An 83618-nucleotide genomic window follows, 5' to 3' on the forward strand; every position below is an offset into this window, starting at 1 on the left:
AAAGCCTGCTCATAGCCGGATGCCAGATCCTCCAGCAAAATACGCCATGACACGCCGTCGACCACCAAATGGTGGATTGTCACCAACAAATGGTCTCCATCAGTACAACGGAACAGAGCGAGCTTTACCAGCGGTCCTTCAGACAAGTTTATGTTGTTTTGAATTTCAGTTGCTTTCGTTTCAATCTTCGTGCTCAGGGTGACTTCATCCGTCAAATCCCTAAAGTCCAGCACGTCCAGATGATACAGCTCGCCTTCCTGTATTCCGCGATTCCACGCTTGGTAGCCTTGCTCGGTCTTCCTGAATACCATCCGCAGTGCATCGTGGTGCTCCGTCAACTGGATTAACGCTTGATGCAAAGCAGCTTCGTCAAAGCCCTGCTCCCGGTGCAGCATAACCGCCTGATTAAAATGATGCGCGTCCACTTGCTCCTGTTCAAAGAACCAATGATGGATCGGAAGCAATGCCGTTTCCCCGCTCACTTCTCCCTGATCTGCCATACGACTTGTCATAAGTGGTGCCAATGCTGCGATGGTTGGACACCGAAGCAGATCCTTCATATCCAGCTTGTAGCCTGCCTGGAACGCACGGGATACGATTTGAATCGCCTTGATCGAATCGCCGCCCAGGTCAAAGAAATTGTCCAAAATACCGACGGTTGGCACGCCCAGGACGGACTGCCAGATCCTTACGAGTGCCTGTTCCGGCGCAGTATGGGGCGCTTCATAATCCGCTCCGCTTTGCTGACTGCCTTCCGGTGCTGGCAGAGACTTGCGGTCGATTTTACCGTTCGGTGTCAACGGCATCTGCTCCAACTGAATGAAATACGACGGCACCATATAGCTTGGTAGCTCCCGCCCCAGCTCACTTCTCAGTTTACTGGCTTCCATTGCTTGACTGGCCACATAGTATGCCACCATTTGTTTTTGGCCCGTTGTTTCGTCCACACGAGCCACGACGGCCGCTTCTCGTACCGACTCCACCTGCAATAGCTGCGATTCGATCTCGCCCAGTTCGATCCGGTAGCCCCGGATTTTCACCTGGTGATCCATCCGTCCCAAATATTCAATATTGCCGTCCAGTGTCCATCTCGCTAAATCGCCTGTACGGTACATCCGTTCATAACCAGCTTTATCTCCGGCAAACGGATTATTTACAAATTTCTCTGCCGTCAGATCTTCCAGATTCCAATACCCACGGGCCAAGCCTTCCCCTGCTATACATAACTCGCCCGGCACACCGACTGGCTGCAATTCCCCACTCGCATTGATGATATATATTTGGGTATTCGCGATGGGACGTCCTATATTAATTTCTTGAGCATGAGTCAGTTCCTGTACGGTCGACCAAACCGTCGTTTCTGTAGGTCCATACATGTTATAAATACGGGGGCCATTTATTTCTTGCAGTGCTGCGAGCAGCTTGGAAGGAAGGGCTTCACCTCCCACCATGATTTCCTTTACGCCCCGCAGCGCGCGGGAACCAGCTTCATGATCCAGCAGCATCTGCAGCCGGGATGGTGTCATTTGCAACATCTCAATAGAATGATGGGTAATCAACTCACCAAGCGCCTGAGGATCCAATTGATGCTGGTGATCGCCAAGCACAACCGTCATTCCAGCCAATAGCGGTAAGATAGTTTCCAAGACGAAAATATCGAATGAAATGGTCGTGAGTGACAAAATGGTTTTACCAGCTTCAAAGTCAATGATTTCACGCATCCCGGTAATAAAGTTGAGTACCGAACGATGCTGGAGCATAACTCCTTTCGGATTACCAGTCGATCCAGAGGTATAGATGACGTAAGCCAAATGCTCTGGGTGAGAAATCACCTCCAGGTTGCAGCTGTCTCCCTGATACAATTCTGCATCCTCAAGAAACATGGTATTGGCCTGACAATGGTGCTCTTCTGCCAAATCACGACTGGTCAGAAGCACTGCAGCCTTGCTGTCTTCCAGCATGTATTCAATACGAGATGACGGAAATTCGGGATCAATCGGCACATAAGCACCGCCTGCTTTTAGAACAGCCAGCAGGCCTACGATCATTTCCACTGAGCGATGTATCATCAGGCCGACCAGCTTGTCAGGTCCTACTCCCTGTGCTTGAAGCATTCGTGCCAATGAATTCGACCGTTCATTCAGTTCCCGATAAGTCAGACTCTGACTTCCAAACATAACCGCTGTCTGATCTGGTGTACATTCTGCCTGTTTCTTGAATAGCTCATGAATCCCCACATCGTCTGGAAAGGGAACTGTGGTCGCATTAAATACATTCATAATTTGTGCCCGCTCTTTGTCACTCATCAGTGACAACTCCTGAATCCGCTGCTGTGGCCCTTTCACCATATGCTCTACCACACTCAAAAATTGGTGAATCATTCGGGCGATTTCCTGCTCGCTGAACAGCTCGGTCCGATAATCCAGTTGCAATACAAGTTTATCGTCATCCAGCATGTCAATCATGGCAATATCAAAGTCACTCACCGTATCTCCGCAGAAATCGGTATGCACCTGCTGAACAGCTTCATCAAAACGAGAGAAGCTCAGCGTACGGTACTGAATGGTAACGCCAAACAGGCGGCCAATATCCGTGCCGCTTTGTTGTTCACGCAAATCCTGTATGATTTTGTTATACGGATAACGCTGATGCCGCAAAATGGACGACTGCTCCTTGCCAACACCCTGTAGGAAAGTAAGCAGCTCGGATTCCGGCTCAACTTGCAAACGTGTAGCCACAGTGCTGACGAACATGCCCATTGTATTTTTTTCCTTCTTCAACGTACGGTTAGCATACAATGTACCAACCGTTAAATCTTGTTCACCTGTCGTTTTATGTAAATAAATATACAGAGCAGCCAGAAAAAATGTAAAAATACTGATGTTATGCGCCTCGCAAAAAGCCGTGACACCACGATATAATTCATGTTCCAGTGTATAGGTCTCCCGGCGTGCAGCCGTGCTTACTGTGAGCGGATTGTACGATTTTAAACCTGTAACCTCCGGCAAATTGGCAAATTTCTCCGTCCAGTACATCTTATCCTTTTGATAGCGTTCTGATTGCTCATAGCTTTGCTCTGTCTGAATAAAATCGAGATATGAGTTCGCTGGGACCGGCGCATCTGAACCTGTACCATGCACAATATTCATATAATTTCCCGTAATTTCATTAATGGCCTGCTCCATGGTAACGCCGTCAGAAATAATATGATGCATCTTGAAACTAAACCAGGTATCTTCTGCCCCCAGCTGCAAAATAACAAACCGATACAGCTGCGAATCCAGTAAGGGGAACGGCTGTGCGTTATGATGACTCACCCATAGCTCAGCTTCCTCCTGGGTTACCTGAAGGGTTTCTATGCTTTGATTAGCAAACGGCTCAACATATTGATAGGGAATGCCGTCCCAAACCGTGATTTTGATACGAAAAGAATCATTTCGTGCAATAACCCGGTTCATTGCCTGCTGCAATGCATCTATGCGAACCGTTCCCTTGATTTTAACAGTAGTAATAATCGTAGACGTGTTGCGATTGGGATACACAAGCTCCGTGTACCAAATACGTTGCTGTGGCTGGCTTAATGCAAACAATTGAACATCGTGCTGAGTCATACGTACCTCTCCTCGCAAAATAGATATGTGTAAAAGTAACTCTGCTAAAATGACCGCCCATGGCAAGAAACGGTCATGCGATCCTTTTTTCCGGCATTGAATTACCAATGGAAGTCGGCAAAAGCGACCACTCCTGATATACCATTGAGATCTGAGTTCGCATACTTGTTGTAGCAGTTTGATGATCGTGCTTTTGCCGCCACGGTGCGACGACAATCGTTACCGTTTCTCCTTCTCCTATCTGAAAGCTGGTTTCCTTCAGTCCCCCGGAGCTTCGAAGAGCTGATTTTAATCGAAATAAGCACATCTTCTTTTTCATCGCTCACACTTTCGCAGTGCAAGCTTTTTTTAGTTGGGCGGTCATGGTGAAAAAACTCTGACTCTGGATGTATGAATATGTGCATGGAATGGGAACATTTTCGAATTATGCTGTGAGTGCATCTTGGTGGTGGGTTGTAGAATGGTTGCCGCAATGTTAACAACGTAGTGTGTCGTGATGTGTGCTGTCTGAATCTTGGCTTGAGGGTATCGATGCTACGAGACGCATGAACTGCTGCAGCGTGATTAGGAGCGTAATTCTAGGCTGTAAGGAGCTAAAAATACTCACGACTGCGCTTATGACTTCCTGATTTTGTACATGGATGAATTACAGTACTTCTTCCGGTGTTCTCTGCATCAAACGAAGCTCTTTGGTGAAAGATTAATCTGAATAAAATTGGAGTTGTCTTTGGAATACGGAAGACGTGGACGGATTTACCGGAAATTTTTAAAAACCAAACAAGAGACGACCGAGTTGCCATACAAATTTCTCACATCCTCTTTCCGTCCACAATATAACAATAAATCCTTATATATCTTCTTTTCTCCCAATACTTTCTAGCTATTTTAAATATACAAACTTTAAAACCGATTAACATGGGACATAAGTTCTAATTTGATAGATTTCATAAAATTAATAAACAGCCCATATTATTCTATTATTTTTATATCTTTAAATGCAAGAATTCCACTTTTTTATTAAATTGTATACTAACTACGACAAGTTAATATGATTTAGAACAAAATTTTTGATTTTATAATCGATAAAATAAAAATGCTGTGTGCTTGCATGAAGCCCAAAACCCTTGTACCAAAACACATTTTACGTTACATATCATTAACACAAATATAACAAGCCGATCCTGACACCATCCGACAAATTTCAACTTTTTCAGCAATATTCTTTAACTACCTAAATCATGGGATTTATTTGCTCAAGCTGAATTAATTCGAAATTAATAACTCTTCACTTTTTAAATAGATAGTGATTTTTTTAGATCTTTTGAACTAATTACCGAGCAAAATTTTCTTTAAATTTTCTCTCAGAATTTCGATTTAGGTTAAATATTCTCTCATTTGAGCTATAAACTCTATTTTTTTTATTAATAGAAACGTTTGGATTTTTCATTAAAAGTTTAGATTTTCAGAAAATTTATAACTTTTGGACCATTTCTTTTGTGAAACTTATTGACCCAAAAACATAAAATAGCAAGTCTCCATGTGGCAAGAAACTTGCTATTTTTTAAGTTTTGACGAGTTAATCCTTTAATAATGAAGTGAAGATTGACACAGCAAAAGTACTGAACATATTTGTCGTTGTGATGATTACTTTATACAAATCGAATCGTTTTTGTGATGAGCGCATCACGACCGAGTAAACCTTCTGCGCTGTGATCAGAAGGGATAAAACCTGCATACGCGTGATTTTGTGGAAATCAACTATATGTATACAGGCAGCTGTACCCAGTATATTAATAATGGAAAATCGAACTAAAAAAAGACCACATTATCATAATGGATAAGGATGTGGTCCAAAAGATTGACTATATTGGTGAAGAAGACATTTTGATAAAGATTTTAGTGCATGATAAATTTTAGAAAGTTACATCTACATCCAAATGTCCTTTTTTTCTTAAAGTTAAGTGCACAGATTTTCATAAAAAAGCAGTCTTGTTCACAACCCCCGAAGCCCTTATATTGATCAGAACAATCGCTATATGGGATTAGCAAATAAATTATATACCCTCTCTGGGAAGGAATTAATGGAGACACCCATGATGAGGAATATGGAAGATTTGGATCCATTGGGTATTGAAGATTTAAGTAGTTCGTTTATTCTATTTTCCTAGCAATACTGACCAGTTAGGGTCTTTGTATCGTTTATCCACTACTTCCCTTACCAGGGTAAGCTCCTCTGGAATTGGACCTAGCTTCATAATCTGGAATTCGTAAGGCTGCTTTGCCCTACGCCCCCCATACTGATATATCCCTCTCTCCAATGATCAGTCAGTTTATTTTCAAACGATGATCCCCCCACCGCACTTACGTCATACTGCTTACCTGCTGAATCAAATGCTCTCCACTCCTCATGCATTATTTCATTATTCATTTTCCCGTAGAATGAGATGACAGTTTCATATGCGCCTTTGTTAACTTGCGATTTCTCAAGTGAAGCCCTAACCAACTCCAGTCTATCATTCATTATTTTAAAAGTTTTGGGCTTAGTCAGCTCCGATGGTCTAAAGGACATCTTGTTTCCGTCCATTTCTGCAACCGAGTATGCATCCAGAACAAAGCGGTATGGTTTATCCTCAGGCAGGTACTTGAAGGTATAACTCCAATGCATTTTTCCGTTTCCAATAACTCTATGATCAGATGTCATTAAGCTGTCCCTGTAATTCTTTTTTCTTGGATTCACCGAGTGAATCTCTTGCCCATCTGTTGTCTCGAAATGAAAGCTTAACATCTGCTTTCTCCATAAATCACCGGGGGATCTTGCCATTGCCGCATCATCAAGTTCCGTCTCCTGTTCGAAACGCACTCCTTGCACCATTCTCGTTAGTCTTTTTAATATAATCGCCATACCGTGCGGCGTTGTGTAACTACCTGCCAACTCCTCTATATTGTTCTGCTTGTTTGCCTCTTTCATATCAATATCAAAGCTAAAGTTCCAATTTCCTTTTATTAAGGTTTCGCTCCTTTGTCCAAGCGATCCAATACTCCCTTCTATCGTGATCTTATCTGTTTTCAGCGGCTCACTAAAGAAATCAACCATATAATAAAAATCACTCGTGTACCCCATGTCGTACATGCTGCCCACTACGTTTCCTTTATAATCTTTAATCGTAATTTTATTCGCTTCGCCAATGGCCAGTTTGTGGCGATCATGCTTCCCATTTTCATCAAAAAGTTGAAGTGCAATTGTCACTCAGGTAGGATCAGCAACAGCTTCATTAATCACCAGCGTGTAACTATACTTGGTTGAATTATCAACTAGAGAAGTATGGATAAATGTATCTATTTAAGTGTATACAGCCCGAAAATTTTTTTATTTTATATGGACTAATATGTGAAACTACCGTAGTGGAATGAATCTCATATGTGATTTCGTAGAAGAAGATGGTGGGGTTGTGTTACCGCTTTTTCATTCACATATTTCACAGTAAGAATGCAAGCATTCTCTATAACGAATAGCCGCCAGTGCAAACCAAGTAGTTTGATTAGCGAGGTAAGTATGATATCGGCTATGCCAGCAATAAATCTACGCAAAATTGAAAGCCCAATATCCTTCCTCTTTCAAATCATCGTGTTTGATAAAATATCCAGCTCGTTCGTACTCCCGTGGTGCTAAGAAACCGTTCTTCTAGTTCGTAGCGAGCCACACTATGAACTAGAAGAACGGTTTTTTGTTGATTGTATTACTGAATATTATGTGAAAGATTGCTTGTTACGAAATCAAACCACAACAGGAATAAGGAACAGTGACAAAACTGATCCAATTAAAGACAGTATATGATAACTGGAGTGTGCCACAACCATACCAGATAGTGCTCCTCCAGATGCTCTTGATAATGCAATCAGTACATCCACTGTTCCTTGAGTTTTTGCACGAACATTGGATGGAGGTGCCTCAACAATCGCCGCAGTCCCACTAATCAAACCAAAGTTCCAACCTAATCCCAGAAGAGCCAGCGCAAGAGTAAGTAAACCCATCGAATCACCAGGTACGAAGGCAGCCAACAAACCAGACAACATCAAGGTAAAGCCAGAAGCATAAGCCATAAAAATGTATCCAAAATTATCAACGAGTACTCCTGTGATTACAGACGGTAAATACATAGAAGCCACGCGGATTCCAATAACAAGGCCGATTTTACTTAAATTATGACCATTATGTTGCATATGAACGGGAGCCATTGTCATGATCGCAATCATAACAATTTGTGTTAGCACTATAACTGAGGCACCGATCATAATTCCTTTTTTTTGAATCCTACCATGAGCGCTGCACCAGCAGAACCTAATGTAAAAAGGCCTGTGGGAACTCTCGAGAAACTGTCAATCCCTAGCATATCTTGTGCAAGTAACGACCTACGGGATGCCTGCAGCTAGGCCAGCTCCACCGCAAATTTGTGAAGCAACTACAACTTTCATTGTTCTGGCATGCAACTGAAGGTGCTTCAGCGGTGATTCCATATACTCCATAATTGAAGGTGGAATTTGTACAGATGTTTGCTTGTTTTCTGGAATCGTTTCTACCATTATTTTCTCCTAAATTACGAAAAGCCACTTTGTATACAGTTGAAACCCTATTCAGCTTCTAAGGAAACATGACCTTCAATTGTTATTTGAACATCTGCTTTTACTAGAAGTTGGCCAATTTGGCAATTTTCTTCGGCGTTTCGCATTAGAGTTTCTGCCATGCTAACATCTTGATTGGTTGCTTCTGATTTCTTTAAAACAATATGTGGACGATGAGTAATGCTCAATTGACCATTTGGAGCAGTGTTTCCTTCTGTATCCATGGATAATCCTAATACGGGAATACGATTTTGTTCCAACATATATGTCAAAGTCATTAGATAACAGGCTGCTGCAGAAGACATAAGAAGCTTTTTAGGTTCAACACCTTCCCCACTTCCTCCTTTTGAGACTGGGATAGCAATTTGAGTTTGGAAGTTTTCGCTTTTAATGATGCCATTGCCTTTTGCATTTCCGTACCAAACTGTATTCAAACTAAGTTTTTGATTTGCCATATTGATGTTCTCCTTTAAGTTTATATATGCTACTCCTCAACATAGTAAACTGATCACTTGATCTGAACAGTTTTAATCTGATGATTGATTAAAATAAACCGACATAGCGAGACTGCAATGTCGGTTTACAATTTTTAAGTATTAGCTTTTATTTCTTCAAAAGAGTTAGTTCGCACAACAGGGTTTCTAGAATGTACTATAAATGCGGATTTCCGGTTCAGCTTGAAGCAAGTCTTTGAGTCCAACAACAACGTCATTCGTGAAAAGATCACTTTCTAGGTAGGCCTTAGCATCTGCCTCGCTAGTAAAGCCATGCAGAACCTGAACATCCTCGTCACGCACTAACAATTCTTTAGACACAGCACCAGAGATGCCTGAAAGAAAAGGCTCCTTATATGCTGTATAAACCTTTGTAGCCGCCTCGCGTTCTGGTGCGTTAATTTTTAATGTGATTTGAAGATATGCCTTTGCCATGATTTCGAACCTCCATTAATTAATGTATCGATTATTAATAAATCAAATAGTCAATCGATCAATTGAATTATATGTCATGCTTATTTCTTTCGTCAAGTAAACATTCCCTACCTAGACTTTGATTACATTTAAGAACATGATACAATTTGAGTATTTAATTGATTCATTTTTGTAATAAATGATTGAGGATAGTTGTAGTCGTATGATAACGCTAAAAAAGCTCAGAATAGAGGTTGACCATCATGAAAGAACCATTGAGTTCAGCAAATGTATTAAAAGAAGATCTGTATAAACAACTTGCAAGAATCGGAAAATGTCTTTCGAGTGACAAGCGACTGGAGATTTTAAATGTATTGTCCCAAAGTCCAAAAACTGTAGAGAAATTGGCGGCATGTACAGGTATGAATATGGCCAATGTATCACGTCATCTTCAAATTTTACTTGATGCAAAACTTGTTAAATTCGCTAAAAGAGGGACTTATGCCATTTACTCACTAGCAGATCCGGAGATTATTGATTTCATGGCATCCCTTTGGCGCATAAGCGAAAAACAACTTCCTGATATCGCAAAATTGAAAGAGGATTTTCTGAACAACCTTGACGGCATTCAAACCTTGACTATGGATGAGGTTATGGAGAAAGTGAATAACGATTCCATACTATTGGTGGATCTACGTTCTAAAGAAGACTTTGAAATGGGTCATATATCCGGAGCAATTTCAATGCCAATGACCGAGCTTGATACATTGATGCAAGAACTCCCCAAAGATGCAGAAGTCATCGCTTACTGTCAGGGACCACTTTGTGTATACTCCGCACTGGCAGTTCAAAAATTGCAACAAGAAGGTTATAAAGCGTACCGCATGGATGAAGGGATCAATGAATGGCAAGGACATTTTCTGCCCCACTAATCCTGCTTCCTATGTTTTAACTATAGATCTCCAAGCCATCACTTGGCTTGAGATCTTTTTTTATGAGCAAAATAGATGGAACGGTTTTGAATACAATACCTTGTCATAAAGATATTCAACATAGCAAAAACCACCTATCCATCTTTTAATGAATAAGTGGTTTTTCAACGGTAGATTCACATCTTAAACTTTTTTATTGAGTCAAAGTCGCCATGTAGTTTAAGACAAGCGAATCAAAATATCCTTTTTCACTTGAAGTTCTGGATAACAACTGGGCACCTTGTACAAATGCAATTAGGATCTTTGCTTGTTCCAAAGCAGCGTTAGAAAATGTAAATTCGCCAGCCGATTTGCCTTGATCAAGCACATTCTCAACCCATAGTGTGTTGGCGTCAAAAAATAAGTTTAACTCATCTCGAATTTCAATTGGAAAAGAGTTCAACTCAGCAGCCATCATTGAACATAAACAAAGCTTGGTATTGTTTTCCAAAGGTTCACGATATAACAAAAAAAAAGATTGTATCTTTTGTCGCCAACTCAGAGGTTGATCGTTAATTTGTTGAAGCTTGTCCATGAACTCTCGACGGTATCGATTCAGAACAGCTTGCACCAGATCCTGTTTAGACGGAAAGTGGTAATGTATACTTGCTTTCCGAATGCCTATCGCTTCAGCAATGTCAGCATAGCTAAAGCCATTGTATCCTCGCTCTTGAACCAAGGTGAGGCCTATGTCCATAATTTCTTGTACAGTGTTTTTCTTGATATTCATAAATGAAATCTACCATTCAGTAAGTATACTGTCAAGGTATCCTCCTCCCCTTACAATAAAAGAAAAGGCTACTCACTTTTCGCGATCGGACCTAAGAATTATCAAAGAATCACCTCGACGGTCATGTATGACTAGGTAAACTCCTTTTTCAAAAAACGTTATGCGCTAGTCTTTCCACTCCCTGTTCCTCTCCCTATTACAACCCCGAGTTGCTCTTCAACCAAAAATCGTTTAATTGTTGTAAACGAGCTGCAAGAGGTCCCAACTGAACAAATCTACCTTCACGGAACGACTCTCTTTGATCAATGAACATAATTATTGTAGGTACTGAGAAGATCAAAAATTTGCCTACAACCTCTTCTACATTACTTGTGTCAACATGAGCAAGTTTTATAGAAGGAAATTTAGTAAGCAAATCTTTTAATTTGGGATAAACAGAGTGACATACATTGCAATTCTCCTGAGAAAAATACAACATACTTAGTCGGTTGTTTTGAATAAAAGCATCTATCTCTTCTATTGATAATAATTCTTTATTCATTTATTAAATTGTCCTTTCAGGTTGTTCTTTTATACCAAACCCTTTTTTCAATAAAATTCAATTTATAACCCCTTTCAATCGAATATTTTTCTTAGGATAAATGTTTGATGACTTCATTGACAACTCTTTCAGCTGATCGAAGGGCACCTTCAAGATGACCGCCTTGCCTATAAGCTGTTTCAGTTCCAGCAAAATAAATATTTTGCCTTGAGCCCTTTCCGTCGATGATAGGTCCGTAACTCGGATAATCAAGAAGTGGATCTGTATCTTCCTCTACGGCTGTATGTTCATCAAAAGACCAATCTTTAAATAAAGTCCCTTCTACATGTTTTGCTGCTGGACCGAAAAGTCGTGTCAATTGTTCCAACACAAGCTCAAGTAATTGTTCATTCCCCATATTCAAGCGAGCTTTTGCAGGAAGACCAAAGAAACCAAAAAGTGCGCCAGAACCTGTAGAAGGCGAGGCATCATGAATTTCCCTCAAAGGGCCAACCCAACTCGATACGAATCCAGAGAGACCTTGGTCACGCCAGAAGGGGGTGTCATAAACAGCAATAACCTTAGCTTGACTGGCCATCCAAGTTGGCTTATTCATTAAATTCGATTTTAGTTCAGCAGAAAGTTTGGGGAAGAACGTAATATTTCGTTCAACGATCCGTGGGGGTAGAGCAACTATAACCGAACTTGCATGAAAGTTCCCTGCATCAGTTTGAATCTTCACCCTGCTATCGTCCTCCTGATGAATAGAAGTTACTTTGGTATTCAGATAGATTGCTTCTGATGGTATTTGGGCAGCCAGTGCATCAATTAGAGACTGAACTCCGCCTATAAACCGAAGTGAATATTCCATCGCTTCTGCGGACAAATCATGCTGTTGCGGTGGTGTGTTTCTGGATCGTTCTACTAGCATTCTTCCTTCATTATACTGCTCAAACGTCTGCAAGCTGAGTTCCTCGACTAGTTGGTTCATTGCTATCTCATAACGAGGCCAGTACCATGTTGGCCCAAGATCGAATTTCCCAAGCTCAGGCTTACCCTCAACCTCTACACTCAAGCCTCTTCCTCCAATACGATTTCGTGCTTCCAAGATGAGGTATCTTATTCCATGTGTATTGAGCAAGGCAGCTGCACGAAGTCCACATAAACCTGCACCAACTATTATTACAGGGGCATCCCTATTCAATTGAGTTTCCATACTTTGCTCCTTTAGATAGATAAAAGTTCTTCTTTCGAAGGTCTAACTCTAATAGTGAATGAGAGAAGGGCTAACCTAATTAAGGCCAGCCCCAAAGAATTATCGAAGACGTGCAGTAACACCGCCATCCAAAGGCATGACTACACCAGTAATCCAAGATGCCGAATCACTAGCCAAAAACAAGATCACTTCTGCGACATCCTTCGTTGTGCCATTTCGTCCGATGGGGTGAAAGGCATTAAAACTTGGTAGTACTTCTGCCACTTGTTCTTCACTCATAAATGTATTGTAAATCGGAGTTTCGACGACAGCGGGAGCCACTGCATTCACTCGAATGTGATCCCCAGCCAATTCCACAGCTAAATTTCTGGTCAGTGCGTGTCTTCCTGCCATGGCTGCTGAATATGCAGACGATGGCGTCGATTCAACCGCTTGAATCGCCCACATTGATCCGGTATTCACAATCGCTCCCCCGCCTCTTTTTTTCATTTCCGGAATCACAGCTTGCGAAGGATAAAACGTCCCTTTAACGATGGTATCCAGATATGATTGCAGATCATCCGCAGTGTGGTCCATGAAAGGGGTTGGATTGAATTTTCCTGTGTTATTCACCAGTATATCTACTCCACCAAACGCTTCTACAGCAGCTTGGACCAGTTTTTTCGACGTTTCTGGCAAACTAATATCACCTGATACAACAATCACTTTTTTACCGGATGGGTCAATTTCCAAAGCGGTCTTCTTTAATACATCCTCTCGACGGCCATTTATGACTACGTTCGCTCCTTCTTCATAAAAACGTTGTGCTGTAGTCTTTCCAATTCCTGTTCCTCCGCCAGTTACAATCACTGTTTTGTTTTCAAATTCCATTTTAACATCTCCTTATTTTTTACCTACTAGTTGGTAGTTAATTGACAAAAATATTGATTTTTCTACATCGTTTAAAAATAATCGGCAACATGTTTAGAGTTGTTACCGATTATCTGATTCGTTAATTCATAAGTTTAAGGATTTTTGCCTCGAGAACATCTCTTTGGTTAATCCCAATCATTGTATCCATCAGTTTACCATCTTGGAACAAAAGCAACGCCGGAATGCTTCTAATTCCAAAACGCGTGGCTAACTCCGTCTGTTCATCCACATTAATAGTAGCAATAGTCGCTTTTTCCTTCAGATCATCGGCCAATTGATGAATGATAGGAAGTTGAATTTGACAAGGACCACACCAAGGTGCCCAAAAATCAACCAGGGTTATTCCAGACTGAATTTGGTTGTTGAAAGTCTGATTAGTTAATGCAGTTGCACTCATAAGGATTCCCTCCAATATATATTCCAACCAATAAATTGTTCAATTGAATAATTGAATTATAAATTGAACAATAATTACTGTCAAGTAAAGACTCAAGTTCATTTTTTCTTGGCGAGCTTTTATTTGGCTTTGTTTTCAGCAGACATACTTAAAACTGCCCGAAACCGTGTTTTTGCTGCCATCATTTTTTCATACGCTTCGCTTGCCCGTTCTAAAGGAAAAACTTCAATTATAGGTCGGACATCAGTCAAGACGCTAAACCGGACCGCAGCTTCAATTTCTTTGGCTTTCCCAGTAAATGATCCCTTCACTGTATGGGGACCTTTCAAGAAATCCATAGCTGACAATTCTAAACGTTCTCTGGATCCAGCTACGATAATAAGCTCACCTTCTGTCGCTAGTCCATTAACCAAAGAAGATATCACTTCGGCGTTTGGCGCTGTGGCAAGAATGACTTTAGCTCCACCTAACGCTTTCAAAGCTTTAGCAGGATCCTCCTTTTCGGAATCGATGTAAAAATGTGCCCCGAGTTCTTTTGCTAGATTTTCTTTCTGCACTCCTCGGGATATAGCAACTGTCTGATATCCAGCTTTCTTGGCGTATTGCACAGCAAGATGGCCCAATCCACCAATGCCGGAAATGGCAACCAAGTCGCCTGGACGTGCAGAGCTGTTTCGCAGCGCACTAAATGTTGTTTCACCAGCACACATTAAAGGTGCTGCTTCTTCAGAAGAAACTTCATCGGGAATAAGAATCAGGGCTTCTTCAAAAGCGACCATATACTCCGCGTAACCACCATCCATAGTCAAGCCCGTTACATGATCGTCTCCACTATGATACCCCGTTCCTACACGTTGCCCGATCTCCCATTTTGTGAATTCATCTCCTAGTTGTTCAACTATTCCAATTACTTCATGACCGGGTATTCTTGGATACTCTGGGGCAGCTCCACTAATCGTGCTTGCGTCCCCACTACACACCCCGCATGCTTCAATCCGAAGAAGTACTTGCCCTTGGGCTGGAACAGGTATAGGGATTTCAACTAATTTCATCGGTTCACCTTTAGCAGGAACTTGAATTGCTTTCATATATTTCACCTCTTTATCCCCTGAGATTCAGTTTTCGAGCTTATTTTAGTATAAACAAGTACGTTTTATTATTCAATTAAAAAATTGAATAATAAAACACCAGGAAACATTACCGTTACATTGTTTACCGATAGGCTGCCTAATTGATTTCTTTCTCTACCGGGATACTAGTAAATCTTATTTAAGTGCTTTCAACTGTACAGGACAAGAACATTGTTCTTTTGATGCCAATCAATTTTTTATATATGCCTCACCGACTTTTGAAGTATCTTATATTCATCAGTTTGGTTACTCATGAGCATCATCGCCAGGTTTCCATGTAATAAATAATCCCTTTTAGGCTCAGATGTAGTTTTGGGTCGTCTTCTTCTAATTTAAAATCATTGAAGTTGTGTAGGAACTTCGTAATGATGGGAATCCGTATGATCTTCTGAAAAAATTTTTTTACCCCTGCTAAAACGTCCCTTTTGAGTTGAGGCAAATAAGTTTTCAGCATAAGCTCCATGTCTTTTTTTGTTACTGGCTTTGCTTCGGTATGGAAAGAAGTCTACAAGGTCTCGATTAAGAGAATTTTCGTTATAGATTATCAATAGTCGCCTCATCTGCATAGATGTTTATGAACTTCATAATTGGAACAAGCTTTTGTCCTTGACACGACACAAAAGCTTGTTCAATAAAACAAAAAAGCCGCTATGCAGCGACTTTTTTTGCTTCAACGTTCTTGTCCCTAGACATTTGTCCAGTTTCATGTGTTCCTATCGTTTTTCCCTAAAATTATATTTTTCAGGATGCATGTTCAAACTGGCTGTTATATAAATCGGCATAGAATCCGCCTTTACCCAGCAATTCCTCATGATTACCCGTTTCGATAATGTTACCGTCCTTCATGACCAGAATCAGATCGGCGTTCTTAATCGTTGAGAGACGGTGGGCAATCACAAAAGAGGTTTTCCCTACAGTAAGTCGGTCCATCGCTTGTTGAATCAGCAACTCCGTACGCGTATCGACCGAACTTGTGGCTTCGTCCAGTATAAGCATAGGCGCATCTTCAATCATGGCTCTTGCAATGGTAATCAATTGCTTTTGGCCAGCAGAGAGATTGGCTTTGTCGTCTAGTACTGTATCATAGCCCTGCGGCAGAGTTTTAAGGAAGTTGTGCAGACCCACTGCTCTACATGCGGCTTCTACCTGTTCATCGGTAACATGGTCTTGGGAAAAGACGATATTCTCACGAATCGTTCCTTCAAACAGCCATGTATCCTGCAGTACCATACAGAATAATTTATGAACATTCTCACGTGTTAATTGGCTGATCGGAGTTCCATCAATATAAATTTCCCCTCCGTTCAGCTCATAGAACCGCATGAGCAAATTCACGAGCGTCGTCTTACCAGCACCTGTCGGGCCAACAATGGCGACTTTCTGACCAGCTTCAGCTTTCATAGAGAAGTCTTTGATAATCATATGGTCTTCGTTATAACCGAAACGAACATGTTTGAATTCAACATCCCCTTTGGCGTTATCCAGCTTCATGGTCTTGTCACTTTCATCTTTCAATTCTTCTTCATCCAGAAATTCGAATACACGTTCACTGGCAGCAGCCGCCGATTGCAAATTGGTTGCAGCCTGCGCCAACTGTGACAAGGGCTGTGTAAATAGACGAATATACACCATAAAGGCCACAATAGTTCCGATCGTTATAACATGTTGGTTCACCAGCAAAGCGCCCACGATACAGACCGCTACATAACCGAAATTCCCGATGAACATCATAACCGGCATCATCAGGCCAGACATGAACTGGGATTTCCATGCATTTGTATACAAGCGGCCATTAATGCCATGGAACACTTCCTTGGCTGCTTTTTCTCCGTTATATACCTTGACTACGTTATGACCAGCATAGGTTTCTTCAATATGACCGTTGATCTGGCCAAGCTCCGCTTGCTGTGCTACAAAATATTTTTGTGAATGCTTCATAATTACGGTCATCAGTGAAAAACCAATCAGCGTAGCTACAATCCCGGTAATGGTCATGATCCAGTTCGTATACAGCATCATAATTAATGCACCCACAAAGGTTGCCAGTGCGCTGACAAGTGTGCCGAGACTGTTGTTTAACGTTTGTCCGATGGTATCGACATCGTTAGTCACACGGCTGAGCACATTACCATAGCTCGTAGCATCAAAATACTTCAAAGGCATATGATTGATTTTTTGGGACAATTCTGTCCGCATCTTCTTTGTAAGGCGCTGTGACACGGTTACCGTAATGAATCCTTGGAAATAATTAAAGATAAGGCCGAGACCATACAAAACTACCAGTACAAGAACAATCTTCTGAATAGCATTTATATCAATCCCTGTTACAATTCCTTCCTGGATCAGGTTAGCAATATCGCTGAGCTTATCCGGACCAATCACATTGAAGACGGAACCGGCCAGTGCCAGCACCATAGAGAGGATAATCATAGGCGCATAGGTCTTGATGTAGGATAAGAGCTGGCGTAAGTTTTTTCTAAAATCATTCGCTTTTTTACCAGTCCCCATCCCCTCCGTAGGACCTCTACCCATGGGACCTTGCTGTTTCATTTTGATATGCTTACTGCCGACGGTGTGTTCATTCTTGTCCATGTACGAGTTCCTCCTTCGAAAGCTGCGAATAAGCGATTTCTTGATAGGTGCTGCAATTCGCCATCAGCTCTTCATGTGTGCCGTTTCCTACAATCTCGCCCTGGTCGAGAACAATAATCCGGTCAGCGTCCTTAATGGTGCCTATGCGCTGAGCCACAATGAGTGTCGTAGCATGGCCGGTTTCTTGTTTAAGCGCAGAGCGCAGGACCCGGTCTGTTCTGTAGTCGAGTGCCGAGAAGGAATCATCGAAGATGTAAATCTCTGGCTGACGGTAGATGGCACGCGCAATGGACAGACGCTGCTTTTGACCACCTGACACGTTCGCTCCACCTTGTGAAATCCGTCCTTGATATTGACCGTCCATTTTTTCGACAAACTCCGTACCCTGGGCAATCTCCACAGCGGCTTTGACGAGTTTCTCCGAAACTTCTGCTCTGCCGTTATCGCCATACGAAACGTTGGAAGCCACTGTACCGCTGAAAAGCACGGCTCTCTGTGGGACATACCCGATTTTGTTATGGAGTGTCTGCTGCTTATAATTTCTGACATTCACGCCATCCACAAGTAACTCACCCTCAGTCACATCGTAGAAACGGGAAATCAGATTGATCACACTGGTTTGCCGCTGCCTGTTGCACCAATAAAGGCAACCGTCTCGCCCTGTTTTGCCGTAAAGCTAATGTTGCGAAGCACAGGCTCCTCGGCATCCGGATATTTGAAGCTGACATTACGAAATTCCACCTGACCCATAACGCCCTCTTCTCCAGCGGTCTCATGTCCGTCGATGATGCGAGATTCGGTATTCAATACCTCCATAATCCGTTTGGCAGAAATCGAAGCTCGAGGCATCAGGAAGAATATCATACTTACCATCATAAAGGCCATGACCACCTGCACCGCATATGAGGAGAATACGACCATATTAGAGAATAGCGTAATGCGGTCCGGCACGGCCGCTCCGTTAATCAGGTATGTGCCAATCCAATAGATCGAGACACTCAGACCCGACATAATAAAGGTCATCCCCGGACCAACCATTGCCATTAACCGGTTCGCAAACAGGTTTGTATTTGTCAATTCTGCATTGGCCTGTCCGAACTTCTCCTCCTGATACTGATCTGCATTATAAGCGCGCACCACCCGAAGCCCGGTCAGATGCTCACGTGTTACCCTGTTCAGATTATCGGTGAGACGTTGGATTTTTTGGAAACTCGGAAGAGCGAAAATAACAATGACACTCAGCATCAGGATCAGGACAGCCACAGCCACTCCTGTAGAGGCGGTCCACTGCCAGTTTTTATCCGCAATCTTTGCAATGGCCCACACGGCCAGAATCGGCGCCTTGATGATCACCTGCAGCCCCAGCGCAACCACCGTTTGAATTTGGGTAACATCGTTCGTGGAGCGGGTGATAAGGCTGGCTGTTGAAAAGCTGTTCATCTCTTCCATGGAAAAAGATAAGGCCTTGTCAAAGACCATCGCACGCAGACGCATGGCCAGCCCTGCCGCGACCTTTGCCGCAAAATAGCCGACAATAATAGATGCAATCATACTGCCGACAGCACATAACAGCATATAAATACCGGGAATCAGCAGTTCCGACATCGGCGTTCCTGCGGTTTGCAGCTTGGTTGTAATCTCGGCCATATAATCAGGCAGCTTCAAATCCAGCCACACCTGCACAACGATGAAGGCCAAGCTGCAAAGCACGAACATCCATTCATTTTTCTTGAGATATTTGAATATCTTCAGCATTCTGTTCTTCTCCTTTATCTGAAAATCTTAGGTGTTTGGTGCAATTAACGTATCCTGCATACGTCCTCTACATAGGAATTCAGCTTTTAGAGACAATAAGCTTGATCAGTCGGATAAACTCTTTGGCATCCTGTTCGTCCAGCTTTCGAAGAATTTTCTCGCTCCATGCGACTCCTTCGTTATACCTGTCCATCATAAATTGCTTGCCTGAATCCGTAATGAATACAATCACCTTACGTTTGTCGTTGGCATCCGTACGTCGTACAACCAACCCTTTCTTCTCCAAACTTTTCAGTGCCGTTGCGATCCGTCCCGTACTGACGGACAAGTATTCGCTCAAATGGCCCGAAGTAACCCCATCCTGATGACTCAAAGCGATGAGAATCCCCATTTCACCACGAGAGAAATGCGCTCGTTCCTCTAACACCGGTTTGCGCGATTTGACGATACACTCGAATAGTTCTGTTGCTGACGCTTTATAGTCCATTGGCAGTACCACCTTCTGCATTTATCTTATACTGTAAGATAATAATGATATCCGGACATAAAGTCAATTCGGGAAAATATGTAATGGTTGAAGTTTCATGACCACTCACGACCTGAATGCGAAGAGGAATACTTCATTGCAACTTGACACAAAAAACTGCACCTCCAAAGTTAGATCGCGTCTAAAAATTGGGGTGCAATTCACTCTGATGTTTATCATCTTCTGATGATCTAGATTAAAGTAAAGTAATCATCAACTTTCCTTATCCAGTGCTTTTCATACAAATCAGCAGCCACCATCCGCACTACATCTTCAACAAATCGAGGATTCTCGTACGCACGTTCTGTAACCTGTTTCTCATCAGGCCTTTTTAATACGGGATGAAGGCAACTGCTTGCATTGGATTCAGCGGCATCCAACAGATTTTCCTTCCAATCACTTGGCAATAATTCTCCAGGGTTGCCCTGTACCTGAATTCGTAGCATACCACGCTGATTATGTGCACTATATTCACTTATTTCTTTAGAACAAGGACATAACGTTGTGATTTCTGTTGATTCATCTGTTCGGCAATTCGCTGCGTCAGTCTAAGTAAATCTGTAATTTGGTCACTCAGTCCCTCATTGCGACTATACTGAAGCTGTTCTGCCAATCGGCTCATATTAATGCCTTTAAATTCCCGCTCCAGTGAGGTAGTCAGTCGAAAATTGCCAATGCTGGACACCTTTACAGGACTTTTTACCGAAATAACATCGATAGGATACTTCAAATTTTCGATGCCTACTTGCTGTAACTCAAACAGAAAATCATTTTTGCTATTTTGCAAATCTTGCATCTTTTCTTTGAGGACAGGTTTGTCTCCCTGTATTGGATCAACTGAACCGAATAGCCGAAGCCTTTCAGCCTTGTCAAGCAGTACAAATGAATGTGTCACACTCTTACTCATGTTATCCTGCTCCTTGTCAGACGCTTCCGTCGGCAACCGCACATTCGCTAAATCGTGCTCTGAACCAGTCCTCATCCAAATCTTTTCCAATTACAACGATGCGGCTTGTTCTGTCTTCATCCACATTCCATTCCCTGTCAGTATCCACCCCAAATATCATGTGAACTCCCTGAAATACGACCCTTTTATTTGTTTTCTGTACATTAAGAATTCCTTTGTATCGATACGTATCAGCTGAATGCTCCACCAACCAATCGTTTATAAACTTATTCACTTTATCTAGATCCAAAGGTCTCGTTTCAGTGAGAACAATGGAGAAAATATCGTCATCATGATGATGGTGATGATGTTCTTCCAGAAAATGTGGATCGACTTCGAGTTTGTGATCAAGATCAAATGTATTAACTCCAAGAATCTGATCCAAATCAATTAAGGATTGATGTGTATGCGTCAATCGGGCATGTGAGTTCATCTTTTTCAACCGGGATTCCAAACGAGCAATATCTTCCTTTTCGACAAGATCTATTTTGTTTAATAATATGACATCGGCAAAAGCGACTTGTTCCTTTGCCTCATGTCCGTTATCTAGATGATGTTCAGCATGTTTAGCGTCTACTACGGTTATAACAGCATCAATTTTGAAAAAGTTTGAAATCAGTGGCTCCGCAAGAAAAGTCTGAATGACCGGTCCCGGATCAGCCAAACCCGTAGTTTCAACAACAATCCGATCATATTCGACAGGTGTAGGAGTCTCTGCAAATTTGCAATGCAACAAACTTTTCATAATATCCACCAGATCACTTCGTACTGTGCAGCAGATGCAACCATTGTTCATTTCAATAATTTCTTCGCCAGATTCCACAATTAGTTCATTATCGATGCCCACTTCTCCAAATTCATTCACAATAACAGCGATTTTATAACCATGATCTGCCTTCAATATATGATTAAGCAGCGTCGTTTTACCAGCTCCTAAAAATCCCGTAATTATCGTTACCGGAATGCGTGGATCTTGTTCCGTTTCCATGTAAGTCCCCCCCCTTAAGGTCCTAATTCTAAACTGTACATTCCTTGCAAACTCCCAATCAGACTTTTCACATGTTTATTCCATCCTCAAACCCCTTCAATGTAGATTTTTTATACATCTTCTATGAAGCAGGCCATGAAAAATCCCCCCCACAGAGGTAGCAGTTGTCTGCTCGTGAACTGTGCGGCGAATGTTGCCCATTTCCTTATGCACGGTAGGTAATGCAACAAGACATGCGGTCAAAATAGCAATTGCTTCATCTTGGACTTCTGTTCTGTTCACCAACTCGACTTGGTAACACCAGGAATTTGTCCTTTATGAGCCAGTTCACGGAAAACAATCCGTGATACTTTAAACTTACGCAAATATCCTCTCGGGCGCCCCGTCAGTTCACAACGGTTTTTCAGTCTAGTAGGGGATGCATTACGTGGTAACTTCTGCAATGCTTCATAGTCCCCTCTTTCTTTCAGCTGACGGCGCAGCTCTGCATATTTGGCTACGGTCTCCTGACGTTTCTTCTCACGTACTACTTTTGATTTTTTGGCCATTGATTTTTCTAGCTCCTTTTAGTATTAGATTAAATGCATGTCAGATCGGACCGCTTCATAAATAAGCCCATACGTCCAATTGAAATCCGCCCTTCGACAAAAGTCGTAATATAACCCGGCAGCCGAATTGTTTCAATCGTGGTTGCGAGCATAAAGGATAACGGTGGAATCAAGGTCTCTTCACTATCAATGGAAGCAGGCTGAATCTGTTCCTCTGTCAGCGGAGATACGGTCATCCTTTTTTGCCTGATCAGCGTTCGCAGCGTGCGGTCAGATAAAATAACTTCATGCACTCCTTCTAGAATAAGTTTCACAGATCAAGATATAGGGTGTCATTTCTCATGAACCTTTTTTACATCGTTGTATTCACCCTGCATGATTGTAGGATGAATTATTTAAATAGTAATAATTACGATTAATAAAAAACTATAATCCTGTTTTGTCCACATGTCAATACAACATGTCGTTTATAAATCTACTTCCCACATTTGTTTCACACTAAACAATTATCGACGCCCAAGATTATTTACATAGCATATACATAAATACATATGAGAACCAATCAAAAATTAGCTCCATAATGACAATACCCAGTGAGTACCCAAATCAGCTAATAGGCGTCTGGCTATTTTTGAATTTTCTCTTTCTATACCTTCATGCGAGGATTATACTCCGACAGTGCATTTTCTATGTTTTCAAAATTAAGTGCTCGGTTCTCTATAATCGCTTTTCGTTTTGCTTTTAACACAATCTGCTCAATATCAGCAAAGCTGCATCCGGCAAGCAAATCTGCAGCCTGTCCAGCAAGGCTCTCCCCGATCAGCAGTTCAATGTATTGAATCCGATCCGCATGCGTTGGCAATGTATACGTCATTTTCGTGTCAAAACGGCGCCATATCGCTGTATCCAGTTCTTCCTCAAGGTTGGTGGCTGCGACAAAAACACTCTCTCCGCCGAACTCGTCTAGACATTGTAGCAGCGTGTTCACCACTCGTGCCATCTCTTTCACCTCATCATTTGAATCCCTCATACGCCCCAGAGCATCAAATTCATCAAGAAACAGAACACAAGGCGTCCCATTTGCATAGTCAAAGATCTTGCGCACATTGCTCGCTGTTTCCCCCAAATGACTATGGATAATCGCGTCAAGCCTCACTAATATAAGCGGCAGATCCAAGCGCTGCGCCAAATAAAAAGCCGTTAGTGTTTTTCCAGTTCCTGGTGGACCAAACATTACGATCTTGTTAGGCATGGGCACATCCTGCTCCTCAAACTTTTCTTTCATTCCCAAAATCGTAATAAACTCATCCACAATTGTCTGGTTTTTCTCGGCTAGTACGATTCGTTTGACCTTGCGGGCGCACTCCTTTGGTGTATATATGGTCGCCATATCAATGCCTTTGGCACGCGGGAGCCGCACAGCAGCATTGCTTTTGCTTTTATTGTTCACGGTCTTTACCTGCCTCTTTAAATAGTAATATTTACGATTAGAAGTGTATCAAAATCAGGTTATGATTTCCACCAAACAGCTCAAATAGTTTGCTGGCATGTTTATCCTTTCATTATCTAGAATGTTTTTTCTATTATTCAATAAAAAAAAACCCAGCCAAGTGACTAGGTACCATCTATTTCGTACTCATGGGAGAGTAAATTATAAGTGTGATGTACATCTCCAGAGAAGACCACTGCTTCTCTCTCCAGAAGTCCATAGACTTTGTCTTCACGCATTTATTTTCTCAAGTATGCTGGTATCTAAAATTATCTCGACACCAAACCTCAGGGAAATCGCCCTTCAAATAAGATCAAAACGGAATAATGGCCTTTTAACTTTGGACAAGAATACTGGCTTCATCAATGGTTTGTTTTACAATTGAAGCAGCAGGTTGGTCGTTGGCTAACCGAAGCCCCTGGCCAGCCCAAAGTGACATATACTCGGGGTTGTTTGCTTTTGCAGCCGCCTGACGAATGTCCCGGGTCATCGCGTTTTGAATAGGGTAAGCAGGGATTGTACCGGAGTACTGATGCATGTCAATCATAAATTTTGTTTGAATGCCTCTTGCAGCTTTGCCGGAGTAAGCACGTGTAATTTGAGTGGAGTCTTCATTTGTCGAGAGGATTTTCTGCTTGTACTTTTCGTGGGCACCGCTCTCAGGACAGGCTAAAAACGCAGTGCCCATCTGTACTGCAGAAGCTCCTAATAAAAGGCTTGCTGCAAGTCCCCGCCCATCCATGATTCCCCCCGCTGCGATGACCGGGATCGACACATGGTCAACGATCTGCGGAACAATAGCCATGGTGCCTATCAAAGCATCATGGGAGGCATCTTTCAGAAAGGTCCCTCTATGCCCGCCTGCTTCGCTCCCCTGAGCCACAATAGCATCTACACCCCCTGCTGCTTCCAATTGCTTGGCTTCATCAACGGTTGTTGCAGTTCCAATGACGAATATTCCATGCTGTTTCATGGTTTGAATCACGTTTGGAGATGGTATGCCAAACGTGAAACTAAATATGGGCACACGTTCCTCCAATAATACCTGTACCTGTTCCTCAAACGATTCTGCAGACTTCAAAATCAATGGATTTTGAGCAGTGCCAAGTTCGATACGATATTTATTGAGATAATCTGTCATCCGGTAGATAGCTTCTTCCAACTCTTCAGATTGCTCAGGCACAAACAAGTTTACTCCGAATGGCTGATCCGTTTGTTGCTTGATTTTTTGGATCTCGCTGCGGAGTTGTTCCGGCGTTAAGTATCCGCCTCCTAGATTGCCTAGCCCACCGGCGTTTGAAACTGCCACTACTAATTCAGACGTCGAAACGCCACCTGCCATCGGCGCTTGAAAAATCGGGTATCGAATTTTAAGAGTACGCGTCAATTCAGTCTCAAACACTTTTAAATCCTCCTTTTAGTTAAAAATTTGAAGATCTATTGGTAGTTCAACAAGCAACAAAGTGGCAAGAAGACGCGATAGGCTGCTCTCCTTATTTTCAACAATTTTTTATACATGTTGTCTAGGCAAAAATGAAGCACTATTGCCGATTAAATAATACTCGAGTTTCATTCAAAATCAACTATACAACTTATGTTGTTTACAATAAAGAGGTTGGTTAAAGAGGAGGCGCTTATGACCAGACGGACTATTGTCTTGGAGTAATATATCTTTCAAGTACCAAAATAAAAAACTGGCGCCGACGGAATATCGACACCAGTTTTTGCCGCACAGCTTTTCCCAATACAGTGGCTTGACTAAGGAAATGCTGAATGAGATTCAACCGATTGAATAAACGATGTTAGATTGATGCTTTTAGGCAAATTACTGATCAGTGCTATTCAATAGATTCAAGCTTCCATTGTTGATTATAATTGGATGTATACCGCCATTGCTGGATAGGAACTCCCTCTGCAGTTGATAGGCCTGTGACATCAGCTGGCTTATTGGAAATTACAGGAGTGATGCGATAGTAACCATCTCCTGTAGAGATAAAAGCAAATTTTTGTTGATCTTGGTCAGTACTAGCAGCCAGTTGGAATTTAGCGCCATGATCCAGAGAGCCATTTGTTACCTCGAGTGAACGTCCACTCTGCACATTCTTGATACTGTATTGACCGCCACCTAGATGCGTAACACTCCATTGCTGATTTTCTTTACCTGCATAGGTTGATTTAATTACATTTGCCCCTTCTATCGTATGATCGGCTTCCATGACCTTGCCGTCCAAACGCACGTTGAAACGATAAATACCATTAGAAACATTTCCATCAGGAATGCTTGCTTTATCTCCGCTGCCAGCAGGCCGGGTGTAGAGAAGAGTTCCGAAACCAAGTTGGTCAAACGTTGATGGATATTTTAAATTCGGACCACCTTCGGTACCTTCCAGAGCCATTCGGGCAGCAATATTGGGTGCAGATAGACCTTTTCGATTGACATAGTGGTTATAAATCATTGCCCAGATGGGCCGCATTTCATTACGACTGGCAGGCGATATTCCGGATTGACTATTTATCGCGCCGTTTCTACCTGATCCCCATTCATAAGTTGTAAATGGCACATCCTCGCCATTGTTGTACTTGGCAACATATTCAGCAGCACGCAGGAAACGATTGTCCGCCCATCCATAAAGGTCATCTCCCTGATTCCACGCCATTTCAGCAATTGTGGCCATTAAACCAATACCTAATTGAGTATGCGCTTGGTCCCTTCCAGACTCTTGCCATTGGGCAAGACCATCAGGATGAAGGAATGGGATCGCATTATAAATGGACCCGTTTCCTGCACCATTTTTAAAATATTCAACACCGATATCATAAATATCCCGGCGATCACAGAATATTCCGATTGCAATGGTGGCAGCCATATTGCTTAGATCCCAGTTCGCCCAGTAATTCTGTATATATGAATCATTATGACTATTCCCATATTCATTGCCAATAAGGAATCTCTCGTTCAATGGTTTGTAAAATACGGTAAGAAGCATGTTCTGCATTTGTTCCACATTAAACCCCGGATAATCTCTCATAAGTTCTGCTGCATTAGCCAACTCATATCCATAAATTCCCGCCGCTAAGTAGCGATCAGCATTGCCGGAAATCGTTTTAAGATTAGAGGACCAGGCATTCAAAATATCACGAGCTGTATCTCCATTTGCGGTGTCTCCTGTAATTTTCCAACGAAGTGCATTCTGATAAGCACGAGCTATATCATTGTAAAACACAGCTACATTTTGCCCACTTCCTCCCCTGATAATGGTAGAAGTAGCGCGTGGTTTCCATCCAGCCTGTGAAAGTGGACTGGACAGCAATTGATTCCAACCATCCAAATACGGTTGTCTGCCTTCATTAATCATTTGCTTAATTCGGTCAAAATCTTCTTTCGTATGTAATAGGCCAGGATGAGCAAATCCAGTGGATGCTGCAGCTTTAGGCAATGTTTTCTCAGTGAATTCAAACGTACTTATTACTAGGCAAAAAATAATGGATACTAATAGTATTCTTTTCAACATTTACATTCCCCTTATATTAGTGTGTTTAAAATAAATCCTCCGCTATTTTATCCTCGATCCCTCCTTTATGTAATTCTCCTTTGAGTTGGTATATATACCTGTTTTTTCTGCGCTATTATGTTTATCGGCACTTCAATGTTTGATAATAGTAATATCTTGAAAAATAGGTCTTTTTGCTTAACATTTTTCTTCATTTTCATTTCCAGTTTCATTTTCAAACCATGGAGTTATGGAGTGTAGAGGCGATTACACACACCGTTATGAGTGGGCTTGGATTTTCTTTTTTGCCTTATATTACAGTTAAAGAAACGTAAATAGAGGAAAACTTAAATTGTAAATCATTCCAAAAAGCTCGATCCTATATACTCCCATACGCTGATTAAAAAGAAAAAGTGGCTATCTCCAACAGTGAAAGCTTTCTCTGAACTTGTTATAAATCGATCCGTAAAACGGATAACGAGATCGAAAATTCAAGATGACCACTTGTTGGATAACTGGTATTATTGCCCTCTAGGAGCGCCAATTATAATTGTGAAAAACTAGCGTAATTAAGTTGTCTTTTTTCTTTTAATGCTTCATAGTGGATCTCTTTCAATGTATCTTTTATTTAATATACTGACCCGCCTCCTGTAGAAATCTGATTACTGAGTTGTTTATTCTTCATATTAATTTGTTCTCATAGATTACTTGATTGGAACCAAAATATATCAGTCCTGAAAGTATCTTTACGTATCAAGGATTGTAATGCAACTTATTAGCTGTACTTTCTCGCTTTCAACATTACAAAAATTGACATTTACAATGAAAATAAGTAGTATAAATAGAAAGATTTGTACAAAAAATAGTCCTTTCCTCATTCCCCTCTATTCAAATTCTTGATCCTACCTATCTTATTTTAAGGAGTGAAAATGCTATGCGCGCACGAACGTTAAAAGCGAATACAAGGAATGTAATCGGTAGCTATTACAAATGGATCGCAGCTGGTATGATTGTAACTCTCACGGGATGCTCGTTTGCATCCGCCGCTCCTTCACCCTCACTCTCATCCTCAAGTAAAACTAGTGAACCTACCTCCTCCCTGGTTACATTTCAATTGCAAGAGGCTACGATTGCTCAGATGCAGGACGCGATGAAGTCAGGAGCACTATCGAGTGTCGAGCTCACAGCCATGTACCTTAACCGGGTATATGCCTATGATTCTAGTGGCATTCGGCTGAATTCCATCCCTGTTCTGAATCCTGACGTACTAAAAGAAGCCGCTCAGGCTGATCAGCAAAGGGCTCAGGGGATTAATACCGGGCCTCTGCAAGGCATCCCCTACACGGTTAAAGACAGTTACAAGGTTAAGGGACTCACTGTTGCTTCTGGATCTCCGGCTTTCAAAAACCTGATGGCAAAAGATGATGCCTTTACAGTAGAGAAGATACGAAAGTCCGGTGGGGTGCTCATTGGTAAAACCAATATGCCGCCAATGGCAGCCGGTGGAATGCAAAGAGGCGTTTATGGTCGTGCCGAAAGTCCGTACAATCCAGATTATTTGGCTGCAGCCTGGTACTCTGGCTCCTCTAACGGATCTGGCGTGTCAACAGCCGCCAACCTCGCTGCCTTCGGTATGGGGGAAGAAACGGTATCCTCTGGAAGATCACCAGCTTCGAACAATGGTTTAATTGCCTACACCCCATCGCGGGGCCTAATCTCCATTCGGGGGAATTGGCCGCTCTTCCCTATACGGGATGTCGTTGTTCCACATACGAGAACTATCGAGGACATGCTCCGCCTGCTTGACGTGATTGTTGTTGAGGATAAGATCACCAAGGGCGATTTTTGGCGAGAACAGAAAGCCGTTCGGCTCCCTTCTGTCAACAGTGTCCGTCCCAATTCCTATCTGGAGTTGCGAGATACGCAGGCTTTGAAAGGCAAACGCATCGGTGTTCCGAAAATCTATATCGGTAAGGACTCTGAAACCACAACTCCGATTAAATTCAGACCTTCAATACAGGCATTATGGGAAAAAGCTGTAAAGGATTTAACTGCTCTTGGAGCTGAAGTTGTGGAAGTTGACTTCCCCTTGCAAGTGAACAGCGAGAAGGACCGACCAACAGCGAAAACACCTGAAGAACGCGGTTTGATGCCGGCAAAGTGGGCTGAAAAGGAATTCGGACTGCTTAATCCTTATGTAGCCGAGGAATTCCTTAAAAGTGTGGGCGATCCGAATTTCCCGTCATGGGCTAATATCGACCCTGCAACCGTCTTTCCAAATCCGCCCGGTTCAGTTGATGCCAAACGTGGCAGAGACCTTGGTCACTATGACGTATTCATTGACACCATAAAGAAAGGCGTCACCCCTTACGAACAAATTCCTCAGTTTCAAGAAGGGCTACGGGGGCTTGAAAATGTACGAAAGATTGATTTTGAAAATTGGATGAAGCAAAACAACCTTGATTTTATAGTTTTCCCGGCCAATTCGAATATCGGCAAAGCGGACTCCGATGTGAATGAAACATCCTATGAGGAGGCTTGGGAGAATGGCAACTATTTCTCCAATACGAATTTCCTTCTACGCGAGTACGGAATCCCGAGTGTGTCTGTGAGTATGGGTGCTATGAAAGATACCGGTATGCCCGTCAACCTGACGATGGCAGGTGCCGCATATAGCGATAACGACCTGCTTCGATACGCTTATTCCTATGAGCAAGCAACCAAAAACCGTCCTATTGCAACACGCACGCCAGCGCTTGAGGATGAAACCTTTTCCTATAACCCACAAACTGCTCTCCCACCCTCTAAACGCAAGGAAACAGAAGCTCCTGCACTTAAGTTGAATGCTTCGCTCAAGGGTGATATTCTCGCTTTGAAAGGTTCAGTCACAGATCAAAGTGAAATCGCTCAGCTCAAAGTTTATGTCAATGGCATGCGTGTCGCTATTACAGAAGATAAAGCTAATTGGTCAGCAACACTTCCAACTACGATATACAAACAGAGTGGTGCCTCCCAAGCCGATACACTGCATATTCTTGTGCTGGCGAAGGATATTTACGGAAATACCTCTGCTCAAATCAAATCTGTCACATTACCCCAATAACGAAGGACATCATAGAACATAAATTAACAAACTCCCTAGCTGCTTTCCCAGTATAGGGAGTTTGTCTTCAAATCCCATCATTGTTTAGCCTACAAGCTTTAGTCCAAATCATGAGTATGAAAATTACAAAAATAGCAACCAAAGTCCCTCCCCACTCTAACCATCCACTGGCATGTTTCAGCCCGATAACCCATACAACTTCAAATAATGCCGCAATTACAACAGATAACCATGTCTTGTTCATTTTGTACTTCCTCCTTTTTGATAACGCTGCAAATGTAATATGGATCAAAGCAGCAATTAAAAAAAGCCTGAGATCATACTGCATACAGCAGTTTTTCTCCCAGGCTTTTATCCCTCCGTGACACAGTACAACGACTGTGAGTTTTCTCTCGGACCAGCCGATATGACATCGCGGAACCCTAGAAAACATTTTTAAATTCAATTATAGTATCATTGATTTGGTCATTATGAAATCAATTTGTTCTTCATCCCCCATATAAAAAGAGTGTGCACCCGTTTGAACAAACCCCATTTTCTTATAAAAAGCAATGGCATTTTCATTTTTTTCCCATACCCCGAGCCAGACCTTCTTTTTATTATGTCCCAGTGCAATTTCCATAGCTTTATTTAACAGATATTTACCAAGCCCATGTTTTTGAAATTTGTTTTTGATATAAATCCTCTCAACTTCGAGTGACTCATCACCCATTTTTTCGGATTGGGCATCATTTATATTTACTTTTAAAAATCCAGCAAGTTCTTCATTAAAATAAACGAAAAAGAATTCTGAAGAGACATTGGACAATTCCTTCTCTAACTGTTTCGAGTTAAATGCTCTTTCCAGATAGGCTTGCATATTTTCAGGTGAATTTTGTTCTTTAAAAGTATCGTTGAATGTTTCAATGCTTATTTCTTGGAGTGTTTGTAAATCTGCACGGCTGCATTTGATAATTTTCGCATTCATTATAAATTTATGCTCCTTCATATAAATCAATTAGTAATTTCTTTTGTTCCCTTTTTTCACAAATTCCCATTCATCGCTTATATTTTTTCTTACTCTTTGAAGTAGATTAAAAATGGTGTTTACTTCACTTTCCGAAAATCCCGCTAAGGCAACATTATCCGAATAATCATGTTCTCTTTTTATGAAAGGATAGACATTGTTCCCCTTTTCTGTTGGAAAGAGTTTATTAATTTTTTTGTTATGCTGATCCTCTTTCTTTTCAATAAACCCATTCATTACAAGTTTTTGGATAGCACGAGATGCGGTTGTTCGATCTACTTTTATCATCTCAGCTAACTTTTCTTGAATGATTCCTGGGTTTTCACATATTCGTACAAGGTATAAATACTGTCCTTTTGTAAGGTCATATTCTTTAAATTCAATATTACTTATCGAATCTAATGCTCTGGCTATCATCCCAATTTCACGAAGTACTTCCTTCATAATGAACTCCTTTGCCCCTATTTTGTTGCAAATGCAATAAACATAGTATATATTTAATCTACCCTAATTTTGTTGCATTTGCAATATAAAATTATATTAAAGAGGTCGAGTAAAGTGAAATATGTTTTTTTTGTAATAGGTATTTTTATATTATCCCTTGGTATTTCTTTCACTATACAATCAGACCTTGGGACATCACCTTTTGATGCACTTTTGGTAGGACTATCCACAAATGTGGGGCTTACTGTAGGAAGTTGGGAAATCATAATGGCTTTGATTTTGATCTGTTGTAATTCACTTTTAAATAGACAAAGACCAGAAGTTTTGGGGTTGTTAACAGCATTTATAACGGGGATTGGTATTGATATGTGGCTTTTTTTATTGCAGGATGTGTTAACGCCTGAACTATGGTACAGCAAAGTTGTTTGTTTTGGAATTGGTTTAATTGTTGTTGGATTAGGAACTGCAACATATTTACAGACAAACTTTGCGCCCATTCCAGTTGACCGATTAACAATAATCGTACAGGAATTAACTAGAACAAATCTATTTTTTTCAAGAACATTCATTTACCTCATATTCTTGGTCATAGCGTTCATTTTAAATGGACCCATTGGCATCGGAACTTTGTTAACTGTTGGTCTAGGGGGGCTAATACTCAATTATTTCATGCCCCTCACTGGAAAAGTATTAGATCGCACCTTAACACACTCTGGTACATCACCAAATCATGATAAAGACAAAAAGCATTCAACTAACCTGATCTGAAGGCGTAATATCATTACATTAATTTCGAAACAGAATCTTTATTTTCAATTTTAAGTTTCTCTAGAAGAATTGGTACAGTTATTTGTCTCTTAATTGGTACTTTAATTGTGTCTTATTCATTTTTATAATGTGTTTATATTTTGAAGGTCAATTCATAAAGGAGTGTAACTTTATGTTCCACGGATTATCTGCTTTTCCACTCACACCGGTTAATGAGACAGGCATTGACGAAAAAGCATTTGTGACGCTGATTCAACGATTAGTTGCAGCTGGTGTAGACTCAATTGGTACATTAGGATCAACTGGAAATTATGCATATCTTAATCGAGAAGAACGTTTACGTGTTCTTCAACTTGCTGTCCACTCAGCCGAGGGGATTCCCGTGATGACAAGTATAAGTGCGATTCGTACCTTAGAAGTACTTCGATTAGCGGAAGATGCACAAAGAGCAGGAGCAAGTGCAGTGCTGCTAGCCCCCATCTCCTATCAAGCACTAACGAATGAAGAAGTATTTTCACTTTATGAACAGGTAACCAGTTCACTCTCCATTCCACTTTGTGTCTATGATAATCCGGGTACCTCCCATTTTCATTTCAGTGATGAATTGCACGGCCGAATTGCTGAGTTACCTAATATTGGTTCGATTAAGATTCCCGGAGTACCTACTGATCCCGAAGCAGCCAAGACACGCATCAAAAAACTACGAGGGTCGATTCCTCCCCATGTAACTATAGGAGTAAGTGGAGATTCATTTGCAGTCACCGGCTTGAATGCAGGTTGTGAAGCATGGTTCTCAGTTCTTGGCGGATTGTTCCCACAAGCGTGTCTAAATATGACCCGATTGGCGCAGGACGGTTTTGCTGACGAAGCAGAACGACTCTCGGCACTACTTGAACCTATTTGGACGTTATTTCATCAATATGGTAGCCTTCGTGTTGTTTCAGCAGCAGCAGAAATAAGTGGTTTGATCTCAAGTCCCAGTCTTCCTTTACCCTTACAACCATTGAATCCATCAGCTAGAGAATACTTGAAACTCATATTAAACAATCTTCAGGAATGAATTGTTTCTTTTACTATTATCGAAAAAAGAGCGGAATCTCAACATGTATCTAAATTCCGCTCTTTCAGCATGGAGGCGCTACTTTAACTTAGGGCTGTTTTCTTATCGAATCCGTCCAGAGTGCATCCACAGGCGGTAATTCGTTCCCTTTTGTCATATATATCCGGTCGACTCTGAGTTGCGACTTTCGAGCTAAGATCGAAAACAGATGATCACCACGGGTCAATTGCAAATCAGACAGTAAACACCAATAGTACACTTGAGCTGTGTTATACGTATGCAGTGTGCCCTGGCCCAGTTGTTCGGATAAAGGTCTTACTACGCCGTCCAACGATAAGTAGCATGAATCGGATTGGCCGTTATGATGTCGAACCAAAATCCAAATATGGTAATCACCTGAATTCGTGATGTTTATTTTGTAATGCATCCCTGGAGCAATCTCCGGGTTCTCCCACTGCCTTCCAGGCTCAGAGACATGCATGGCGAAACCTGCTCTTCCATTGGTTTCGGCCTGTACGTGGCTCCAATCAATAGCATTATCGTCTTTACTGGACGTGAGATACGCATTTTTAGAGTTTTCCAATGCATATTCGGCTTCGATCGCAACGATCCCGTTTGATTCGATAAACATACCCGCACCAAATTCTTTTATAATATCCTTTGTACCGTCAGCATCACAGATGTCCACATAGCGTTTGTCCCCCAACATGGTCTGCGGAACATCAAAACATTTCAAGAAGATCTCATCGATGGTAGCGTAAAAATCTCTTGTGGCATAAAGAACGACGGGGAGAGGTACTTCATGCTCTCCAGTTTCGTAAAATTGATTACATAATTGTTCGATTTCATTCCAATTCACAGTAGGACTTTCCAGACCGTGATCGGTAACCAACCTATGATAATGCTGACTGGCAATCGGTCCTAAATTGCACGTTTTTTGCTCATTCGTATATATCACTAACTTGTTAATCGTGACATAAGGATCTACCATATAAATTCTTAAGACATGTATACCGGAAGCTAGGTAGGGCAGCTCCACTCTTATCTTCTCACCGTTATTAAAAACGGATTCCTGCCAGGTGCCCAGCCACTCGTCACGAGTCTCTGATTCTACCAGAATAGGTGCTGTATCATCAACTCCGATACCGAAACGAATGTTGCCTGTCGAATTTAAAGTAAGAAAACGGTGAATCTCTAAGGTAAACTGCCCAGCCTCTTTCAAAAAAATATCGTATCCTAAATATGGATGATTCTTAAGCTCTCCTCCAAGGGGTCGTAGTTCACCGTTCCAGGCCATCATCGCGGCTCCCTCATATCTTCCCATCCCCGGTATGACCACCCAACCAGACTTATCGGTCGAATCTGCACCGGGAACATTATGGTCGTAGGAGGCTGCTGGGATAGACACATATCCGTCTGCCTCTATATGTCCGTAAAACGTTTCAGGAACATTTACACCTTCCTCAACTTGCACCTTTATTGGAACAGAAGTCATATCTTTATGGTTTCGGACGGTCAGTTGTCCAGTCTTTCCAGCATGCTGATGCGAATCGATGACCGAGACAAGAATTCTTTTCTCCGTTTGGATCAATCCTTCACTTTCGGAAAGAATGATCCAATCTTCGCCTTCCATTACCTCAATCGTGAATGGAATAGTCCCGTTCCCCTGGTTTCCAATCTCAAACCATTTTTGTTTTTGACCATGGATGGAAAAGCGCAGTGTGGTTTCTTCATTCCAAAGGTCGATTCTCATGCCACCCTGAGCAATTTTCAATGCGGGCTTTCGCGCAGGATACAAGGCGGTAGGCGGTGGTGGAAAGCTTTCCGGTGTGAGGACTCCATTCCACTTGCCTTCACTCATTTTTGCATTATAGAAATGAAGCATTCTTCGTTTGTAGTCCGCCATTTTTATCGAAAGCTCCACATATTGGTCAGCAGCCTGCATGTTTCCGCGCTCGTAAGAAAGCGTACTTCTGTCGGCAAAATAAAACTCATGGTTGGTATAATATGACGCGTGAATTTTCATGAGAAACATCTGGAAAAATGCAGCCCGCTCCTGGACCGGAAGGCTGTACATTATGGCATTGCCTCGACGAAAAATATCCTCCAGCCGCATTAATCTACGCCCTGCTTCATCACCTAATACAGTTTGTGAAAACACATTGGATTGCATATGTTCGATCTTTCGTACGTTAGTGATCTGTGCAAATGTCTCATATAATTCCGCAACTTCAGGTCCGTGGTTGCCGGAAAAATTGGCGTTTATCCAAGATTCAACGAATTGGGATGCATTCTTGGTCATTTCTTCCTCTTTGCCGGCTTCCCAGCCAGATCGCAAAAAGAATTCCATATCCTGTTCAAGGGGCTTCAACCCGCCAACATTCAGAATCCACAATTTTCGAATTCCCGATTCATACGATTTTTTCAATTCATTTTCTGTATGGGCCAATGGAATTGAATTGATAAAGAGATAGCTCATCCCCGTTCCTGGAGCTGCCCAGTAAGAGTTGTGATAATACAAACCGTTGCCTCCACTGCGTTGACGTTCCTTCTCATTCGGGTATCGGCGCATATGCCCAAAGTTATCGTTTGCCCAAATAAGAGTCACACCTTCAGGTATATCAAGACCTCGGTCATATAGCTCTAGTACTTCTTTGTACGGGATAAATGTCTGTAATGAAGCATTTTCTTTTGATTCGCCGATCACGCCCTTTAGAATTTGCTTTTGATCCTGTATGACCTTTCCTAGCAGAGAACACTTGGCTTCTGCCCGTTCTTCCTTAGTCATGGAATTGTCCTCATCAATGGCCTGCGTATAAAATCCCGAATCATGGATTCCACGCATGCCAACCGTATAACACACTTCGTAATTTTTATTCTTCTCGACACTTTCCCGCCAATATTCCTGTAGAATCTCGCGATTTCGGCCTTCGATGGAATAATCGTATGAGGCGTCGTCATAACCCTTGGCTGTGAGCCATGGCTCCCATTCATTCTGGTTGCTGCGAAGCAACATATCGCAATGCGACGTGCCTACAACAATCCCCATTTTTTCAGCGAGTGCTCCATTTTCGGGATTCTCATTAAAATAATTCACATGCATGGCAGGCCAGATGAAATTGGCCTTCAGTCGAAGTAAAAGTTCGAAAATAGATTGATACGCGGCAGGCCCGATGGTGCCATCTTGCGTATGAATCTTGGCCCAGTCATCAAGCTCTTCCTCATCATTCAGGAAAATTCCCCGGTACTGAACCGCTGGCCAATCTGCTTTGGAGTAGTCCAAAGGCAAACAAAGTACATCGTAGGTTTTCACCGGTACATCCGCCCAGTAATACCACGGAGACACACCCATTGCCTCGCACAAGTCATAGATTCCGAAGATGGTACCGCGCCTGTCGGTTCCTATGATATATAAGACACCGTCAATGACTTCCTGAAGAAACGCTTCCCACCGATATGAGCCATCCTCCAGCGCTAGTTTTTTCAGCGATACTCCTTTTTCTTGCAGATAAGCGAGTAACGGCTCATTGTCTGTGATCGTGCCGATCACGATGCTGCTTTGATCCATTTCTTTTGCTCGCACTAGCTTACAACCGCAAACCCAATCAATATCTTGCATAAGATTGCAAAAGGCAAGATGCACCGCGCTGTTTTCCATTTCGGAAACAAAAGCAGGCACCGTGTGATTTCTTTTCAACAGTTCAAATTTATTCTGGGTTCCTTGGTGTGATTTCAAGTGTCTAACCTCCTCATGTGGTCCATTCGGAAGAAAATCTGGTAGCTAAACTATACCTGAATACCAAGCAATAATCTTTTAATATGTTGCCGAATTATCGATTTGTTATATTATATTGCTATAGGATGGAGGTTAGCGATGATTGCTGATGTAAGTCATATGCATCCCCTATTTTCAATCGAGTATGTCGTCCATGATGCAGACCACAACATGACCAATTTTCATTATCACGATGCATATGAACTTTATTTTCTAGAAAAAGGGTACCATTAGATTTTGATCCAGGACTCCATCTATGACATTGAGCTGCATGATGTTGCACTGTTCAAACCAAATTTGTTCCATAGAAGCTACCAAAATCAAGGCTGTGCCAGAACATGTGTCTATTTCACGGAGCGTTTCTTGCGATTATATTTTACGGAGCGGGCGATAAAATCTTTATTAGGCTGCTTTGATACAGAAATCATCATCTCTTTGAACCAAGAAGTGGTTGCGAAAGTGAAAAGGCTATTGAAATCCCTGGAGAAAGAAAACGTCTCGGGTGAGAGTGATCGTATTTTTATACTTTTAGCTGAACTGTTATCACTATTAAATAATAATAAGGATTCCCAAACCGTGGAGCAGCAGTCTTCCAAGTATGCTAACTTTGGACCTATTCTGTCGTACATCAACCAAAACTATAACAAAATCACTAAAATCGAAGATATTGCAAAGTCGTTTTACATGTCCAAATATTATTTGTGTCATCGTTTTAAAGAAGTCACGGGGCTTACGGTTATTCAATATTTAAATAATATTAAGATTCAACATGCTTGCAACTTGCTGATCAATACAAAGTTAACGATACTCGAGATTGGTAACGAATGTGGCTTCAACTCGTCCATGTATTTTTGTAAGATCTTTAAACAAACGATATTCATGACACCTAGCGAATTTAGAAAGAAAGCTAGATAAGATCATCTGTTATCGTTTTAGACTAAAATTCATGACAGCTTGTGGGACGCGTATAAGCGTAATACGGGCTTATCTTCCACCGAAAAGAGGAATGTAAATTGACTAGTCTTCCCCTGCATCCGGCTTTGTCCGGAAAAACAGTTGTGGTAACCGGCGGTTCCGGCGTGTTGTGCAGCTCCATGGCCAAGGAGCTTGCCCGCCAGGGTGCCAAGGTCGCCATTTTGAACCGTACTGCTGATAAGGGCGAATTGATAGCAAAGGAAATTTGTGAAAGCGGCGGAGAATCCATCGCGGTTGCCTGCGATGTGACCGATGTCGAAAGCGTGAAGCAGGCTGAGGAGAGGGTCCGCCTCCTGCTCGGTCCGTGCGATATTCTAATCAATGGAGCAGGCGGCAACCACCCCAGTGCGAATACGAGTCTGGAGACGTTTCATCCTGAAGATCTGAACCAGCCTGGAATCACTACCTTTTTCGATCTCAGTGTGCCTGGCTTCCGCAATGTACTTGATTTAAATTTTATCGGGACTTTAATCCCAACACAGATTTTTTCCAAAAGCATGATCGGGCGACCCGGCGCTGTGGTCCTTAACATATCCTCCATGAGCGCTCCCAGCCCGATGACCAAGGTTCCCGCCTACAGCGCTGCCAAAGCCGCCATTAACAACTTCACCCAGTGGCTGGCCGTACATCTAGCCGAATCCGGCATTCGGGTGAATGCCATTGCCCCCGGATTTTTCCTGACAGAGCAGAACCGACAATTGCTCACCAACGAGGACGGCTCGCTTACCGAGCGCTCGGCCAAGATTATTGCCCACACCCCAATGCGCCGTTTCGGTGAACCTGAAGACCTCCTCGGAACGCTACTTTGGCTGGTCGATGAAACCGCTTCCGGTTTTGTGACAGGTGCAGTCATTCCTATCGATGGTGGTTTCATGGCCTATTCGGGGGTATAGAATCTTCATTTTCCAGCCCTTGCTCTTCTATTTTACAATTGCGAAGCGGCAAGGGGCTTAGTGTGTCAACAACGCCCTATCTTGTATACAAGATCTCGAATTCCTATGAAAATCCTTCAATTCCAACCACCACTTGACGGCAAACAACTAAACTCATAAGCAAAAAATGAATAACACACACCAGCATTATTTCTTGATATAGTCAGCGAACTGCCGGAGAAATTCGAGAGAATGTATATCCTTTCTGAGATGATGGTGAACCAGATCATCCATTTTGCTCGTTTCCTGATTCAACATATATTCAAGCATGGTTTGGTGCTCATGCCAGATTTCCATCAGCTTCCCTGCTTGCAGCATATGCAGCTTGCGATATCTGATATAATGAACATTTGATTGCTGAATTAGCTGCCAAAGAAATTCTCGGCCTACCAATTGGAACATAGTTTGGTGGAACTGATCGTCCAAAATGAGAAATTGATCCGTAGCATGATCTTCATCAATGACAGCCCTCTGTCTGTCCAGAATTTCGCTCAGCTTCTGTATATCGCTTAATGCAAATTGCGTAGAAAGCTCCTTCATAATCTCTTTTTCCACTGCGCTTCTCAGGTAGCTCATTTGTTCTACGGACTCCAGATCGATATAAGAGACAACGTTCCCCTTTTTGGGATAAATATCAATATAAGATTCTAGTGCAAGCTGCTTCAATACATCGCGCAGCGGAGTTCTGGACAACTGGAAGCGTTCTGACAAGGTCGTCTCGCTGAGCAGAGTACCAGGCTTTAAGATCATCGACAAAATATCATTTTTCAAAAGCTGCTTGATTTCTTCCTTTGTAAACATATCATTCCTGCCTTCACTTTATAAATCTAGACTTATTATAAAACATTTTGATGTGTTGAACCCCTCTAAAATTGTCATTGACAAGGGCAAACTTTGTACTTTATGATCAAACCGATCTTGTATACAAGATTTCCAATAAAATCAGGGAGGGTATCTTTATGAACATGACCTGGAGATGGTATGGAGAAGGCAACGACAATATTACACTGGATCATATCCGGCAAATTCCGGGAGTTATGGGTATTGTCTGGTCTTTACATGATAAGGTAGCGGGTGAAGTATGGGAAATGGAACGAATTGAGAAGGTAGCTGAGCAGATCACAAGCAAGGGCTTTAGTACGGCGGTCGTAGAAAGTGTAAATGTCCACGATGATATCAAAATCGGCCTCCCATCCCGCGATCAATACATTGACATTTATATTGACACCATTCGCAAATTAGCCAAGGTGGGAGTCAAGGTGATTTGCTATAACTTTATGCCTATCTTTGACTGGACCAGAACAGAGTTGTATAAAGAACTACCTGATGGATCTAACGCTCTGTTTTATGAAAAGGCTGCCATTACCGATAATCCCCGCCAAATGGTGGATCGGATTCTCAAGGGAGCAGGGAAGTTCACGATGCCAGGCTGGGAACCGGAGCGGTTGGCGAGACTGGATGAACTATTTGCTGCTTATGCGGAAGTCACTGAAGACAAGCTGTTTGACAATCTAAAGTATTTTCTTGAGCGCATTATCCCCGTCTGCGAGGAGGTTGACATCAAGATGGCCATTCATCCTGATGATCCGGCATGGCCCATCTTCGGGTTACCGAGAATTGTTCGGAGTCGTGAGACCATCCGGCGTATCCTGGATGCAGTGAACAGTCCATATAATGGTCTAACCTTCTGCACAGGCTCACTGGGGACTAATCTTGAGAATGATTTGCCGGCTATGATTCGGGAATTTCATGATCGTATTCATTTTGCGCATATCCGTAATGTTAAGGTGTTCGAAAATGGCGACTTTATTGAAGTGTCACACCGTGGAAAGGACGGAAGCGTCAATGTACCGGAAGTAGTTAGAGCTTATCACGAGAACGGCTATCAGGGATATGTGCGCCCAGACCATGGCAGACATCTATGGGGAGAAGAAAAGAATTGTCGGCCAGGCTACGGTTTGTATGACCGTGCACTGGGAGTTATGTACTTGCTGGGTGTCTGGGATAGTCTGGCTCAAAACAACAAGGGAGTGAAATAGATGCTCCAGCTTAACCGGAAAAGCCTTTTAGACAGGACGGCCTGGGAAGCAGCAGGTATTGAACTGCCAAAATATGATTTGGAGCTTGTAGCCCATAATACCCGAGTTAGACCGCAATGGGTGCATTTCGGCGCAGGCAATATTTTTCGGGGGTTCGTAGCCAATGCACAGCAGCAGCTGCTGAATAGTTTGAAAGCGGATACAGGTATAATTGCGGCCGAAGCCTTTGATTTTGAAATGATCGACAAAACTTATAAGCCTTACGACAATCTAACCTTACTGGTGTTGATGAGTGCAGACGGAAAATTTCACAAAAGTATGATCGCAAGCGTCGTTGAGAGCCTCGTAGCAGAAAAGAATCGTCCGGACGACTACCTCCGTCTGATTGAAATATTTGAAAATCCGACTCTGCAGATGGCCAGCTTTACTGTCACGGAAAAAGGATACGTCCTCACCGGGCCCGACGGTAAGTATCTGGCTGTTGTAGAGAGGGATTTAGCGAATGGTCCTGAACAGCCGGTGCATGTGATGAGCATAGCTACTTCGCTTGTCTATCAGCGTTATCTGAAGGGGCAGCTTCCAATGACCTTTGTAAGCATGGATAATTGCTCCCATAACGGCGATCTGTTAATGGATAGTATGATTACTATCGCCAAGGAGTGGAATCACAGAGGTCTAGTTGAGAAAGGGTTTGTAGACTATCTGCAGAATGAGGAGAAAATAACCTTCCCGCTGACTATGATTGATAAAATCACCCCCCGCCCTTCCTTACAGGTACAGTCTGCTCTTCGGGAGCTGGGGTTGGTCGACATGGAGATGATCGTTACCACCAGGCATACGTATACGGCCCCCTTTGTCAATGCTGAGGTTAGCGAGTATTTGGTCATTGAAGACAAGTTTACAAACGGGAGACCTGCCCTGGAGGAAGCTGGCATCATCTTCACGGATCGGGATACGGTGGACAAAGTGGAGAAGATGAAAGTGACTACCTGTCTCAATCCGCTACATACAGCGCTGGCCCTCTCCGGGTGTCTACTAGGGTATCAACTCATTGCAGATGAAATGAAGGATCACACCTTGCGTCGTCTGGTGGAAACCATCGGCTACAAGGAAGGCTTGCCTGTTGTGGTTGATCCCGGAATTATCCAACCGAAAGCATTCATTGACGAGGTATTGCAGGAACGCTTCGCCAATCCCTATATTCCGGATGCACCACAGCGGATTGCAACAGATACATCTCAAAAGATGAGCATCCGTTTTGGGGAAACCATAAAGTCTTATGTTAGCACAGCAGGTCTTGATCCTGCCAACTTGACTGCTATTCCCTTGACCATTGCGATTTGGTGTCGCTATTTGCTGGGACTGGATGATCAAGGAGCTCCCTTCACACTCAGTCCGGACCCGTTACTGGATACATTACAGGGATATTTACAGAATACGAAGCTAGGCGATCAGACCTCCGAAATTCGCTACCTCCTTGAGGATGAAAAACTGTTCGGCGTCCGATTATATGAGATTGGTCTGGGCGACAAGATTGAAGCCATGTTTCATGAAATGCTGGCAAGTCCCGGAGCAGTCCGAAGTACGATAGAGAAGTATGTGAATTAGAACTTATATTAAAGCAATCCCCCTGCTACGAAACTTTGGTCAGGGGGATTTGTAATTCTCATAACGACCGCAACTTTTCCTCCCAAACGCATGAAAGATCCCTCCAATGTTTTTAATCAACCGTTCATTTGAAGGATGGACCAACTTCTAAATCAAAGTCAATTGTACGAAAGTATATAGTGCCTTCAAGATAAAACTGATGTGTATCACGTTGATAAGGAGCATGACGCATATTATTAAGAGTCTATCGATTTATTTTTACAATTTCTGTGGAATTGTATATATACTTTTCCAGAGTAATGGTATATTCTAGTAAAAACAATGCTCATATAAAAAAATATGACCTTATGGAGGGACAGGCCTTGAAGAGACTTTTCGCTTTAAGTTGTGCTTTCTATCTGTTAATCGGTGTCACCAGCGTTGTGCTGGGGGCATTACTGCCGACTTTGCTGCCTCACTATGGACGGGGGTACAGCGATGGTGGATTGCTGCTGTTCTTGCAGTTTTTCGGCTTTCTTGTCGGCGTTCTGCTCACTCCCTTCATGGCTCTACATATGGGCCGCAAGTCCATGCTTGCTATTGCCTTGGGGAGTATTGTCATCGCATGTACTATCTTGGGTGTACTGCCCTCATGGAATTGGGTCATCGTAATGGCAATCTGCATTGGCTTCGGCTCAGGCATTATTGAATCATCCATCGGAGCGTTTACAATTGAGTTTACGGAGGAGCAAAAAGCCGTGGCCATGTCCAAGCTGGATGTCTATTTTGCACTTGGTGCACTGCTTATGCCTGCCATCGTTAGCCTATATATCTGGTTTGGAATATGGAATCTAACTTTTTACACCATCTCCTTTCTTACTTTTATCCTGTTGCTATTTTGGCTTACCATGCCTGTTTCCGCCTCCACTCACCTCACACAAGCAGACATCCGCACTACTGAGCGTTCAGTTGAACAAGCTCGTTACTCAGGACAGCACCGTGTATTGCTAGGAATCTTCATTATTTTCTTCTTTGTTTATATGGGTCTTGAACTGGGGCTCATGAACTTCCTACCTTCTATTCTGACAGAAACGCTACAACTTCAGGGATCTGTTGCCTCGCTAGGTGTCAGCGTGCTTTGGATTGCAATGATCATTGGTCGTATGTTCTCAGGAAAGATTGCAGAATCAGCAGGATATATTCCTTATCTGTTATGGAGTGCAATTGGAACTTTCTGTTTTCTGGTTGCCATGGTGTTTATATCCAGCCAATGGGCTACATACCTTCTCATTTTTGGTGCAGGCATATTCATGTCTGGCCTCTTCTGTATCGCGCTTGTCTACGCCAACGTAATGATTCCAGGAATGACCGAACGGACGACCAGCATTCTGATTGCGTCAGGCGGAATTGGCGGATCGGTGCTTCAATATGTTATAGGCTGGAGCATGAGCGAATGGCCGGTGGCGGCTAGCCTCTGGATTTTAGGAGGGTTTACTCTGATTTTGCTGCTGGCACTTATTCTCACGCATCTGTGGAACAATCGGGGTAGCCGAGTAGTTGATTCACTTGCCCATCAGAGCAAGGAAGGATGACATCGCTTAGTTCTTAGGGGAGGTGAGGCCTATCGCATTTTTGCTTTTCGGGCTGATTCTGTTACTGCGGTTATCTCTCATATCTGTGAAATCGCAGAAGCACCAGATTGTGCTCCCTTGCCCATGAGGGCAAGGAAGATAAACTTCTTATTTTGGGGAGGTGAGTTCAGCCGCGTGATGCTTTAATAGGGTGGTACACTTTTATAAGATGACTTAATAAGAATGTATATTCTGATATGGAGGGGAAATATCGTGCATACGTTAACCAAAGAACGTTTCAGATATGGTAAAGGCATTACTCTGATTGACGATTCGGGCAAGGAGTATTTGGATGGCGTATCCGGCACCTTCAACTTGTCGCTCGGTTATAACCACCCTCATGTCGTCGCAAAAGTACAGGAGCAGGTCGGCAATCTTGCTCACATGTCTTCGTCTTTTACAGAGCCTTATGTCGAAGAAGTCCTAGATCATCTAATCCAGTACGCCCCGAACGGTATCGACGCTGGGTGGATGAGAGATATTACAGGCTCCACAGCGAACGAATGTGCTGTGAAACTGGCCCAGAAATATACCGGAGCTACTGATATCATCAGCTTGCATCTGTCACATCATGGACAAACCCAATTCGCAACAGGCATTTCCGGCAATGCCTTCCGCCGGAAAAACTTCCCTAACTCAACTGCAGCAAACTCTCTGCATGTGCCTGCCCCCTACTGCTATCGCTGTCCCTTTAATTCTTCACCAGACAAGTGTGGTCATCATTGTATTGACGCCATATCAGACGCCATTGAGTATGCAAGCTCTGGGTCTGTGGCCTGCATGATTATCGAACCCATTCTGGGCAACGGAGGTAATATCATCCCGCCTCCAGGATATTTCAAGCGTCTCCGTCAGCTATGCGACGAGCACGGAATGATTCTGATTGCTGACGAAGTGCAGACCGGAATTGGGCGGACAGGTTACATGTTCGCAAGTGAGCTGTTTGACATCCAACCGGATATCATTACACTCGCCAAAGGTCTGGGTGGCATCGGTGTCCCGGTTGCAGCGGTCTTGATGCAGTCTCGTCTTGATGTCCTGGAGAAGCACGAGCATTCCTTTACCTCGGGCAGCAATCTGATCTCGGTCACGGCAGCCAAATCCACGCTGGAGGTTGTAACCGAACCCGGTTTTCTGGAAGCCGTCCGGTCCAAAGGAGACCTGCTTGGATCCCTGCTGACGGAGATGGCCGACAAGCATGATTGCATTGGTGAGGCTCGTGGCGTCGGACTAATGTGGGGACTGGAAATTGTAGATGAGGACGATGCCCCGAATGCAGTGAAAAGCAATGGAATTATCGATCGTGCATTTGAGGAACAGCAATTAATTCTCAGAGGTTCCCGTTACGGTTATGGCAATGTGGTCAAAGTGAGACCTTCTCTCACGGCTACAGAAGATGAGATTGTCGAAATTGTTAAACGGCTTGATGCCGTTCTTTCTACTCTTCACTAACGATCTGCCCAATAGGCAAAAGGAGGAATTATTCATGCTTGCACTAGTATACAAATCAGCTTGGGATGTCGCACTTGAGGAAAGACCGATCCCGGAGATTAAAAAGGATAACGATGTACTCGTCCGGATTCGGGCGACAGGCGTATGCGGTACGGATCTAGGTATCATTAGTGGCAAATATCATGCCGTGCCGTCCACGATCTTGGGTCACGAGTCAGCCGGGGATGTTGTCGCTGTTGGATCAGCCGTCAGTTCACTCAAGCCTGGGGACCGGGTGGTGATTGATCCAACATACTACTGCGGTCAATGTGAAATGTGCCGGACAGGAAGACAAAATCATTGTACACACAAATCCGTAACAGAGACCGGAGTCAGCGCCGACGGTACGTTCACCGATTATTATGTGACTGAGGACCGTTTTTTGTACAAGCTGAAGGATCATATCAGCTACGAAGAAGCGACGCTGACCGAACCGCTGAGCTGTATGCTGACCGGGATCAACCAGATTAACCTGCTGCCGAACTTCACCACTGTTATTATAGGCGCAGGTCCGATCGGGATTCTGTACAGCTATGCTCTTGCTTCGAAAGGCGTGACTGGTTGCCTTGTTGACATCTCGGAGGAACGGCTCGCCATTGCGGATTCTATTGCCCCCGAACGGTGGTCCGCGCATGCCACGCTGGAGGCGGCCATTCATAGGCTGGCTCCGGCAAAGAATCAGGTGGACATGATTGTGGATACCACAGGCGTGGTCGGCACCGAGGTACTAAGCCAGCTTGCGAGCGGCGGGTATTTGATGCTGGTGGGGCTGAGAGATGGGATAAGCTCGTTTAATCCGAAAGAGGTCGTTGACCGTAGCCTTAAAATCATCGGCTCGATTGATTCTCTGGGCACGTTCTCCACGGCGCATTATCTGATTGAGCAGCAAATCATTCCCGCCAAAAAAATCATTACCCACTCGTATCCGCTTGATGACTACCATGAAGCCTTTAAGACACTTGGATGTAATATCAGCGAGCGGACACTTCAGCCTTCGTCTCAGGCGATCAAGATTGTGCTGCAATCGAATGGCTCCGGCAACTAAATTAGCTACTAACAAGGGGGAGAATGGACATGACGAGCATTCATCATGTTACACCGACGAATCATGAATGCACAGGAGACCTATCAGCGTCCGTTCCGGTCAAAGCGGTCATTTTCGACATGGATGGGGTGTTGGTAGACAGCGAACCGATTTATTTTGAGGTTGAACGCAGCTCCTTTGCCCATTTCGGTGCACCCATGACGGAAGAAGAGCATCACACCTATGTTGGAGTGACACTCGAATCCATGTGGCGTCAAGTGCTGGACAGGCATCAACTTACTAATACATTGGAAGAGGCACTTGCCTATCACCGAAAAAATGTGATGCAGACCATAACAGCATATGAGGGCCTGATGGCGATCGACGGACTGGAACGGTGGCTGGACTGGTTACGGGAAAAAGGAATTCCGATTGCAGTAGCCTCTTCCTCTCCGCGGTCGCTGATTGATCTCATTATGGAAAAAACGGGACTTGGCCGTTACTTTGATATTCGAATCACTGGAGAAGAGGTATCCCAGGGTAAACCGGCACCAGACATCTTCCTATATGCCGCCGAACTACTTGGCATAGCCCCGGACCATTGTATTGTTATTGAGGATTCACGAAATGGTGTTCATGCAGCCAAGAGTGCTGGTATGCGCTGCATTGGTTTACACAACCCAGGCTCGGGCCAGCAGGATTTATCCAAGGCAGATTACCGTATTTCCAGCTATGATGACCTGTGGGCGCTTAAAGAGAGCTTGCCATTCGGGGAATAGTTGTCTGCCAAGAGAAGGGCTGTAAGATGCTGGAAGGCATATCTCCTCTATAAATATATTAAACCGCCTGATCTTTAAAATGGATAATGACAGATATAATTATGCCCCATAGAGTACATAGTAGAGTATGTCATTTAGACTACCCTGTGTGTACTCTATGGGGCGTGCTTTACATCAAATATTTTTCAACCTCATGTCTGTTGCGTAAAAAACTGAACTTAGGAAAGACAAAATCGGAGTTTTTAGAGTATGTATTTTATTGTGTCAAGTAGTAGTTTTCCGCTTTGGTCTTCCTTATCAGTCCCGGATTTCACACCAAAATACACATCTTCCCTTTTGGGTCTATTACAATATATTTTATTATGAGACACCTACTCTTAATCATTATTTTATGTGCATATAAGCTAGTTTATCGTATCTCATATTGCTGTGCTCAGCTGTGCATTCGTTCTTCAATGATGTTCTACAGGAGGATCACTATGAAGGTCTTGGTCCCGCTCTGTAAAGTGCCAGCGAGTAAAGGTAACCTCAAAGCCCTCACGGGTTGGCGAACAGGTATATGGACCTGCCTGATTTCCAGTGGTGTAGGGAAAACGCGCCACACGAATCGTTCGCCATCCATGATTCTCCGTCCGTGCGCGAATGACCACAGCATCCTTGATGATGGAAGCGCGGAGGGTGACTTCTTCACCAACCCACTCCGGCACAGCCGCAAGCGACCAGTCAGAATACCCAGCGGTTACGACTGTGGAAAGCTGAGGAATGCCATCATTGATTTCTATCCCCGCTTTAACCCATTGCTCGGGGCCATGGTATAACAAAATACCTGCCTGATCATAAAGCTCCGTAAAGGATGCGAGTTGAAACGATACTTCCACCGCCGTGTTGTTATTCCAATCCGATAATAAAGCGGACCCATCTTCAAATTCAAAACCATATAATGTCTTTTTCCAAAAATCTCTTCCCTTTTCAGGCGCAACCTTAAGGAAATCTCCTTCTTTCCGGGCATATAGAGGTGAATTGATCCAATTCCCTTCCTCCCATTCCATTCTCTTTTTAGTCATCTTTTTGTCCTCCTTTATTCAAATAAATTTGTCGTTCTAATCAAACATCAGATACCAATAGATCGCGATCTCGTCACTTTCTTTATCTAGGCCTCTGTAGACGTAGGAGTCGAATCCACCGATCACAAAACCGCAACTTTCATAGAATTTACAAGCGCGAACATTATTACTTTGTGTCTCCAGCATGATTCCTGGCATTCCGCCATCCTTCCCCCAGCGTTTAGCCTGTTCGATTAGTTCCTTACCGATACCGAAGCTTCTATATAGCTTGTCGACTTTGATATCTTCCACATATGCATACTTATTCCAATTCCTTTTCAGAACAATTTGACCTACGACTTGATTATTTACGAGCGCTAAATATATGATCTGATCGGGATTGTCGATATAATTCAAATAATCCTCAACTGTGTCTTCCTCAAACTGATCATCATCGTAGCTTTTTTTACTAATAGGCCTCTCCTTCACCGTATATTCGATTTGCTGTCCCATTAATTGCAAAACAAGGGTAGAATCCACGATAAAGCTACCATCAATGTTAGTGCTACACTCACCGTCCTCAGCCTTCACTTCTCTGATTAAAATATTCATTTTCGTATTCGTTCTCCTACAGTTTTATAAGGTGCGAATAGAGATGTGAACACCTCCCCCATCTTGAAGCAAAATCAAGTTGCATTAATGCTGCAACATCCTTCAAATCTACATCAGTTTAACGCTGTTCCGTTCTAACCATTATAACAATATTTCGCCATTTTCTGTCTAATCCCTTTACTTTATAGACCATTAAATTCTCTTTAGGATGAACAAAAAGTCTTCCGATGTTCTCTCAGATGAAAGCTTCCGTATCAAGGTATTCTAGCTGATCTAATCCATCAAACATGTTAAACCTTCTCCCATTCCCGTTTTCGCTCATGGAGTGAGCTAGTAATAATACGGTCCAGCAGCTGTGTAAAGGTTATGCCTGCTGCAGCTGCACTCTTCGGAAGTAGGCTGTTAGCGGTCATTCCGGGTAAGGTGTTTACCTCCAAAACGTAAGGTACATCCTGGCACAAAATCATATCGATCCTTGCATACACCTTGCACTGCAGCAGCCGATAGCTGGCAAGCGCCGTCTCGCGCACACGCTGCTCAATAACGGGAGGAAGCTGGATCACCTTCTCCTCAGCACCGCTGGTCTCATATTTCGCTTTATAGTCGAACCATTCAGAATGGGCAGAGCGAATCCTGATAATCGGTAATACCTCGCCATCTACAATTGAGCAGGTAAGCTCCGTCCCTTGAATAAAAGGCTCAACCAAAATCGTCTGATCCAAAGCACAAGCCTTCTGAATAGCCGAGTGAAGCTCCTTCTCATTATGCACAAGCTGGATGCCGATGCTGGATCCTCCCCTATTCGGCTTCACAATAACGGGATAACCCAACTGCTCTACCGCTTGCTGATCATAATCGCCCATTCCCTGCCAGCAGAGGCCTGCAGGCGTAAGCACCCCTGCCGACTTCAGCAGCATCTTGGACAGCTGCTTATTCATACACAGGCTGCTTGCCAGAACACCGCTCCCTGTATAGGGAATGCCCAGTGTTTCCAGCGCTCCCTGCACCGTGCCGTCTTCGCCATATTGACCATGCAGCGCCAACAACGCAAAATCGATGTCTGTTTGCTGAACCTGTTCGATTAAATCTGCTGGCTGATCGATCACAATTGGAACCACCTCATAGCGGCTGCGATCCAAATGATTCAGCATCTCTTGACCTGTCTGCAGAGAAACCTCACGCTCAGTGGAAGTACCCCCCATAATAACGCCAATCTTCATCATGACACCCCATTTTCTTAAAAAATCATAGTGCAGTTACGGATTGTTCTTATGACCACATGCCTTATGAAAGTTACGCACCTGTTGGCCTATAATCTGAATACCCCGCTCGATCTGTTCATCCGTTACTCGGGAAAAGCCAAGCCGCAAAGTATTCGTCCCTTCACCTTCATGTATAAAAAACTTGTCTCCAGGTGTATATATAACACCTTGATCTATGCATGCTTTAAGCAACTGGCGCGTATTTACCCCTGCCGGGAAGGTAAGAAACACATGCAAGCCCCCATCGCCAGATAGTTGCGCCTCAGAGAGATGGGTATCACAGCATGCCTTCGTAAGCTCGTATTTGCGCTTATATTCCATACGTGCTCTTTTTACATATTTCTCAAAATTTCCATTGAGCAAATATTGATATAATATCGATTGGTCGATTGTTGAGGTATGAATGGTGCGCGCACGCTTAATGCTTTCCAGAGTGTCAATCAGCGCTCGATCTCCAAGCACCCAGCCTACTCGCAAGCCAGGAAACAGCACCTTGGAGAAGCTGCCAATATAGATGACTCCGTTCCCTCGCCCTGCTGTTGCTATTAATGGCGCAATATGCGCTCCTGAATAGCGAAGCTCCTCATTAAAACCATCCTCAATCACCGGAATCTGATAGCGCATCATTAAATTCATTACAGCGCTGCGCTTTGCCGGCGACATGACAATGCCTGTAGGATTGTGATAGGAAGGAGTCAAATAGGCGAGATCGAAGCTATTTGTCTGCTTCTGCAATACCGCTTCAAGCTGCTCCACATTAATACCATCCCGCTCCATTGGAATGCCGGTAATCTCAAAGCCTTGTAGCTTTAAATTTTTGATCGCTGTGTGATGGGTCGGATTTTCACAAATTACTGTACCGCGGCGCGCTGAAGGGCGAAGTGCCGACAGCACAATATCGAAGCCTTCTGTAAACCCGCTTGTAATCAGTAGATCCTTGCCGCTTATATCGACGCCCTTATTCTCCATATATCTCATCAGGTAATCGATCAGTGGTTTGTAACCCTTGGCATAGCCGTAGTTGAGCAGCACCTGCCCTTCGATTGCCATCCGATCCATAAAGGCTCGCCTTACATCTCCCAGATCAAACAGCTGCTCATCCGGTGCGATGCTTGTAAACGAGATGATTCCTCTTGGGGCGCGAATGCCCTGCTTCATCATATCAAGCTCTGCAGCCGATACAGCGTACTTGCTCATTCTTGTCTTCCAATCAATCTGCCAGGCGAAGGAGGCGTCAGCCCCTCCGTTATCCGCAACCAAAAGGTCCACCATAGCGGCCACATAGCTGCCTCTACTCGGTATTGTATACGTAAATCCATCGTCCTCCAGGCCTTCATAGGCTGCAATAACTGTATTGCGACTCACCTTGAGCACACTGCTCATTTCTCGTGTGGAGGGTAGCTTCTGATCCTTATGAAACGTCCCTTTTATAATTAAACGTTTAATATATTCTTTTACTTGTATCGCGACCGGACGGTCACCAACGATCTTAAAATCTTGGAACATTGTTCATCGCCCTCCATCTATAATGATGGCATAGGTAACAAAAGAAAAAAAGAACCACCGCTCTGGACTTTTCATCCTTCGATGGTTCTTCCGATTTTATCCCGGCTACGTCCTCATCATATCCGTAACTCCAGATGTATGGTTACGCAATGATCATCTTATTGACTAATCTCGAAATCCTTAATGGTTGCATCCGGTCTTAAAACTTTATTTTGATCCAGCTCAGATAACGGTTTACCATTTCTAACCTTCTTTATCCAATCATAATTTGCAAGTACGCCTTTCTCCAACGCAATTACGTCAGCAAACCCTTGCCCAATGATTGTGGCAGCCTTATCAGGATTATCAAGCTGGCCATTCGCAATAACTGGTATCCGGTTTTCAATGGATCCACCGTATTCATCTGTTCGACGATTCGTATAGTCCGTAAGGAACTGATCAAGCATTATACTCTTTATAAGTGAACTCATTTCGCAAGTGACTTTCAGGATCTTATATGTCATGATGTACTATTATAGGAGGAAAGCAACCAGATGGATATTTGTTACTGTTATCACGGCAAACAAGTTTGTGAACCCAGCTATTCTTGGGGGCCCGGCATCAAAGGACAATACAAAATCATGTTTATCCATGCGGGTAGAGGCGTTTATCAGATTGACGGAAAGACCTTTCATCTTCAGCAAGGCGAAGGCTTTATCGTATACGACAACATTCTTTGTTACATGGAAGCGGACCCAACTGATCCTTGGATTTATTCTTGGATAGCCTTTTCGGGTAACGGGGTTATACCTCTATTCGAGCAGGCGCACATTTCTCCCCTTCATCCCGTATTCAGGTACTCCCCATTGTTTTGGTTTGATTTTTATTTGGATGAATTTTCTGCCTGCGACGTGAACCACAGCACCAGTGAACTACGAAGACAGAGCATTTTGTTCAGGTTACTCGCCGATTGGATCGAAATGTTGGTCGCTACGAGTCAACTACTGACCGAGGTACGGCCCAAAGATGCCTACATTCGTAAAGCGGTCGAGTTTATTCGAATGAACTATAACCAAAGAGTTTCCATTTCCGAGGTCGCACACATAGTTGGGATTGATCGTGTCTATCTGTCCGTCCTTTTCAAGGAGATTCTTAATGTTTCCCCACAACAATACCTGTTGAACCTCCGGATGGACAAAGCAGGCGATCTGCTGGACAATTCGCAGCTGTCCATCACGGAAGTCTCCTATTCTGTTGGTTATAGCGACCCGCTACTGTTCTCCAAAATGTTTAAAAAAGTGAAGGGACTTTCTCCATCACACTTTCGCGCAAGGCTTAAAAGAGACAGCTCAATGGGTCTTTCAAGTCTCGACTGATTTGTTCGTTTAATGAATCGTGTTGTTGCCATGACATTACCAGGGGACATCCCCGATATTATGCATAACTTGGTCGATCTCTTGAAGATCCGCTGCCGATAGCAGTTCCGCGTGTACTGCTTGCACGTTTTCCTCGATTTGACCTACACGGCTTGCACCGATTAGCACCGAATCCACACCTCCTTCGCGCAGCGCCCATGTCAACGCCATTTGCGGCAACGTTTGACCGCGGCGCTTCGCGATCGCCTCCAGCGCACGGAATTTGTTAATCCGCTCCTGAGATATGGCCTCTGGTTTCAACGTGCGCAGGCCTGTTTTAAACTCAGCTTCCAGCTTATCGATGTATTTTCCCGTCAACTGTCCGCGACCAAGCGGGCAGAAAGCCACTGTGCCGGCTCCTACTTCAGTCAGCACGTCCTGCAATCCGTTCTCAATCCACCGGTTCAGCATCGAATACATAGGCTGGTGGAGGAGCAGCGGTGTACCAAGGTTTTTAAGGATCACAGCTGCTTGCTTCGTCTCCTCCGGTCCGTAATTGGATAAACCGACGTACAGTGCTTTGCCTGATTTCACAGCATGAGCAAGCGCTCCCATCGATTCCTCTAAGGGGGTATCACCATCGGGACGATGATGGTAAAAGACATCGACATAGTCGAGTCCCATTCGCTGAAGGCTGCGATCCAGGCTTGCAAGCAGGTTTTTTCTCGATCCCCACTCACCGTACGGGCCAGGCCACATATAGTAGCCAGCTTTTGTTGAAATAAACAACTCATCCCGATAAGGTGCGAGGTCCTTTTTTAAAACGTGTCCAAAGGTTTCCTCGGCCGATCCGGGAGGTGGTCCGTAATTGTTTGCCAAATCAAAGTGCGAGACACCAAGATCGAAGGCACGTAATATCATTGCACGACTATCCTCAAACGGTTTGTCCCCGCCGAAATTTTGCCACAAGCCGAGCGAAATGGCCGGGAGCCTGACACCGCTCCGTCCAATCCGCCGATATTTCATTTGTTCGTATCGATTCTCTTGTGCAATATAAGTCACCTGATTTCATCCTTTCTCATTCCTAGCAAAATACTGGCCTCTGACGTGCCCTCTTCTTATTTCTTATTTCTCATTTCACGCCTCCCTCAAGACATGTCATAAAGTTGAGGACCTAACCTTAGGCAGCTCAAGTATATCTAACAATTCTTATGTATTGGAATGTCACTGTGATAAAAATACATGTCATAATGTTATTTGATAATAGGACAGCTACTAAATCTTCAATAATGAGAATTTTGCTTTATTCATCATAGTCCCTGTCTTCTCTCGTAAATCCGCGATATCATAATGTGAATGATTAGTTAGGGAATAATTGTGTGACACAACAAATGATGCCTATTTTATAACAAAGAAAAACAACCTTCCTCCAGTCCGAAGACTAAGATAAGGTTGTACTTAAAAGGAGGCTTATTGATTCTCTTTAATTACTGAGGTGTTTGGTTTGTAATTCGGTATATGTACCAGCTTTTGTAAGCCTTATATTTCCCAACTACAAAATACAGGTACTTCATGAAGACCATGAGTAATGAGATCATATTATTGACACAATCGGTAATGAAATAAAGCTCTTGTCACTTGGTTTGGACAAGAGCTTTATCTTGCGTCTTTCCTCTTTCCTCTTGCCTCTTTAATTTGACACAGTTTTATGGATCAATCAGCTATCACTAGCATCATTTCTCCACTATTCGCAAATAACTTGGTCGAAAAGGCAAACCCACAATATAGCGATGAAGTTCCTTAGCAGGAAAGGTTAGGAATGTATTATTGAAGTGTCACGTTGTCAACGTAAACGGCTGACTTACCGCTGCTGTTCGCCGAGGCAAGAAATTGTATGCCGATTTCCCTAACATCGTCAAGATTGGGTACAGATGCAAGGTTGAACGACAGCGTCGTACCTCCAGAAGAATTAATCTTGACAGCTTTGCCAGCATACCAAGCCCAACCTGATCCTGTCTTGGCATAAATCTTGGCATTGAGTCCGTCACCTGCGGAGTCCCAAGATGCATGTTTGACGGTCGCGCTTAGCGTTGCCTTACCACTAAGGTTGCGGCTTTGTGAGAGAAGCAGGTAGTGCTGGGAATTAGCAGACATGATGATATCCGCTTTAAGAGAATTACTGCCCTTGGATGACCACTCGTTTACGCTCCATGGACCATCGGATATATTCGAACCGGTCCAGCCCTGCGTACTACCCTCGAAGTCATATAATGTGTTTGCGCTACTGCCACCGCAAGCCGCATTCTGCCTCCACTCGGCATACGGAGCGTGCCCGGCTAGAATGCTTTTCAGATAGTTACCTCCTGCTGTGAGACTCCCGTTCGTATTGAAAATACTGGCGCCTTCTGTCTTGTCATTAATCGCCCAGTTGGCCCATGACAGGTTATTCTGGTTCATCCAGTCAAGCCATTGGTTCGTGGAATCGTAATTAATGCCGCCGTCGCCATCCGCGTTAACAAAGCCCATCTCGGTAACAAATAGCGGGATGCCCTTACTCATTGCGTAGTTGGCTTTGTCCCGGAGCGACTGAAAATGAGTTCCAGCGTAAAAGTGCAATGTATAGGCGATATTACTAGAGGATGTAATGGGATCGTTCGCTGCCTGGTCTACATTCTGAGACCAGAATGGCGTACCAACGACAATTAGATTGTCAGAATGTTGACGAATGGCTGGAATAACTTGCTCAGCGTAACTTTTGATTGTCCCCCACGAGACTTGCGTAGGTTCGTTATAGATCTCGAAAATGACGTTATCATAGCTTCCGTATTCCTGCGCCATGCGGCTGAAGAAACTTTTAGCGGCGTTGACGTTGTTGTGCGCGTCATGTGAGTGCCAATCGATAATAACATAGATCCCCTTAGCAATTGCCGCATTGACCACGTCACGAACTTTAGATTCATCGGCCGTGTTATACGGATTTCCGCTGGGGTCCACGCCATATGCCGCTCTTACGATCTCTACTTGGAATTCATCCACCATCCGATTCACCGTAGCGGTATTCCAAAATGGACCGGACCAGTTGCTCCAGAAGAAGCTCGACCCTTTGACCATCATAGGCCGATTCGTTTTGGAGCCGTTAATCTTGTTTCCACTTGCTTTCATTTCACCGAAATAACTTACAGGGTTTGCGCAGGCAGCTGCAGAAGCGGGCGTTGCAGGTAAGGCCGCTTGAAAAAGTAGCGTTAATAAACTGAACAGTAGGATCATGATTAATGGCTTAGTGAATGAATTGAACGACATTTTCATAATTCTCTTCTCCCTTTAATATGGCATGATTACGCGAAAAATTTCGGCAAGTAGCCCCGATATTCATCTGCATATCGGCCGGATTCAAGAACAGTGACAGCATTCAAACTTGTTGTCGAAAACGTTTTCGAAAATGAAATAAAAATGTTAGTGAAACCTCCTGTTCCAATAGACTCAATTAGATTCAACCATTAACATCTTCACGCTTTCCTCAGGTTAACAACATATCGCCCTACGTCTTCCGGATCACCACCTTCTTTTAAAATCATATCTATTCCAGTTTCCTCCCCTCTGACGCAATATGAGACCTTCCCTTTTGTCCATAACTCGGGAATGAAACAAGAACGAGCAGAAGTGATTCAAGGGACCTTATATTAAGCGCTTACACCATAATTAAAATACAATTTGTTTTTGTGTTTGTCAATTCTTAAAAAACTATTCCTTATACTCTCCTGTCGAGTCTCGTACAACCAGATTTGCCGGGACAATCTCCGTTGGCGGTGAATAATCGGGATTCTCAATCATTCGGATGAGATGCTCTCCTGCTTTCATTCCCATTAGCGTAATGTTCTGATTGATTGTTGTAAGCTTGGGCATGGACAGTTCCGCATAGAATGTGTTGTCAAACCCAACAACGGAAATATGATCAGGTACTCGCATTCCGATTTCGCGAATTGCTTCGATCGCACCGGTCGCCATATAGTCTGAAGAGCAGATTACGCCGGACGGTGCTTCCGGAAGCTGTAGCAGGCGCTTCATCGCCTTATATCCACCTTCAATGCTGTATTTCTCTACCTCCACATATTGGTCGTAGTAAGGAAGATCGTTCGAGCGCAGCCCCTCCTGATACCCGGAAAATCTCGTTTGACCAACCAGACATCCCAAATCCCCTGAAATAAAAGCGATGCGTTTATGTCCGAGTTCCACCAAATGCTGAACACCTAAGTAAGCACCTCTGCGATTGTCGGCTGTTACATATCCGGTTCTAGGTCCCAGCAGATCGGTATCGATCATCATCGTCGGCATCTCAGCCTGAAGTAGATCCAAAAAATTTTGATTAGTTCGATCGACACCAAACATGACAACTCCATCTACATTGCGGCTGATGCAATGCTTAGTGAAGGTATAATCGGGATTGCTAAGATTCGGTGATAGAAAGAGCAGGTCATAACCGCTATCTTCAAGAGACTTTCTTAACCCATCAAGAAGCTCCGAAATAAAAGGATTCGTGAAGAAATCCAGCAGGAACATCCCGACCGTCCAGGAACGCTTTTTCACGAGGCTTCGGGCAACCACATTCGGCTGGTAGTTCAGCAATTCAATCGCCTTGTTCACCTTATTCCTCGTTTTGCTGCTGACATCAGAATAATTATTAATCACTTTGGATACCGTTGCCACCGATACCCCTGCTTGTTTCGCCACCTCATGAATAGATGCCACTACACTCACCCCAAACCAAAATAAACGAATCTCACACTCGGTACATAACAATTTACTATATATTATACGCGATGCTCAGCCTCATAGGAAACGTTCAGTAATACCGAAAAAACATCTAGTTGATGTCCAAATAATCAATGTATGCACCCTTTAAAAAGTTTAGTTTTTTGTACAAAAAAGCTGACATCATTACATATCAATGTCAGCTCTATAAAAATTATTATTTTCTATTAATGTCCAAGGAAGCCTCTTCTCCCTTAAATACGATCATAAAAATGGCACCGCCTGTAATTACTACAGCTAGAAGTAGTAACGTCAAATTGCTGTACAAATATGCTGCAACGTCAGTAACGATCGGGAGAATAGGAAAGTTGCACCTAAGGTGTGTAAGCAGTCCTCCTACAATTGCGATACCAATCCCTTCCGCCAAAAAGCAGGAAAAATTTAAAAACCCCATACCTGAGCCTGATTCGTCAGCACTTAGCGAGCCTGCCACAATGGTTGAGATGACCGTTTTGACAAAGGATAGCCCACCAAAAATCAAAACCAATGCTCCTGAAATGATCCAGAGGCTACGATCGGCAAAAAGTGAAACGATGAAAAGCCCCATCACGAGAAGCAATAACCCTGCAACCATGACAAAACGAGCTCCCTGCCTATCGACCAAAGAACCGCCAACGATCCCAAAAAGAATCACGCTAAGCGTTCCTGGAAACAGAACACCGCCTCCGATAAGGCTTGTCGACATCTGGTGTACTTCTCTCATCATGTAAGGGATCATAGACATAAATCCTGCAACGGTACCTAGAAGTATTCCCCCTACAAATACGCCGACAATAAACCTTCTCCTCTTGAATAAAGCTGGTTCTACGAAAGGTTCCTTAGCTCTTCGAATTCTCAGCACAAATCCTATGAAAAGAATGACACTGTTGGTCAAATACCACCACTCGTAATGTGTCGTAAATAAAGTGAACGAAACAATTCCAAGAACAAAGAGCAGGCCTCCCAGAACATCAAGCCCACCTTTTTTCATAGGTTCGTCAGGCAGCGTCCGTAAGAAAAAAGGTAGTGTGACAAGCGTCATCATTGGCAGGAAAAACAGATAGGACCAATGTACATAGTCCGCGATCCAGCCTCCAACTATAGGACCAAAACCTTCTCCCAGAGCAACGGTCGATCCAATCATTCCAAAAGCTTTTCCTTGATGCTGCTTTTCGATACTTTTGGTAACGATGACCATAATCAGTCCGGGGACGGCAGAAGCACCCGCTCCTTGGATAAATCGTGCAACAAGCAAAATCGGAAACCAGGCATGAAAAAGCAAGCCAAACAGCGATCCCCCGCTATATATCATCATACTGATGAGAACCAGTTTTTTTACGCCGTAAATGTCCGATATTTTTCCGTAAACGGCCGTTCCTACGGCAAAAGAAAGAATGAAGCTGGTATTAACATAATTTGCAGCGGATGGCTTAATTCCAAATTGAGCGGCAATGTCGGGCAACGATACGTTGAACACCGTCTCATTCAATACGCTGAAAAATGCAAGCACGCACAGCCAAATCAAAGATTTAGGAATACGTTTCTCAATCGATTTTTCCATTATGCAAACCCCTTAAAAATGCCAGGGATTACGCAGTTTATAGGGCCAGTGATGCGTTATCCCCTTTAATTTGTGCCCTTCTTTTCACTATGTACTTCATTCTAACGCCTCCACAAAATAAAAGTAAAAATCTGTTTAATTGCAATTACCTAACCATATTATCACTAAAATAATAAAAATATCACCTGTTATTTTTGACAATAATCATTTCATGACGAGGTAAAGCAAAAACGGTTAGTTCCTGCTCGTTGGATAACAATGTTTAGCCTCTGCGCTATCTTATTAACGCAATCTCCTACTTATTTATTTTCAATGGTAGATCATCAAAAACATATATGGAGTTAAGTTGTCTATTTGGAATTCGTCGCAAAATATTCTACTACTATCTCGCGGAATTCCTGAGCAGCCCGCGAAATATACCGATTCCTGTTCCATAATAAAGCAATCTCACGTATCAATTCGTGATTCTCTACCTGGAGATATTTGAGATGTTCCTGCGAATTTCGTGCCGTGCTCGGTATGAAAGCTATCCCAATTTCGGCTTCCACAAGAGTACTAAGCCTTGCAGGTTCATCCCCCTCGTACACATAGTTAGGCACAAATCCTTCCGACATGCATACAGAATCCACTAAATCACGAGTACCATAGCCTCTTTTTACGCCGACAAACCATTCTTCCCTTAGCTCTGTCAAGGATACGCTATTTCGATCCGCAAGCCGATGCCCCTTTGGAACAGCTACAAGAATGGGGTCGATACATACGATTTTACATTCGATGTCATCGCCTTCAACAGGAGGTGAAGACAAGCAAAAATCAACTTCTCCTCTATGAAGAAGTGTAACCATTTCCTGTGTGGTCAGCATTTGTACATGAAATTGAATATAGGGCCGTTTTCTCCGAAACTCTCGAAGAATGCCTGGTAATGTGCTTGCGGTGGTCACTGCCAATTCGAGAGTTCCGTGTTCTGGGCTGGATAAGTCGCTAAGCTCCTGCTTCCCCTGTTCTAATTCAAATAAAGCCCTTTCTGCACGGTAAAGGAATCTGCTTCCGAACTCATTCAATCGCAGTTTCCTCCCTGTTCGATCGAATAAAGGGACTCCCAAATCTTCCTCCAAGCGTTGAATCGTTTTGCTGAGCGACGATTGAGTAACGTGCAGACTTCGTGCAGCTTCGGTTACATGTTCCAAACGAGCTACCGTGAGAAAATATTGCAGTTGAAGAAGTTCCATTTCGCATCCCCCTTTCATTCCCTCAAATCAATGAGATTATATCATCAAATGCATTGGAATAAATAATCGATTTCAAGTACGATGACATTAATTCGCTATGGGAGGCCAGAAATGAGTGTTCGCAGCTGGTGGTTAATGATTTCAGTTGGTCTAGGGATATTATTGAACCCATTAAATTCTTCGATGGTTTCTGTTGCAATTCCAAGTCTGCAAAATGTGTTCCAACTTGACTTTACAGGTGTTTCCTGGATTTTTTTTTCTTTCTACATTGCAAGTAGCATAGCTCAACCTATCATGGGAAAGGCCAGCGATTTATTCGGCCGTAGGAAGATGTTTCTTATTGGACTTGTTGTAGCCTTCATTGCATCATTATTAGCTCCGTTGTCACCAACCTTTGGATGGCTCATCGTGTTCCGCATTGTACAATCCATCGGAACAAGTATGATGGTTGGGGTTGGAATGGCCATTGTTCGAATTCATATTACAGAGAAACAAGCGACTGCGCTGTCTGTTTTGTCCATTTTCCTATCAGGAGCGGCAGCAATTGGACCCTTTATTGGCGGGGTTTTGGTTCATTGGTGGAATTGGCCTGCCATCTTTTTCATCAATATTCCGTTTGTGGTAGCCAGCTTTCTATTGGCTTGGAGGACTATTCCTGAGGACGAATCGCCAACATCTGTTGCACGCAACATGTCCTTTCGTAAATGGTTTGATTTAATTGATGCAAAAGGGATCCTACTCTTCACATTAGGGCTGGTTGCCCTGCTCGTCGGATTACTCTCGGCAAAATCATCTGGGCATATCTCGTTAGAAAACGTCATTGTCGGGTTAATAGGCCTCGTTGCGCTGGGGGCATTCGTACGATATGAGTTAAAAGCGACGTCACCCTTTATTCCTTTACGCACGTTCGCCAAATATCCTGCGTTGACTTGGGTTAATGTCGAATTCATGTTCGTTAACGTACTCTATTACTCGCTTTTTTTCGGGCTTCCGTCCTACTTGCAAGTGGTAAGGCATGTAAGCGAGTTCCAAACAGGGATTCTCATGCTAAGCTTAGGCTTGTGCTCGCTTGCTGCTTCTCCAATAGCAGGACGATGGATTGATAAATCAGGACCCAGACCGGCATTACTGGTATCGGCAATCCTGATGACATTGGGATCTGTGTGGCTTGTAACATTAAATCCAACTTCTCCGGTGATCAGCGTGTGTTTGGCTTTGGCTGCATTCGGTATTAGCAACGGACTGAACAATGTAGGTATGCAAGCAGCCTTGTTCCAAAGTTCTCCAAAAGAAATAATCGGTGTAGCATCCGGATTATTTAATACATCAAGATATCTGGGAACCATTTTCTCTTCATTATTGATAGGTATCGTAATGGGAGGTAAGTTCAGCTTCGAGGGATTTCAAGTGCTTGGGATTGTCCTTACGGTAATTGCATTGACTTTGGTATTGATGAGTCGGCGACGCCTGGATTCAGGACAATTGCGAGAGTCATAGGTTCACCGTTTCTTCAAATAAACCCCTCTACTCTTTATTTAACGTTAATTTTTCAACGAAAGAGAAAGGAATTTAGTTAAAAAACAGCCGAGCAATCGGCTGTTTTTGGTAGCGATTGGTAGGTGACAATAATTCCAGTTCACATCCCTAATCCAGCTTTCAAATCCCAGTAAAAATATTAAAAAATAGTTGGCACCATTCCCCCATCCATACGGATTGGAGAACCCTTAAATGCAGACGCATATGGGCTACATACAAATGCGGCTAATCTACCGATTTCAATAGGTCTAATAAATCGCTGTATTTCGGATTGAGGCAGGTTTGCGGCCATAAATTGTTTCTCTTTTTCTGAAAAAGTCATATTTTCATTGGTGTAAATCCCCTCTATGATTTGATGTACATTTTCAGAAAGTGTTGGTCCTGGCATGATTGTATTAACGGTAACTTCTGTACCTCTTGTTAATTTAGACAAGCTTTTTGACAATGATAGCAGCATGGATTTGGTCATACAATATTGAGGCATTTGTCCTGAAGGCATAATTGCTTCTTCACTCGCAATGAAAACAATGCGTCCATAATCGTTTTTCAACATTTTAGATAAGTAAAATTTAGCTAATCCATTTGCAGCAAGAACATTAGTACGGAAGTATTTTTCCCACACTTCATCGTCAACGTCCTCATACTGCATAATTTCGTAAATACCCATATTGTTAACCAAAATATCAACTTCGGGGTATTTTTCAAATAATGCTTTTCTTTGCTCTTTATCCACAATATCGGCCTTAGCATTTTGGGGAGAGGTAGTTGGGAACTTTGACTTTATTTCATTTACTGTTTGTTCTACCTCATCATAATTCCGTCCATTAATAAGTACATTCACACCTTCTTTGGCAAGTTCAATCGCTATTGCTTTACCTATACCTTTCGTTGATCCTGTAATTAAAGCAGTTTTATTGTTTAAACCCATATCCATCATACATTTCTCCTTTTTCTCTACTTCCAAACTATGTTAAGATCAGCCTTTTAAAGAGTCCTGATTATATTACCTTGCCTGGATTGTTCAGTAACTAGCATATTGCGCCAAAATTCTTGTTTCACACGCCAATTGATAAAACTCAATAAAACTAGCTCTCTGAACAATTGGCTAGTCTGGAATCTATTAATGAATAGACGGTCTTCCGAGCTGTGCTTCTGATATTGAGTTTGCAGCTAAATGTTTAGTACGCCAATTTAAAGGAGTGTCACCTTCCCAAAGGCGGAAAGCCCGATAGAATGAGTTCTGGTCTTCATATCCAATCAAGAAAGCCACTTCTTTAATATCAAGCGATGGGTCTGCCAAGTACTTTCGTGCCTGCTCATGTCTAGCTTGTGTCAGCAAATGCTTAAAGTTCGTGTTTTGGTCAGTGAGCCGGCGCTGCAACGTGCGATCGCTCATGTTGAGTTCCTTCGCGATAGCCTCAATATCAGGGCGTCCTCCTGTGAGGCTCCGTTTTATAATCCATTTGACCATTTCGGTAATGGAGCAGTTGCGCTGCTGTTCAGCCAGAGATCGGTCTAGGACGGGAGTGAGAATCTCCAGCAATTCTTCGTTGTACGAAACAAAAGGGAGGTCCAGATCTCTTCGATGTAGCGTCATTCGATTACATTTTGCATCAATCCGGATACGGCAACCGAAGTAAGCTTCAAGAGCTTGTACATCGCCCATTGATTGCGAAAATTCCACAAGCTGTGCCGTCAAAGGTTGACCAGTGCCCCGGCGCCCAAGCTCTAGAAGACATGCGAGCGTAATACCGATCAGCATCGGTGGGCCAGGCTGCTCGGTATACAACCATTCCAGTTCGATTGTACAGTGCTCGCTCTCCTCGGTGATACGTAAGATTTCGGGGGGGCATAATTGTTTGTACCGAGCCATTCGGTTTAGAGCATCGCGATAGTTACGAGCGTGGTAAGTCGCTAAGACGGTCGGTGGGTACTTCGCTGTTTCAAAGACGGTTGCAAGCTTGATGATTCCTTTGGCAGTGTCACCAATGAGATCGGAATAAGCCTGCCAGATCGCGAAATATTGGGCTGGGGTGACTACTGGTTCTGTCATAATGTTAAGCGGCAGCCGTGCTTTATGAGCTACGTCGTGAGCAGAAATCCCCAATTCGTGTAATCCCGTCCAAAATCCTGGCGGAATTTTAATATGGTCAGAGGTATGAGTCTTCTTCATACATATAGACCTCCTTTATTTACTTACATTATTCAAGCTCTATAACCATTCCAGTATAGTGAATTTTGTTAACACATGCTTACTAAATGTTTGACCACAATAAATAAAAAAGCAACCGATATATCGGTTGCTTTTGAGTCATTTTTATTTCGATAATTGCAGTTTCCTATATTTCTACCAGCAGAAACTGTATCTAAAAACCTGTAGTATACTGTTTCGGGATCGTTGTTTCTTTTTTCAAGTTTGTTGCCGCCTCAAGAGCCCAATAAGGGTTTCTTAACATTCCTCTCCCGACAGCCACAAGATCTGCGTCCTCATTTCCTACTACAGCGTTTGCCAGGATCGGATCATCGAGTCTTCCGACTGCAATGACTGGAACTTCGAGTGCTTGTCTGATTTCTCGAGCAAGTGTCACTTGGTATGCTGCGTGACTGCCTGGTCTACCCCACGCAGCGATAGGTCCTTCCCCGCCTGAAGAAATATCAAAAATATCTACTCCTGCTTGTTGATATTCTTTGGCAAAAGAAATGCTTTCTTGAATGTCGTATCCTCCTTCTACGTATTCTTTAGCGGAAATGCGCATGATAAGCGGCATGTCTTCCGGCATCTCTGCCTTGGCTGCCTGAATAATTTCCCGACCAAACTTTGTAAGATCTTTCCCGTATTCATCATCTCTTTGGTTGGTAAGAGGAGAGTGAAATTGATGGATTAAGTATCCGTGAGCTCCATGTAATTCAATGGCATCAACTCCGGCCTTCACAGCACGTGCTACAGCACCGCGGAACTTCTCCACCATTTCTTTAACTTCTTGTGTTGAAAGAGCTCTAGGTAATTTAGATTTCTCATCAAATGGAATAGCGGACGGAGCAACAGGCACCTCAGCATCTTCTGCTTTACGTCCAGCATGAGCAATTTGGATACCTACTTTTGCTCCATAACTATGGCAGGCATCTACAATTCTTTTCAATGCAGGAATTTGCTCATCAGACCACAATCCCAGGTCGAAATCAGAAATCCGTCCATCCGGTTCTACATCAGTCATTTCAATTATAATAAATCCAGTTCCACCAATTGCACGACTTACGTAGTGCATGAAATGCCAATCGGTAGCTATACCATCTTTTTTTTCAACAGAATATTGACACATTGGAGGCATGACGACCCGGTTCTTTAATTCCAAGCCTTTAAATTTATAAGCGCTAAATAAATCTTTCATTAAGAAAGACCCCTTTCTAGGTTTTATAGTGAACACTATATTATATGCATGCACATGCATATAATATAGCATGCATTTTTTATTTGTCAACTATCGTTTAAACTATGCGTTTACGTAATAAAGGCCCAGATATTGTATTCTCTAGACCTAGGATTAATTCTTGCTCTATTCAAGCATTAACTTTCGTATTAAGTTTTAATTTATATGAAAGGATTATATTTTTTCAATAAGTGATTGTAATTTTTGCTTCAACTCATCTTTTGAAAGGACTGACTCCAGAATCTGGTTGAAGGTTTCGAGCGCTCTATCAAATTTCTTTTCACCAAAATCGGTCATGCTTGTATAGATTCCCCGACGATCATCTTCACATATATGTCTTTGCAAAGCTCCGCAGCTTTTTGCTTCCATTCTGACTACCAGTCTAGATAATGCACTTTGGCTTAACCCAACCATCTCTTGTAAATGCTGCAATCTCAATTTCTTTTCCTCAGTTTGAGATAAGAAATACAGAACCAAAAATTCATTTAAGGATAAACTATAGTTTTCTTGAAGTGCACGTTCCAATTCATCGTTTATGTTCGATTGGAGTTTAGTAAGGGACAGCCAAATATTTAAAAGTTCGATAGTATTGTTGTTATGCATTTCGACTCATCCGTTCTATTCTGAAGTATAAATTACACACATTATAGGAGTCACCATAGGGAATAATTAATTCTATCAGGGTTACCGGAAATGGTCAAAACAACACAAAAACACCTTTCAAATCAGCTTCCATGCTTAGGAATGCATCTTCTGAAGGTGTTTTGTTTTGAAATTGATTTTAATTTACAAATTATTTATGGTCAGATACTTTTCTGCGCATTCCAGCCAGTCCTATCAAACCAAGCAAGCCAAGCCAACCCCAATCCATATCGTTGTCATTATCTACGGCGTTTGCTCGTACACTGTTAGCGTTATAAGTTGGATTGTTGCTTTGATAAGGGTTTTGAGCTGGGTCATTGGCTGCATTTACATTTGGACTTTGTGCTAAAGAAGGGGTGGCTAAAGCTGCAAACAAGCATATGGAAGTTACCGCTGTGACTATTTGTTTTTTCATAAAAAGGAATCCTCCCTGAAAGTGTGATGCATATAATTTCTCCAAAAAACTGCTCCTTATTCTATTGAGTATTTACAAATTTATTTGGATACTTTTAATCATTAATTGGAACTATAAGATCGGTGTAAAAAATATTAAAGGAGCGGTTATGATGGGAATATTAAGTGGGAATCCAAAAGATGAACCTATGCACTACGGTGAAATTTCCGGTGTTTGGCTATTTTCATTAGCCGCGAAAGGAGCTCTGTCTTTCTACCAAGCATTCCTGAATCATGCAGGTGATAAGGATTTGAGAAAAATATTGGACGCACTCATTGATCAAGCGAAACTTGAAATTAAGGAGTGTGATATGCTTCTTACTGACAATGGGATTGCCCCAGCGCCAGCCTTACCAGAAAGACCTCCAGTGAAACTTGAAGATATTCCTGTAGGTGCGCGGTTTACTGACCCGGAGATCGCCGCTAAAATTGCGTCTGATACATCATTGGGACTGGTGGCTTGTAGTCAAGTGATGGGTCAATCCATCAGAGAGGATATAGGGGCTTTGTTTGCAAAATATCATGCCACCAAAACTGCTTTAGGCGTTAAGATTCTTCAAATGACTAAAGAAAAAGGATGGTTAATTCCACCTCCTCTCCAAGTGAAAAGACCCGAAGCTGTTGAAGTGTAAAACAGATTAAAATTTCTGCTGGTTATATTCAGGGTAGATTAAACAAGCACCCCCTTTGTCCTCACTATGAGGATAAAGGGGGTGCTTTCACGAGCCATATCCGCCTGGCCATGCTCTCAAATTATTCCATTCCAGAATCTGTGAAAGACTCTGCGTTTCTTTTAAATCGATCTTCGAATCACGCTTTTGGTCGCTGCTGCCTCAAAAATGGTTTCGATCAGCACCAGCACACGGTGCACTTCTTCGCTTTTGATCGCAAGCTCGGCTTTTCCTTCGATGGTGGAGACAAAATTTTCGTAAAAGCTTTCTGCTGCAGCAGGTATTTTCTCAATCGGGAACTTAAGGGTGGATTCCTCAGACGGCGGTGCCATCGTTTTCGTCAACCCTTGACCTGCTTGAATCGGTTTGGGTTCCACGTGAGCGACATCTGGATTTCGGGTGACAATCTCTCCGCTCAAATCCCAATCCTTGATCACTGCTGTTCCTTCAGTTCCTTTAATATACCAACGCGGCAACTTTACGTAATTCGTTGTACCTACTTCAATGACCGCTGTAAGACCGTCCTTGAACTCAATCAAGCTGGTAAAGCCGTCATCCACTTCTGTCCCCAGAATATAACTTAAGGTAGCATTCACGCTTTCGATTTGGCTGTCCGTAATCTGAAGAAGCTGGTCCAACAGATGCACTCCCCAATCCAATAGCATTCCTCCACCATACGCCTTTAATTGCCGCCAGTCTCCTGGAATGCCGTTAGCTCCCTGAACCCGCGATTCCAGGTGGAAAAGATCGCCAACGGTCTTCTTACTGATTATATCTTTGACAATCCGGAAGTCTTCATCCCATCTGCGATTCTGATGTACTGTAAACAGACGATTTTCTTGCTTGGCCACCTCGACAATATCTAAGAAATCTGCGCTTGTTATCGTAACTGGCTTTTCACAGATGACATGTTTGCCAGCTTGCAGTGCTTGGATCGCGATTTCTTTATGAACGTCATTAGGCGTTGCTATTAATACAATATCTACGTCCTGATCGCCGAGAACAGCCTCTAGACTGGCATAAGTTTTATAGCCGGCTGCTGCAGCCAATTCCATCCGATAATCAACAATATCATATACACCGCCAATGGCAAGCTGCTCAATAGGTTCAATTAATTGAACATGGTAGCTTCCCATACCTCCATAACCAATAATAACTACATTGTATTTCCGATTGTCCATTTTCATTTTCCTTCCACTCCTAAATTGAGCCACCACCTATCAAACGGTTGCTCACAGATCGAATTCAATTGTAAATAGGTTATTGCCAAGCAACTATCCGTAAGATGTTATTGCATACGCTTTCATTATAAAGGAAATCTTTCCCCAAAAAAAGGGGGTTATTATGATCAAGGTGGTTTAAAGAAGTTGTATGTAACAACGAGCAGTCTGAATCAATTAATTACGTACATGCGACACCTTCAAAAAATCTGCAATCCTATTTCTTGGAGCATATTTATTAAGTTGTCTCGCATGGAACCGGCCATCCTTGCTGCAAATTTTGCTTTTTTACAAGCTTCCTCATATGACTCTTGATCCTAATCATGAATCAGTAATTCGTTTTTTGAATGTTGCCTCTCCTTACGAGGGGTGTTTTTCACACCCCCACATGGGTTTACCAATAAATGTCCATCCTTTTTGTGGCTGTAAGTTTGTGTAGCTCAGCTCTTTCTATCTTCTTTGGTAATCAAAGAGCTGTAGGCGGGAATCTTCACCGTATCTTTCTTTACTTTCACATCCTTTGAGCTGGAGAAGACTACTTTCCTCTTCTGCTTATCCCCTTCTTTCATCTGGATAGTAACTGACTCTCCTGACAGGTTATGATATATATACAATGTTTCTTTGCCTGAGGAACGTTTGTATGCCGCCACGCTGGCAGAACCTGCTTTGATCGGTTCTAGATTGTCGCTGCGAAGAGCCTCATGTTCTTCCCTCAGGCGGATAAGCGTACGGTAGCTTGCCAGCAGGGAATCATTGTCTCGCAACTGCTCTTCCACCGATACTTCGCCTTTGTTGTATTTGGGCTCCTCCCACTTCGTTTGACCGAGACCTTCTCCCTTGTACCAGCGCATAGGCTCCCGAAGATACTCATCGGGCTTCTCTCCCTTCATGCCGATCTCTTCCCCGTAATAGAGAAATGGCTGGCCCGGCAGCGTCAAAAGAATGGATGCAGCCAGTTTGGCTTTTCGCACATCCCCGCCCAGCTCGCTCATAACACGGGTCTGGTCATGATTGCTTAGGAACGGAGCATCGAGTGCCGCCCTATTGTATGATTTGTACAGCTTTAGCGTTTTCTCTGCGAATGTTGCGATACCCTGATCCTGGCCGTTTTTCACGGAGTTCAAAATCGTTCCGCCCAGATCAAAATTAAACAGAGAGTGGAGCGATTCGTAATAAGGAGCTATTGTCTCCGGTTTATCCCATACTTCTCCTGCCAGATATACATTTGGATTTATCTTTTCCATCTCGGAACGGAACTCATTCCACCACGCAATGTTTTTATCTGCGCCATCCTTCGTTTGCCCTTTAAAAATATGCATCGCCGCATCAAGCCGGAATCCGTCTGCACCCTGCTGTAGCCAATATTTGCCGACTTTGATCATTTCCTTGCGGACTTCGGGATTGTCAAAGTTCAGATCCGGCATCCCCGACCAGAAGGTACCGTAGAAATACCCTTCGCCATTCGGATTTTTATGCCATACCTGCTGGCCCCATGATCCCTTCTCATCCAGATTTGTATTCTCATCTGCCCATACGTAATAGTCATGGTATTTGCTTTGCGGGTTGGCGCTGGCCTCCTTGAACCAAGGGTGCTCGCTGCTCGAATGATTGATAACAAGGTCGATGATCACCTTGACACCCTTTCTTTTCGCTTCTTTCGTCAAGGTGCGGAAATCATTCAGATTCCCGTACTGCGGGTCCACCTGATAGTAATCAGTTACATCATATTTATGGTAGCTTGGAGACGGATTCAGTGGCATGAGCCAGAGACCGCTGACCTGCAAATCCTTGCCCGAACGGGGATTACCATCGTTTAAGTAATCAAGCTTTTGTGTAATACCCTTTAAATCACCATGTCCGTCCCCATTCGAATCATAAAAAGAATTAATATAAATTTCGTAAAACACGCCGCTTCCAGCAGAATTCGGAGGCTTATGCCCGTTCATATCCTGCTCGGCCATTGCACCTGAGGTGAACATCGTGAGCATAGGCACCGTTAACAGGATCGTGGACCATTTTCTTAAGCGTTGGTTACGAGTCAAAACATATCAGCTCCTTTAATTGTTATGGGTGCGCCTTCATTATAAAGAAAAACCACCCAAAAAAAGGGGATATTATTATCTATTATAGTGGAAAATATCGATTTTATTGTTTGATGTCGTTATCGAACAAACTGCCTGGGTTAGAGGATCTGTTGGTGATCCTTAACCCAGGCAGTTTGCTTGAAAGTCTATTTTTATCCTTTTACAGCGGAACCTACCGTCATCGCCCGCTCTACTTGTTCACTCAAGAACAGATAGACGAGTACCATCGGTAAGGAGGCAATAGTCATAACAGCACCCATCGCTCCCCAATCTGTACTATAAGAGCCTTGGAAGAAAAGCAAGCCTAGCGGCAATGTCTTCATATTTTCATCAGAAATGAGAATATAGGCCAAAGTGAATTCATTCCAGTTGTTCAAAAACTGAAAAATGGCTACAGTCGCAATTGCAGGTAATGCAAGGGGTACAATGATTTTCAGGAACAGTCTATAAATATTAGCTCCATCCATGCATGCTGCCTCTTCAATCTCCTTAGGGATTCCCGTAAGGAACCCATAGAAAATCATGGACGAGAAAGGAAGGCCAATTGCGATATAAGGAAGAATAAGAGCTCCATACGTATTCGTTAGATTAAAATCGCGAACCAGAATCGCCAGCGGTATCATGATAACCTGAAGTGGCATAAACATTCCTATGGTCATATAAGTCCGGACGGTAGAACGAAATCTCCACCTCATACGAGCCACTGCAAAGGCAAACATCAGAGCCAGTAAAAGGATAAACAGAGTCGAAATTGTTGATACGACCAGACTGTTCAGAAAGTAACGGGGAATATTAAATTGTGTCCAGGCATTGATGTAATTTTCGTATCGAAAATGCGTTGGCAGTCCAAATGGGTTAGAGACGAAGATCTCATCGTTGTTCTTTAACGAATAGGATACCATCCAAAACAACGGGTAGACCGAAACAATTAGATACAGCCACAGTGGTATCTGCAGGGCAGCATGTCTGAACTTGCTCAAAGCGGTTTTACTCATTTCGTTCTCCTTTTCAATACACGCCTTATCAGGCGGTTTGTCCGCGGTCGAACAGCTTATTGATAACTACAGTTGCGAATAGCGAGATTAATACAAGTAGCACGGATACAGCACACGCATAACCATAGTTGCTCTCCATAAAAGCATAGCGATAAATCATGAATGTAAGTGTATAGTTTGTAGTACCGGGCCCACCATTTGTCATAATCAGCATCTGCACAAACGCCCCTATTCCAGAGGTTATCGCGATAATGAAGCAAAATTTGTACGTTTCTCTCATTAAAGGAAGCGTAACATGCAGATGCGCTTTCCATTTGCTGCAACCGTCAATCGTGGCAGCCTCAAAGTAGTCTTCGGGTATTGACTTAACTCCCGCATATAACAACGAGAATTGGTATCCCATAAACTGCCAAGCATTAACAAAGGCGATGGCAATAATGGATGTTGTTGGGGAGCTCAACCAATTTTGCTGATACGGAATGTTCAAGAGATCAAACAGTCGGTTGATTAATCCGTTGGTTGGATCATAAATTGCAATCCACAGCTGGCATACCACGGTTACCGATAGGACAACTGGGATAAAATAAGCGGTTTTCAGTATTTTCCGCCCGCGTGTACGTGGGTCCGCACAGATTAGTGCCAATATCGTTCCCAGTCCGATCTGAAAGACTGCCAGTACAATTGCAAAGATCAATCCGTTCTTAAGCGAAGTAGCAAGTAGAGGATCAGAGAACAACTCCCGGTAATTATTCAATCCTGAAAAAGTCAACGTACTCAGGCCATCCCAATCATAAAAGCTGCGAAGAACGGTTTGCAGAACGGGATATATCAGTATCACGCTATACAGTATCAAAGCAGGGAGGAGAAACAGTGCGAGCGCTGATTTGTTCCCCAAATATTTATTCATGTCTTGCTTCCACCCCTTATCTTTGAAACAGCCCCCCAGCGCCTTATGCGCCAAGGGTTGCCGTTTCCTGAATTCTCAGTTTTCTTTATTCAATGTGTTATTCAGATTGCTTACAAAATCGTTTTCTGAAAAGTTGTCTACCATCATATTCTGAGTATTGTCATTAATCGTGTTCTGAATTTTTGTATTACTCAGAAGTTGAGCATATTCCTGCGCATTTGGTAACAACTCTTTAACAACTCGCTGCATCATTGCTGGAACATTGGAGGCCATTGGTTTATCAACTTTCACTGGAACAATTGGACTTCCAAGCTGGGAGTATCTGTACTCTGCTGATTTTGAGGCAAGGAATGCCGCTACCTTTACGGCTGTTTCCTTATTTTTGCTATTCGCTGATACTGCGTAACCTTGTGGAGAACCTGAGCCGTCAATAAAATATTTGGAATTCTCGTAGGTTGCTTCATCCTTTGCAGGCCAGTACATCCAGTCGACTTGATCGCCCAGCTTTTCCTGAGAGCTGTAGATTTCCCATTGTCCATTTACGAACATGGCAGCTTTGCCCTGATAAAATAGGGACGATGCCTGATCATAATTGGTGTTCGTGGCGTTGGCATCGAACAATCCGGCTCTTTGCAGTTGCTTCATCTGCTGTGCCGCTGTTACGAATGCTTCTGGCAATGCTTTTACACCCTTCTCCTCAAGTGCTCCGAATCCACGTGGTTGCTCTCTTGTAACCAGCCCATTATAAAAAGCGGTCGTAATCCATTTTTCTTTAGCAAAGATTGACATCGGTACATAACCAGCAGCTTTCAACTTCTTAGCTGCATCGGCCATCTGGTCAATCGTCTTAAGTGGTGTCTTGATTCCTACCTTCTCAAAAATTGACTTGTTGTAATAGATCATTTGGAATTCAATACCAGTCTCGGGATAAGCATACACATGATTATCAGGAGCTACCAAACGCGATTCCACACCTGGGTTAAGATTCTTTTTGAATTCGGCAGTTGTGTCGTAGTTGTCCAGCACCTCGACATTTTTCGATTTTGCAAAAGTTTGCAGGACAGGCCAATCCGCTAAATAGATATCTGGCATGTTGCCCGTTGCTGCATAAGTTTTAAGCTTCTGCCCCCCGTCCTGCACAGCAGGATCTAGTTCAATTTCTACATCTGGCATCTTCTTCTTGAGCTCTTCCACCGCATAATCGAACGGCTTTATGGTATCGTCATCAAAATGCTGCGCATACACCTTCAATTTAATCGTTCCGTCCCCTGATCCGTTATTGGAAGAGGCTGAGTTGTCTTCACCACAAGCGACCAATCCGACGGACATGGTGAGCACTAGCAAGGCTGCACTCCAAATTCTGAGATTTTTTTTCATTTGTTTTTCCCCCTCATGAAGAGTCTTTGATGATTACGCTTTCATTTGCTTGACTACAGTATACCGCTGCCTCTTTTCTTCTTTAAGGAATAAAACGGGTATTATCAGTAAAAAACGGGACAAATAGAGCAGCGGTCCTCCATATAGGAAAACCGCCAGGCTTAAATCGATGTGTTCTGCCACACAAGGCAGATGCTACCTCTTTTTGAGTTGTTCATATTCAGTGGGTGTCATACCAAAACGTTTCTTGAAACATTTGCTGAAATAATTAGGGTCACTGTATCCTACACTTTCGGCGATTTCTGACAGCTTCCGATTTCCTTTCAGCAAAAGCTCCTTAGCCTTCTTCATTCGGATGTGTGTAATATGATCCACTATGGAAAAGCCAGACTCCTTGCGAAATACGCGGCGCAGGTAGCTGGGATCGACGAATACTCCGCACGAAACCTGCTCAGCAGACAGCTCTGAGTCTGCATAATGTTCCTCAATATAGTTGATCGCCGCCGCAAATAAATTGGAAGCCTTCGTCGGACGCATATTCTCCATCAGTTGGATCAGCTTGCGGTATAGGGTGAGCATCCAACCTTCAGCAGCCTCCCAGGAATCTAACTCCCGCAGCCGTTCGTAAGGAGAATTGTCTCCTCCGTTTTCCCATAGCTGGTCATAAGGAATGCCTCGTTCACTGGCAAAGGAAAGGGCTAAAGATACGATTCCCATAAGCATCGCATCTGCGTATTCGTCTCCCCAGTTATATTTACTAAGCTGACGGATTGCCTTGCGGATCTCCTCTAGCGTTTCACTGTCTTTCATTCGAAGGTCAAGCACAACCGCATCGCGTAGATGGCCCAAATCAGGCATACCTGCTCTGCTATGCAACGCTTCGCCGCTCTGTCCCCTTAACTCTGCGCTTTCGCTCTCCTGTGGAAGCACTGGTAATTTCGGCTTAATACGCTCCAACATTGAAAGCATTTCTTCGGCATTGAACGGTTTCAGCAAATAATCCTGCACTCCAGTTCGAACGGCCTTCTGTAGATATTCAAACTCGTTATGCCCGGATATGAATACAATTACGATTCGTTCGAACTTGACTTTCAATCTCTGGGCTAATTCAATTCCGTCAATAAATGGCATATTGATATCAACGAGGGCAAGATGCGGCTGATGCCGCTCGGCTTCCTGAAGCGCTTCCCGCCCGTTCCTTGCTTCGCAGCAAACTCGAAAGCCGTGACTTTCCCAGTCTATCTTAATTCGCAGAAAGTCTCGGAACAGCGGCTCATCATCAACAATCATCACTTTATACATCTTGGTGTTCACTCCCCTTTGGCAGCGTTGGTAGCGACAGGTCAACAATGGTTCCCTCTCCGAGAACGCTCTGCACGGATATCCCGTACTCCTCGCCAAAATACAGGCTCAGCCGTTGCTGAACACTGTAGGTACCGATTGATCGTATTCCTTCTTTCGGTAAATGTCTGGACATAATGTTCTGAACTTGAACTTCGTTCATTCCCACACCGTTGTCCTCTACCCGGACGATCACCCTATCGTTCTGTTTAAAAGCGAAAATACGGATAAAACCTTTGGTTCCTTTCTTTTTAAGACCATGGTAAATCGAATTCTCGACAAGTGGTTGGAGCGAGAGTTTCGGAATCGGTGTACCCGCAAGTTCTGAAGGGATATCCACTTCATAGCGGAACACATCGGGATAACGGATTTGCAGAATTGTCAGGTAATCATCCGTAATCTGAGCTTCCTTCTCTAAAATAATGAGTTCCCGTCCCTTATTCAGCACCATTCGATAAAAATCTGCCAGCGCCTTCGTAGTATCTCTAGCCTCATCATTACGATCCAACTCATTCAGTGCATAAATGGTATCTAAAGTGTTGTACAGAAAATGCGGTTTTATTTGAGCGGTCATCAGTGCAAGTTCATATTCACGCTTGCGGTTTTGTTCCTGCCTAACTTCATCCAGTAACTCCCTAATCCGTCTTATCATAAAGTTAAAAGCTTCAGCAATGGTACCGATTTCATCTTCTGTTCGGACTGTCGCAACCGATTGTAAATCGCCGGTTACTACTTTTCGCATGGCTCTAGTCAGTTGTTCGAGCGGGCTAACGACCATTTTGGACAGAAAGCTAGCACCGAGCCAGGAAAAAGCAAGACAGAATACGCCGATTAAGAGTGAAAGCCTTACATTTTGCCGGACATCAGCTGTAAGCAGGCTAAGAGAAACAATATTGACTAGCTTCCAACCCATTCGGTTATAATCATTGACCGTTACGAGATTGCCGCCGTCCTCAAATGAGCATGTTTTTGGGGACACATTAGATCCACAGCCTTGGATGGCCTCCGCCAACTGTGAACTCACTGGCTTCATCAGCATCCCATTGTCTTCTGCCACAGCCACACGCATCTCGTTATCTAAAAAATAATAAGATTTGTTCGTATCGGGATCGCTGGAACGAAAATAATCAGACAAACCTTCTTCCTTTACCAAAAGAAAAAGCGTTCCATAGGGGTCGCCGGTGTCTATATTAATGACCATCTTTCCCAGCGTCAAAACCGGAGAGTTTGGATCTGGTGTTAGGAAATCTCTTTTCTCCATATCAAACCAGAGTGCCTGTCCATAACTTTCAGATTCCCTTACCCGTTTGAGCATGCTATCGACTTTGCTATCGTCCCCACTTTCGGTATAAGAAGCGAAAATTGTCCCTTCAGTATCAATAAATACCGCCGCATCTACCTCGCGAAAGATAGACAAGTCAATAGATAGGCGGCTTTGCATCAGGTTTCCAAATTGAACACGATCCATAGCAGTATCAGGTCTAGCGCCGTATGAATCATACATGCGGTTAATATTCGTGACCATAATATTGGCCGCTGTTTCCACACTACTGAATATGTAGTCGGTCCGGGACAGGATAAGCTGCGATTCGTCCACTACGTTGCTGGTAGTTTGCTCTATCAATGAACGGCTGAAAAGTTGATTGGACACAAGTCCAAGAATGAGCAGAGAAATAATGATTAGCGGGAGAAATACCGCTATAACCTTGCTTTTAAAGCGAAGGCGACCAAACCACTTACGAGCTAGGGACAGAATATTCAAATAAACCCCCTCCGTCATCAAAGAATATTCATCATGTTAACACAACTAATCTGAACAGTAGTAGAACTAAAATATTGTTAAAAAAATTCAACGCTCCATCTTGAAAGTGGCAAAAGGATATGTTAGGATAAAGTCGATTTTTAGTAAAATTATTAACTAAAAAGGTGTGAGCTCTTTGGCAACCATTAAAGACATTGCCCGCGAAGCGGGTGTGTCTGCCGCAACCGTTTCAAGGGTTTTAAATAACGATCTGTCACTGTCCGTGAGTCCAGACACCAAAAACAGAATTTTTTTAATTGCTGAACAGCTTGGGTATAAGCCTTCCCGGCTGAGGCAGTTAAAGCGGAATACGGAACGTGCCGGGAAAACGGTCGCCCTCCTGCTGTGGTGTTCCATTGAGGAGGAAAGGGACGATCCGTATTACGCCTCAATCCGCCGTGGAATCGAACTGCGTTGTGAAGAGCTTGGCCTGACATTGGGGCAGACGCTGAGAGGCCGCTCATCTCTCGGCACCTTGCAGAAGGCGGACGGTCTGATTGTCGTAGGAGGCGTTGATCCTGAAGAGGTGTCCAAGCTGTATCCAGACAAGAACACCATTGTCCTTGTTGACCAGTACCATGAGCAGCTAGAATACGATTCCGTACGCCTCCATTTCCGGCAAGCGGTTGATCAGGCACTCGGACATCTGCTCGAGCTTGGCCACCGACAAATCGGATTTATCGGTGGCAAGAGCGACGGAGAGCGAAGGGCGCATTATTTTGAACGATTTATGCGGGAACGAGGATTGTACAATCCTCAATTCGTCCGGGTAGGCGCCTGGAGTACAGCGGATGGATATCTCATGATGAATGAGCTCCTAGCCGAGCAGGAACTACCAACAGCCTGCTTCGCTGCAAGTGATCCGCTCGCCATCGGTGCTCTCCGCGCCCTTCATGGACATGGAGTCAAGGTACCAGAAGATATGGCTGTTGTCGGCTTCGACGACATTGAGATGGCGGCCTTCGTTCAGCCTCCGCTAACTACAGTGCGTGCCTATCCCGAACAGATGGGAAAGGCTGCTGTGCAGCTGCTCTCTGAACGGTTTGAGGGACGTGAACCACCTGCGTACAGCGTGATCGGGACTAAGCTTGTCATACGGGAAAGCTCATGCTTAAACAGTAAAATCAATTCTTAAGAGTCATTTGTCATTGATAAGTATCCTTACGTAAGACAATCGAGATGATAACCCCTAAGGAGTGAATATCATGAACATTCATGTTAACGAGGCGCTTGGTTTGTTTCACCTGCAGTCCAAGGATTGCAGCTATATTATCCAGCTTGTAGAAGGATATCCTGCACATGTCTATTGGGGAGCTCAACTTCATCATGACCAAAGTCTTGCAAGTATATTGGAGCTTAGAGAACGCTGTTCCTTCTCTCCCACTCTCGATTCTTCCAGTCGTACGCTTTCTTTGGATACGCTTCCACAGGAATATCCACAGTATGGAACAAGCGACTTCCGTCAGCCGGCTTATCAAGTTGCGCTTGCCGATGGAACTCGGACTACAGAGCTAAAATATAGTGGTTACCGTATTGAACCGGGTAAACCCAAGCTCGAAGGACTTCCTTCCGTCTATACCGAATCAGATGATGAAGCAACAACTCTCTTGTTGTTCCTCGAGGATCAACACTCAGGCCTTAAGACTACACTGCTTTATACTGTGTTTGCGAACCACAGCGCCATTGCTAGGTCTACTCTTTTTGAACATAAGGGAAGCGCTGTCATGAATATTGGGCATGCGATGAGCGCCTCTGTCGACTTCGCCGATTCCAATTACCAAGCTCTCTATTTATCTGGTGCCTGGGTTCGGGAAAGACATATCCAGCGCCGCGATCTTGGGCCCGGCGCCATTCGCTTGGAAAGCCGACGGGGCTCCAGCAGTCACCAAATGAATCCTTTTCTGGCACTGCTTCGTCCTGATGCAACTGAAGATCGTGGGGATGTGTACGGCTTCAGTCTAATTTACAGCAGCAACTTCGTCGCACAGGCGGAAGTAGAGCAATTTAATCAGACTCGTGTAAGTATCGGAATCAATCCTTTTGACTTCTCCTGGCGGCTTGAACCGGGTCAGTCATTCCAGACTCCTGAAGCCGTGCTGGTCTTTTCCGAAGAAGGTCTTGGAGGCATGTCGCGCACCTATCACCGGCTCTACCGCACACGTCTGTGCCGGGGAACTTATCGCGACAAGGAACGCCCGATTCTCGTGAACAATTGGGAAGCCACATATTTTGACTTCGACGCCGATAAAATTGAGGCGATTGCCAAAGAAGCGGGACCTCTTGGAATTGAGCTATTTGTCCTTGATGACGGTTGGTTTGGCAAGCGTGACAACGATAACAGTTCGCTTGGAGACTGGTTCGAAGACCGCCGCAAGCTACCTGGTGGTCTTACCGATTTGGCCAAACGAGTTAATGAACAAGGATTACAGTTTGGCTTATGGGTTGAGCCGGAAATGGTATCACCTGATAGTGAACTGTATCGCACCCATCCCGACTGGTGCCTGCATGCAGAAGGTCGGCGGCGGACGGAAGGTCGATCCCAATTAGTGCTTGATCTCTCCCGCAAAGAAGTATGCGATTACTTGTACGAGACGCTTAGCTCCGTATTCTCGATCGCTCCAATTACTTATGTCAAGTGGGACATGAATCGTAATATGACGGAGATCGCTTCAGCTACTGCTACTAGCGAACGTCAAAAGGAAACTGCGCACCGTTATATGCTCGGACTATATGATCTGCTAGAACGCCTGACCTCACGGTTCCCGGACATCTTGTTTGAAAGCTGTTCTGGCGGAGGCGGACGATTCGATCCAGGGATGCTCTACTATATGCCGCAGACATGGACCAGTGATGACACTGATGCTATTGAAAGATTGGCGATCCAGTACGGCACTAGCATCGTGTATCCGGCCAGTACTATGGGGGCCCACGTATCGAACGTGCCGAACCACCAGGTGGGACGAAACACCTCCCTCGCTATACGTGGCGACGTGGCAATGAGCGGGAATTTTGGCTACGAACTTGACCTTACTGCATTTATAAATGAAGAAAAAGAGCTCGCTGCCAGACAAATTGCCCAGTATAAAGAAATCCGCTCCCTTGTACAGCAGGGAGATATGTATCGACTTCTTAGTCCGTTTGAAGGCCGAGGCGATACTGCCTGGATGTTTGTTAGCGAGGACCAGTCCGAAGCTTTTGTCGCTTACTTCCGTGTGCTGGCTGAGCCAAATGGACCTATCCGGCGACTAACTCTAAAAGGACTTGACCCAGCCAAAAAGTATATAATCGAAACCGGTGCGACCGGCAATACTTCAGATCCTATTAATACCTCGACTGAAGATGGCGTTTCCCCTTTCCGTGTAGCGTTTGACGGCGAATTTTTTGGAGGTGACCGCTTAATGAAAATTGGGCTTGTTGTCTCGGATCTTACTGGGGATTTTGCCAGCTCTACCTTCCGCCTTAAAGCGATCTCCTGCTAATCAAAATGAAGGGATTTGCTTCAATATCGCAATAGGAAATAAAAAGAGAAACGGATTCGTTCTACAACGAATCCGTTTCTCTTTATTCAGACATCTCAGTTTATAACAGTCCTTGATTTTCCTTTTTCATATCATACTATACAATTTTAACCTGCTAGAGTCTGACTTCAATTTCTTATTATCTAGTATTCTAAAGATGCATGGTTCAGTACGGGAGGCATTGAAAGTACACTACTCGGTAGTTCCATCAAACTTGCTATTTCATAAGTAGGTTGAATGCCGGACGTATTTGTTTTTCCGGAAGGGTTGAACCAGCAAGTGTCAATTCCGTACTTATTCCCTCCTTGAATGTCCGAGGTTAAAGAATCCCCCACCATAAGGACCTTACTTTTATCTGAAATAGCTAGCTTGGTAAATGCGTAATCAAAAATTTCAGCCTGCGGCTTTTGGTAACCCACTTCTTCTGAAATAACTATCTGCTCAAACACATGACGCAGCGGGGAAAGCTGAATTCTGGAGGTTTGGACCTCTTTTATTCCATTCGTAATAATCGCCAAACGATACTCAGATAGTACGTCACATAATTCAACCGCTCCGTCCATCAAAAAAGCTCCTTCACCCAAATAACGTAAATAAGCAGCACTAAAGGCGTCTGGATTGAAGTCTAGCTTATGAACAGTAAACAATCGTTTAAATCTTTCCACCCGCAGCTGTGCCGAGGTAATAAGTCCTTCCTCTGCCTCTCGCCACAACGAACTGTTGATCTCATCATAGCTAGATTTATACTCAGTGGCCCCTTGCGGCAATCCAAATTGGGCAAACGTATTATGTAGCGCATGACTCTCTGCCATTTTAAAATCAAACAGCGTATCGTCAACATCAAATAAAATAATTTTGTATTTCATAACGACCCCCAACCTCCATGTCATAACTTTGCTATATGGTTAAGTTCCATGAACTATAGACTTGTCCCAGATAGGATATAGAAAAACGGAAATAGACTATCAATACAGCATGATCTCCCGGTAATTATACAGAACCTCATTGATTCGTCAAGTCATGGAATACGCCATAATTGAATTAAACTTGCTGATCCTTGCTATTGTGCTCCAAATATCAAAAAAGTCGACTCCTTATAATAGGAATCGACCGTTTTAAAATCCTAGTGATTTTCATTAATCCATTCGGTTAATGTTTGATCAAAATAATGAGGTTCTTCAAACATCGGATTATGCCCACTATGTTCAAAAACCACCTTTTTTACGTTCGTATAGCTATCATCGACCCGATCCCATAATGAAACAGGCGCGACTAAGTAATCAGATCTCCCAAGACCAATAAACACGGGCTTATCGACATCCGCCAAGGACTGTATCAAATCCATCTTTCCGAAGGCTTCTCCCCATAAATAATCAATGATAGGCATGTTTGTGTGCACATCATTCCACATATAAGCTGCATCATAGGTATAATCATAAAAGCTTTGTGCTCCCATACGTATACACATGTGAACAAATCTTCTGTCGGGCTCTCTTTTGATATCATTCTCTAATAAAGCAATTTCCTTTTCAAAACGGTCCTTTCTTTCTGGACTGGCCGTTTCATAAAAGAATGAAAAGCTTTGCCGCTGTCTTTCTTGGCTGTTCGTAGGTGCTGAATTTAATAGCACCACTTTTTCAACATAGCCTGGGAATTGTTTAGCATATTCCAAAGCCATAAAAGCATGCCCGGAATGCCCTAATATAATAAATGTATCTATATGAAGGCATTGTCTTGCTGTTTCTAAATCATTAATGACTTTATCCAAAATATAGTCTTCTGGTTTTAAAGCACGAGTCGGTTTTGCAAACCCTCTATGATCTAAGAAAATAAACTGAAACTTTTTATATAAATGGTCTGAAAATAAGCGAGGATAATATACACTACTGCCGATCACCAATATCGGCTTTCCGTTACCTCTTATAGTATATTTCAGCTCAAATCCATCACTAATAACCGTTTGATAAGTGCTCATCTTCATCGTCTCCTTTTCTTCTTTAAATCACTCCCTTTCCGTTGTTTAAATCCCTTGTATTCTCCATAGATCGTTCCAGCACTACAACTCACCTCTGAAAGTCTGTTTATTTTATGAGAAAAGTTTAACATGATTTTTTCTAAAACAAAACCGAATTTGGATCTTCTAATCTTGCCGTACAAGTCAGAGATACAAAGTGGCAAAAGGAAATTACCGTAAACTTCAAGCCTTAAGTGTCCTCCAGCAGCAGCACTATACAAGGAACAACCAGAATATTTAGTGCTTTTAACTAAGGGCATGCCATGAGCCTTTCATATGAATGATAAATGAATCGGATATACAAAAAGAACACAGCCATTAAGGCTGTGCTC

65 protein-coding genes, 5 pseudogenes and 1 riboswitch are annotated in these 83618 nt (G+C 43.3%); of the genes and pseudogenes, 18 read left to right on the forward strand and 52 right to left on the reverse strand.

Features of this window, described 5'->3' with window-relative positions; genetic code table 11:
• The 7 genes and pseudogenes from KSP24_RS22830 to KSP24_RS22865 form a co-directional block, all read right to left on the reverse strand.
• A partial coding sequence (locus KSP24_RS22830) for a non-ribosomal peptide synthetase (RefSeq protein ID WP_216976839.1) occupies positions 1 to 3611 on the reverse strand: 3611 nt, incomplete at its 3' end.
• 73 nt (positions 3612 to 3684) lie between these two features.
• Positions 3685 to 3930 carry a hypothetical protein gene (locus tag KSP24_RS22835; protein WP_129549302.1) on the reverse strand — a complete coding sequence of 82 codons (246 nt, stop codon included), beginning with the start codon at positions 3928 to 3930 and terminating at the stop codon, positions 3685 to 3687.
• A 1932-nt stretch (positions 3931 to 5862) separates the two neighbouring features.
• The gene (locus KSP24_RS22845; RefSeq protein ID WP_254207954.1) at positions 5863 to 6858 is read right to left on the reverse strand and encodes a hypothetical protein; all 996 of its coding nucleotides are present in this window, start codon (positions 6856 to 6858) and stop codon (positions 5863 to 5865) included.
• 527 nt (positions 6859 to 7385) lie between these two features.
• Positions 7386 to 7916, reverse strand: a pseudogene (locus KSP24_RS22850) (MFS transporter); the annotation flags it as partial.
• Between the two features lie 105 nt (positions 7917 to 8021).
• Entirely contained in the window at positions 8022 to 8192 is a 171-nt protein-coding gene (locus tag KSP24_RS25745; RefSeq protein WP_013371206.1) for a hypothetical protein, read from the reverse strand.
• A gap of 47 nt (positions 8193 to 8239) precedes the next feature.
• The gene (locus tag KSP24_RS22860) at positions 8240 to 8686 is read right to left on the reverse strand and encodes an OsmC family protein (protein ID WP_025675324.1); all 447 of its coding nucleotides are present in this window, start codon (positions 8684 to 8686) and stop codon (positions 8240 to 8242) included.
• Positions 8687 to 8872: 186 nt separating this feature from the next.
• Positions 8873 to 9160, reverse strand: coding sequence for a hypothetical protein (locus tag KSP24_RS22865; protein ID WP_013371204.1), 288 nt, complete (start codon positions 9158 to 9160; stop codon positions 8873 to 8875).
• A gap of 242 nt (positions 9161 to 9402) precedes the next feature.
• Here KSP24_RS22865 and KSP24_RS22870 point away from each other — a divergent pair, with 242 nt between their 5' ends.
• Complete coding sequence (locus KSP24_RS22870; protein ID WP_013371203.1) at positions 9403 to 10071, forward strand: ArsR/SmtB family transcription factor; 669 nt, start codon at positions 9403 to 9405, stop codon at positions 10069 to 10071.
• A 193-nt stretch (positions 10072 to 10264) separates the two neighbouring features.
• On the opposite strand, the gene KSP24_RS22875 is transcribed toward KSP24_RS22870, so the two are convergent.
• The 16 genes and pseudogenes from KSP24_RS22875 to KSP24_RS22950 form a co-directional block, all read right to left on the reverse strand.
• Entirely contained in the window at positions 10265 to 10840 is a 576-nt protein-coding gene (locus tag KSP24_RS22875) for a TetR/AcrR family transcriptional regulator (RefSeq protein WP_013371201.1), read from the reverse strand.
• A 196-nt stretch (positions 10841 to 11036) separates the two neighbouring features.
• Positions 11037 to 11381, reverse strand: coding sequence for a thioredoxin family protein (locus KSP24_RS22880; RefSeq protein WP_013371200.1), 345 nt, complete (start codon positions 11379 to 11381; stop codon positions 11037 to 11039).
• Between the two features lie 91 nt (positions 11382 to 11472).
• Positions 11473 to 12576 carry a flavin monoamine oxidase family protein gene (locus tag KSP24_RS22885; RefSeq protein WP_216976843.1) on the reverse strand — a complete coding sequence of 368 codons (1104 nt, stop codon included), beginning with the start codon at positions 12574 to 12576 and terminating at the stop codon, positions 11473 to 11475.
• Between the two features lie 99 nt (positions 12577 to 12675).
• On the reverse strand, positions 12676 to 13446 hold the full coding sequence (locus KSP24_RS22890; protein ID WP_013371198.1) for an SDR family NAD(P)-dependent oxidoreductase: 771 nt from the start codon (positions 13444 to 13446) through the stop codon (positions 12676 to 12678).
• Positions 13447 to 13567: 121 nt separating this feature from the next.
• Positions 13568 to 13885, reverse strand: coding sequence for a thioredoxin (trxA, locus tag KSP24_RS22895; RefSeq protein WP_013371197.1), 318 nt, complete (start codon positions 13883 to 13885; stop codon positions 13568 to 13570).
• Between the two features lie 119 nt (positions 13886 to 14004).
• Positions 14005 to 14973 carry a zinc-binding dehydrogenase gene (locus KSP24_RS22900; protein ID WP_254207955.1) on the reverse strand — a complete coding sequence of 323 codons (969 nt, stop codon included), beginning with the start codon at positions 14971 to 14973 and terminating at the stop codon, positions 14005 to 14007.
• Positions 14974 to 15756: 783 nt separating this feature from the next.
• On the reverse strand, positions 15757 to 17607 hold the full coding sequence (locus tag KSP24_RS22905) for an ABC transporter ATP-binding protein (RefSeq protein ID WP_216976847.1): 1851 nt from the start codon (positions 17605 to 17607) through the stop codon (positions 15757 to 15759).
• Positions 17594 to 19362: pseudogene (locus KSP24_RS22910) on the reverse strand (ABC transporter ATP-binding protein). Before KSP24_RS22910 ends, KSP24_RS22905 begins: the two are co-directional and overlap by 14 nt.
• Before the next feature lie 79 nt (positions 19363 to 19441).
• The gene (locus KSP24_RS22915; RefSeq protein ID WP_013371190.1) at positions 19442 to 19849 is read right to left on the reverse strand and encodes a MarR family winged helix-turn-helix transcriptional regulator; all 408 of its coding nucleotides are present in this window, start codon (positions 19847 to 19849) and stop codon (positions 19442 to 19444) included.
• A gap of 230 nt (positions 19850 to 20079) precedes the next feature.
• Positions 20080 to 20870 (reverse strand): annotated as a pseudogene (locus KSP24_RS22920) (GTP cyclohydrolase, FolE2/MptA family).
• Positions 20812 to 21822 (reverse strand): CobW family GTP-binding protein, encoded by a 1011-nt coding sequence (locus KSP24_RS22925; RefSeq protein ID WP_216976849.1) that lies wholly within the window; start codon positions 21820 to 21822, stop codon positions 20812 to 20814. Before KSP24_RS22925 ends, KSP24_RS22920 begins: the two are co-directional and overlap by 59 nt.
• Positions 21823 to 22100: 278 nt before the next feature.
• Positions 22101 to 22370 carry a 30S ribosomal protein S14 gene (gene rpsN / locus KSP24_RS22930; RefSeq protein ID WP_025678316.1) on the reverse strand — a complete coding sequence of 90 codons (270 nt, stop codon included), beginning with the start codon at positions 22368 to 22370 and terminating at the stop codon, positions 22101 to 22103.
• A 29-nt stretch (positions 22371 to 22399) separates the two neighbouring features.
• Entirely contained in the window at positions 22400 to 22663 is a 264-nt protein-coding gene (locus KSP24_RS22935) for a dCTP deaminase domain-containing protein (protein WP_025678317.1), read from the reverse strand.
• 353 nt (positions 22664 to 23016) lie between these two features.
• A complete protein-coding gene (locus KSP24_RS22940) occupies positions 23017 to 23820 on the reverse strand; it encodes an AAA family ATPase (RefSeq protein ID WP_040101337.1) in 804 nt (267 codons plus the stop codon).
• Positions 23821 to 24193: 373 nt separating this feature from the next.
• Positions 24194 to 25261 (reverse strand): NAD(P)H-dependent flavin oxidoreductase, encoded by a 1068-nt coding sequence (locus KSP24_RS22945; RefSeq protein WP_216976851.1) that lies wholly within the window; start codon positions 25259 to 25261, stop codon positions 24194 to 24196.
• 436 nt (positions 25262 to 25697) lie between these two features.
• On the reverse strand, positions 25698 to 27371 hold the full coding sequence (locus KSP24_RS22950) for an RICIN domain-containing protein (protein WP_216976852.1): 1674 nt from the start codon (positions 27369 to 27371) through the stop codon (positions 25698 to 25700).
• A 209-nt stretch (positions 27372 to 27580) separates the two neighbouring features.
• Here KSP24_RS22950 and KSP24_RS25395 point away from each other — a divergent pair.
• Together KSP24_RS25395 and KSP24_RS22955 are read left to right on the forward strand one after the other, a co-directional pair.
• A pseudogene (locus KSP24_RS25395) lies at positions 27581 to 27809 on the forward strand (LysR substrate-binding domain-containing protein); the annotation flags it as partial.
• 475 nt (positions 27810 to 28284) lie between these two features.
• Positions 28285 to 30453, forward strand: a complete 2169-nt coding sequence (locus KSP24_RS22955) for an amidase (RefSeq protein WP_216976854.1) — start codon at positions 28285 to 28287, stop codon at positions 30451 to 30453.
• A 106-nt stretch (positions 30454 to 30559) separates the two neighbouring features.
• Here KSP24_RS22955 and KSP24_RS22960 read toward each other — a convergent pair.
• The 3 genes and pseudogenes from KSP24_RS22960 to KSP24_RS22970 form a co-directional block, all read right to left on the reverse strand.
• Positions 30560 to 30697: pseudogene (locus KSP24_RS22960) on the reverse strand (QacE family quaternary ammonium compound efflux SMR transporter); the annotation flags it as partial.
• A 94-nt stretch (positions 30698 to 30791) separates the two neighbouring features.
• Positions 30792 to 30890: riboswitch (guanidine-I (ykkC/yxkD leader) on the reverse strand.
• 8 nt (positions 30891 to 30898) lie between these two features.
• On the reverse strand, positions 30899 to 31420 hold the full coding sequence (paiA, locus tag KSP24_RS22965; RefSeq protein ID WP_102163756.1) for a spermidine/spermine N(1)-acetyltransferase: 522 nt from the start codon (positions 31418 to 31420) through the stop codon (positions 30899 to 30901).
• 30 nt (positions 31421 to 31450) lie between these two features.
• The gene (locus KSP24_RS22970) at positions 31451 to 31903 is read right to left on the reverse strand and encodes a MarR family winged helix-turn-helix transcriptional regulator (RefSeq protein WP_216976856.1); all 453 of its coding nucleotides are present in this window, start codon (positions 31901 to 31903) and stop codon (positions 31451 to 31453) included.
• Between the two features lie 114 nt (positions 31904 to 32017).
• On the opposite strand from KSP24_RS22970, the gene KSP24_RS22975 reads away from it, so the two are divergent.
• Together KSP24_RS22975 and KSP24_RS22980 are read left to right on the forward strand one after the other, a co-directional pair.
• On the forward strand, positions 32018 to 32671 hold the full coding sequence (locus KSP24_RS22975; RefSeq protein ID WP_129549270.1) for a YczE/YyaS/YitT family protein: 654 nt from the start codon (positions 32018 to 32020) through the stop codon (positions 32669 to 32671).
• A 172-nt stretch (positions 32672 to 32843) separates the two neighbouring features.
• The gene (locus tag KSP24_RS22980) at positions 32844 to 33731 is read left to right on the forward strand and encodes a dihydrodipicolinate synthase family protein (protein WP_216976858.1); all 888 of its coding nucleotides are present in this window, start codon (positions 32844 to 32846) and stop codon (positions 33729 to 33731) included.
• Positions 33732 to 33819: 88 nt separating this feature from the next.
• Here the strand turns inward: KSP24_RS22980 and KSP24_RS22985 are convergent, their stop codons facing one another.
• A complete protein-coding gene (locus KSP24_RS22985) occupies positions 33820 to 37467 on the reverse strand; it encodes a glycosyl hydrolase 115 family protein (RefSeq protein ID WP_216976860.1) in 3648 nt (1215 codons plus the stop codon).
• Positions 37468 to 37743: 276 nt separating this feature from the next.
• On the opposite strand from KSP24_RS22985, the gene KSP24_RS22990 reads away from it, so the two are divergent.
• Both KSP24_RS22990 and KSP24_RS22995 read left to right on the forward strand, forming a co-directional pair.
• Positions 37744 to 38421 (forward strand): helix-turn-helix transcriptional regulator, encoded by a 678-nt coding sequence (locus KSP24_RS22990; protein ID WP_254207957.1) that lies wholly within the window; start codon positions 37744 to 37746, stop codon positions 38419 to 38421.
• Between the two features lie 98 nt (positions 38422 to 38519).
• On the forward strand, positions 38520 to 39374 hold the full coding sequence (locus tag KSP24_RS22995; RefSeq protein WP_129549267.1) for an SDR family oxidoreductase: 855 nt from the start codon (positions 38520 to 38522) through the stop codon (positions 39372 to 39374).
• Positions 39375 to 39560: 186 nt separating this feature from the next.
• Here the strand turns inward: KSP24_RS22995 and KSP24_RS23000 are convergent, their stop codons facing one another.
• The gene (locus KSP24_RS23000) at positions 39561 to 40214 is read right to left on the reverse strand and encodes a GntR family transcriptional regulator (protein WP_013371163.1); all 654 of its coding nucleotides are present in this window, start codon (positions 40212 to 40214) and stop codon (positions 39561 to 39563) included.
• A 158-nt stretch (positions 40215 to 40372) separates the two neighbouring features.
• Here KSP24_RS23000 and uxuA point away from each other — a divergent pair, with 158 nt between their 5' ends.
• From uxuA to KSP24_RS23030, 6 genes are all read left to right on the forward strand, one after another.
• Entirely contained in the window at positions 40373 to 41452 is a 1080-nt protein-coding gene (gene uxuA, locus KSP24_RS23005) for a mannonate dehydratase (protein ID WP_025678345.1), read from the forward strand.
• A complete protein-coding gene (locus KSP24_RS23010) occupies positions 41453 to 43060 on the forward strand; it encodes a mannitol dehydrogenase family protein (RefSeq protein WP_216976862.1) in 1608 nt (535 codons plus the stop codon).
• 362 nt (positions 43061 to 43422) lie between these two features.
• Complete coding sequence (locus tag KSP24_RS23015) at positions 43423 to 44631, forward strand: MFS transporter (RefSeq protein WP_216976864.1); 1209 nt, start codon at positions 43423 to 43425, stop codon at positions 44629 to 44631.
• A 222-nt stretch (positions 44632 to 44853) separates the two neighbouring features.
• A complete protein-coding gene (locus KSP24_RS23020; protein WP_254207958.1) occupies positions 44854 to 46122 on the forward strand; it encodes an aspartate aminotransferase family protein in 1269 nt (422 codons plus the stop codon).
• 34 nt (positions 46123 to 46156) lie between these two features.
• Positions 46157 to 47206: a 2-amino-2-deoxy-D-mannitol dehydrogenase GutB1 gene (gutB1, locus tag KSP24_RS23025; RefSeq protein ID WP_013371158.1), complete on the forward strand. Its 1050-nt coding sequence runs from the start codon at positions 46157 to 46159 to the stop codon at positions 47204 to 47206.
• Positions 47207 to 47235: 29 nt separating this feature from the next.
• Entirely contained in the window at positions 47236 to 47964 is a 729-nt protein-coding gene (locus KSP24_RS23030; protein ID WP_014599753.1) for an HAD family hydrolase, read from the forward strand.
• Between the two features lie 452 nt (positions 47965 to 48416).
• Here the strand turns inward: KSP24_RS23030 and KSP24_RS23035 are convergent, their stop codons facing one another.
• From KSP24_RS23035 to KSP24_RS23055, 5 genes are all read right to left on the reverse strand, one after another.
• A complete protein-coding gene (locus KSP24_RS23035) occupies positions 48417 to 49028 on the reverse strand; it encodes a DUF1349 domain-containing protein (RefSeq protein ID WP_216976866.1) in 612 nt (203 codons plus the stop codon).
• A 36-nt stretch (positions 49029 to 49064) separates the two neighbouring features.
• Positions 49065 to 49619 carry a GNAT family N-acetyltransferase gene (locus KSP24_RS23040; protein WP_216976868.1) on the reverse strand — a complete coding sequence of 185 codons (555 nt, stop codon included), beginning with the start codon at positions 49617 to 49619 and terminating at the stop codon, positions 49065 to 49067.
• Between the two features lie 290 nt (positions 49620 to 49909).
• Positions 49910 to 50839 (reverse strand): D-alanine--D-alanine ligase, encoded by a 930-nt coding sequence (locus KSP24_RS23045; protein WP_216976870.1) that lies wholly within the window; start codon positions 50837 to 50839, stop codon positions 49910 to 49912.
• Positions 50840 to 50875: 36 nt separating this feature from the next.
• Positions 50876 to 52387: an aminotransferase-like domain-containing protein gene (locus tag KSP24_RS23050; protein ID WP_216976873.1), complete on the reverse strand. Its 1512-nt coding sequence runs from the start codon at positions 52385 to 52387 to the stop codon at positions 50876 to 50878.
• Between the two features lie 158 nt (positions 52388 to 52545).
• On the reverse strand, positions 52546 to 52833 hold the full coding sequence (locus KSP24_RS23055; protein WP_216976875.1) for an oxidoreductase: 288 nt from the start codon (positions 52831 to 52833) through the stop codon (positions 52546 to 52548).
• Positions 52834 to 52920: 87 nt separating this feature from the next.
• Here KSP24_RS23055 and KSP24_RS23060 point away from each other — a divergent pair, with 87 nt between their 5' ends.
• A complete protein-coding gene (locus tag KSP24_RS23060; protein WP_216976876.1) occupies positions 52921 to 53742 on the forward strand; it encodes a helix-turn-helix domain-containing protein in 822 nt (273 codons plus the stop codon).
• 36 nt (positions 53743 to 53778) lie between these two features.
• Here the strand turns inward: KSP24_RS23060 and KSP24_RS23065 are convergent, their stop codons facing one another.
• The 5 genes from KSP24_RS23065 to KSP24_RS23085 all read right to left on the reverse strand — a co-directional run bounded on the left by KSP24_RS23065 (position 53779) and on the right by KSP24_RS23085 (position 61299).
• Positions 53779 to 54783, reverse strand: coding sequence for an aldo/keto reductase (locus KSP24_RS23065; protein WP_216976878.1), 1005 nt, complete (start codon positions 54781 to 54783; stop codon positions 53779 to 53781).
• 762 nt (positions 54784 to 55545) lie between these two features.
• On the reverse strand, positions 55546 to 57027 hold the full coding sequence (locus tag KSP24_RS23070) for a glycoside hydrolase family 5 protein (RefSeq protein ID WP_013371149.1): 1482 nt from the start codon (positions 57025 to 57027) through the stop codon (positions 55546 to 55548).
• A gap of 435 nt (positions 57028 to 57462) precedes the next feature.
• Complete coding sequence (locus tag KSP24_RS23075) at positions 57463 to 58467, reverse strand: LacI family DNA-binding transcriptional regulator (protein ID WP_025678368.1); 1005 nt, start codon at positions 58465 to 58467, stop codon at positions 57463 to 57465.
• A gap of 220 nt (positions 58468 to 58687) precedes the next feature.
• Positions 58688 to 60070, reverse strand: coding sequence for an MFS transporter (locus KSP24_RS23080; protein ID WP_216976880.1), 1383 nt, complete (start codon positions 60068 to 60070; stop codon positions 58688 to 58690).
• A 350-nt stretch (positions 60071 to 60420) separates the two neighbouring features.
• Entirely contained in the window at positions 60421 to 61299 is an 879-nt protein-coding gene (locus KSP24_RS23085; protein ID WP_025678371.1) for a LysR family transcriptional regulator, read from the reverse strand.
• A gap of 111 nt (positions 61300 to 61410) precedes the next feature.
• Between KSP24_RS23085 and KSP24_RS23090 the strand changes: the two genes are divergently transcribed.
• Positions 61411 to 62796 carry an MFS transporter gene (locus KSP24_RS23090; RefSeq protein ID WP_216976882.1) on the forward strand — a complete coding sequence of 462 codons (1386 nt, stop codon included), beginning with the start codon at positions 61411 to 61413 and terminating at the stop codon, positions 62794 to 62796.
• 178 nt (positions 62797 to 62974) lie between these two features.
• Here KSP24_RS23090 and KSP24_RS23095 read toward each other — a convergent pair whose 3' ends face one another.
• The 5 genes from KSP24_RS23095 to KSP24_RS23115 all read right to left on the reverse strand — a co-directional run bounded on the left by KSP24_RS23095 (position 62975) and on the right by KSP24_RS23115 (position 67320).
• The gene (locus KSP24_RS23095; RefSeq protein ID WP_216976902.1) at positions 62975 to 63769 is read right to left on the reverse strand and encodes an SDR family NAD(P)-dependent oxidoreductase; all 795 of its coding nucleotides are present in this window, start codon (positions 63767 to 63769) and stop codon (positions 62975 to 62977) included.
• Between the two features lie 186 nt (positions 63770 to 63955).
• Positions 63956 to 65008, reverse strand: a complete 1053-nt coding sequence (locus tag KSP24_RS23100) for a helix-turn-helix transcriptional regulator (RefSeq protein WP_216976884.1) — start codon at positions 65006 to 65008, stop codon at positions 63956 to 63958.
• A 193-nt stretch (positions 65009 to 65201) separates the two neighbouring features.
• Positions 65202 to 66224 carry an NADH:flavin oxidoreductase/NADH oxidase gene (locus KSP24_RS23105; protein ID WP_013371141.1) on the reverse strand — a complete coding sequence of 341 codons (1023 nt, stop codon included), beginning with the start codon at positions 66222 to 66224 and terminating at the stop codon, positions 65202 to 65204.
• A gap of 213 nt (positions 66225 to 66437) precedes the next feature.
• Complete coding sequence (locus tag KSP24_RS23110) at positions 66438 to 66866, reverse strand: MarR family winged helix-turn-helix transcriptional regulator (protein ID WP_025678381.1); 429 nt, start codon at positions 66864 to 66866, stop codon at positions 66438 to 66440.
• 190 nt (positions 66867 to 67056) lie between these two features.
• The gene (locus KSP24_RS23115) at positions 67057 to 67320 is read right to left on the reverse strand and encodes a WGxxGxxG family protein (protein ID WP_025678383.1); all 264 of its coding nucleotides are present in this window, start codon (positions 67318 to 67320) and stop codon (positions 67057 to 67059) included.
• 151 nt (positions 67321 to 67471) lie between these two features.
• Here KSP24_RS23115 and KSP24_RS23120 point away from each other — a divergent pair, with 151 nt between their 5' ends.
• Positions 67472 to 67990 carry a DUF3231 family protein gene (locus KSP24_RS23120; RefSeq protein WP_216976886.1) on the forward strand — a complete coding sequence of 173 codons (519 nt, stop codon included), beginning with the start codon at positions 67472 to 67474 and terminating at the stop codon, positions 67988 to 67990.
• Between the two features lie 161 nt (positions 67991 to 68151).
• Here KSP24_RS23120 and KSP24_RS23125 read toward each other — a convergent pair whose 3' ends face one another.
• The 7 genes from KSP24_RS23125 to KSP24_RS23155 all read right to left on the reverse strand — a co-directional run bounded on the left by KSP24_RS23125 (position 68152) and on the right by KSP24_RS23155 (position 77715).
• The gene (locus KSP24_RS23125; RefSeq protein WP_064961851.1) at positions 68152 to 69216 is read right to left on the reverse strand and encodes a Gfo/Idh/MocA family oxidoreductase; all 1065 of its coding nucleotides are present in this window, start codon (positions 69214 to 69216) and stop codon (positions 68152 to 68154) included.
• Between the two features lie 473 nt (positions 69217 to 69689).
• Positions 69690 to 71291 carry an alpha-amylase family glycosyl hydrolase gene (locus KSP24_RS23130; RefSeq protein WP_216976888.1) on the reverse strand — a complete coding sequence of 534 codons (1602 nt, stop codon included), beginning with the start codon at positions 71289 to 71291 and terminating at the stop codon, positions 69690 to 69692.
• A 194-nt stretch (positions 71292 to 71485) separates the two neighbouring features.
• On the reverse strand, positions 71486 to 72328 hold the full coding sequence (locus KSP24_RS23135) for a carbohydrate ABC transporter permease (RefSeq protein WP_013371135.1): 843 nt from the start codon (positions 72326 to 72328) through the stop codon (positions 71486 to 71488).
• Between the two features lie 28 nt (positions 72329 to 72356).
• Positions 72357 to 73235 (reverse strand): carbohydrate ABC transporter permease, encoded by an 879-nt coding sequence (locus KSP24_RS23140; RefSeq protein ID WP_216976890.1) that lies wholly within the window; start codon positions 73233 to 73235, stop codon positions 72357 to 72359.
• Between the two features lie 75 nt (positions 73236 to 73310).
• Entirely contained in the window at positions 73311 to 74612 is a 1302-nt protein-coding gene (locus KSP24_RS23145; RefSeq protein ID WP_025678389.1) for an ABC transporter substrate-binding protein, read from the reverse strand.
• Between the two features lie 195 nt (positions 74613 to 74807).
• Positions 74808 to 75914: a response regulator transcription factor gene (locus KSP24_RS23150; protein ID WP_216976892.1), complete on the reverse strand. Its 1107-nt coding sequence runs from the start codon at positions 75912 to 75914 to the stop codon at positions 74808 to 74810.
• Positions 75907 to 77715 carry a sensor histidine kinase gene (locus KSP24_RS23155; RefSeq protein ID WP_014599749.1) on the reverse strand — a complete coding sequence of 603 codons (1809 nt, stop codon included), beginning with the start codon at positions 77713 to 77715 and terminating at the stop codon, positions 75907 to 75909. The genes KSP24_RS23150 and KSP24_RS23155 overlap by 8 nt, the downstream gene beginning before the upstream one ends.
• A gap of 175 nt (positions 77716 to 77890) precedes the next feature.
• Between KSP24_RS23155 and KSP24_RS23160 the strand changes: the two genes are divergently transcribed.
• Together KSP24_RS23160 and KSP24_RS23165 are read left to right on the forward strand one after the other, a co-directional pair.
• Positions 77891 to 78889, forward strand: coding sequence for a LacI family DNA-binding transcriptional regulator (locus KSP24_RS23160; protein ID WP_216976894.1), 999 nt, complete (start codon positions 77891 to 77893; stop codon positions 78887 to 78889).
• 70 nt (positions 78890 to 78959) lie between these two features.
• The gene (locus tag KSP24_RS23165; RefSeq protein ID WP_216976896.1) at positions 78960 to 81233 is read left to right on the forward strand and encodes an alpha-galactosidase; all 2274 of its coding nucleotides are present in this window, start codon (positions 78960 to 78962) and stop codon (positions 81231 to 81233) included.
• 182 nt (positions 81234 to 81415) lie between these two features.
• On the opposite strand, the gene KSP24_RS23170 is transcribed toward KSP24_RS23165, so the two are convergent.
• Entirely contained in the window at positions 81416 to 82138 is a 723-nt protein-coding gene (locus KSP24_RS23170; protein WP_216976898.1) for a YjjG family noncanonical pyrimidine nucleotidase, read from the reverse strand.
• 257 nt (positions 82139 to 82395) lie between these two features.
• A complete protein-coding gene (locus KSP24_RS23175) occupies positions 82396 to 83247 on the reverse strand; it encodes an alpha/beta fold hydrolase (protein ID WP_216976900.1) in 852 nt (283 codons plus the stop codon).
• Between the last annotated feature and the right edge of the window lie 371 nt (positions 83248 to 83618).

This window comes from Paenibacillus sp. AK121 (assembly GCF_019042715.1).
Classification (GTDB): Bacteria; Bacillota; Bacilli; order Paenibacillales; family Paenibacillaceae; genus Paenibacillus; species Paenibacillus polymyxa_C.

Coding starts and splice junctions, on each gene's coding strand:
- KSP24_RS22835 (WP_129549302.1), bottom strand. CDS start 3,930: ATGAAAAAGAAGATGTGCTTATTTCGATTAAAATCAGCTCTTCGAAGC.
- KSP24_RS25745 (WP_013371206.1), bottom strand. CDS start 8,192: ATGGTAGAAACGATTCCAGAAAACAAGCAAACATCTGTACAAATTCCA.
- KSP24_RS22860 (WP_025675324.1), bottom strand. CDS start 8,686: ATGGCAAATCAAAAACTTAGTTTGAATACAGTTTGGTACGGAAATGCA.
- KSP24_RS22865 (WP_013371204.1), bottom strand. CDS start 9,160: ATGGCAAAGGCATATCTTCAAATCACATTAAAAATTAACGCACCAGAA.
- KSP24_RS22870 (WP_013371203.1), top strand. CDS start 9,403: ATGAAAGAACCATTGAGTTCAGCAAATGTATTAAAAGAAGATCTGTAT.
- KSP24_RS22875 (WP_013371201.1), bottom strand. CDS start 10,840: ATGAATATCAAGAAAAACACTGTACAAGAAATTATGGACATAGGCCTC.
- KSP24_RS22880 (WP_013371200.1), bottom strand. CDS start 11,381: ATGAATAAAGAATTATTATCAATAGAAGAGATAGATGCTTTTATTCAA.
- KSP24_RS22885 (WP_216976843.1), bottom strand. CDS start 12,576: ATGGAAACTCAATTGAATAGGGATGCCCCTGTAATAATAGTTGGTGCA.
- KSP24_RS22890 (WP_013371198.1), bottom strand. CDS start 13,446: ATGGAATTTGAAAACAAAACAGTGATTGTAACTGGCGGAGGAACAGGA.
- trxA (WP_013371197.1), bottom strand. CDS start 13,885: ATGAGTGCAACTGCATTAACTAATCAGACTTTCAACAACCAAATTCAG.
- KSP24_RS22900 (WP_254207955.1), bottom strand. CDS start 14,973: ATGAAAGCAATTCAAGTTCCTGCTAAAGGTGAACCGATGAAATTAGTT.
- KSP24_RS22905 (WP_216976847.1), bottom strand. CDS start 17,607: ATGGACAAGAATGAACACACCGTCGGCAGTAAGCATATCAAAATGAAA.
- KSP24_RS22915 (WP_013371190.1), bottom strand. CDS start 19,849: ATGGACTATAAAGCGTCAGCAACAGAACTATTCGAGTGTATCGTCAAA.
- KSP24_RS22925 (WP_216976849.1), bottom strand. CDS start 21,822: ATGGAAACGGAACAAGATCCACGCATTCCGGTAACGATAATTACGGGA.
- rpsN (WP_025678316.1), bottom strand. CDS start 22,370: ATGGCCAAAAAATCAAAAGTAGTACGTGAGAAGAAACGTCAGGAGACC.
- KSP24_RS22950 (WP_216976852.1), bottom strand. CDS start 27,371: ATGTTGAAAAGAATACTATTAGTATCCATTATTTTTTGCCTAGTAATA.
- KSP24_RS22955 (WP_216976854.1), top strand. CDS start 28,285: ATGCGCGCACGAACGTTAAAAGCGAATACAAGGAATGTAATCGGTAGC.
- paiA (WP_102163756.1), bottom strand. CDS start 31,420: ATGAATGCGAAAATTATCAAATGCAGCCGTGCAGATTTACAAACACTC.
- KSP24_RS22970 (WP_216976856.1), bottom strand. CDS start 31,903: ATGAAGGAAGTACTTCGTGAAATTGGGATGATAGCCAGAGCATTAGAT.
- KSP24_RS22980 (WP_216976858.1), top strand. CDS start 32,844: ATGTTCCACGGATTATCTGCTTTTCCACTCACACCGGTTAATGAGACA.
- KSP24_RS23000 (WP_013371163.1), bottom strand. CDS start 40,214: ATGTTTACAAAGGAAGAAATCAAGCAGCTTTTGAAAAATGATATTTTG.
- uxuA (WP_025678345.1), top strand. CDS start 40,373: ATGAACATGACCTGGAGATGGTATGGAGAAGGCAACGACAATATTACA.
- KSP24_RS23010 (WP_216976862.1), top strand. CDS start 41,453: ATGCTCCAGCTTAACCGGAAAAGCCTTTTAGACAGGACGGCCTGGGAA.
- KSP24_RS23020 (WP_254207958.1), top strand. CDS start 44,854: ATGTATATTCTGATATGGAGGGGAAATATCGTGCATACGTTAACCAAA.
- gutB1 (WP_013371158.1), top strand. CDS start 46,157: ATGCTTGCACTAGTATACAAATCAGCTTGGGATGTCGCACTTGAGGAA.
- KSP24_RS23030 (WP_014599753.1), top strand. CDS start 47,236: ATGACGAGCATTCATCATGTTACACCGACGAATCATGAATGCACAGGA.
- KSP24_RS23035 (WP_216976866.1), bottom strand. CDS start 49,028: ATGACTAAAAAGAGAATGGAATGGGAGGAAGGGAATTGGATCAATTCA.
- KSP24_RS23040 (WP_216976868.1), bottom strand. CDS start 49,619: ATGAATATTTTAATCAGAGAAGTGAAGGCTGAGGACGGTGAGTGTAGC.
- KSP24_RS23045 (WP_216976870.1), bottom strand. CDS start 50,839: ATGAAGATTGGCGTTATTATGGGGGGTACTTCCACTGAGCGTGAGGTT.
- KSP24_RS23050 (WP_216976873.1), bottom strand. CDS start 52,387: ATGTTCCAAGATTTTAAGATCGTTGGTGACCGTCCGGTCGCGATACAA.
- KSP24_RS23055 (WP_216976875.1), bottom strand. CDS start 52,833: ATGCTTGATCAGTTCCTTACGGACTATACGAATCGTCGAACAGATGAA.
- KSP24_RS23060 (WP_216976876.1), top strand. CDS start 52,921: ATGGATATTTGTTACTGTTATCACGGCAAACAAGTTTGTGAACCCAGC.
- KSP24_RS23070 (WP_013371149.1), bottom strand. CDS start 57,027: ATGAAAATGTCGTTCAATTCATTCACTAAGCCATTAATCATGATCCTA.
- KSP24_RS23080 (WP_216976880.1), bottom strand. CDS start 60,070: ATGGAAAAATCGATTGAGAAACGTATTCCTAAATCTTTGATTTGGCTG.
- KSP24_RS23085 (WP_025678371.1), bottom strand. CDS start 61,299: ATGGAACTTCTTCAACTGCAATATTTTCTCACGGTAGCTCGTTTGGAA.
- KSP24_RS23090 (WP_216976882.1), top strand. CDS start 61,411: ATGAGTGTTCGCAGCTGGTGGTTAATGATTTCAGTTGGTCTAGGGATA.
- KSP24_RS23095 (WP_216976902.1), bottom strand. CDS start 63,769: ATGGATATGGGTTTAAACAATAAAACTGCTTTAATTACAGGATCAACG.
- KSP24_RS23100 (WP_216976884.1), bottom strand. CDS start 65,008: ATGAAGAAGACTCATACCTCTGACCATATTAAAATTCCGCCAGGATTT.
- KSP24_RS23105 (WP_013371141.1), bottom strand. CDS start 66,224: ATGAAAGATTTATTTAGCGCTTATAAATTTAAAGGCTTGGAATTAAAG.
- KSP24_RS23110 (WP_025678381.1), bottom strand. CDS start 66,866: ATGCATAACAACAATACTATCGAACTTTTAAATATTTGGCTGTCCCTT.
- KSP24_RS23115 (WP_025678383.1), bottom strand. CDS start 67,320: ATGAAAAAACAAATAGTCACAGCGGTAACTTCCATATGCTTGTTTGCA.
- KSP24_RS23120 (WP_216976886.1), top strand. CDS start 67,472: ATGGGAATATTAAGTGGGAATCCAAAAGATGAACCTATGCACTACGGT.
- KSP24_RS23125 (WP_064961851.1), bottom strand. CDS start 69,216: ATGAAAATGGACAATCGGAAATACAATGTAGTTATTATTGGTTATGGA.
- KSP24_RS23135 (WP_013371135.1), bottom strand. CDS start 72,328: ATGAGTAAAACCGCTTTGAGCAAGTTCAGACATGCTGCCCTGCAGATA.
- KSP24_RS23140 (WP_216976890.1), bottom strand. CDS start 73,235: ATGAATAAATATTTGGGGAACAAATCAGCGCTCGCACTGTTTCTCCTC.
- KSP24_RS23145 (WP_025678389.1), bottom strand. CDS start 74,612: ATGAAAAAAAATCTCAGAATTTGGAGTGCAGCCTTGCTAGTGCTCACC.
- KSP24_RS23150 (WP_216976892.1), bottom strand. CDS start 75,914: ATGTATAAAGTGATGATTGTTGATGATGAGCCGCTGTTCCGAGACTTT.
- KSP24_RS23165 (WP_216976896.1), top strand. CDS start 78,960: ATGAACATTCATGTTAACGAGGCGCTTGGTTTGTTTCACCTGCAGTCC.
- KSP24_RS23170 (WP_216976898.1), bottom strand. CDS start 82,138: ATGAAATACAAAATTATTTTATTTGATGTTGACGATACGCTGTTTGAT.
- KSP24_RS23175 (WP_216976900.1), bottom strand. CDS start 83,247: ATGAGCACTTATCAAACGGTTATTAGTGATGGATTTGAGCTGAAATAT.